This is a genomic window from Nostoc sp. DSM 114159 (assembly GCF_053470285.1).
Genome location: NZ_JBPFEH010000001.1, coordinates 3,462,784 through 3,578,126, shown reverse-complemented (window position 1 = coordinate 3,578,126; position 115,343 = coordinate 3,462,784). Strand labels below are relative to the sequence as shown.

Genomic DNA, 115,343 nt, shown 5'->3' with positions numbered 1-115,343 from the left:
AGTTAAATTAAACCACAGTAATTGTTACTCTTAGTTCATAGGGAAAATCAATACTTGGTGTCAAATAACTCAGGTTTACAGGAGTAAAGATAACTATGCAGCAGCTTGCAGACCAATTTAAAGAATTAGATTTCAAGAGCGAAACATACAAAGATGCTTATAGCCGGATTAATGCGATCGTGATTGAAGGGGAACAAGAAGCCCATGAAAATTACATCACATTAGCCCAACTGCTGCCAGAATCTCATGATGAATTGATTCGCCTCTCCAAGATGGAAAGCCGACACAAGAAAGGATTTGAAGCTTGTGGGCGGAATTTGGAAGTTACCCCAGATTTGCAATTTGCCAAGGAATTTTTCTCTGGACTACACCAAAATTTCCAAACAGCAGCAGCGTCCGGCAAAGTCGTCACTTGTCTGTTGATTCAATCTTTGATTATCGAATGTTTTGCGATCGCAGCATATAACATTTACATCCCCGTTGCCGACGCTTTTGCCCGCAAAATCACGGAGGGAGTAGTAAAAGATGAGTATAGCCACCTCAACTTTGGAGAAGTTTGGTTGAAAGAACACTTTACAGAATCCAAAGCTGAACTTGAACTAGCAAATCGCCAGAACCTACCCATCGTCTGGAAAATGCTCAACCAAGTAGAGGGTGATGCCCAGACAATGGCAATGGAAAAAGATGCTTTAGTTGAAGACTTTATGATTCAATACGGTGAAGCATTAAGTAACATAGGCTTCACGACTCGCGACATCATGCGCTTGTCAGCCTACGGACTCATCGCCGCTTAAAAAAGTCCTGAGTAGAGACGCGATTAATCGCGTCTGTACAAGAGTGCTGAGTGCTGAGTCGATGAAATTCAGAACTCAGAACTCAGAACTCCTAACTCTACAAAATTTCCCCGCCCTCAAGACGCATAAGCCTAATAATCACTACATGTTTGGTCTAATTGGACATCTGACTAGTTTAGAACACGCTCAAGCGGTGGCTCAAGAATTGGGATACCCAGAATATGCCGATCAAGGGCTAGACTTTTGGTGCAGCGCCCCACCGCAAATTGTCGATACCATTATTGTCACCAGTATAACTGGGCAAAAAATTGAAGGACGATATGTAGAATCTTGCTTTTTGCCGGAGATGCTGGCTAGTCGCCGCATCAAAGCCGCAACACGCAAAGTCCTCAACGCGATGGCTCATGCACAAAAGCATGGCATTAACATTACAGCTTTAGGCGGATTTTCCTCGATTATTTTTGAAAACTTTAAGTTAGACCAATTTAGCCAAGTCCGCAACATTAAACTAGAGTTTGAACGGTTCACTACAGGAAACACACATACTGCATACATTATTTGTAAGCAGGTGGAAGAAGCCTCAAAACAATTGGGAATCGATCTGTCAAAAGCGACTGTTGCTATATGTGGGGCAACTGGAGATATTGGTAGTGCAGTTACCCGCTGGCTAGATGCGAAAACAGATGTCAAAGAACTTCTGTTGATTGCCCGCGACCAAGAACGCCTCAAAGAACTGCAAGGCGAACTGGGGCGAGGAAAAATCATGGGTTTGACAGAAGCACTACCTGAAGCTGATATTGTAGTTTGGGTTGCGAGTATGCCCAAAGGCGTGGAAATCGACCCAGCCACTTTGAAACAACCCTGTTTATTGATTGATGGTGGCTATCCGAAAAACTTAGCAACAAAAGTTCAGCATCCTGGTGTATATGTGTTAAATGGTGGGATTGTCGAGCATTCCTTGGATATTGACTGGAAAATTATGAAAATCGTCAATATGGACGTGCCAGCCCGCCAGTTGTTTGCTTGTTTTGCCGAATCAATGCTGTTGGAATTTGAGAAGTTATACACGAACTTTTCCTGGGGACGGAATCAGATTACCGTAGACAAAATGGAGCAGATTGGTAAGGTATCAGTGAAACATGGATTTAGACCGCTGTTGGTTTAGTCATTGGTCATTGGTCATTGGTCATTGGTCATTAGTCATTGGTCATTTGTTATTTGCACAAAGGACAAAGGACAAAGGACAAATGACAAAGGACAAAAAAATAGATAACTCGTACTTATAAACCCTACGATGGCAACTACCGAGCGTAAACCGCTACTGTTAGATTTTGAAAAGCCCCTAGCAGAACTTGCAACCCGAATCGATCAAATTCGGCAACTTGCAGAAGAAAATGGCGTCGATGTTTCTGGTCAAATTCGTCAACTAGAAGCACGCGCCATGCAACTACGTGAGGAAATTTTCACTAGTCTATCTCCGTCCCAGCGATTACAAGTCGCTCGTCATCCGCGTCGCCCCAGTACTCTCGATTACATTCAGGCAATTAGTGATGAATGGATGGAATTGCATGGCGATCGCTGTGGTGGTGACGATCCGGCTTTAGTTGGTGGTGTTGGTCGTCTGAGTGGACAACCTGTGGTAATGTTGGGTCATCAAAAAGGCCGCGATACCAAAGACAATATTGCCCGTAACTTTGGAATGCCTTACCCTGGCGGCTATCGCAAAGCTATGCGGTTGATGGAACACGCCAACAAATTTAGTATGCCGATACTAACCTTTATCGACACACCAGGAGCTTGGTCTGGGGTAGAAGCAGAACACCAAGGTCAAGGAGAAGCGATCGCTTACAACTTGCGGGAAATGTTCTGTTTGGATGTGCCAATTATCTGCACAGTTATCGGTGAAGGTGGTTCTGGCGGCGCACTTGGTATTGGTGTCGGCGATCGCTTACTCATGTTTGAACACTCCGTTTATACCGTCGCCACTCCCGAAGCCTGCGCCGCAATTTTGTGGAAAGACGCTGGTAAGGCCCCCCAAGCCGCTGTGGCGCTAAAAATTATTTCCCATGACCTGAAAAAGTTGGGAATTATCGACCAAATACTGCCTGAACCCACTGGTGGCGCTCATTCCGACCCCTTAAAAGCCGCTACTACTCTTAAGCAAGTGCTGATGGAAAACTTAGACGAACTCAATCGTTTAACTGCTCCAGAACGCCGCCAACTGCGCTATGAAAAATTCCGCAAAATTGGTGTTTTTACAGAAGTTGCCCACTAAAGCAACTCTATAATGATAGATTAGCAAAACAGCAATGTTATAATTGCCTATGTGCTTAAAGATTTTTAACAATCTAGCCATAGGCATTTGCATTTTTTGCAAATCTACTCAATTTGATTGAGTGGGTTTTGTATTATGTAAATAATCTAATTTGAATGTACGATGTACCGCGTGGTTTTCCAGGCAACAATTTGTTGTATTTACTGTTAAAAACCACAAGATGGTTACTATTGTGCTGAATCATAACATCTGCTTAATGAAAATCATCAGATTTTTAGATTCCTTTAATCTATGCAAACCGAGAAGTGTGAATAATGGGGTGGTAATAGGTTTTGGGAACTGTCAAAAAATTGGGAGACACCATGAGTGTTGAGCAAAAACGACGCGCCCTGATTACTGGGGCAAGTAGTGGAATTGGGAAAGCAACGGCTTTAGCCTTTGCCAAAGCCGGAATAGATGTTGCCTTAGTCAGCCGTTCTTTGGATAAGTTGGAGGCGGTAAGAGAAGCCGTAGAGCATACTGGGGTGGAAGCGAAAGCTTACGCTGTAGATTTAGCGCGGATTTTGGAAGTCAAAGACAAGATCCAAGCGATCGCCCTTGACTTTGGTGATCTAAACATTCTGGTAAACAATGCTGGCATAGCTTATACAGGCGCTTTAAGCGAAATACCTTTAGAGGGCTGGCAGCAGGTAATTGACTTGAATCTCACCAGTGTGTTTCAGTGCATTGTGGGGATTTTACCTTCAATGCGCGATCGGGGCACAGGCACAATTATCAACGTCGCCTCAATTGCCGCCAAGCAACCCTTTCCCGGTTGGGGAGCATACAGCGTCAGCAAAGCTGGTTTGATAGCCCTCTCTCAAACCCTGGCACAAGAAGAACGCATTCACGGCATTCGTGTCACAGCTATTTGTCCTGGCGCAGTCAATACCGAACTTTGGGATACAGAAACAGTCCATGTCAACTTAGACCGTTCTAAAATGTTAACCCCGGAAATTGTGGCTCAATCAATTCTCAACACAGTTCTGTTACCACAACAGGCAGTGATTGATGAATTGACTCTGATGCCCAGCGCTGGCGCACTCTAATTAGTCCTTCGTCCTTTGTCCTTTGTCCTTTGTCTTTTGCAAATGACCAATGACTAATGACTAATGACTAATGACTAATGACTAAACCATAACCAAGACTGAATCATGACTATTGCTAGTTCCAACGGTTCCAATTGCTCTCAATCGCCTCTGATTCCCGATTTGGCAGAAGCCATAACTCCTAGACCCGATCGCAACACCCACAACGGGCGACAAGCGGATGTGTCCCCGCCAAAAGAGGAACATCTGGAGGAAATGAAGGATGCCGTGCGGACACTAATATTGGGAGTTGGTGAAGATCCCGAACGCGAAGGACTCCTGAAAACACCCAAACGAGTAGCCGAAGCAATGCGGTTTCTTACCAGTGGCTACAACCAATCTCTTGAAGAACTCGTTAACGATGCCATCTTTGATGAAGGGCATAGCGAGATGGTACTTGTTAGAGATATTAACTTCTTTAGTCTGTGCGAACATCATATGCTGCCATTTATGGGTAGAGCACATGTTGCTTATATCCCCAACCAAAAAGTTGTTGGACTGAGTAAGCTGGCCCGGATTGTTGAGATGTATTCCCGTCGCTTACAAGTACAAGAGAGACTAACCCGCCAAATTGCTGAAGCAATTCAGACGATTCTTCAACCTCAAGGCGTTGCTGTAGTTATGGAAGCTAGCCACATGTGCATGGTAATGCGGGGCGTTCAGAAACCAGGTTCTTGGACTGTTACTAGCGCAATGATTGGTGTGTTTCAAGAGGAGCAAAAAACCCGTGAAGAATTTTTTAACTTGATTCGCCACCAACCAGCATTTTTTTAAGTGCTGAGTTAGGAGTTAGGAGTTAGGAGTTAGGAGTTAGGAGTTAGGAGTTAGGAGTTAATTCACAACCGATAACTCCTAACTTCTAAGTAACTCAATGTTCTTCAGACTGTGAAATAGCAGTGCTACTTTGTCTAAATCCTTATCTCCTGGTGTCCGTTCTACACCACTAGATAAATCAACGCCGCTAGGATTAACCTGATTTAGGGCTTCCACAATATTATCGGCTGTTAATCCTCCTGCTAAAAGCCAAGGACAACTAGGGCTAAATTGCTCTAGCATCGTCCAATCTAAAGTTTTGCCTGTACCACCTAGTTGTTGCGGATGGTAGGCGTCAAGTAGCAAAGTATCTACAAATTTGGTGTAATCAACCGCTGTGTCAAGATGCTCAAGACTGCGAATTCTCAGTGCTTTAATAATTTCGACATTGGGTAAAGCTTGACGTAATTGGTAGCAAAAATTTGGTGATTCATCTCCGTGCAACTGCACACCAGTCAATCCAGAATCAGCAACTATCTGACTGATTTCAGCGATACTAAGATTGGCAAAAACCCCAATTGTGTCAATATTTGCCGGGAGTTCTGCCACTGCTGCCCGAATTTGGGATGTAGTCACGTAACGAGGTGAGTTTGGCACACAAATAAATCCTAGTGCCGTTGCGCCTAGAGAGGCGATCGCTATAGATTGCTGTGGTTGAGTAATGCCGCAAATCTTAACGCGCATAAAAATTTAACAAATTTAAAATAATATCAACAAATTCTAAATTATCTGAAAAACTTTTGTGCCTTGGTAATTTTATAATCTTGTAGGTCTACATTTTAGGAGACAAAAGCTTGATTTCATCTATTTTATTAGCAGCAGCTGAAACTGTTCCCGCAACACCTGCGTGGAATCCTACAGTGGGCATCATCATCAGCATTAGTAGCTTAGTAGTTCTTTTGCTAAGTACGAGGATTGAAAAACCTTTAGTAGGCCCCAAGTTCCCCATCCTGCCCGTTAGTATTCCAACATTCGTTGCAGCGATGGCTTTTGGTCATATTATTGGCGTTGGCATCGTTTTAGGATTGACTAACATCGGTCGTCTATAGTTTTGCGATCGCAGAGGTGTTACTTATAACCCCGCTATCAATGCAAAACTGCTAAAAATGATTTTGGGCAAGGGGAGTAGGGAGTGAAGAAGGGAATAGGTTACAGGATAAAGGGTATAGATTATTCCCTGTCACCTGTTAACTCTCAACTTTACCCTAACCTCATGCCCAATTCCCAATTCCAAAGTTTTGCCCACAGGCATTAATTGTCTATTCTAGAAATAAGAGCATTTCGTCACTTGTTACTACCGAATTGATGCTCAATATAAATGTGTATACGAATATGCATAGGATTTCGGTATAAAAAGTACTGGCGATATCTAGTTTTAGGGCAGTGTAATGCAAACAAATTGGAGAATTGGGTCATTATTCGGAATTCCCCTGTTTTTAGACCCGTTATGGTTTGTGATTTTAGGGTTGGCAACCCTGAATTTTGGGGTAGCTTACCAGGAATGGGGGCCTGTTATAGCTTGGAGTGCTGGAATAGTTATGGCACTACTGCTATTTGCTTCGGTGCTATTGCATGAGTTGGGTCATAGCTTGGTAGCCCGATCGCAAGGCATTAGAGTTAATTCAATTACCCTATTTATGTTTGGCGGAATTGCTGCCATTGAAGAAGAATCTAAAACTCCTTTTAAAGCCTTTCAAGTTGCGATCGCTGGCCCTTTGGTGAGTATCATCCTATTTGTCCTGCTCCGTCTGGCAGCTTTTGCGATCCCTGATACTAATCCCCTCAGTGTCATGGTTGGAGATTTAGCGAGAATTAACTTAGTAGTAGCTCTATTTAACTTGATTCCCGGCTTACCCCTAGATGGAGGGCAAGTGTTAAAAGCAGCACTATGGCAAATTACAGGTAATCGTTTTCAAGCCGTACACTGGGCTGCAAGGGCTGGGCAAATATTGGGTTATGCTGCGATCGCTTTCGGATTTGTTGTAGATTTCGTCACCAGAGAGTTAGTACTTGGTTTGTGGATTGCACTATTAGGTTGGTTTGCTGTCCGCAACGCTAACACCTATGACAACATGACCACATTGCAAGAAAGCCTACTCAAGGTGGTGGCTGCCGATGCGATGACTCGTGACTTTCGGGTAATTGATGCCGACCAAACATTGCGTTCCTTTGCCGATTTATACCTCTTAGAAACCAATCCCTCACAAGTTTATTTTGCCGCTTCTGATGGACGTTACCGGGGTCTAGTTTCCATTGACGATTTCCGTTTAACCCAAAGGAGTGAATGGGAAACTGAAACTTTACACAGCATAGTGCATCCACTGACAGAAATACCTACCGTAACAGAATCCACAGCGATCGCTGAGGTAATTAACAAGCTAGAAAATGAGCAGTTACCGAGAATTACTGTCCTTTCTCCGGCTGGTGCTGTAGCTGGTGTAATCGATCGGGGAGATATTGTGCGATCGCTCGTACAAAAGTTAAATTTGCAGATAACCGATGCTGAAATTAAGCGCATCAAGGAAGAAGGTAGCTATCCGCCTGGGTTGCAACTGGGAGTAATCGCGAAATCAGCTACAAATTAAACGTCATACACTCGTCATAGGTTTGCAATAGATACGTCAAAAGCGTGTGTGATATTTAATTTGGTATTTGGTTACAAAATGCTTTTTTTGGGTAAAAGGTAGGACATCCTCCTACCTTTTTTATTTTTCAAAGTATGGCATTACCAAACAGCCCATCGTAGACCAATACGGTTCAGATAAGAATTCTTCACCTCCCTTGTGGTTTGGGAAAAGGGAAGGTGTAAAGGAAAAAGGTTTGAATTTCCCCTTTCCCCTTTCCCCTTTACCCCAAAACCCGAACCCTATTGCATCGTAGACATCGCCTCAGATGATGGGAAATTATTAAAACTTCAAGTTTAAAGTGAGTAAAATGTAAGTACGTGATATACTACGTCTCTCACTTACCCTGGTTTTATGGCACTGCCAATTGTTGCAATTATCGGACGCCCAAATGTGGGCAAATCCACCCTGGTTAATCGACTCGCCGGGGAACAAACGGCGATTGTCCATGATGAACCGGGAGTGACACGCGATCGTACTTATCTTCCAGCTTTCTGGAATGGTCGCGAATTTTTAGTGGTAGACACTGGTGGTTTAGTTTTTAATGATGATACCGAATTTTTACCACTGATTCGCCAACAGGCAATGACAGCCCTTACAGAAGCGTGTGCCGCTATTTTTGTCGTCGATGGTAAAACAGGCCCCACATCGGCAGATTTAGAAATCGCCGAATGGATGCGCCAACAACCGGTACCTGTACTACTAGCTGTAAATAAATGTGAATCGCCAGAACAAGGCTTAATGCAAGCTGCCGAATTTTGGGAATTGGGATTGGGCGAGCCTTACCCCATCTCCGCGATTCATGGCAGTGGTACAGGAGAATTACTCGACGAGTTAGTTAATCACATCCCTGCTATTGAAGACATTCCAGAAACGAATGAAATCAAAGTAGCAATTGTAGGACGCCCAAATGTGGGCAAATCGAGCTTACTCAATGCTTTTGTCGGGCAAGAAAGGGCAATTGTCAGCCCCATTTCCGGCACAACTCGCGATGCTATTGATACTGTCATTGAACGAGCCGGACAAACCTACCGCTTGATTGATACCGCCGGCATTCGTAAAAAGAAACACATCGAATACGGCACAGAATTTTTTAGTATTAACCGTGCTTTCAAAGCGATTCGTCGCGCTGACGTGGTTTTATTAGTAATAGATGCTTTAGATGGAGTCACTGAGCAAGACCAAAAATTAGCTGGGCGGATTATCGAAGATGGCCGAGCTTGCATCATCGTCGTTAATAAGTGGGATGCAGTCGAAAAAGACTCTTACACAATTTACGATTACGAAAAAACTCTGCAATCACGGTTACATTTTACCGAATGGGCAGAAACAATTTTTGTGAGTGCCTTATCAGGACAACGAGTAGAAAAGATTTTAGAATTGGTGAAAACGGCAGCTGAATCACACAAACGCCGTGTCAGCACATCAGTTATTAACGAAGTCTTAACAGATGCTGTGAGTTGGCATTCACCGCCGGCATCCCGTGGTGGGCGTCAAGGGAAGATTTATTATGGTACACAAGTCAGCAGCCAACCACCAACGATCGCCCTATTTGTCAACGACTCGAAACGCTTCAACGACAACTACCGCCGCTACATTGAACGGCAATTTCGTCAACAGCTAGGATTTAAAGGCACGCCAATTATTTTACTGTGGCGGAGCAAGAAAGTCCGTGATGCCGAAAGTGGTGTTAATAGAGCAACTCGCGTGTAATGATTGTCACTTGTCATTAGTCATTTGTCCTTTGCATAATGACTAATGTTAATCGAGTAAATCACGTATAATAATTTTCACTTATGATTAGTCATTTGTTTTTTGCCTAATGACTAATGACTAATGACTAATGACTAATGACCAATGACAAAACATGGATTTATTGCGATCGCTGCCACTTGGACTTTATTTAGAACAACCCCAAACTTGGCTGCATAAAATCGATCCGCGAGTCAAGTTCGCTTGGTTGATGAGCTTTTTAACTAGTTATGTGTTAGCCAACAACAATTGGCGGGTGCTGCTGGTGGTAATTTTGATTATTGCCACCTTGATTGCCAGAATTCCTCGACGCGTATGGCAACAGCAAATGGGTTGGCTATTAATGCTTTCGTTTTTTGTGCTAGCGATCGCAGCCATTAGTCCTGATGGTCTGGGTATAGATTATCAGTCACGTTTGCCAGCTAACGAACAAATCTTAACCCAGCAAGCAAACTCTAATAATATTCAAGAGCCAGCAGCCGAGAAAAAAGCTTACAGCTACGTGCTATTTCACAAAGGCCCGGTTAAAGTAACTCGCTACTCCTTGAGTTTGGCAGTACGCTTGAGTACACTTATATTTACGGTTATTTACAGCACCAACCTCTATCTGCTGACAACCGCACCAGAAGAAATCACATCTGGTATAGAAAGCTTAATGCAACCCTTGCGACGCTTCAAGTTGCCTGTCACAGAAATTGCTTTAACTTTAACCTTGTCTTTGCGCTTCATTCCCTTGGTTTTGGAAGAAGTGCAAAATTTATTTCGCTCCGTGATGACAAGAGCAATTAATTGGAAAAAGCTGGGATTAAAAGGAGCATTCAAGGTTTGGATGACAGTTGCAGAGAGACTTTTGGAAAATCTGCTCTTACGAGCCGACCAAATGGCAAATGCCATGATGGTGCGGGGTTTTACCAGTCCCAATGAGCATCGAGTCCAGTGGCACGATTTACGATTAAAAGGGCGTGACTGGCTGGCGATCGCAACTTTAATCTTATTCTGGGGAATACGGCTAGCTATAGGAACTCAAGCGTAATTTTGCACCGAAAAAATGGTAAGAGGTAATACAGCAGAATTCAGAATTTAGGAGCAAAGCCGGAGACGCTCCGCCAAGGCGTCAGAAGTAAAACATTAAATCGCCCTCTCTACCAAAGACTAATTATTGTAGAGACAGCGATTCATCGCGTCCTTGCTTTAACCAAACAGTATTGAGCTATGGGTAACAATATGGTAGGGTAATTTGAATAGCTACCCAGCCATAAAATTGATCCCCTAGCATTTCCTGTAGATTTTTGATATTAACCAGCGTTACGCGAACACTACAAACTAATCTGAAGATTTTTGACCGAGTACCCTTATGAATCTCTGCACAATGTTCAGGCACAAATTCCCCCACTGAAAATACTGGATAGTTAATAAACCTTTTGCATAAATAGTAGTTTTCTTTCCAGTACCTAATTTTGTGCCATTGGGCGACAGTTGTGGCAGTATGGAAAGAAGTTGAAAAATTCGCCGTTGCCGTTGGGAACTTCAAAGGGTGTTTTTCCTTCTCACGTCGAACTTTCAACCAGAGGAGCGGCAATATTTTGTGCCTTGTCCCTACAGATTGCTAAATTGAAGTCACCAAAGCAGATGGTGATATTTGTCAAACAGCCTCTACTCTTTGAATCTATGCTTCGCGGCTTCTGTTGTACCATTGCGCTTCACTACCACTAGCTTCATCTGCCCATTAGGAACTAGATCGAGGTCTTCGTAACCGCAGCTTCGCATTTTAACCAAATATTCTGACGAATGTTGGTATTACGTCTGAATGTTTGGAATTCACTGCGAAAAGATATATATACTTCCACCTTGACTACACCTTGACTCTTAAATGAATCCAGAAAACGCAGAAACTTACATAAACCATCCAACTTGGGGTTTACTCTACAAAATCTGTATGGTTGATGAGAACCAGGATTTGTTCACCACACTTTATGCCCAGCGCTTATTTTTTTTGGTGGCGAATGACGTTAAAGGTGTTAAATTCCAGTCTCTAGGACGTACTGAGGCGAGGATGATGTTGGAAAATCGCTTACGTACTCTGCGGCGCAGTGGGCATTCTCAGGAGTACGATCAGCTTCAGAGTGTTTTCCAGCGCACCTTCCAATGAACAGTTCGATTTCCGAACGTATTCTTTCCATTCGTTCCTCACTGCCAACTTCAGTCAAATTGATTGCTGTTAGCAAGCAAGTTTCTGTCCAGGCCATTCGGTCTGCATACAACGCAGGAATTCGTGATTTCGGGGAAAGTCGTATCCAAGAAGCTGCCAGCAAACAAGCCGAGTTGCAAGACTTACCGGATATTACCTGGCACTTTATTGGACATTTGCAAAGCAATAAAGCCAAAAAAGCCATCGAGCATTTTCCTTGGATTCACTCCGTAGATAATTTGAAGCTGGCACAGCGCTTAGACCAATTGGCGCAACAGCTAGGAGTGAGTCCCCAGGTTTGCCTGCAAGTGAAAATTCTCCCCGATCCCAACAAGTCTGGTTGGAGTGTGCCAGCACTTTTGGCTGATTTACCCACACTCAATTCTTACAAAAATTTACAAATTCAAGGTTTGATGACAATTCCGCCTTCAGGATTAAATGATTCTGAAATTCTCAGTGTGTTTAATCGCAATCGTCAGCTAGCCAAAGAAATCCAGGAGCAAAACTGGTCGCATATTAAAATGCAGCACCTATCTATGGGTATGTCAGGCGACTACGAACTGGCGGTGCAAGCAGGCGCAACGATGGTACGATTAGGAACCATATTGTTTGGCGATCGCTATTAGCCGATTAATCATCAGTCTTACTCTTGGGTATTAATAGAAGCTAAAGATTTGATGACAAGAATTTTGTAACAGACTGGTGCAATCGGAAACAAAGGATATAGTATTGACAAGAGCAATCGCCAAAAGAAAATGGGGTATAAAGAAGTCTCCTTCGGATAAACCTTAGGATATAATCTTTACTCATTATTGTGTTTAGGCGATGCACAGACCTTTCCAATAAGTGTCAGTTCATCGCCAAAACCCGTAGTATAGGCTACAACTAGGAATACAGTTGCTGAAGTATCCACCGATGTAGCGATTGCTCCTAGCTCAATCAATCCTCAGCCAAGGCAATGCAGGCTATTCGCACCAGGAGAGTACACACACAATGAACAACATTTTTTCCAAACTCAGAGACTTTGTGGGTCTAAATGAGCAAGTAGAATACGAGTATTACGAAGAAGAACCAGAAACAGATAATAATAATTACCAAAATCTGTATCAGCAAGAAAATCCCCAGCCAGCACCACAAGAGAGTCCAGCCGCTCAAAATCGACGCTGGCGGGAACCAGTGCCTACAATGGGAGATGATATGACAGCAGGTTCAAAGCCAATGGGGAATGTGATTGGTATGCCAGGAGCAATTAACGGAATTTCGGAAGTTTTAGTACTCGAACCACGCACCTTTGAAGAAATGCCCCAGGCAATTCAAGCGTTGCGCGAACGCAAGTCAGTGGTATTAAATCTGACAATCATGGACCCAGATCAAGCTCAACGAGCAGTAGATTTTGTTGCAGGTGGTACTTACGCACTAGATGGACATCAAGAGCGCATCGGTGAGAGCATCTTTTTGTTTACACCAAGTTGTGTCCAAGTTAGCACCCAAGGTGGCGTTCTTCATGAAGTACCACAACCACCAGTACGTCCCTCTCGTCCGACAACAGGTACTCCAAATCAAACCTGGGGCAACGAAACTAACCGGATGGCACAATAAAGTTAAATTAGTATTTAGTCCTTTGTCCTTTGTCATTTGTCCTGAGTTTTGCTCATGGTGACAAATGACAAACGACTAATGACTAATGACCAATGACTAATGACTAATGACTATAAAATTTGGCTTAATTGGTGGTGGGGTAATGGGAGAAGCGCTCTTATCCCGCCTTATCGCGCGTGGAATTTATCAATCATCAGAAGTCATAGTTAGCGAACCATTATCTTCACGCCTAGATTTTTTAAAGCAGCAATACGGTGTTGCTGTGACGACAGATAATAGCCAGGTTTTCACCGAAGCAAAAGAAGTTCTATTTTTGGCAGTAAAACCGCAGGTGTTTAGCGCGATCGCTCAAGAATTAGCAGATATTGATATTCTTAATAGAGAACATTCACCTCTGATCGTTTCTATTTTGGCGGGTGTGCCCTTAAGTCAGCTAGAAGCTGCATTTGTGCAATTGCCAGTGATTAGAGCAATGCCCAACACCCCGGCCACTGTGGGAGCAGGAGTTACCGCGATTTGTTCAGGTGCATATACTAATGCCTTGCATCACCAAATAGCACAGCAAATTTTTTCTGCTGTGGGTGAAGTGGTGGAAGTTTCAGAAGGGCTGATGGATGCAGTTACAGGGCTATCTGGTAGCGGCCCCGCTTACGTGGCGCTCATGGTAGAAGCACTTGCAGATGGCGGAGTAGCCGCAGGTTTACCTAGAGTAATTGCTAATCAACTAGCCTTGCAAACCGTACTGGGAACAGCAAAACTGTTGCAGGAAACCAAAATACACCCAGCAGAACTCAAAGATCGCGTTACCAGTCCCGGCGGTACAACCATTGCGGGGATTGCCAAGCTAGAACAGGCAGGATTTCGTTCCGCTTTAATTGAAGCAGTCAAAGCTGCCACAGAGCGATCGCAAGAACTGGGAAAATAAATAAGAGTCATTTGTCATTAGTTTTAGACAAAGGACAAAGGACAAATGACAAATGACCACTAACGAAGTTGACAAAAGACTCGTTAGTATAGTAAACAATCTGGTTGCAAATGTGATTGAGTGAATTATCCTGCACCGTCTCCAGAACTTGACTTAGGGTTTATATTTCCCTTTGAACTGGATCAGTTTCAAAAAGAAGCGATCGCGTCCCTGAACGCTGGGCGCTCTGTAGTTGTATGTGCCCCCACAGGTTCGGGGAAAACATTAGTCGGGGAATACGCTATTTATCGCGCCCTAGCGCGAGGAAAACGCGTGTTTTATACTACTCCCCTGAAGGCGCTGTCGAATCAAAAATTACGTGACTTTCGAGAAAAATTCGGCTTCGATCGAGTCGGGCTGTTAACTGGAGATGCTTCCATTAACAGGGATGCACCGATTTTGGTGATGACCACAGAAATTTTCCGAAATATGCTCTATGGCACACCCATTGGGCAAATCGGCATCTCATTAGTAGACGTTGAAGCGGTGATCCTTGATGAGTGCCACTACATGAACGATCGCCAGCGCGGTACTGTTTGGGAAGAATCAATCATCTATTGTCCCCGTGAAGTGCAACTAGCAGCCCTCTCAGCAACGGTTGCCAATAGCGATCAACTCACCGATTGGCTAAACCGCGTTCACGGACCAACTGACCTGATTTACTCCGATTTTCGCCCAGTCCCCTTAGAATTTCACTTTTGCAATCCCAAAGGGCTATTTCCCCTGCTGAATGATAGCAAAACCAAAATTAACCCCCGCCTTCAGAAGAAAAAAGGGAAAGGGGGAGAAAGAGATAGGGGGAGAAATGGTAGACCGGAAGCTCCGGGTATAATTTTTATCCTTAGCCAATTAGAGCAACGGGATATGCTACCAGCAATTTACTTTATCTTCAGCCGCCGGGGATGTGATAAAGCGGTGGCGGAAGTGGGTGATTTATGGCTGGTAAATAATGAAGAGTCTCAGATTTTGCGGCAACAGATTGATGACTTTTTAGCTCGCAATCCCGAAGCTGGACGTTCTGGACAAATTGCGCCTCTGTATCGGGGAATTGCTGCCCACCATGCTGGGATTTTACCTGCTTGGAAAGCACTGGTAGAAGAACTATTTCAGCAAGGGCTGATTAAAGTAGTATTCGCCACCGAGACACTAGCAGCAGGAATTAATATGCCCGCCCGGACAACGGTAATTTCTACCCTTTCCAAGCGGACTGATACCGGACACCGCCTGTTGAACGCTTCCGAATTCCTACAAATGGCAGGACGAGCAGGCCGCCGGGGAATGGACAAACAAGGTCATGTGGTGACAGTCCAAACTCCCTTTGAAGGAGCCAAAGAAGCCGCGTATTTGGGAACATCCAAGCCAGACCCTCTAGTAAGCCAGTTTACGCCCAGTTATGGCATGGTACTCAACTTGCTGCAAACCCATACCCTAGAACAAACCAGGGAACTGATAGAGCGCAGTTTTGGGCAGTACATGGCGACCTTGCATTTACGGCCAGAATACGATGAGATTGCCGAATTGCAAACCCAATTAGCTCAACTTCATGAGCAAATCGCCGCAGTTAATGAAAATGAACTGGCTGTTTATGAAAAATTGCGGCAACGCCTGAAGGTGGAACGCCAGATATTGAAAACTTTGCAAGAGCAAGCACAGGAAGACCGCCAAGAGGAATTGGTGATGATGTTAGGCTTTGCAGTGTCAGGAACTCTATTGAGTCTCAAAGGCAAAAATATCACAGTGTCTTCACCCGTAACGGCAGTTTTAGTGGGGAAATCACCCGGTTCTGGTCAAGCTCCTTACTTGGTATGCTTGGGGCACGATAACCGCTGGTATGTGGCAACCACAGGGGATGTAGTCGATTTGTATGCCGAACTGCCGCGAATTGAAGTGCCGCCTGATGTATTACCACCGCCAGAGATGCCTTTGAAGCCAGGACAATCGCGCCGTGGTAACGAAGAAAGCTTTGCGATCGCCGTGCGTATTCCCAATCCGATAGAATCTTTGCATCTAGCACCAGAAGTAGCAGAACAACTCAGTCACGTTACTGCTGTTCAAGAGCAATTAGAAGCTCATCCCCTACATCAATCAGGCAATGCGGCAACGCTTTTCAAACGTCGGGCCCGTTATGTCGAACTAGAAGCCGAACTCGAACAGTTGCAAGGGCATGTAGAGCAACAGTCACAACGTCATTGGGAAGAATTTCTCAATTTAATCGCCATTCTGCAACACTTTGACGCTTTGGATAACTTAGTTCCCACACAATTAGGGCAAATCGCTGCCGCCATTCGAGGGGAAAATGAATTGTGGTTGGGTTTAGTATTCGCTAGTGGTGAATTGGACAATTTAGACCCGCATCATTTAGCAGCAGCAGCAGCGGCTTTGGTGATGGAAACGCCCCGTCCAGATAGCAAGGTTAACTTTGATCTAAGTAATGAAGTGACAGAAGCTTTGAAAAAATTGCGGGGAATTCGCCACCAAATGTTCCAACGACAACGACGCTATAACGTAGCACTGCCGATATGGTTGGAATTTGAGTTGATTGCCATAGTCGAACAATGGGCGCTGGGAATGGAGTGGACAGAACTCTGCGAGAACACTACCTTGGATGAAGGCGATGTAGTGAGAATTTTACGCCGGACTTTGGATTTATTGTCGCAGATACCCCACATTCCCCATTTGCGAGACTCTTTCTTGCGTAATGCCTATCGGGCGATGCAGTTGATTGATAGATTCCCTGTGAATGAGGTGGTTGAATAAATAGGAAGTGGCAATTTCTGTGCGTCTTTTTCTCTCAGTACTTATGCAAAAATAGTTGCTGTTGGGGCAATTCATAAATTGCCCCAGCAATGAACTTACATATTATCAAATAATAGTAGTGGTACTTAGTTAAAAATGCTTTTTTGGTTTCGTATATTTTTTATGCGTGATTAATCGTGGTATCTAACAAAAGTTATAGTCGCTATCAGCGCTATTCAATCTTAGTACACCAAGTTTCCAGTACCCTGCAACTGACGCAAAGAATTTATACATAATGGACAGTCGCAACCAAATACCCTAATTGCAGCATCGCTTTCCTCTTCAGTAAAGTTCAACATGGCAACATTCCGATCTGATACTGATGTGACAATTGTTGAGGAACTTTTAGAGGTATACGGACGTTTTCTCTCCGAATCTCGAATGCACACAAAATCTTGTCCGCCATGTGGGTTAGTGATACAGGTACGACCGTCTTGTGTGTGCAGTAATCTCTGTGTAATGCTACCACTAGCATGGGCAGGATGAAATGTTACCAGCGTAGACATCATTGACACAAAAATTGAGGAACTGGAAAGCAAATTCAGAAGAATTTTTTTGTTCATAGATTTCCTTGAGAAAATTGTCTATTAGATTAGGGTATTCGATTAACTTTCAAACTTCAAGTGAATTTTCCCTGAGAATAGCTAGATAGACACTTGTTACCCAAAAAAGTTCCATCTCTACACCAGTTCGACCGGAAATTATTTACTACATCATAATTCAGCAATCAAACAGGCTTGATATATCGCTTTTAGACGCAACCTTATACAATTGAGCAAATTTCAATCCGCTGTATATTGCCAAGACGGTTATTATTTGCTTGCTCTAAGTATAAAAGCTTAATTAAATTAGAGCTAGTAATTAGCCCTTCTAGCCCTTTAAATTCTTATACAGAGCAATAAATTGTTCGCTACGAACAAAAGTTATATTTTACAAATTATATACAATTGAAAGCCGCTATAGCTATCTTTACAAAATTAAAAATTTTAATTTTAATCAAAAGGTAGTTGATGTATTTAGCAATAAATTTGAGATAGATTCTAATACTGTTCGGTTAAGACAAGAGACGCGATGAATCGCCGTCTCTACAATAATCAGTCTTTCGTGTTGATGGCAATTTATGGCATCTTTAGCGATCTCAAATTTTCATCAAAAAACATTAACCGAATCGGATTGAGATAGATTATCGTTCTTGAAATATGAACTTGTAAAAACTTCTTTTTTTCATTACATTTAAAAAAAGGCTCATATCTCAATTAATTTACTAGCCTACATATAAAAAATGAAGCAGAAAGTACATTCGGAATCTTCAGATTGTTGCAGCTGTGAACATGACCATCACGAGAATCATAACCATGTTCATAATCATGATGATAATCATAACCATGACCACAATCATGAACATGGGGGAGAATTCAATCTGAAAAATGAGCTATTGCCTTTGGTAGCAATTTTAAGTTTATATGCGCCTGGTGTGATTTTTGAAAATCAATTACACAATACATTCTACTCAATAGGAGAATATCTACTTTTCATTCCTGCTTATTTATTAAGTGGATGGAGTGTTTTAAAAACTGCTGGACGCAATATAGTCCGAGGTAGAGTATTTGATGAAACCTTTTTAATGACGGTAGCAACATTAGGAGCGATCGCAATTCATAAATTACCCGAAGCTGTCGGAGTTATGTTATTTTATAAAATTGGAGAATTGTTTCAAGATATTGCCGTCAGTCGCTCTCGTAATTCGATCAAATCATTATTGGAAATCCGCCCAGACTATGCAAATATCCAAATAGAAGGAGAACTGAAGAAAGTATCGCCAGAAACAGTAAACATTGGAGATATTATTGTTGTAAAGCCGGGAGAAAAGATTCCTTTAGATGGCGAAATTATAGATGGTAATTCGCAAGTTGATACATCTGCATTAACTGGAGAATCTGTACCGCGAACGGTAAGAATTGGAGAAACAGTTTTTGCTGGGACGATTAACAAAATAGGTGCGCTCGTCATTAGAGTCACAAAACTATTTGATGAATCTTCTATTGCCAAGATTTTAGATTTGGTACAAAATGCCAAAAGTAAAAAAGCAGCAACAGAAAAGTTTATTAATAAATTTGCCCAATATTATACACCAATCGTAGTTTTTACATCGCTAGCAGTTGCAATATTGCCTCCTTTGTTCATTTCGGGTGCAACTTCTTCCGAATGGGTTTATCGGGCCCTGATTTTGCTAGTTATCTCCTGTCCGTGTGGACTCGTTATCAGTATTCCATTAGGTTACTTTGGAGGTGTGGGAGGTGCAGCTAGACGTGGGATTTTGGTTAAAGGCTCTACTTTTTTAGATACTTTAAATGCAGTTAATACAGTTGTTTTTGATAAAACTGGGACGTTAACTCAAGGTGTATTCAAAGTAGTAGAGATAGTACCATTAAATGGCTGGAATGAACAAGAACTGCTGCTATTAGCTGCTAAAGTAGAATCGCACTCAAATCATCCCATCGCTCAATCTATCTGCAAGGCTTATGGTGGAAAAATCGATGAATTTGAGATCGGAGATTATGAAGAAATAGCAGGCTATGGAATTCGAGCCAAGATTGAAAATAGGGTAGTAATAGCGGGAAGCGATCGCTTATTACATAGAGAGAAGATTTCTCACGATAATTGCCAGTTAGAGGGAACAGTTATTCACCTAGCAGTGGATAATATTTACGCTGGCTATATTGTGATTGCTGATGAACTCAAAGAAGATGCAAGACTTGCTATTCAAGCACTCAAGCGAATAGGTGTAGAGAGAACAGTAATGTTGACAGGAGATAATCAAGCGATCGCTTCCCGAATTGCCCAACAGCTTGGTATAGATACCTACGAAGCAGAGTTATTACCTGAAGAAAAAGTTAATGCCATTGAAAAGTTACTCAGCACCGCTGCCAAGCATGGTAAAGTTGCCTTTGTTGGAGATGGAATTAATGATGCCCCAGTGATTGCTAGAGCAGATGTTGGTATGGCAATGGGTGGATTAGGCTCAGATGCAGCGATCGAAACTGCCGATATTGTAATCGTGACAGATGCACCATCGAAAGTGGCAGAAGCAATCCAAATCGCCAGAAAAACAAGACAAATTGTTTGGCAAAATATTGGATTTGCGTTAGCAATTAAAGGTGTATTTATTGGATTGGGTATTTTCGGGATAGCGACAATGTGGGAAGCTGTATTTGCTGATGTCGGAGTAGCAATGCTGGCAATTTTAAACGCAACTAGAGCGATGAAATAAAATTTTGGGAAAATTGGGAATCTGTAATTGGGAAATTGTAGTAGTTAAACTATGAGTACTTCTCACTCATATTCTGCTACCCAATAGTAAAACCCATGAATTCATCAATCAAAGGCATTGCTACAGCTACTTTAGCTTTACTGCTAAACTATTCAGCAAACCCAGCCTTTGCACTACCCCAGAAAATCAATCACCCAATTACTGTTGCTAAATCGCAACCCTTAAAAGATACCTTAATTGTTCCTGGGGAAAGAGTTGGCCCGATAACACGCACAACCACCAAACAGGATTTAGTCAAACTGTTTGGTGCATCCCATCTCGTTGATAAAACAATTTCTGGTGCTGAAGGAATAGGTAGTTTTGCAGCTACTCAGGTAAATCTAAATCAGGGGCGATCGCTCTTGGTAGTTTGGAGTGATAATACTCGTACCAAACCTTTAGATGTGCGTAACCTGGGTTGGGCTTGGAAAACCCGCGAAGGTATTGGAGTGGGAACCCCATTGAGCGAGTTACGTAAAAAATTAGGTAATTTTAAACTCTATGGATTGGGTTGGGATTACGGCGGCACGATTTTGTTAGATAGTAGTAAATTATCCCGTTATCAAGGCAAAATCATTTTACGAGTAGACGCTGCTCCCAATGCTTCTGAAAAATTCCCCAATGACTATCAAGCGGTGTCTGGAGATAGTACTTTTTCCTCCAGCAATCCCCACTGGAAACCTTTGGGAATTAGGCTTGCAGAAATTATCGTTGTATTGAATTCAAGTCAGTAGTGGTATGCTAAACATCAGTTTGCTTGCTAGAATGTAGGAAGACTATGGAGATAAAGTTTTTATACTAGTTTTATAACTGGTAAATTACATAAGTAATAAATTATACAAATGACATCTCCTGTCGCAATAATATTTTAGCTATTGAAATCAAACACATTAAACCAGATTTGTAGATCGATAATCTGGCTAGTCGTAGTGAGTAAAGATTAGTTAACTCAAAAAGTATCTGCATGTCTTCCGAGCAGCATCTACAACAAGAAATTGATGCATTACAAGAGCAAGATTATCTAGTAGCCGAGAAGTTAAAAAGGTTGCGTCACGATTATGCGATCGCAACAGATACTCTTATTCGCTTCCAATTAGAAAAGCAAATTGAACAAACTGAAGGTGAGCTAAAAGAATTGGATCGGCAGCTTGATGATCTCGAACAAACTTTATCTAGTGAAAAAGTGTATCGTGCTTTGCTGAAATTGGGCTATCGAGAGCAGACGCGAGCATTTCGGAGATTTATTGAGACTAATTCAGTAGGAGCCTTTCTAATCCACGGTTCACTTTATTATGGTCAACGCTGGTTGTTAAATCGGTTAATGCGACAAAATCTTCCCAATATTATGACGGGAAAGGTTGTGCGAATTGAACTCAGTCGCATTGCTCGGAGAAGTGACAGTGCTGCATTGTGGCGGGAACTTAGTGGTAGAGTTGGTCTGGGTAGACAAAGCTCAATTCCTGAAATTGCCGAACGAGTTTATCAATGGTGGCTCACTCAAAATGTTCTGCTAATTTTATATGATGTCGATTGTCTTTCGGAAGGTCTTTTGCACGATCTGATCCGAGATTTCTGGTTACTATTAGCGGCTAAAGTTAAGACGGCTAGCCCGCAAGCGAGTCAATTCAAATTATTAATGTTCCTAGTAGATTATGACGGCTGCGTAGGTAGTTGGAATATTCCTTTTGTAGAACGACTCGACTCTACTTGGAAGCCAGATAACCCTGTGAAACTGCCTGAGATTAACCAGTTTTCTGACGAGGAACTGACTAACTGGCTAGAGTATGCAGCAGATGAATTGCCTACTAAACTCATAGATCAGTTAGATGAAACAGTACAAATAATACTGAAAAATAGTGATAATGGCATTCCCGAACCCGCATTAGGCGAAATTTGTCACCTGTCTGGCTGTAATTGGTATGACGAAGAGGAAAAATGGTTAAGGCTGTAGGCGTAAAACTCTTGGAATATACAGGTAAAGTGCAGCCCCAGCTAGGAGAAAGGGGGGCAAACGGACAGCTATTATATCCCTATTTACCTAATCCTGAACTGGTAGAAGCAGTTAACTTAGCGATTTACTTGGAACGTCCCTTACTCCTGAAAGGTGAACCGGGATGCGGTAAGACTCAACTTGCAAGTGCAGTTGCTTACGAGCTAGGTTTGAACTTGGAAGCTTGGTATGTCAAATCCACTAGTCGGGCAAGGGATGGCTTGTATAACTACGATGCCGTTGGACGGTTGCGGGATGCCCAGCTAGCTGCTTCCAATCGCCTTACAGTAGAACAAATCCAGCGAATTGATGACCCAACTACGTATGTACGCTGGGGGCCTCTAGGACGGTCATTTCAGCAAGAAAATCGCACTGTCGTACTGATTGACGAAATTGATAAAGCTGATATTGACTTTCCCAACGACCTGCTGCTGGAATTAGATGAGCGGCGGTTTATTGTCGAGGAAACAGGTCAGGAAATTGAGGCTAAGGCAGCGCCAATTGTTTTAATCACCAGCAATGATGAGAAAGATTTGCCAGATGCATTCTTGCGTCGGTGCTTGTTTCACTATGTTGAATTTCCTAGCCGTGAGCGGTTGATACAGATTATTAACGCTCTATTTCCTACTTCATCCCAAGCTTTGGTGGATAAAGCCATAGTTCGCTTCCTACTGCTGCGCGAAGAAATGCGAAAAGATAAAGGGGAGGCTGGCAAGAAAGTTAGTACCAGCGAATTAATTGACTGGTTTCGTGTCCTGCGTCGGTATCCTCAAGATGAGGCTCTGGCACAACTGGATGGCAAGATACCTTATGCTGGCGTGTTGCTGAAAAGTTGGGATGACCATATACGCTATTTGAGACAGAGCCGTGGACGTGAATGATTTGCCTCTACTAGAACTTTTTACTAAACTGCGCGAAGCTGGCTTACCGCTAGGAATTGATGAGTATCAGTTAGTTTTGCAAGCTATGCAAGCTGGCTTTGGAATTAATGACCAAGCTGCTTTAAAGCGTCTGTGCCAGACTTTGTGGATCAAATCTGCTGAGGAGTTGCGATTATTTGAATATCACTTTGAGCAAGTGATAGGCAGTAAGGCTGTCTTGACAATCTTGCCAACATTGACTACAACTCGGCAGCGTCAGCTTTCTCAAATAACTCGCTATGTAGCTTTAGCAGGAGCTTGCATTATAGGAGCCGGGATTATTTGGGGGATAACAAGCAGAAATCAAAATCAGACTACCAAAGATTCAGCAATTCAATTTCAGCCGTCCAAATCAAACAATTCAACTTCAACTCCAGGAACTAATCCTACTGCGACTACAGCACCGCAGACGAATCAAACCCAGAGTGAGAGTAATTGGAAAGCGATCGCCCCATTTATAACTCTCGGTTTTCAAGTAGTTGGAATAGGGTTAGCTTCTGTATCTGTCTTAACTGCTATATATACAATTATTAGATGGCTGACTCAGCAATTATCTAAACAAACAGCCAATGATGATAACTCCCTTCTCCAAGCAAGTATAGACACACCCACTTCAAATATCTCTTCAAGTTTGACTCAAGTAATTGAAGATGAAGTACAAGTCGCTCAAGCAGTTTTGCAAGCAACCAGCAGGAACAACCAAACTTCTGACAATCAGTTTATTCTTTCTTTTGATTACCTACCTGTCACTCAACGGCAGATGAAGCAGTTGTGGCGGCACTTGCGCCGGATGAGCCGGGAGGGAGTGCCAACTGAGTTGGATGTCGAAACAACAATCAAACAAATTGGATACCAAGGCACTTTTTTAGAACCTATAATTGTACCGCGTCGGGTGAACCGAACTGAATTGCTGTTACTTATTGACCAAGATGGTTCGATGGTACCGTTTCATTCTTTATCACAACGTTTGGTAGAAACTGCTCTCCGAGGAGGACGTTTAGGAAGATCCCATATCTATTACTTTCATAACTGTCCAGTAGAATATCTTTACCAAGACCCTAATCATCAACAAGCTGAACTGATTGAAAATGTTTTAGTCCAACTGCGTCAAGAACGAACTGTTGTACTCATTTTTAGTGATGCAGGTGCGGCTCGTGGTGGTTTCAATCCAGAACGTATTGATTTAACTGGGGCATTTGTGAAACAACTCAAGCAATATGTTCGCCATATCGTATGGCTAAATCCAATGCCGCGATCGCGTTGGCTTGGCACTACAGCTGGAGAAATTGTCCATCTAATCCCGATGTATGAAGTCAACCGCCGAGGTATGCAGGAAGCAATTGATGTCTTGCGTGGACGCTCTGGGAACTTTCAGGAGCGGATAAAATGAGTAAAATCAAACCTGAAGTGGCTAACCGACGCATTGAGTCTTTTAAAAAACGTTTTGGAAAAGCGCATTTATATTTAGCTTATCATGCGGCTTTTGCCTTAGCGCTCACACCCGATTTGTTATATCGTTTGTGGGCTAATTTCCAGCGAGATATTCATGGCCAAGTGCTAAATATCCCTTGGGTAGCTGTAGCGGATCTGTTGCTTTCTAGCCTATATGACGAAGTTGGGCATGAACTCTACGAGATGGATTTAGCAATACGAAAGGAACTGCTTAAATCTTTGAAGGAAGACCCAGATTTTGGTAAACAGCGACTTGATGAACTTGCTAACTTTCTACTCGATTACATTCACCCACAACTTTGTAACAATGATCCTGATATTCAAGACCTTGCCCAAGCTCAACGATGGACTGCTTTAGCTTATGTACTTCCTAGTGAAGCAGCTCGCGAACTAGCATTGACTTTCTCAAAATTGGATCAAAATCAAGAAAAAGCAGAAATATTACGATTAGCCTCATTAGTAGAAACAGTTGCCGAACCACTAGCAGAATTTGAGCCATTATTAATATACACCCGTGGAATGGTAAGCTTTTTCCGTGGGAATTTAGAAAGCGCGGCAACTCAGTTTATAAAACTTCCTATTTATCATAATCAAATACAAGTTGCTGGAATAAATTTACTCGTTCCTGAAGAAATTATCAAAGCAACAGAGATAGTAACAGAGCATTCTAGAAACGACATTAGCCGATCGGAAAAACAAAAAATTCTAAGTTCAACCCTTAAAGTATTTAGTAGACAAGTCGCAAGTGGACAAAAGTTAATTAACAATCGCGAAACTTCATATACTAGGCATCCCTTTAATACAGCTACTAATAGAGGGTGGTTGCAAACTCTTTTGGTCACAAGTGTAGGAGTCACCGCCTTTATCTGGGGAGTTCGGGAACTCAAATGGTTACAGCCTTGGGAGTTAAGAGTTTACGATCAGATGTTGCGATCGCGTCCAGCAGAAGCACCCGATCGGCGGATTTTGCTAGTAACAATCACTGATGAGGATCTCAAACGAGAGAAATGGCCTCTATCAGATGGGACAATCAATCAGCTATTAAAGAAAATAGAGTCTTATCAACCGCGAATTGTTGGTTTATATCTTTTCCGACCAGAAGACAAGAATTTAGCGGCTAATCTCCAAAATCAAGATAACATTGTCACTACCTGTTTGTTCAGCAGTTTGGGTAGAGATGAAATTCCCCCGCCGCCGAATGTCCCTATTGATAATGTTGGGTTTAGCGATGTGGTCGCTGACAATGAAAACGACCAAAGTCTCCGCCGCATTTTATTATTTGCCAACTCTACAGACAAGAAATGTACAACATCATTTGCATTTGGTGCATTAATTGCAATTAATTATCTAGAAAAACAAGGTATTGAATACGATTTCACTAAAAAAGGAGATTTTATCTTAGGTAAAACCTTGTTTGTGCGTTTACAACCTAATTCTGGTGGCTACCAACATTTGGATACACAGGGCTATCAAATATTATTAAATTACCGTCACCCCAATAGCCTCGCCGACCAAGTAAGCCTCACAGATGTTCTTAGCGATCGAGTCAACCCCAGTTTATTCAAAGACCGTCTGGTAATTATTGGCACTACAGCAGCTAATATCCCTCCAAGTGGCTTTTATACGCCCTACAGCGCTTTACCAGATCAACCAGCTAGAATGCCTGCTCTGTTTATTCATGCACAGATAGCAAGTCAACTCATCAGTACAGTGTTGGATGGGCGACCCTTGATTTGGTATTGGCCAAACTGGGCAGAACTTATTTGGGTGTGGGGCTGGTCACTAGTAGGTGGGATTATAGCATGGCGCATACATCATCCTCTTTTTTTATCACTGGCAAGTGGAATAGCGATGGTCGTCCTATCTGGCTTTTGTATTACGCTCTTTTTCCAAGCTGCTTGGATACCAATTATCCCACCAGCATTAGCTTTAGTATTGACTAGCACAAGCGTAATGATCTATGTAAGGTTTCAAGCTCGAATAGCTAGTAAAATAACTGAGGAATCTTACAAAAATAACCTACCCAATAATTTGACAAAGAAAAACTAATCTGATTTTTAATTTTAGTGCTTTTGCATAACTAAGGATAGGAAAGCATCCTAAGTCTCTTGAACAAGTACATAAGCAAAGTAAAATTTCATCGCACCTTCCCACAAGTTATACAGTATAAAAGGCGATCGCATTCCTCATGTACCGCATGACAAACCAAACTTTTACCAACGGTTATGCATTACTTATTGGCGTAGGTGCTGATTTACCAGTCACCGTCAAAGATGCAACGGCTTTACGAGATATACTGATTGATAGCGATCGCGCCGCCTATCCACTAGAACAAGTCACACTGCTAACCGAAACCTCTGCAACTCGGCAAAATATCCTCGCAGCTTTTGACCAAATCATCGCCCAGGTCAATCAAAATTCTGATGCGATAGTCATCATTTACTACTCTGGTCACGGTGGACGCATCCAGCGCACCAATGAATACTTCCTTGTACCATTCGGCTATGACCCCAGTCAACGCGCAGACACAGCTATCTCAGGTGTAGAATTTACCCAAAAAATTGAAGCAATTACAGCGCGTAAACTCGTAGTTTTATTAGATTGCTGTCATGCAAGCGGCGTTCCAGCTTTGAAGGAACCAGGAGAAACCTTTGTAAAATCACCCTTACCGCCGGAACTGTTAAATGTGCTAGGAACAGGAAGCGGTCGAGTTGTGGTTGCTTCTTCACGAGAAGACGAATATTCCTACACAGGTCAACCCTACAGTGCTTTTACAGATTGCTTGTTGGAAGCTTTGCAAGGTAAAGCAGCCGTGAATAAGGATGGCTATACACGTATTCTTGATATTTTAGTTTACTTGTTTGACCAAGTGCCAAAAAGAGCATCAGGGCCGCAGCACCCGTTTGTAAATAAAGTGCTGGATTTGGGCGATAATTTTCCCCTTTGCTATTACGCAGGTGGAAGTAAATTTTTATCTGGTGAAGCAGCAACTATTGAAACTAGTCCAATTTCTACTAGCTTAACTCCTGGACAACGACGGCGATCGCAACAAAAACTAGACGCACTTCAGGCAGAATTTGACATCCGCAGCGAGAAGTTTAAGCAGATGAACAAAGCTTTGGCTATTGAGGCTGGTACGGCAGTCAAGTTTCAATTAGAACATCAACTTCTTGATGAAGAGGCAAAACTAGCATATCTTAACGATGAGCTTGATAAACTTGAGTCTGCATTACAATCATGAGACTTATGTAAATATACAGTTATTTGGTACATAAAAATCAGGATTTACTCACTTATAAACAAGGAAAATAGAGATATTCAGTTAATTGGTGTTTGTTTATACTATTTCATTTTTTTGTAGTCGTTATACTCATAACTTAGGTTCTACCTGGGAATTAGGAAGTGGCTTTGCCACTTCTTTTATTTATCTAGTAATCCAGTAAAAAAGTAACTTTGTTAAACTTTTAATTTTTATTAAGTGTTATATCATTTCAGAAAATACTTGCTAGACATACATTGGTAGAGGCGTACATCTATACGCCCCTACAAACGATTCATTTCTTGCAAAGATTGTTGACAATAGTTATGATATCGTGTGCGTTTAATTGGCCAAGCAGTCTGACGGAATTTTGGTCATATAAACATGATGTTAGTCATTACTCATTGTATCTTCCCATCTCTCACGCCTGAGCTTGCTCTCCACATCGCGCGATCGCATTTCTTGCCAAGTCCCCCACATTAGAGATTGCTGTTTTTCAACATGGTTAATAAACTGCATAATTGAGTAATCTGCTTTGATGGGGGTTTTCAAATCAAACTGAATTGTTTGAAGAATCTTGATGTCACCCATGAGAAAGTATTTAGCCGCAATCTTAGTCAGCCATAGCACAACTCGATTGCATAACCAACCAAAAACTCCTTTACGTTTTTTAGTCATCAATAGAACTTGACCTTCAGTTTTTCCCCCTTCGTAGAGGCGAACTGCAACCATCATGTGGACATGAAAGAAATCAGGACCAAGTGTTACAATGCCAATGCTACCGTACCAATAGCAAATACTGTAAGTTATGACATTTTTGTAGAAAAGACGGATGAGCTTAATCAAAAAGAAATTGTCTTTGATGGGTGTAGTATTACTGAAGATAATTGCATTCTCGTTTAGTTCGTGTCTTTCAAAAATAATTTCTAGTGGCAATTTGTGAACTGTATTGAGGTGTTGAGCATCAATTGCATTAATCATCACCACATTGGGATGACAGTTCAGCAAGAAGTGGGAATGGATGGCGACATCACACTCTTTTTGCTCTAATTCTGGAACAAAAGGTAGGGGTTGCTGTGGTATTTCTCCAGTCCAAACCCAAATCATCCCATATTTTTCAGCAGTGGGCCAAGTTTGTAATTTTAGGGAAGGTGGTATATCTAAACACGGGATGTCAATACACATCCCCTCAGCATCAAACTTCCAGTGGTGGAAAAAACAACGTAGTCCATTACCCTCAACTTTGCCTTCAGCAAGGTGAGCGCCCATGTGTGGACAGTAAGCATCTAAGGTAACTACTCTTTTATCTTTCCCACGGTAAATTACTAATTCTCTACCCAAAATCGTGACAGGTTTTACTTCACCCACCCGCAGATTTTGAGAGGGTGTTACCCAATACCATCCCTCAATAAAACGCTCTGGATTATTGAAAATTTTAGGTTTACGGATTGAGCTAAAAGTCTGCGAGTTGAGATTCATTTTTATGGTTTCACTTGAAGTGAAGCAGTTGATCTAGAAATAACATGGCAACTTCAAAAAAACAGTTACTTTCAGTACCATGAGAAACAGCTACCCAATAAATAGATAAAAATCATCAAGTAAAATCTGGAAAAAATATTATAAAAAATGTTAAAGCTATGCAAATTTAATATTAGCTAAATTCCAAATATCCATTTAGAATAGATATTTGAAAATTTCAAACTTAGTAAAATCTCTAATTAAATAAAAATTGCCAATACGGATGCCAATATTTGGTTCAACTCGCAAACTACTTAATATTTCAGAAAATATGTAATAATAATTACAAGAATTGGGAAAATCTACCATGTTAACTCAAGAGAAAAAACTGCTTTTAATTGGTCAGGTAACAGATTTAACTGGAATACCCATCAGGACAATTCGTTATTACGAGAGTTTAGGCTTAATCAATTCATTCAGACGAACAGACGGAGGCTTTCGCCAGTTTTCATTGGATGTGCTAACTCGTCTGGCATTCATTAAAAGGGCACAAAATCTTGGTCTTAGCCTAGAGGAGATTGGAAATATTCTTCAGGTTTACGATCGAGGGCAAACTCCTTGTGGTGAAATCAAAGAAAAACTTGAAGAGAAGGTTTTGCAGATCGATCGCCAAATCGATCAGCTGTTAACTTTGCGCTCTGAAATTAATGGATTACTTTCAGGCTGGAAGAATACCAGCGACCATCATGAGAAGACAATTTGTCCGATTATTCAAAACACCTCTCAGGGCTGACACTAATCAGGAATCACGACTTTTATAGAGAAGAAACCAATACAACTCTAATCCAGTTAAGGCTAAACCTGCGATCGCAACATTAACTTTCAAGCCTAAAGGTTGCTCTTTGCTTTGGAATTGACTGGTTTGTTCGGAATATTGAGCAGTTGATGGCAGCTATTATCACTGCAAGTCATTAAGTTTCTTCGTTCTTAATCACATAACTAAAATTACAGCTGATTACGCAAGCAGTTAATTAACAGCAGCAATCGAATGATACAATAGACCTCTTGCAAAAGTGCTTTTTGCACTCTTGGGGAAAAGGGTAAAGGTTAAAGGAAAAAGGGACTTTTGCAGTACCTTTTTCCCCTTCCCCTCGCCCCTTATCCCCTTCTTGGGACCCCACTTTCCCCTTTTCCCGACTTATGCAAGAAGTCTAATGTCTCTGGCTTTTTGGCTCTCGCCTCAATATCATTGGCGATCGCACGCTTATCCGTTCGAGCATTACGAGAAAGCAACGCGATTTTGTGAGATGGCACAGAAGGAGCTGGGGAGGCTAGGGATTAAGCCTGCTTTTTGAACCAAATATTGAAACTGACCGCGCCAAGGAGCAATTATGTCGAAGAAAGTATTGATCGTCGTTTCAAATGCTTACGTCATTGGTCCACACAACAGAAGGACAGGCAATTTTTTGCCGGAAGTCGCGCATCCATATGCTGAATTCGACAGAGCACAATACCAAATCGACTTTGCAAGTCTTACCGGAGATACTCCGTTTCTGGACGCGCTCAATCTAGCTAACGACCCCGATAATCTGGCCTTTTTGGTAGGAAAAGGATGGGCCTCAATGCAGAAAGCCAAGAAACTGTCAGACGTGGATGTTAGTCAGTATGACGCCATCTTCATACCTGGCGGTTTGGCGCCGATGGTTGATATGCCTGAACATCCGCTACTTAAGAAGGTTATCAAAGAGACGTACGAGCGAAAGGCGGTCGTTGGGGCTGTTTGTCATGGCCCGGTATCGCTGCTCAACGTCAAGCTGAGTAGCGGAACCTTTTTACTGGCCGGGAAAAATATCAGCTCATTTACAAATGACGAAGAAGAAAACTACGCTAAAGCTGATGTGCCTTTCGAGTTGGAGACAGCCCTCACCCAACAAGGCGCTATCTTCCATAAGACCGCACCTTGGCAGCCATACAGTATTGCCGATGGAAATCTCGTCACCGGCCAAAATCCCGCTTCTGCCAAAGGCGTTGCCGAAAAAATGATCGAACTCTTGGAAGCTGTGTGAAGCAGTATCCTGAAGGCATAACCACACGCTGCAACAGATCGGCTGGGCGTCGTTATCTCTGTTTGAATGTGCGTCCGGTGTCCGGGGTGAAATGAGCAACCGATACTGTTGGCGAACTTAATAATTCACCCAAAAGGGCGTTGTTGCGTGAATAGGTAATAATTGACCATTTTGCCTATTTAGGCTGAGAATATTCTTTTTGGTTGAAAGTTACGCAATCTCAGGGCATTGCTAACAACAGAAAGTGAAGAAAGTGCCATCGCCGCCCCGGCGATAATTGGATTGAGTAACCAACCAAAGATAGGGAACAAAATTCCCGCCGCAATAGGAATACCAATGACGTTGTAAATAAAGGCAAAGAAGAGATTTTGCTTAATATTATTGATGGTAGCGCGACTAAGTTGAATAGCCGTGACAATTAAGAGCAAATCTCCAGAAATTAAGGTGATATCGCTAGCTGCGATCGCTACATCTGTTCCCGTACCAATGGCAATTCCCACATCAGCCTGTGCTAAGGCTGGCGCATCATTTATGCCATCACCTACCATTGCGACAATTTTAGATTTTAGATTTTGGATTTTGGATTTGGGAAATTTCTCTATCTCCCCTTGCAAAGATTGAATAATCGCTGCCTTTTGATCTGGGCGGACTTCCGCAAAGATTCGCTCTATGCCAACTTGTCTAGCGATCGCATCAGCAGTTTTACGATTATCTCCGGTGAGCATTACTACTTCTAAACCTAACTTCTGTAAGGCTTTCACCACTGCTGTTGATGAAGGTTTTAGGGCATCGGCAATACCCATTATTCCTTGTAGTTCGCCATCTACAGCAATCAAAATAACTGTTTTACCAGCAGCTTCCCAGGCATCTTTATATTGCTGGAGAGTGATGGTGTTAATTCCAAGTTCGGTTAACCAACGTTGTGTACCAATTTGCACAAGCTGATTTGCCACAACTGCTTGCACACCACTACCTGCATTAGCTACGAAGTTTTTTGCATCTATTAAACTCACCTCTTGAGACTGGGCGTATTTTACAACTGCTTCAGCTAAAGGATGCTCAGAATTGCGTTCTACCGTTGCTGCTAACTGTAAAAGCTGGATTTCATTACCATTAGCTGTGCCGTTGACTGTTACAAAGTCTGTAACTGTAGGTTTCCCCTGAGTCAAAGTACCGGTTTTATCTAAAACGATGGTTTGAATTTTGTGTGCTAGTTCTAAGCTGTCAGCACCCTTAATCAAGATGCCATTTTCTGCACCTTTGCCCGTCCCCACCATTACAGATGTGGGGGTAGCTAAACCCAAAGCACAAGGACAAGCGATAATTAGTACACTCACCATTGTCATTGTTGCTAAGGTAAGGTTGCCAGTGAAATTAAACCAAATGACGAAAGTAGCGATCGCGATCGCAATCACAGCTGGTACAAACCATCCTGTAACTCGATCTGCCAAGCGCTGAATGGGTGCTTTTGAACCTTGTGCTTGTTGCACTAGTTTGACGATTTGAGCCAAAAACGTATCATTTCCGATTCGTGTCACCCGAAACTGAAATGCACCCGCACCGTTAATCGTCGCCCCAATCACCTCATCTCCTGGCTGCTTTTTGACTGGCAAACTTTCACCCGTCACCATCGCTTCATTTACCGTTGAAGCGCCTGTAATCACTTCGCCATCCACTGGAATCTTTTCACCAGGACGCACTAAAATCACATCGTTGATTCTGACTTCGGCGATGGGAACATCAATTTCTCTACCATCACGGATAACTCTGGCATCTCTAGCTTGCAGTCCGATGAGTTTGCGGATAGCTTCGGAAGTTTGTCCCCTAGCGCGATTTTCTAACAACCGCCCCAGCAAAATTAAGGTAATCACAATGGCGGCAACTTCATAATAGATATGAGGTATCAAGCCTTGAGCAATAAAAAATTTGGGGAAAATAGTGACAAACAAAGAATATAGATACGCTGCACTTGTGCCCAAAGCAATCAGCGTGTCCATCGTTGCTGTATGGCGCTTGAGGGATTTCCAAGCATTGCGGTAAAAAGATCCTCCACACCAGAATACGACAGGTGTTGTCAGCACTAACTGTATCCAAGGATTTTGCAAGAAACTTGGAATCAAGGGTGAATTTAGCCCAGTCATCATGGGCAATGACCCCAAAAATAGGAAAATGCTGATTACACCTCCCACCGCTACCTTGAGGGAAAGTTGGCGTTGTAATGCTTGCCTACTCGCAATCTCTGCATCATCTTCTTCGGTGAGCAATTCTTCCTGAAGTGAGTAAGAAGAGTATCCCGCAGCTGCGATCGCACTTTGGATTTTCTCTAAATTCGCTAGAGAGCGATCGTATTCGATCGTAGCTTGCTCTGCTCCAAAATTAACGTTACAGTCAATTACCCCAGAAACAGAGCGAATTGCCTTTTCGATATTGTTGGCGCAAGCGGCACAACTCATGCCTCGAAGTTTGAGTGTGAGAGTATCCATAACTAGATGAACCCCTGTGATTGGTGTGAGAGGAGCGTCTTCGATCGCGGCAGGAGGCTCCAGAGAATTATTCCTTCTGCCTCCTGCCTTTCTTGCTAAAAATTAAGCAACTGGATAACCCGCAGCAGCTAATGCTTCCTTAATTGCTGTTTCTGATGCTTGAGTTTCAACACTGACAAGCTTGGTTGTTGGATCGGCTTGAACGCTAGCATTGGCATCGACTGCCTGAAGTGTTTTGGTGATGGTGCTTGCACAAGCAGAACAAGCCATGTTGGGAACTGTGAGTTGGAGAGTCATAGATTTACGGGATAATATGAACGGATGATTGAGACGTATCTCTCACACATTAGAAATAACTGGAAAGAGAGTCGCCTTGAATTTATCCTAGACTCTCTAGCCGGCTGGAGAGTCTAGAGATTTTTAAAAGTTTTTCGCTAAACTTCAAATTTCTTTACAACTTGGGTTTGACTGAGTAACCGTTGCCCATCAAAAATACAACGTACTACAAAACACTTGTCATTTGATGAAACTGTGTGTTATTAAGGCTATATAACCACATTAGTCAGAATTAACCTGTTGTTTTCCCCACAGTTCTGGGAAAATGACCTTCTGCACTAATTGAGACGCGGCTGCTGAACCAAGTCTCCTCCTCTCTTCACAACAAAGGGTCTTCTTTAAGACCTTATTTGGAGTTTTCATGCAGCCAAAAAATCTCAAACGTCTCCTGCGTGCTTTAGAGCGGCAAGATTTAGATGTAACTTATAACAATCGCACTTATTCAGTTCGTTTAGTTAATTCTCCTGATGCCCCTGTAGCAGAAGTGTTGCTGCCAGAAGACTTCCCCGTAGAAGCTAAGGCATTAAAGCAGTTAGCAAATTTAGCAAGCGTCCGTCACCCGTCAGGTGGATGCGTTTGTCGCGCCTGTGCTACACCTGATTTTCACCCAGGTGATGCGGGTGTTGCCATTGGTTCAGTCGTAGAAACTGTGGGTCAAGTCATTCCTGGTGCTGTCGGTTCTGACATCAATTGTGGGATGCGCCTGCATGTTGTTGATTTGACAATTGAGGAATTCCTGGCAAAGCGCGACCAATTCGTAGAACGGATGAAGGGGGATTACTTCTTCGGTACGCGTGATGTGACAATGACTGCTCAAGCAATGCGATCGCTATTTCAGTACGGAGTTCCCGGTTGGCTGGATGCCATGCTAGACGAGCCTACAGGGAGTGTAATCAAATCTGATTTACAACAACTTGCCCAAGAGAGCGAACGCATCTTCTTAGGTGGTTCAATGGATGGTGACTGGAAACTAGCACCTGAAGAATTGGTTCCCGATGCTGGACTAGTACGCGATGGCGGACTGGCAACCATTGGCGGCGGCAATCATTTTGTCGAAGTGCAACGGGTTGATAAAGTTGAAAATCGCCCACTTGCCCACGCCTGGGGAGTGCGCGAGGGACAGCTAGCTTTTATGATTCACTCTGGTTCTCGAAACGTGGGTAAGTATATTGGGGGAATGTGGCGAGATCGAGCGAAGGCGACTTGGCAAAAAGGTCTAAAGTACCCTGATTCTCAAATTTTTCCTCTCTCTACTTCTTCTCATCCTGAACTAGTTGCCAGTTACCTACAAGCTGAGGCCACTGCTGCTAACTACGCTTTTGTCAATCGCCTGTTGTTAGCAGAATTGCTACGTCTGCGTTTGCGAGAAGTATACAAAGATGTCGAAGCACCTTTAGTTTATGACTTACCCCATAACATCACCTTACCAGAAGGTCAGGGATGGGTAACACGCAAGGGCGCTTGTCCTGCCCATCTTGGACAACCAGTGATTATCCCTGGTTCGATGGGTGCTTATTCTTATCTGATGGTGGGTAAAGGGAATCCAGCATTTTGTAATTCGGCGTCACATGGGGCGGGAAGAATTCGTTCTCGCTTCGACCTCAGTCGCAAAGGTGCATCTCAAAGTCAGGCAGAACTGGGATTAACCGGAGTAGACTGCATCACCTTGCGTGAAGAACGCCGAATTGAGGAAGCACCTGCTGCCTACAAACCGATTCAGTCTGTAATTGATGTGCAAGTTGAGGCAGAAATGGTGGACGTTGTGGCGCGATTGAGTCCGGTGTTGACGTTTAAGGCGTAAGAGATTGTGAATTAGTCAAAGAAAATGAATTATTCCAGCTAAATTTCTCTAAATGTAGCTCAAGAGTTTATTGCCACCCGATTGAACGATAAAGTGTAATTAGGGGAGTAAAAGAAATTTTAGCTTTTACAACCCTATCTCTTGAAATAAGGAACAGCAATTGTTATGCAGATACTCGATATAAATACAGCTAGCCTTGCCCTATCTGTAGTTCGTATTGAAGTAGAACGACTCTTTGGTAAGTATACATATACTTTGGAAAAGAAAAATAATAATCCTTACATAGATTCTTCACTAATCATCCTTTATGGTGACAATGGTTCTGGTAAGACGACTATCCTCAAGCTCTTATTTCATCTGCTCTCAACGAGTCACAATCGCGGTCATCGCACTTTTTTAGCTAAAACCCCTTTTGCCAAATTTTCAGTCTTTCTAGCTGATAAAACAAGTATTATTGCTAGTCGAGAAAATGGTGTTTTAATTGGCTCATTTCGACTTCAGCTTTCACAAGGGAATAGCATTCTATTTACTCAAGATATCCAGGCTGAGTCTAATAATAGCGTCAAAGCAATACAAGATTCTCTACCAATATATGAATTTTATAAGAATATTTTGCAACTTCAATTAAGTGTATTTTTGTTAGGTGATAATAGAGTTTTAGATAGTGATATTTTTGAAAACGAAGATGTAGAAAATGAAAAAAGATTAAGGCGAATAGTATTATCAAATCTTGGCGATACACTTGAAGATAAATATAGCATCAATAGAGAACATGCTCTTAAAACATCTATTCATAGAACTGAAGAATGGATTCGTGAACAGGCGTTAAGAGGCGCTAACCAGGGGGCAGAAAATGTTCATAGTATATATGAGCAAATTATTCTAACAATTATTCAAAGTTCAGGCAAGATAGTTGAAGAACTACCACAATCATCTGCAATGCTAATTGAAGAACTCAAAACTCATGAGAATCGCAGCAAAGATTTTTCTCGCTTCGGGTTAATGCCACCATTAGAGGCTCAGAAAATTGTTCAGATACTACAATCTAACGCTCAAGCTGATTACTCGATTATATCAAGAGTTTTAAAACCATACTTAGATAGTGTAGCGGCACGTTTTGATGCTCTACAGGATACACAAAATTTATTGGCAATTTTTGAAACGACAATCAATAAGTTATTTTTTCGTGATAAATATATAAGGTTACATGTCAGAGACGGACTAAAAATATTTACTGAAGAAGGAAAAGAATTGTCTCCAGAAACCCTTTCTTCAGGAGAAAAGCAACTTTTACTGCTTTTTTGTAATACTCTGACAGCGAGAGATAAAGCAACAATCTTTATTATTGATGAACCAGAAATATCACTAAATGTAAAATGGCAGCGTCAACTTATTCATGCATTGCTTGAACTGACAAAAGGAAGCCAAGTTCAATTTATATTAGCTACTCATTCAATTGAATTACTTTCTCAGTACAACAACAATGTCGTTAAGCTTGTGAAGATGGAGAAATAATTGAAAAATGGAGAATGAAAGACGACGCACGCTTGACGAACTTGTAACTAGATATGAACTTGAGCCTGAACTGTGTGATATATATGTTGAAGGTAAGACAGATAAGCTATTAATAGAATGGTTTTTAGATCAAAAAGAACATCAAGGTTTTGCTGTTTATGAAATTGATACTGTTGAAATTCCTACTCCATTATTATTTGAACAAGGATTAAAAGACAATAATCGAAGTCGTGTGATTGCTCTTGCCCTTTATATAAATGATAAACTTTCAGAAACTCCTCTACATATTACATGTGTTGCAGATAAGGATTTTGATTGGCTATTTGGCAAAGAGTATCAGTGTGATTTACTATTATTTACTGATTATTCGTGTCTTGAGATGTACCTATTTAATGAGGCTGTTTTAGATAAATACCTGCGTTTAGCACTACGTTTATCTCAGCCCAAGGCTAGGGAAGTACTAAATCAATTATCTAGAGTATTGGAGGATTTATTTTTAATTAGGGCTACTAATGAAGCACTCTCATTAAATATGAGATGGCTCGAAAAAGTTAGTGAATGTTGTAAATTGAATAAAAATAATTATCAGGTTCAGTTCGACTTAAAAACTTTCATTACTAAATATTTAAATAGCAATAGTAATCGCTCACAAGAATCGAGATTCATAACTAAACTCGAAGAATTACGTGCAAAAGAACTGATAGAAATACGATATAAAATTCATGGGCATGATTTTACTGAGCTTTTGTGTTGGTACATCAGACCCTATCTTGGGAAAGAAATCAAGAATTCTTACAATTCAGAGATTCTTGCAAGGAGCTTATTAGCATGTATTGATACTGAAAAATTGGCTCAAGAAGGTCTATTTCAGTGCTTACTTGCTCGTATTGCCAGATAATTCAGACGAGTAAGATTGCTTGTAATCTTTCATTTATTATACTAACTTGACACATTAAACATCTTAGCTTTTATCAATCAATAGTTTTTTTCTTAACTCGGTCATAACGATTAAGTTATAGTAATCTCACTGTAACTCCACCTGTTGGTGCTAAGGGAATAAATTCAGCATCATTTAATTAGAAAGGCAATGTGGAAAATTGCTCAGTTCCCTAGAACTAACTAAAAAATTAGAATATAATATGTAATAAATATTACATCTTCTTAAAATAGCTTAGGCGTAGCCCATCGTAGACATAGCTCTTTACCTTTGACTGGACAATAAGTGGATAGACCTACAGCAGCGAGTCAAGAGACATCGCGCTTCCATCTCAGCAATGTGATGTGATCGTGCTACTTTACAGTTAAAGAAAAAGCCCCTGGTGTTTACCAGGGGTATCCATCTTTATTCCCTCATTTAGAATCGCATCTATGAAGCAATAGTAAATCCGTATTAATGCAATAATTGCATATCAATGATGATTATTTTGCAATTAGCGAGTTAAATAGGAATTTACTCAGTTTCATCGATGAGAGCGATGTCTACGCCTACGCTTTTTTGTCAAATTAGGCAATAGTTCTAATTGTTTGTATACCTTCTAAGTACAATCTCCATTCAAAACATGGGATTGTGTTCATTATCCCAACACTTGCGATCGCTCCAATTTCTGCCAGTATGTTCGCATTCAGATGCATTATCTATCCAAGGAATCGATGTAGAGTGGTACGAGTTTCCAATGGAAGCGAATAAGCTAGCACTGAATAAGGGTAATAATAAAGATAAAATTATTAATGTACAAATCGGTAGAGTGATTAAATATGCACTCAGGAGTACAATGTTGCTATGAGTCAAAATAAATGTACCTATTTTCTTGTTTTTTTGACGAGTTTTTAAGCTGGTTTTTGAATTCGAGAAATGCATAATGCAACCCTATTAATACCAGTTTATATAACAATCAAATTTGATTTTTAATAGCCAAGCTAACTGAGAGCAAGCCCGATCGGGTTTTGCTCTCAGTATATTTAGCAAAAATCAAATATGAGTCTTATATAAGTATGGATTTTTACGTAAGAATATTATTCAGGCTATACACTCTGATGTCAAAGGTACAAGTGACGACTTCTTATAATTTTTAATTTGTGGACGCAAAAAAATATTTTACATGAAAATATCTTGAAGTTTTAGCACTCGCTTTTGTGTAAGTACTGACAACTTTAAGTTATCTGGATTATTGCGATCGCTTTTTGATAAAGTGTAAATTTGAGTTCCCATCGCAGCCTTTGAGCATGGAAACCATAATTTCGAGATATTCTAATCGGCAACAGTAGTCGGGTTGGGACACAGATGACTCGCAGAAAGCTTTTCCAGAGATGAAGAGATTCCGGTTCGCAACCTCAAGTATGTGCGGACATTTGCCGAAGCTTATCCAGACGAGGAATTTGTGCAAGCAAAAAGAAGATACAGTGGGTGGGAAACGCAAAGAAACGGAGAGAGTATTTATTAATAACTTCTCCGCCTCTGTGCGTATTTAATAAACAACTACCACCAAACTCGATTTCCATTTTCGTCAACTCGTGCTTCCCGAATTACGTCGGAAATTTCTTCAGCATCTTTAACGTGATGGAGTGCTTTCTTTTCGCCGTCGGGTTCATCGACAACGAAGTAAGTAGGTACTGTGATTTTGTCGCCTGTAATATCTGGTACATCATCAATAGCTGCCTGTTTAGCCTTCTCTTCAACTGATTGAGGCTTATCAGAAATTCTATCTCCTGGATTCGCGGTTAGGTTTCTTTCGTTCACATCCGGCTTTTCACGAGAATCCCGATCTTCGCTTACTGGTTGATTAATTTGATTTTCTTGATTTTTATCACTCATGGCGCTTTCAGTTATTAAAATATGGAACTCGACTAACAACAGCTTAAAAAATCAAGGGTATAAAGAGTTCTTTCTCTGGAGAGAGTTTAAGAATATATTTTGAATAGATTTTGTGAGGAACATATCTTAGGTTATAGCCTAGCTCTGAGGTTTATAAATAACCTCCTACTCCAGAAATAAATAATAATTAAAAATTACAGTTCAGGCGCAACTCTTAAAAAATCAAATTTATTAAAATTAACCTACAGTAAACACAAATGTACATATTAATATTAATGCGATCGCACCGTAGTATATTAGTAAACCTTTGTGGGTAAATCCAATCATCATGGAAGATTATTCTACTAAAGTCAGCCAAAGTCGTGAGATAGACCTAGAAACCCAATGCTTCACTCGATCGCAAGTATTCACGCTGTCAAAATTATCTTCTAGGATCGGTTGCACTGGCTGAAGACGGCAAACAAATTCAGGCTAATGCACTATTAGCAACCGCAAAGTCAGAAATTCCGATTCTGGTAAAATTATCTGATTATTCAAAACGGGCCGCAAATTGCTGAGTACGCTATCAGTTTAATCTGTACCCATTTAGGATGTACAGTCGAGTGGGATCTTGAGAAGAATAACTTTATGTGTCCTTGTCATGGATCTCACAATATGATTCTCAGGGCCGAGTTGTTCGTGGCCCAGCTAAACGTTACTTACCACTAATCACCGTAGTAGTCAAGCAAAATCAAATTCGTTTAGTCGATGGCAAACCTGCTGTAGATCCTCGTTAACCTACCATTAACAAATCAAATTTTACAATGCCACCATACTTTTTCAGCAAATTTATGAATTATAAAAGACTAACGAAAATTACTGCATGATTTAAATTTGTCGGGTAAGCTGACAACAGCAGTTTTATTCTCAAACCAATGACCACAAGTAGTCCCCAAATTTTAGCCCTGGACTTTGATGGAGTGATTTGCGACGGATTAATTGAATATTTTGAGGTAGCATGGCGTACCTACTGTGAAATTTGGTCTTCTGCTAACGACACACCGCCAGATGATTTGGCTTTAAGATTCTATCGATTAAGACCTGTTATTGAAACAGGTTGGGAAATGCCTATTTTAATTAAAGCCTTGATAGATGGAATTTCTGACGAAAAAATTCTTCATGAATGGGTGAGCATTGCTCCACAAATTTTGTTAAACGATAAACTCCAAGCAAGAGAAATTGGTGCAAAACTAGATAACCAACGAGATGAATGGATTACCACGGATTTAAGTGGTTGGCTGAGTCTGCATAAATTTTATCCGGCTGTAGTAGAAAAAATCAAATTAACTATTGACAGTGGAGTTAAGCTATACATTGTGACAACGAAAGAAGGTCGTTTTGTACAGCAGTTGTTACAACAAGAAGGAGTAAATTTCCCACCAGAATCAATCTTTGGGAAAGAAGTTAAGCGTCCCAAATATGAAATTTTGCGGGAATTAATTCAGTCATCAGAAGACAAATCTGTTAGTCTGTGGTTTGTAGAAGATAGACTCAAGACATTACAATTAGTCCAACAGCAAGCAGACCTTGAAAATGTGAAACTTTTCCTTGCAGACTGGGGTTATAATACCCAAGCAGAAAGAGAAACTGCTCAAAACGATCCGCGAATTCAGTTGTTATCACTTTCACAGTTTGCCAAAGATTTCTCAGCTTGGCTTTAATATATTAAATATCTAGTCAAAAAGAGACGTAGTACTGCTACGTCTCTATAAGGATTTTGAATAATGCATATTTAATTTCTGACGTATTTATATAAAAAAAATATGTATGTCAATTTAGGTGAAATAATAACTCACAAGTATTCACTCCTCACTTCGCACTTACTTTTATGCTTGACCTAACAAAACTGGCGCGACAAATGCAGGGTTTAAGTCAGCATCTTACTTTAGAAGCTGCTGCTAGTCGTCAGCGTTTAGACCTGGCACAACAACATTTAAAAAATGCTTACGAGTGTCAACAAGATTTAATCGATCGCCAGGAAAAATGGCGCGATCGCATTCTCTTTGCTAATGCTACCCCAATCGAGCCGCTAGAAACCTGCATCGATATCCCAGTTCCCCCAAAAATTCATACTGTCATCGCTACCGATGGTTCCCAAATTGCCCCCAACCATCATGAAATTGCTTACTGTTATCTGCTAAATATTGGCAGAGTCGTCTTGCACTACGGACAAAATCGCCATCCATTACTCGATAGTTTGCCAGAAGTATTTTATCGCCCAGAAGATTTATATATGTCTCGGCAATGGGGAATTAGAACCGAGGAATGGATGAGTTTTCGCCGCACTGCTTCCGAAACAACGGTGTTAGCAGAACTTGCGTGTGATGCAGCACAAGCGGAAACGCCAGCGCTAGCGATGGTAGATGGTTCGCTAATTTACTGGTTTTTAGAACAATTGCCGATGGATGCACGCGATCGCATTTTACCCCCCATCCTAGAAGCTTGGCAGCAGATGCGTGATGCTGGAATTCCTTTAATGGGTTATCTTAGCGCCTCTCGCAGCATCGAAACAATGAACTTTTTACGGTTATTAGCTTGTCCCCATCCAGCGCCAGACTGTAAAAGTCATTGCCCAAATCAACTAGAAAAAGTACCTTGTAAAATTTTTGAACAGTTGCGAGATACTTCTGTTTGGGCAAACCGACTCAAACCAGGACAACGCAGTACCTTGTGGCGCAGCAATTCCCCCATTTTGGAACTTTATGGCGATCAAACAATTTACTTTTGCTACGTCCACGTTGGCACCGAAATCGCCCGCATCGAAGTTCCGGTATGGGTAGCCGAGAATGCAACCATGTTAGACCAAGCACTGGGACTGATGTTAGCACAAGTGCAAAAAGGATATGGTTATCCTGTAGCGATCGCCGAAGCGCATAATCAAGCAGTAGTAAAAGGTGGCGATAAAGCGCGTTTCTTTGCTCTACTTGAACAACAAATGATTAAAGCTGGTTTGAAAAACGTGGGAACTTCCTACAAAGAAGCCAGAAAGCGCGGGAGTATTGCTTAAAATAATTTGTAATCACGCTCCTGCGGACGCTCGAATACTCGCTAACGCTAACGCTGCGTTAACGTAATTCATAATTCGTAATTGAATTCTTAACTACAAATTACGCTTTGCGGTACTAATACCTTAGCTACTTAAGGACAATTACAGATAAAAGTTCTGATGAATTCAGTTTACGTAACACTTCTTATTTTAAATTTAAAATCTAAATGTTTACTTTACAGCTTTTTAGGGAAACCTTTATTTAGTAGAGAATTAACTCAATAACTAGCTAGTTTCCTCAGTAGAAACTACTAGATACTTATTGGCTCTACATCAAGTTAATTACGTTTTTATTGGTAAGCTCAACAGTCTTGGTTAGAACTGGCATTACGTGAGTTCCTGGGTTGATAGATGACATCAAAATGGTAATTAAACTTCAATAAATAAACGTATTAACTGATTTAACCTTTTTCAAAAAAGATTCATACCTAAAAAGCTGATGAAACTAGTTAAATATGAGTTCAACAAATCTGAAGAAAAATACTCCCGTTTTTTTTCAATTTCTTTAGATTTATTGTGTATTGCTAACTTTGATGGTTATTTTAAGTATTTAAATCCGGTATGGACAAAAATATTAGGTTGGTCAATTCCGGAACTTGTTGCTCAACCCTTTATCGAATTTGTTCATCCTGAAGACCGTGAATCCACTATTGTTGCAGCTGAAAAAATTGCACAATCTGTAGATGCAGTTAGCTTTGAAAACCGCTATCTTTGTCAGGATGGTTCTTACAAATGGCTGTCATGGAATGCAACTAGTTTCAGTGAAGAAAAGTTGATTTATGCAGTAGCTCGTGACATAACTCTTAATAAAGAGAATGAGATAGCGCTACAAAAATCTATCAAAGAATTAGAAGCTTTTAAATTTGCCTTAAATGCTCATTCCCTGGTAGCTATTACTGATAAATCTGGAAAAATAACCTATGTCAATGACCTATTTTGTGAAGTTTCTAAATATTCTTCAGAAGAACTTCTAGGGCAAGATCATCGGATTATCAATTCTGGACACCACACAAAAGAATTTTTTGCAAATTTATGGAAAACTATTGCTCAAGGAAAAATATGGAAGGGAGAAATTCAAAATAAAGCCAAGGATGGAACTTTTTATTGGGTTGATACTTTGATCGCCCCAATGTTGGGACAAGATAGAAAGCCCTATCAATATGTATCAATTCGTACAGATATTACACAGCGTAAGCTTTCAGAGTTAGCTTTATTGGAGCGATCGCGCTTGTCAGTTTTGAGTGCAGAAGTCAGTTTAGCCTTATCTCAAAGTGGCACACTTCCAGAAATTCTGCAAAATTGTACAAATACTATTTCCCAATACCTTGATATCGGCTTCGTTTGTATCTGGACATTTGAACGCCAGACAAACCAGCTACAATTGCAAGCTGGCGTTCATTGCACAGAGATTACTTGTAGTGCTTTGAGCGATACTCAAGATTTCCCAGATCATATCGCTTTAGTTAATAATACTATTGGCTTAATGATTCAAAACCATCAAGCTATTTTTAATCAAGAATTATCAATTAGTAATTCAGTAAAGCTTATAGAGTCTACATTTTCAATTTCTCGATTTTCCGCTTATCCTCTGATAGTAGAGCAGCAATTAATCGGCATCATTGCTTTATTCAGCAAGCAATTATTTACCGAACCAACTCATAACTTATTAAATTGGATTGCTAATAATATTGCTGTAGCTATTGACCGAATCTGGGCGCGAGAAGAACTCCTCAGCCGTCGGGAAGCCTTATTACTGCGTTTAGCTAGCCAAATCCGCAGTTCTCTTAACCTAGATATGATCTTAGAAACAGCTGTGAACGAAATTCGCAGCTTATTACAAATTGACCGTTGCTACTTTCTTTCTTATTTACCGCACCCATCTCAACCAAGCCTGACTATTACCTATGAAGCGCGAAACCCTAACTTGACAAGTATGTTAGGCAGTATTCCACTGCAAAAAAGTAATTTTCTGACTCAAACCCTTCTCTCTCAAGAACTAATTTGTATAGAAAATATTAATAGTAAATCACCACTTGATTATGATATGCAAGAACTTTTAACTGAGTTTGGGATTACATCTCAACTAATGCTACCAGTTAAAAGTAATTCTGGAGAGATTGGAGCGATTGTGTGCAGTCATTGCAGTGGCGATCGCATTTGGACTAACAGTGAAATTAACCTGTTACAAGCTGTTTGCGATCAACTAGCGATCGCGATCGATCATGCACAACTTTATACCCAAAGTCGCACTGCTACTTTAGAAGCTCAAACTCAAGCTGAAAAACTCACCGAAACCTTGCATAAATTGCAACAAACTCAATCTCAACTGATCCAAAATGAAAAAATGTCTAGCTTAGGACAATTAGTCGCTGGAGTTGCTCATGAAATCAACAATCCAGTTAATTTTATTCATGGTAACTTAACCTTTGCTAATGAATACTTTCAAGAGATGTTAACTCTCTTGCACCTTTATCAGCAACATTATCCCCATCCAGAAGTAGAAATTGAAAATTTCGCTAAAAAAATTGATTTGGAATTCCTTACCAATGACCTTTCCCAACTCCTATCATCGATGAATATGGGTACTAATCGTATTCGTGAAATTGTTTTAGGATTGCGAAATTTTTCTCGCCATGATGAAGCAGATAAAAAATTAGTTGACATTCATGAAGGAATTGAAAATACCTTATTAATTTTGCATCATCGGTGGAAAAACAATGGAATTGGCTTGGATATATCTATAATTAAAGAATATGGCAATTTGCCTCTAGTTGATTGTTATGCTGGCCAGTTAAATCAAGTGTTTATGAATATTTTAACTAATGCGATCGATGCCTTAGAAGAGTCAATGGTCAAGATAAAAACAAATTATAAACCGCAAATTGTAATTCGTACTGAAATTTTAGAGAGTAAATTTGTTGTCATCCGAATTGCTGACAACGGATTAGGAATGGTAGAAGATATTAAAAAGCGGTTATTCGATCCATTTTTTACCACAAAACAGGTAGGTAAGGGAACAGGTTTAGGATTGTCAATTAGCTACCAAATTATAGTAGAAAAACATGGTGGAATTTTGAATTGTCTCTCAGAACCAGGAAAAGGCACAGAATTCTGGATTCAAATTCCAATTTAAAACTTTTGAAGACTGAAAAATCTTATAATTATGATTTGCGATCGCTCCACAAATTAATTAAAAAATAGTTAATTTGAAATAATTCCGAATTATCTTTTTATCCCCACAACTTCACTTGTTTTTTGAGTTCATTCATATCCAAATAATCATTAGCAAAAGCTTTTCGTAAAAGTGAATGAGGAATAAAAGCATCATATTTTTGAATTTCCGGTGCTTCTGAGCTACTGACTAAATCTTCTGGAATAATTCTTTGTTCGCATAATGAACTAATTTCACGATAAAGATATTTAAATTTATCCTTGCCTAATTTAATTGTCAAATAATAGGGATTTACTCCGCCAATACTTGTAATTTCCAACGATTCCCGACAGTATGAGTTGAGTAATCTTTCTAAGGTGCGATAAGCAACCGTACCCATCCAAGGAAAAATACAGCATTTACCTTTTTCTAATTGCAAAATATTCTGCCGATCTAATCCAACTTGCTGCGCCATTTGGCGAACTTGACATAACCGTTTCCAAGCATTTTTTTGTAAGTAACTATACTGGATATTCTCAAATAATACTTGCTGCATTCGTTGTAAAACTTTGGTATGAATAGTCCCACCACCACCACGCCAATAAATACTAGATTTTCCCTCAGCTTGTTTAACAAAAATAGCCTTTTTTTTAAAGTCAACTTCTACAACTTCCCAACTTCTACCAGCTAAAGCAAATTGATTGCCAACAGGAAGCGGTGTGACAATACTGCCAATTTCTGTTGTACCTTGCTTAACAATATATTCTTGCTGTTCAGCAAAAACAGCATAAAACTGAAATTTTCTCACCACTTTTTCTCCTGCCAAACCCAGGATTAATTTACCTTGTTCAGTCTGCTGAATATGACCAATATCAATTAAATAACGTAGTAATAGTTGAAAATCTTCTTTTAAAAGAGCAGTAAAGGGGGACAGATTAAAAATTTGTTTAGCTAGAGCATTAGCTGAAATTTCCCCTGCTGCTGTTAAAATACTCATAGTTTGGTGATAAAGCAAACTCAAAGGATATTTAATTGGTCTAATTGGTTCAATCCATTGTTCCTCTAAATAAAGTTGAATTATCGCAATACACTGTAAAAGTTGCCAGGGGATTTGTTCTGGTAGAGAAGCTTCTGCTAATGGCTTATCTTCAGCGCAGACAAAACGCATATCAGCAGCTTCTCCTCTTCTACCACTTCGTCCCAAGCGTTGTAAAAAGCTAGCTACAGACAAGGGTGATTCTAACTGAATCACTCGCTCTAAATGACCGATATCTATGCCTAATTCTAGAGTCAGAGTGGCGGCGGTAACGGCTGGATTGTTGGGTTCACGCATCGCATTTTCAGCAGCTTGCCGTAAGCTAGCAGATATACTCCCATGATGCACATGATATATATCTGGTAGTCCTTGTTTTGTGGCAATTTGTCGCAAAGATGCAATTACAGATTCGGTTCGCGTGCGATTATTAGCAAATATCAAGCATTTGCGAGACTTGCTGAGGTTGAAAATATATTGCTCATCAGCTGTCGCCTCTGATTCATCTACTTCATCATTAATATAAAAATGTTCTACAGCTAGTTTTATTTGCCGTTTTATACCATCAATTTTTGGTGTAATTACTGGTTTATCTGTTCCCGATCGCAGCCAATTTTCCGCTATTGAGTAATTCCCAAGAGTTGCCGATAAACCAATACGACGCGGTTGTTTTTGCGTCAACTTTGCTAAACGTTGTAATTGGCAAATAATTTGACAACCGCGTTCTGAACCCATAAAGGCGTGAATTTCATCAATGATAACAAATTTTAAATCACCAAATAAGCGAAGTAAGTCGTTATTTTTATTAATTAGCAAACTTTCCAGAGATTCTGGAGTAATTTGCAGAATCCCTTGAGGATTCTTTAAAAGCTTGTTTTTTCTAGTTTGCGAAACATCGCCATGCCAGTGCCAAACTGGAATATCTGCTTCTTTTAGTAAATCATTAAGACGCTCAAATTGATCGTTAATTAAAGCTTTAATTGGACTAATATATAATGCGCCAATTGTGGCAGCAGGGTTTTCATGTAATAGAGTCAAAACTGGTAAAAAAGCTGCTTCTGTTTTCCCCGCAGCAGTTGCAGCAGTAACTAGCAAGTGAGCATCAGTGTCGAATATAACTTGACAAGCGGCAATTTGAACTGGTCGTAATTCAGTCCACTGGTGATGATAAATATATTCTTGAATGAAGGGTGCAAGTCGGCGAAAGGCATCGCTCATATTGTTTCTGGATAAAAGTGTTAGTAAAACTACTCCTTGGTATTTCAGAATCCTCGAATCATGGATCGACGAGTTCCATGCTTGGAATTACCGATTGCTAAAAGCGATCGCTACTCTTAAATTTCTGCCGTAGAGATTCAACGACAAGAGCATTGATGGCAGAAATTCCACCTACTATGTCATATATGAAGATTGTTTTAATTATTTTATGTCTATTCAAGTCTACGGAATTCCCAATTGCAGCACTTGCAAAAAAGCTTTGACGTGGCTCCAACACAACAACATTGACCATGAATTTATCAACACCAAAGATACTCCGCCGACTCGTGAGATGATTCAAAACTGGGTAAAGTCTTTGGGTTTTGCTCCCATGCGAAACACCTCTGGTCAATCCTACCGCGCTTTAGGAGATGAAAAGAAAACTTGGGCTGATGAACAGTGGGTTGATGCATTCACTCGCGATGCAATGCTGCTCAAACGTCCACTTTTCGTCAAAGATGGAACAGCTGTGCTGGTCGGCTTTAGAGATGAGGGAATAGTTCGAGAAAAATTAGATTTAGCTTTAACATCATAACCCCCTGCCACGAAACAGCCGGCAGGGGGTTAGGGGTGCGGTTCAGTACTTACTTAACTGAGAACGGGTATAGGGCGATCGCCTTTTTAGATTTGGTGCGATCGGAAGCCGATAGGCCCTTCACCAGCATAGGTCGTGGTTCCAGTTAGGGTCTTCCCACCATCACTAGATGTGAGGTTGAGCGCCACTACATTCTGTTCCACACGACTACCGATTATCCAAGTCCCACCAGGATTCCACGGCGCTGTATTACCACCCCACTGGTTTTCTACTGTGTAGTTGTTGCTGCCAACAATGTTACCTTTAAAGCCGATGGGGCCTTCACCAGAATATGTGATAGTTCCAGTTAAGGTTTTACCGCCATCGTTCGATGTAATATCGATCGCAACAACATTTTGATTGGCGCGAGAGCCAAGTACCCAAGTCCCGCCAGGATTCCACGGAGCAGATGAGCCTCCCCACTGGTTTTCCACATTATAGACACGGCCATCAACAGCAGCACTCTTAAAACCGATAGGGCCTTCACCAGCATAAGTGATAGTTCCAGTCAGGGTTTTACCGCCGTCGCTTGATGTAATATCAATCGCAACAACATTTTGGTTTCCCCGCGAGCCGAGTACCCAAGTCCCGCCGGGATTCCACGGAGCAGATGAGCCTCCCCACTGGTTTTCTACATTGTAGGTGTCGCTCCCAGTTAAGTTAGCCTTAAAACCGATCGGGCCTTCACCAGAATATGTTGTGGTTCCAGTAAGTGTCTTACCGTTGTCATTGGATGAAACTTTGAGTTCGACAATGCGCTGATCTGCTCTAGCTCCAATTACCCATACTCCACCAGGATTCCACGGAGCAGAGGCACCACCCCACTGATTTTGTACATTGTATAGATTATTAGCATTAGTAGTTGTTGTAGCTGTCATTGTTTTCCTCCAAAATTTTGATTGTTTAGTCAAAGTGAATCTGTAGCAATCCAATTTGATTCGGAAAAAATTACGCACAATTAACAATACCTTTGCCAAATTACGAGGCTTGACATCGAACAAACCTAAGATTTTAAATGCTTCTTTCTACCATGTAACAAAAAATTTCGTCAAGAAAATTCTGTTCTGTATGGTTTTACAGAAGTAGTTTTAACTGTCGTGTAAGTCTGAGTGCAGATTATAGTTTCTGCCTCATATTCAAGCAAGCGCTTGTCTTAGGCTATTTTGGCAAAAGTATTGTTAAGCAGCAAATGTTACTGTTTTGGGCTGTCGTAGTTATACTAGTACAAGAGTAGTTAAAATTGCAAGCGTAGTTAAGAAAATTTTTGATAAAAATGTTGTTTTGCTTTACTAATCGAGCCGTGGCATAGTTAATAAATCCTTTAGTACAGTCCGGTGCATCAGTTTTATTTATAGTTGCAATCACTTTTTTCAAGAGTGCCCAATTGTGAGTTCCGTTAGCAGATAGCTAGGTTTAGCCCCTGCTGAGTGCAATTATTGCTTTTTTACTCAGCAATGCCGTTTTGGTAAATACTTGGGAAAATTTTGTTGATTTTTACTCCTATTGACTCAATGCAGATTAACATCCATCAGTCAAACTGAAGTAATAGGGGCAAGTATATATAGAGGCAAAAACCATGAATAAGCATAAAGAAACATTACGTGTCATCCTTGCTATATCCATCATTGTGGTTGGGATAACACACTTTCTTGTTCCACAAGAATATGTCAAAATTGTGCCGCCACAACTACCTTATCCTTTAGGATTAGTTTATCTCAGTGGCTTTTATGAAATTTTGGGTGGTATCGGGTTATTAGTTCCGCCTGTAAGTCAAGCTGCTGCTTGGGGGCTTCTTGCTCTTTTTATTGCTGTTTACCCAGCGAATATTTACATGGCAGCTAATCTGATTAAGATTGAACATATACCAAACTCACCTTGGGTACACGTAGTTAGACTTCCCTTGCAAGCTGTTTTAATTGCTTGGGCTTGGTGGTATACAAAATCTTCCTTTGGGGAAAAACAAGCTTCGATCGTTCCTCAGTCATTGATTCCCAAGGAACTAGAATGAGAAGAAGTGCGTTTTTTTATATTTGAATCATGCGCCTCACAACTTTGTTTGGAATAACACTCTCGTTAGCAATAGGCATTGGAGAAGTTACGCTGCCGGTAACTCAAGCTGTGCAGCTTAGAGATGGCTTGGTCTATTTTGTCCAACCGCCGACACTTGTTAAGGCGACAACTACTTACAAAGAGGTGAATGTTTGGGGCGCAACTTACTATTTCACTATCAATCTGCCGGAAAATGCTGGAGAATCGCTTCAGAAGGTATCGATCGCCCAAAAAGAAGGCTCAGAAAACATCCGCTACAATCTTGATGATACTTATGCATTTGTCGGCACACGCGATCGCAAAGAAACGCAACTGCATCTAGGTTCAGTCATAAACGAGAGCAAGATACGCACTGTTTCTGTAATCTTTGATCCACCTGTGACTCCAGGACAGACAATTACTATCGCCCTCCGCCCTGTAAGTAATCCCAGCTTTTCTGGTGTTTACTTATTGGGTGTTACAGCATTTCCTGTGGGTGAAAAATCTCACGGTCAATTTCTTGGCTTTGGACGCTTTCAGTTCTATAGCAATAGGGGAAGTTGGTTATTTCCATAGAGGGAATAGGGAAGAAGGGAATAGGGGAATGGGGAATGGGAAACTTGTACTGAGCGCAGTCGAAGTATGGGGAATATTTTCTACAAGTACGGCGTTGGGAATGGGTGTGGAAATATTTGTTAGATGCGTGGAAAAGTTTTTAATTGAGTGGGTGTAAATTAGCTGTTTTTTTACCTTGGTTAATTTACACCCAACTTTCCCAAGAAATTTCTCTGACTTGTCGCATTCGCTCAAAGTCGCTATCAGATGAAACAAGAGTCAATGAATGACGTAAAACTGTAGCAGCTATCCAGAGGTCATTTTCACTAATGCCTATGGTATTCAATTTAGTTGTATTACGCTCACGCAGAGGCGCAGAGACGAAGATTGAGGTTTTCTGGCTATTGCTAAAATAACTTTTGGAGTCGCAAAAGCAACAAATGTGACTTTAAAACTAACTATTGGAGTCGCAAAAGCAACAAATGCGACTTTAAAACTAACTTTTGGAGTCACAAAAGCAACAAATATGACTTTAAAACTAACTTTTGGAGTCGCAAAAGCAACAAATGCGACTTTATAACTAACTTTTGGAGTCGCAAAAGCAACAAATGTGACTTCAAAACTAACTTTTGCGTAGACGTGGCCTACTACCTATTTTGTGGTTGAGTGGAAGACAATGGGGTTTGTTGTGTCGGGGGTGCTGGTTTATGAGTGCTTTTCCAATTTGTTGGATGTAATCTAAAGCCTCTTTTTCAGGGAAAAATCCTCGTGGTTGGACAATCTTAGCTAAATTATCTCCTTGAATATACTCCATGACCATGCATTTTAAATCACCTGACTCGAAGGTATCAATGACTTGGACAATATTCGGATGTATGCATATTGCTAGTTTGCGGGATTCATCAGCAAAACCTGATTTTAAGCGATCGCGGTCTTCGTTACTTAATTGATTCAGCAAATTGGAATTCAATGTTTTAATCACAACATTCTTGCCATCCCGATCCTCAGCAAGATAAGTAATAGCGAAGTTCCCCTGTCCTAACTCTTGTTTAATTTCATACCGATCGCGGTGTAACTTGTGTCCAGATGCCCAAGTCATTGGTTGATTATCTCAGAGAGTTATATTAATTTTTGCATATAGCCATTCTCCTGTGGATGCGATGCCTACGGCGGGTTACGATTACGCACCTGGAAAATGTGTGTTATAAAAGCGGGCAAGAGTTTAAAAAAAATACGAAAGTCTTTACTATGAAGCTTTTTCGTTAAATACCTCTAATGATTCAGGAAAAAGTATTTGTAATTTTTCACGATTGCTAACGCATACTCTAATTTTTCGGTAAATGCGTAATTCTTACAGTAATAGAATCAAATGCTACTGTCGGCAATCAAGCTTTAGCGTTTAATCATCAGTAATCTTTAAATAGAAAAATATTATGTTAAGTATTCCTATTAACCTAAATTTACCTCGTATACCCCATCTAGTAACTTCCTTACCTGGGCCTCGCGCTCAAGCAATTGTACAACGCGATCGCGCCGTAACTTCTCCTTCTTACACCCGCGATTATCCGTTAGTTGTATCTCGCGGTCAGGGCTGTATGGTAGAAGATGTGGATGGCAATGTATTTCTGGATATGACCGCAGGTATTGCCGTTACCGCTACCGGACACGCTCACCCGGAAGTTGTCAAGGCAATTCAAGAACAGTCGGCGCAGCTGCTGCACATGTCAGGCACAGATTTCTATTATCAGCCGATGGTAGAACTAGCGGAACAATTAGCAATTCGCGCTCCCTTTCCCCACCCACAGAGTGATAGTGGGTTTCCTGCAAAGATATTTTTCACCAATTCCGGGGCAGAATCGAACGAAGGAGCAATCAAACTAGCTCGATATTACACCAAGCGATCGCTAATCGTAGCCTTCTTAGGGGCATTTCACGGACGCACTTATGGAGCGATGTCTCTGACTGGTTCCAAAGCAGTGCAGCGAGCTAACTTTGGGCCTTTAGTTCCTGGGGTAACTCATATTCCTTATGGCACTCACGCTAGCTTAGATTACTTGGAACAACAGCTATTTACCACGATTTTACCACCGCAAGAAGTGGCGGCGATCGTCGTCGAGCCGATTCAAGGAGAAGGTGGATATATCGTACCCGAAGATGGTTTCTTGCAGCGGATTCGAGAGATATGCGATCGCCACGGTATTCTGATGGTAGTGGATGAAGTACAAGCAGGAATGGGGCGGACTGGTCGCTTATTTGCGATCGAGCATTGGAATGTAATGCCTGATATCATTACTACTGCTAAAGGTATCGCCAGTGGTCTGCCATTAGGAGCGATACTTGCTAGACCAGAGTTAATGACTTGGCCTCCTGGTTCTCACGCTACTACATTTGGCGGTAATCCCGTAGCTTGTGCTGCTGGTATTGCCACACTGCGATTGCTAGAAAGTGGTTTGATGACCAACGCTACCCAGATGGGAGAATTCTTACAAGCTAGTCTTACCCAGTTGCATCAAAGATTTCCCAGAGTATCGCCGCCACGAGGTAAAGGTTTAATGGTAGCGGTAGATTTATTGGATGAACAGGGTAATCTCGATCATAAATTGCGCGATCGCATTATCCAAGAATCTTTCTTACGCGGTTTATTATTGCTAGGTTGCGGTAAAGCAGCAATTCGTTTCTGTCCCCCTCTAGTTATCGACAGCGACCAAATTCAGATAGCCCTTCAGATTATCAGTGAGATTTTAAGTTCTTAAAATATCAGGGAGATGAGGAGTAGGGGAACACAGGATAAATGGGGAAATGACAAATAGATTATTTGTAGAGACGCGATTCATCGCGTCTTTACCCAAGGATATGTTGCAATCATTAATTGAATTGGTGTAACAAATAACAAATGACAAGTGACAAATGACAAATAAAATAGCCCTTGATTTATGGAAATTACTTTGGCAAGAATATAGCGCCAGGGTCAATCATGCTCGTACCTACCAGCAAATGATTACTACTGCGGGTGGGACTGTCGCCAACGACCACATCGCCTTTCGGTCTTTGCGTTTATTAGTAGATACTCCACAAGGTAAACTTAACTTAGGAATTGACTACCTCGGACAACTTGCAGAAGCTTTAGGTTATGTGGCGGCTGGAGAGTATACCTTTGCTCAAACTCATTTGTACGCCCGTCATTATCGTCATCCACAGCAAGAGGAATTTAATTTACCCAAGCTGTTTATCAGCGAGTTGATTGTCGATGAATTGCCTGCTAATATTGCCCAACTCATCTTTAAAACAGTATCTTCAATCCCCAACAAACTCATCTCCCCCCTTACTCTTCTACAAAAAGACGCAGACTTTGAAACCATCGCCAAACAACTCCAGCAAGTTTTTACCCGTCCTTGGCAACCTCCGCAGCGTTCTGTTGTCGAAAAGGTGAATCGGGTTACTCAGTATGGAGCTTGGGTTTTACTGCACGGATATGCTGTCAACCACTTTACAGGTTACGTTAATGGACAGAATACCCCAGAATATCCAGACATTGATACTACTGCTAATGCTTTGGCTAACCTGGGTGTACCAATGAAAGCAGAGATAGAGGGAAATGTTGCTTATGGTTTGCGGCAAACTGCAACTCAAGCAGTAACAGAAATGGTGACGGTGTTAGATGATAACAGTGGTGCAAAAATTCAGATTCCTTGGACTTACGCCTATTATGAAATTGCCCAGCGCTATCTAGTAGAAGTGGAATCTGGAAAGCAGCAGCTTTTTGATGCTTTTCTAGGAAGTAATGCCCAGCAATTGTTTGAAATGACTCGTCTATCTAAATAGCCTAGAGATTGTTCTGTAAAGGATTCAGTTCGGTGTTCCAAGCTTGAAGTTTCATGTTTCAAGTAGGTACACCGTGTTTTGGGCAAACTACGCTTGCAAGACAAAATCAGATGCTGTAAGAGTCGGCGCACCAGTTAGAGTTGCAAATAAACCGCCACTGCCAAAACCAGCCGCGCTGCCATTTTGGTTGTAAAACAACTGCCCACTCACAGCGTCATAGACAATTTTCGCTGTGCTAGTTCCGGCGGAAGATGTTATTTGAAAATCACTCTTGTTACTAAAACCTGTTCCGGGAGTAGAAGCGATCGCGCCAAAGGTCGTTTTATCCAGTAAAATCTTGTCACCTTGGGATCTGTTAAAGTCACTAATGGTATCTACACCAATGGCAGAGCCGTTAAAAGCAGCACTAGTATTGTAAAGGAATCTGTCAGCACCAGCACCGCCAACGAGAATATCATTACCCGCACCTCCAATGAGGGTATCATTGCCAGTACCGCCTCTGAGTATGTCATTGCCACTCAAGCCATTAATAATGTCATTACCTCCCTGACCATTAATCACATCGTTAGAGTCGTCAAAACCCACGATCTTATTGTTTAAGTCATTAAGGAATGTCACCGTGTTTTTGTTAAACAAATGAGTTTGAGTAGACTTGGCATCGAAGACATCGAAACTGTCAGCGATACTGGTCTGTCCATCAAACAAGATATTCCCAATAGCTGCTCTTTTAGCCAATGCGGGTAAATTATCCAGGTTTTCTAGTTGAAAGTTTTTGAGGATGACTTTGGTATTAGCGACACCTTCAAAAGTTACTTCTAAGTTCTTGCAATTTTGAGTTAATTGTAAATTTCGGGCAGTTAAGCCAGAACCAGTAAATTGCAGTGTATCAACATTGGCGATCGCTGTTGCTGATGGGTTTAAGCCTTTACTTACGCCATCAAAATCGGTGATGATGTCATTGCCATCACCAGGGGTAAATACAAATGTATCTTTACCACCGTTGCCTGTAAGGGTATCGTTACCAGCTTTGCCGTCGATGGTGTTGTTGCCAATTGAGCCGAAAAGAGTATCTGCACCAGAGGTTCCCGTTAAGATAGCGGTGCTGCTAGTGCCAATATTTTTTCCGCCAAATAACACGTAGCTCTGTCCTGAACTGGTACCGTTGGGAGACGCACTTATTGCCCCGATAATCAGGTCGTCAAAACCGTCACTGTTGATATCTCCCGCACTACTAACTGAGTAGCCTAAAGAGTCATCTGCATTGATGCTGTTGATGACAAAGCCATTAGTACCATTGAGGTTAGAGAGGTTGAGTTGGGCATTAAAACCGGACTTGCTGCCAAACACTACGTAGCTCTGCCCAGAATGGTAAGAGTAGTTGTTTGAGGGGTTGGCAAAGGGTGCGCCGATAATCAGGTCGTCAATGCCATCGCCGTTGACATCTCCCGCACTACTGACTGAGAAGCCTGAACGGTCATCTTTATTAACACCGTTGATTACAAAGCCGTTAGTGCCGTTGAGGGTGGAGAGGTTAAGTTGGGCATCAAAACTACCCTTGCTGCCAAACACCACGTAAGTATGGGTGGTAACAAGTGTCCCGATAATCAGGTCGTCAAGACCATCGCCGTTAATGTCTCCTGCACTGCTGACTGAATAGCCAAAGTAGTTATCTCCCTCAGTGCCGGTATTGATGGCAAAGCCATTAGTGCCATTGAGTGTGGATACGTCAAATTGGGCATCAAAACCCCCCTTGCTGCCAAAGACCACATAGCTTTCTCCTGATTCCCCGAAGTAAGGGGAGGCAAAGGGTGCCCCGATAATCACGTCGTCGATGCCGTCACCGTTGATGTCTCCTGCACTGCTGACAGACCGACCTAAGTTACCACCCAAACTGAAGCTGTTAATCACAAAGCCATTAGTGCCGTTAAGGGTGGAGAGGTCAAAACTGGCATTAAAATTCTCCTTGCTCCCAAAAACTACATAGCTCTGCCCTAACTGCTCTATGGCAGCCCTTGCGCCGATAATCAGATCGTCGATGCCGTCGCCATTGATGTCTCCTGCACTGCTGACAGAGTAACCTGACAAGTCACCTATACTGAAGAAATCTGATTTGTTAATTCCATTGATGCCGTTAATCGCAAAGCCATTAGTACCGTTGAGGGTGGAGAGGTTAAGTTGGGCATCAAAACCCCCCTTGCTGCCAAACACCACGTAGCTCTGCCCTGAGTCCTCACCGTTGGGATTGGCAAAGGGTGCGCCGATAATCAGATCGTCGATGCCGTCGCCGTTTATATCTCCCGCATTACTGACTGAGAAGCCTGAACGGTCATATTTATTGATGCCGTTGATGGCAAAGCCATTAGTACCGTTGAGGGTGGAGAGGTTAAGTTGGGCATCAAAACCGGACTTGCTGCCAAACACTACGTAGCTCTGCCCTGAACCGATGCCGTTGGGGTTGGCATTGAGTGCGCCAATAATCAGGTCGTCAATGCCGTCGCCGTTGATATCTCCCGCATTACTGACGGACTTGCCTGAGTTGTCACCTGGATTGATGCCGTTGATGGCAAAACCGTTAATACCGTTGATGTCAGAGAGGTTGAAAACTGAATTTGCCATGAGTTTGTCTTTTTGTTTCTACAAGTAAAAATTTAAACAATAAACACAGGTTGTTACAGTAGTACAAATTGGAACTCGAAGTTTGCTGTTCCAAACTTGGAATTCGGTATTTTGGGTAAACTACGCTTGCAACACAAAATCAGATGCCGTGAGAGTTGGCGCACCAGTTAGAGTTGCAAATAAACCACCACTGCCAAAACCTGCTGCGCTGCCATTTTGGTTGTAGAACAATTGCCCACTCACAGCGTCATATACAATTTTTGCGGTGCTAGTCCCGGCGGAAGTTGTAATTTTAAAATCATTGGCGTTACTAAAACCTGTTCCGAGAGTAGAAGCGATCGCACTAAAGGTAGTCTTATCCAGTACAATCTTGTCACCATGAGAGTGTTTGAAGTCACTAATGGTATCTACACCAATGGCAGAGCCGTTAAAAGCAGCACTAGTATTGTAAAGGAATCTGTCAGCACCCGCACCGCCAACGAGAATATCATTACCCGCACCACCAATGAGGGTATCATTACCTGCTCCTCCACGTAGATAGTCATTGCCGCTCTTACCATCAATCTTGTCATTACCCCCCTGACCATTAATCACATCATTGGAGTTATCAAAACCAGCGATGTTATTATTCAAGTCATTGAGGAATGTAACTGTATTTTTATTGAAGATGCTGCTAGGATTTGAGTTGGCATCCAAGACATCAAAACTGTCAGTAATGCTGGTTTGGTTATCAAACAGGATATTACCAAGTGCTAATCTGCAACCCAATGCAGGTAAATTATCCAGGTTTTCTAATTTGAAGTCTTGCAAAGTGACTTTGGTATTAGCCACATTTTCAAAAGTCACTTCTAGATTGTTGCCGTTTTGAGTTAATTGCAGATTTTGAGCAGTCAATCCACTCCCTGTAAATTGCAACGTGTCAACTTTACTAATCACAGCCTGAAGTGGATTTAAACCTTTACCTACGCCACCAAAATCTGTAATAATGTCATTGCCATCACCAGGATGGAATACAAATATATCTTGACCACCGTTACCAGTGAGGGTATCGTTACCAGCTTTGCCGTCGATGATATCGTTGCTGGGTGTGCCTTTGAAAGTATCTGCACTCTTGGTTCCCATGAGGTTAATGATGCTACCGATATTTTTCCTACCAAATAGCACGTAGCTTTGCCCTGAGTTCTCCCTGTCCCCGTTGGGGTCGCCACCAGATGCCCCAATAATCAAGTCGTCGATGCCGTCGCCGTTGATGTCTCCTGCATTACTGACAGAATAGCCTGAACGATCATTTGCATTGATGCCGTTGACGGCAAAGCCGTTAGTGCCGTTGAGGTCAGATAAGTTGAAAACTGAATTTGCCATAATTTCTCTCTCTAGTAAGAAGCTGGGTATCATTCTGATAAAGTTAGAGTAAATTTTAGGAAGTGCTATATAAAGTTTTTGCGTCACCGATAGCGTACCTCTACGGAAAAGCAAGCTACACGCTGCGTCTTGTAGAGAAGCGTTAGTGAGTCTTGTCTGTAACAGGCTTTTGCGTTCGAGCGTCACAGTCCGTCGTAGATATCGCACTGCTTTTTACAGATTGTGTTCAGAAATGAACCCAACATTTGCACCTTTGTTGACTAAAGTTTGGGTTTAATACAACTTACAATTACAGCGTTAGTAATGAAAATAACGATTTTACTAACCAAAAAGATAATTTTGTAACGAAAATTCTAATGTTTGTAGCGAAAATAACAATTTTACTAACCAAAATGATTTTTTTCTCACAAAAATTATAATGTTTGTAACAAAAATAATGAATTTAGTAACCAAAATGGTTTTTTGTAACGAAAATGATGTTTGTAACAAAAAAAATGGGTTTTTATAACGAAAATTGCGACTTGAGTTAGTAAAGTCGCAATTTTTATAACTAAAATCAGAGCTAATGTTCAGAAAATCTCGCGTTTTGCCAAATATTGATACATCTGCCAACGTGCATCTACTTCAGCTTGGGCTTGTTTTAACAAATGTTTGGCAACGTCAGGTTTACTCTTAGTGAGCATTTTGAAACGATTTTCTTGATACATCGAATGTTCTACTGATTGCGTAGGCGATCGCATATCCAATTGCAATGGATTTTTACCCTGGTTAAGCAACTCTGGATTATGCCGATACAGCAACCAACGACCTGATTCTACCAGAGTTTTCTGATGATTCATCCCTGTGGTCATGTTGATGCCGTGGGCAATGCAATGGCTGTAAGCAATAATTATTGATGGGCCATCATAAGCTTCTGCTTCTAAAAATGCTTTCAGGGTATGTTCATCTCTAGCACCAAGGGCTACACTCGCTACGTAAACATTTCCGTAGGTCATGGCAATCATCCCTAAGTCTTTCTTTGGTGCTGGCTTACCACTGGCGGCATATTTTGCAACTGCGGCTTTTGGCGTCGCTTTAGAAGATTGACCGCCTGTATTAGAATACACTTCTGTATCCATTACCAAGATATTGACATTCCGACCACTAGCAATTACATGATCGATACCGCCAAAATCGATATCATAAGCCCAACCGTCACCGCCAACAATCCAGACGCTTTTTCTCACCAAGTAATTTGCAAGGGATTTGAGATTTTGGATTTTGGATTTGAGACTTCGGCTACGCTCAGTCGAACGATTAGAATCGAGAGTTACAATTTCATCTAACCTTTGCTGCAACAGTTCTATCCGTTCGCGCTGTTCCCAAATGTCAGCTTCAGATTTTTGTTCAGCTTTCAGGATGGAGTAGACAAGGTTTTCATCTATTTCACTCCCCAATTCTTGCAACAATTCTGCCGCAAACTCAGCTTGTTTGTCGAGGGAGAGGCGAAAGCCGAAACCAAATTCGGCGTTATCTTCAAATAAATTATTAGACCATGCGGGGCCGCGTCCTTGGGCGTTGGTTGTCCAAGGAGTTGTAGGAAGATTCCCACCATATATTGAGGAACAACCTGTGGCATTGGCGATGACGGCGCGATCGCCAAACAATTGTGTTAATAATTTTAAGTAAGGTGTTTCACCACAACCTGCACAAGCACCAGAGAATTCAAATAAAGGTTCTTGCAGTTGTTGTTGACGAATCTGGTTTAATTTTAGCGATCGCCTGTCAGGATTAGGTAAACTCAAGAAGAAATCCCAGTTTTTCCGCTCTTGCTCTTGTAAAGGCAACTGCTTTGCCATGTTAATCGCTTTGAGCGATGGCTCAGATTTATCTTTAGCAGGGCAAATATGCACACAAATCGTGCATCCCGTGCAGTCTTCTGGGGCAACTTGAATGGTAAATTTTTGATTGGCAAAGTCTTTATCTTTTGCACTAATTGACTTGAAGCTTGCTGGTGCTTTAATTAACTCATCCGCTTGATAAGCTTTGGCACGGATGGCACTATGGGGACAAACCATGACGCACTTACCGCATTGAACGCAGACATCCGGTTCCCATACAGGTATCTCTTCGGCAACGTTACGTTTTTCCCACTTGGCAGTACCTACAGGAAAGGTGCCATCAAATGGTAGTCTGCTAACAGGTAAGTCATCACCTTCCCACACCATGATTTTACCCAGAACTTCTCGCACAAATTCGGGAGCAGAATCGAGCAATTTTGGATTTTGGATTTTAGATTTTAGATTATTGATTGTCTGTGATATGTCTACTTTATGCAAGTTGTCTAAGGTATTATCTACAGCTTGCAGGTTCATACGGACAACTTCTGCGCCTTTTTTACCGTAAGTCTTGTCAATCGCTTGTTTGATTTTAGCGATCGCTTCTTCTTGCGGCAAGACACCCGCTAAGGCAAAGAAGCATACTTGCATAATGGTGTTAATTCTGCCACCCATACCACTTTCACGGGCAACCTGACTAGCATTGATTACATATAACTTCAAATGCTTGTCGATAATTTGCTGCTGTACCTTCAACGGCAGATATTCCCAAACGGTATCTGCATCATAAGGACTGTTAAGCAGCAAAGTTGCTCCAGGAATAGCAGACTTTAAAATATCTATGCGTTCTAAGAATCCCCAGTGATGACAACCAATAAAGTTAGCTTGGTCAATTAGATAAGTAGAGCGAATTGGCTTTTTACCGAAGCGGAGGTGAGAGACGGTCATTGAGCCAGATTTCTTGGAGTCAAAGACAAAGTAGCCTTGGGCGTAATTGTCAGTTTCTTCACCAATAATCTTGATAGAGTTTTTGTTAGCGCCAACAGTACCATCAGCACCTAACCCATAGAACATTGCCCGAACAACATTATCCGATTCTGTAGAGAAATTAGGGTCATAGCTCAAAGAAGTATGACTAACGTCGTCATTAATCCCAATCGTAAAGTGATTTTTTGGTTTAGCTTGGGCAAGATTATCAAAGATGCCCTTCACCATCGCCGGAGTAAATTCCTTAGATGAAAGACCATAACGACCACCAATAATTTTAGGGTATGAGAAAGTATTTTCTCCCCCTGCCTCTTCTTTCCACGCTTCATGAATAGCAGCCACTACATCTAAATACAAAGGTTCGCCAGCGCTACCTGCTTCTTTGGTGCGGTCGAGAACTGCGATCGCTTTTACACTAGTTGGTAATGCTGCAACAAACCTTTGAACATCAAAAGGGCGGTAAAGTCGCACTTTCACTACACCAAGTTTTTCACCACGGGCGTTCAGGTAATCTACTGTTTCATGGACGGTTTCACAGCCTGAACCCATAAGAACGATAACGCGATCGGCATCCTTAGCACCGTAATATTCATAGATTTTATAATGCCTTCCCGTGCGTTCTCCAAATTCATCCATGATTCGCTGGACAATTTCTGGACAGGCGTTGTAATAAAGGTTCGCGCCTTCACGCCCTTGGAAGTAGACATCGGGGTTTTGGGCAGTACCCCGCAATACTGGACGATCTGGGGTGAGGGCGCGGCTGCGGTGGGCAAGTATGAGATGATCGTGGATGAGCGATCGCAAATCATCATCTGAAAGCAGTTTGACTTTCTGCACTTCATGTGATGTGCGGAAGCCATCAAAGAAATGCATAAAGGAGACTCGCGTCTCTAGGGTAGCAGCATGAGCAATAAGAGCAAAATCTTGACTTTCCTGCACCGAAGCCGAACACAGCAGAGCAAAGCCAGTCGCACGAGCTGCCATTACGTCGCTATGGTCGCCAAAAATTGATAAAGCGTGGGTAGCCAGGGAACGGGCAGCAACGTGAATCACGGCGCTAGTCAACTCACCAGCAATTTTGTAGAAATTGGGTATCATCAACAATAATCCCTGAGATGCCGTGAAAGTGGTACTCAGGGAGCCTGTTTGCAATGCTCCATGCACAGCACCAGCCGCTCCCCCTTCGCTCTGCATCTGCACGACGCTGGGAACAGTACCCCAGAGGTTGGGACGACTTTCTGCTGACCAAGCATCTGCCCATTCACCCATCGCTGAAGAGGGGGTGATAGGATAAATGGCAATCACTTCATTTAATTTGTAAGCAACACGGGCAACAGCCTCATTCCCGTCGATGGTTGCAAAGGTTTTGTTCATAATATGATTTTTGTCCCCGCCTCTAAGCTGCATTATCAGAACAGGTGAATATAAGAATCAGAAATAGCCAGTACTAGAAAGTAAGTGTATTATCTGCATTAAAGATTTCACGGTAGGATTTACTCCGTGTTTAAAGGATAGTTTGTTAATACCTTTAGGCTTTTAAATTAACTTTCAATCAATACTGCATCTATTAATATCTCATCTGCAATACTGCATCTATTAATATGTATTAATAATGTACTCAATGACAAAAGTCTTTGTTTGAAAAGACTTTTAGATAATTTATTCTTTTTTGTGGGGTACAGGGACGGGAATATTACATTGCTAATCGCCGATTTCCATACCATTGACTTAAATCATCTTCAATCGCCTCAAGAATCGCGATCGCCTCAGTTATTGATTTTGCATCGGCAGCTAAAAGTGCAAACGCTCGCTCAACCCGCTGTTGATAGTTCTGCGGGCAAATAGCAAACTTATTAGCAATTGCGCTCGCCCGCTTTTTCATTCAACAGGTAATCTTCATTGATGGCTAACTAAAGCACGAGCGATCGCAACTTGTTGTTTTTGCCCTCCAGATAGGTTTTTTGGGTAATAATTTATACGATATGCTAAACCGACAGTTTCCAAAATAGCGATCGCTTTGGCGTCGATATAGTTTAATCTAGTTTTGCCCTAGATGTAATATTTCTCAATTTTCATCTTTGCCACTTAAGTATGAAACTATGATTTGATTTGGAAAAACTCCGTAAATTCTGGAGGTAGAATGGTCAAATAAGAACCAGTGTATTTTTATACGGTAAAATAATAATCAATGGATTTTTTATTAAGTGTAATTTATGACTTATCGAAGAAATTTTTTAAGGAGAGCAGGATACACAACCCTTTCTGCCTTATTAACTATGGGGTTTTTACAAAAGTATAACCAAAAACAAGACCAAAACACGAATTCTATTGCAGCAGATTATACAAGTAAAAATTTAAATTCTCCCCTTCGGCAATTAGCTGCCGCCAAAGGAAAGCGTTATGGTGCAGCAATTTCTAATGAATTTTTGCAAACAGAGAAAGATTACGCTAACCTAATAGCTCGTGAATGTTCCATTGTGACACCGAATGGTGAATTAAAATGGGACGCTACTGAACCACAGCCAGGACAATTTACCTTTGAATCAGCAGATGCGATCGCTGATTTTTGCCAAAAGCATAATATAGATATGCACGGGCATACCCTTTTCTGGCACATGGGAAGACCAGACTGGGCAACATACCCGCCTACACTTAAGATGATCGAACGCCATGTCAAAGGAGTCATGGGGCATTATCGCAATAGTCCGGTTTTAAAGTCTTGGGACATTGCCAATGAAATTATCGCTGATAGTGAAAATGAAACTGATAATGCAACAATCGGTTTGCGTAAAGGGGTAAAACCAGAATTAATTCGAGACTTATTTTTAATTGCCGCAACAGTAGATAACAGCAAGAAATTTTACCTAAACGATTTCGGCATCGAAGGCGCTACATGGAAATCAGATCGTTTCTTAAAAATGGTCGAATATCTGAAGAATAGTGGCGTTAAAATTGACGGGGCAGGTCTCCAATCACATCTATGGTTTTCTACTTCATATCCTTTTGACGAGAAAGGACTTAATTCGGTCTTAAAACGGCTTAACGATCTTGAAGTGAAACCAATAATTACAGAATTAGATATTATCATTGATACCCCGCTACCCGATAGTATCAAAAGCCTAGACCAAATGGTAGCCGATAGTTACAAGCGATATCTTGACCTATGCTTTGAGAATCAAGTCGATACTGTGATTACATGGGGACTTACCGACCGTCATACCTGGATACGTCACCCTAAGTGGATGCCAAGAAAAACCTTTAGAAACAATCCAAGTCTCTGGAAATTTCTGCGTCCGCTTCCCTTCGATGAGAACCTGCAATCTAAACCAGCTCGCAATGCTATAGCCCAGGCTTTTCAGGAATCAACTTAATACTCCACTAAGGCATAAATGTAGTATTTCCTCAGCAACTGAGGTACACCCAAATCTTGTTTACCAAGCTTAGTAGCTTTGAAAATGTACCTCACTATGCCGGGAACTACTATAGTATTGTATTTTTAAGTATTAATCTAAGCAAAATAAATGCAAATATTTTTAGTTATTCACGAATATGAAAGTTGAATAAGACTTCCTGACTAATCAATCATTAAATCTTAGTACAATATTTCATAAATTCGTGACGAATTGAGCGACCTACTGGTAAGAGTCTGAGAAACTCGATCAAGCTACAAACTTTTGAAATTTCGTACTTATCAATACCAGAAGGTTATTTTTTTTTCGTTTACTTGAGATACTCCAAATTTCTCGTAAAAATAATGTGCCAACAAACCAAGGCTCTAATAAGTAACGTCTCCAAAGTCTTTTCGGTTCAGACAACAAGCGATACAACCATTCTAATCCCACCTTTCCCATCCAGCGAGGAGGAGTAGGTATTGCTCCTGCTATATAGTCCATACAAGCTCCACTATTCAAAATAGTATTGGTATGAAGATGTTCAAGATTTTCGTAAATCCAATACTCTTGGCGTGGCATACCCATTCCCACCATTAATATATGAGGTTTGTAAGCATTAATTGCAGCTACAGTGGCGAGATTTTCTTGACTATCTTTATTTATATCAATATAGCCATGAGCGCAAGCAATCTGTAAACCAGGAAATTTTTGGCATAAAATATTTGCTGCTTTTTCAGCAACTCCTGGCTTTGAACCTAAATAGAATACACGCCAGCCTTTAGTAGCAGCTTCTGCCATCAGAGGACATACCCAGTCAGCATAGGTTACTCTTTGTTCGCGTTTAATTGGAAAACCCAACAGCTTTCCAATAAACACCAAAGGCATACTATCAATATGGGTATATTCTGCTTTTGAATAAAAAGCTTGCATTTTTAGATCGTTATGGAAGAGATAAAGACTATGTAAGTTGTGATTAGCAATAATCCATTTTTCATCCCGATCAATAGATTCTTCAATCAATGAATTTAAGTCAAGGATAGACAGTGCATCTACTTGAGCACCAATAATTTTATAAGAAAATCGCTTTTTCATATCTTATTTTTATTTTGATAAATATGAGATGTTATCTCAAAGTCAAGGTGAGTATTGTAAAATCAATCAGCAATATTTCAATACAAAAGTACTTAAATATTGAAACACCTAAGTTTTTTAGTTAAAATTATTATCTAAATATAACTAAAAAGCACTTATTCTTATGAGGATGTCTGCGATATTTTGTGCTTTTGCATTCCACGAATACTTTTCGGTAATTAAACTATATGCTGTATCTACAAGTGATTGATATTTATCAATATTGGAAACAGCATCCAGTATTGTGTTAGCAACTTCTTCGCTAGAGTATCCTGTTACCAACAGATGTTCCAAGTGGCGAAATTCTTCTAAACCTCGCAAACCTTCTGGCGTTGATACAACTAATTTTCTACTAGCGAAATAATCTAGTGCTTTATTGCGAGCGCCACCTGCTACTGCTTGTTTTGAAAATGGCAATAAAGCAATATCTGCATATTTAAGATGGACGATAAAATCTTCCCTTTTAGGTAAAAACCCTAAAAAAGAAATGTTAGAGGGTATTGCTTCTGAAATATCACTACTATCCCTACCAATGACAACAAAATGTACTTGTTCTTGATAATTTTCAAGGGATTTAGCAACTTCAATAGCCATTGATACAGACATATCATTAGTTGGAAATTGAAATGTCTTGGGAGCAATGATAACGACTATTTTAGCTGGTCTGAATGCCTGATAGGGGTCTTTATCTGGAAAAACTTCAGTATTGAGTAAGTCTTCAGTAACTCCGTTCCCGATAGAATAAATTTGTTGTGGAGTTTTTCCATACCATTGGGAAATTAGTTTAGAAATTGATTCACCTGCTGCAATAATTGGACTACCAGAAAATATTAAAATTCCCTGAGCAATATATGTCTTAATACATTGTGCAAACTCTTTGAAAGGATTGGCAACTGAAAACAAGCGCATCCAGTATTCATAAGGCGAAAATGTATGAAAATCTAAGACAAGAGAGGAGCTACTGTGTTTTCTAAGCTTTAGTGAAATTAAAGCAGCCAATCCAGGTAGTGTTTCTTGAGCATACACAATGTCTGGACAAAACTCGTCGATGCACTTTTCTATGGATTGAATATATGACTTCAAGCTTCTTGAGCCAATAGAAAGAGAAGGTGCATAATTAACAGATGAGCAATCTAAACCTAGTTGAAAAACATCAAAATGTTTAGTAAGATATTGTCCTAGATAAAAAGGTCTAGTAAATGCACCAAATGGCTGACTAGAATCGAGTGTTGAGACAATCAGTAAACGTTTACCCATAAAATAATTGTTGATTATTTTATAATTTGAAATTACATTTGTCAAATTATTAAGATAGTTACAATTTATCTAAATACCATGCATCAATAACTATCGTGCAACTATTAAACTTCTGAGTTACTTTGATTAATATCCTCAGAAAATGTCGGAGAAGTTGCTAAATCTTTGTAACCAATAATTGCTCTAATATAGGGTAAGAACCAGTACAATATCCAGAATGGCCCAGAGTGTCTGCTACAAAATATAGTCCATGATTTCAATGGAAAGGCTTTGATTTGTAGTACTTTTTTCAAGCGTTCTAAGATATTTAAATTGGTATCTGCCCAACTATTGCGGATAGAGTTTTTAGTGCAAGTACCAATATACCCAGGAGCTACCCATATTTTACAACCCAATTTACGCGCTCTCAGGGCATAATCTAAATCTCCTAAACTATGAACAAAAGCTGTATCAATATTACCAACTTTCGCGGCAACACTTTTAGGAATTAGCACGCAGTTACCATACATAGCATCACATTGTTGGATAACGGAGCTTGGTTCTAAAAATTCAAATTTATTAGAATACCACTTTTTAGATTTTACCGCTCCTCCATAGGTTGCTTTTCCTGTAATTGAGTCTTTAGTTGAACCAACTACAATTGAGTCTCGATAACCAAGTTCTGTCAAATTTTGATGAACCTGTAATAGTTTACTCACAGCATTGGCTTCCAAAAATGTGTCATCATTCAACCACAGATAATAATCATATTGATATTTTATTGCCTCACTGAAAGCTAGACGCATTCCTCCCACCCAAAATAAATTGCCATTACCTTGAAGAATTTGTACTTCTGGATATTCTGCTTTAACAGCCTCTGTAGTCCCATCAGAACTTCCATCATCGGTTAAATAAACATCACAACAATTTTTTTGCTGATATAAAGCGTTTAGACAGGCAAGAGTTGTATTCCGTCTGTTATAACATGTCATAATTACAGCTATATTCGCTTTCTTCATCTCATTTCCCTCATAATAATATGTACAAAAGCAGTCAATCTAAATAATAAATTTAGAGACGTTTTGGATGGATTTTATTCAATCTTAATTATCAAAATTTTAACTTTCATATATTCATATATAGTGATGTCAGTTTAAAATTTAACTCTGTTTTCTATCCATCCACTGAAATTAATATCTAAGTTAAAGCTTTTTAGTTTTTGTTCCATTCTTCTGACTCCCAACAAATATCTATGCCAAACTGATACACGAGGCATATTAAGTCTGACAACCTCTTCAGATAACCATTGATATTTCTTAGAATTGACATTCAACTTTTTCAATCTTTTTATTTGTCCATGCCAATCGTTATAAAAAAATAAGTTGAAATAATGAATGGATACAATATCATCCCAATGTTTAATTTGTAGTTTGTTTGATAAACGGTTATGTAAAGGTAATGGATAACTATAATTAGGGGGAAGATGTTCAACGTTTTCTTCCAAGGCACATAAAGTTACAGACAAAACAGACTGCTCAACAAAATAAATACCCTGGGGAGGAGTAATATCCAAGCGCATTACTTTTTCAAAATTCTCTTTCCAAGTTCTAAATATACCGGCACTTTTTCTTACAGCAATCAAACCAGAATTCCAGTAGGCTCTGATTCTTTTATTACCAATGGGCGTGTCAACAAATACCTCACGCTTTACTCCTAGTACTTCATATAGTTTTTGCCAATACCATTCTTGAGGATCTTGCAAACCTGTAGAACCAATTCCTTGGCCATACTCAGGACGCATTCGCACATTACAATCTACGGGCAATAAAAATTCTTTCGGTTCAGAAAAAAAGCATTTGTCACTGTCTAAAAAAACCAATATTTCTGCATCGATATTTTCTTCTGCATAGGCACAAACTAGGGGCTTATTAGCTAAATAATATTCATGGAATTCTCGATTTATCGGGATTTGTTGATGAGTCACCTGCAATGCTTCAAAGGCTTGTTGGGTTTGCTTTAAAATCGGTTCACCTACTCTAGGATGGAAACTATATATAGGTGTATTTTTCAATTCGCCGCAGAACTTACGAATACTTTCTGCAAGCATCAAAGATTGACCTTCTAAACGACCAGGTTCTGTACAAATTATAAAAGCTATAGGTATTGACATAGTATGAAGTATTGATTTAATAAGTTAATTACTCAATGAAGATTTCTTTGCTATCATCAATATTTCCTGAAACAAGGCTGAATAACGACGTGCTTGAAGTTCCAGGGTAAATTTTTGCTCGGCTTTCTCACGTGCATAAAATGACAGTTTTTGCAATCTCTGTTCATTTTCAAGAACCCAGATAATTCCTTTGGCAAAATCCTCAACTTCATAAGGTTTAGCCAAATAGCCGTTCTGCTGATGATCGACAATATCTTTTAAGCCAGTAGAATTAAACGCCACAACTGGAGTACCACAAGCGAATGATTCTGAAGCTGTCTGTCCAAAAGATTCTTGAAGAGATGGTACAAGCATTACATCAGCAGCTGAGTAAACAGTTGCTAAAGATATAGCATCATGTAAATGTCCCAAATAGTGGGTTTTGAAGCCTAAATTAGGTGGATTTTCGGGTTGAGATGCTCCAAAAATCACAACTTCCAAGTCATCTTTCCAGCCAGATTTACTCAATTCTTGTAAAGCTGGTTGCAATAAATGAAATCCTTTATTTCTATCGCTTGTTGCTTCTATAGCTCCAAATAGTATCAGCTTTTTATTTTGAGGTAGATTGAGTGTTTCGCGGGCAAAATGTTGATTAATCGGTCGATATTTTTGAGTATCTAATCCGTGGGGAATTATCTCAATTCGCAAATTTTGGAATAAAGAGCTAGAACGAGCGCACTCTGCTAGCCAAGAACTTGGTGAAACTAGAGTTAAATTTAAATTTTTCCAAGCTTTTGCTTTGCGCTGCCATACCCAGCGGGATAAATCCCATTCATTACCACTATTAAGTTGAGGACAAGCCCCGCAGGATATTTTGTAGCGATCGCATTCTCCAGTAACGTGACATCCTCCAGTAAACCCCCACATATCATGGAGAGTCCAAACTAAAGGGCGCTTCAGTTTAGCAAAGGTTTCTATTTGCATAAAACCTCCGCTAATCCAATGCAGATTGATTATATCTGGATTAATCTGAGCAACTTTAGGAATAACTCTATCTGGCAACCATTGAGTAAAAAATGGGGTATTTTTCTTTTGACGATAAAGCTTTAATGGCAAACTTTCAACTGTCAGCTTTGCTTTAGCGATGCCTTGAAACAGTCTAATTTTAGGTGCAATTATTGTTTTATCATGACTATATTTTTCCTGTACTAACATTTGTGACTGTAATCCTATATTCTGTAAACCTGTGTGTAAACGATATGCAGCCCTAGCTGCACCGCCACTAATATCATGGGTACTAATATGTAAAATTTTCATTTTGATTAACTTAATATTCACTACAACTATTTCTGACTGCCATAAAAACTAATTGAATAAAATCTTTTTATAATTCCGTTGAGATTCAACAGTCAAAGATAATGACGTGGTGATATACATTAACCAATTCCAGCTAGGAGTTAATAATCTGGCTTCTGAAAAATTCACTATGACAATGATAATTAACATTTGCATTGGCCAATAATCCTCTGGCTTTTTAGCGACAGAAATAATTCGAGTCAATGCCATTACGAAAAACCGGACAAACCCTGCTGCAAAAGTCAAAAACCCTAAGAATCCCAATTCTAACAATAATTCTAAAAAACCATTATGGGCGTTACTTGCCCAATCGTAAGTAGCTCTTAATTTGGATGCAGCATTACTAGTCCAAAATCCCGAAAATCCATAACCTAACCAAGGTCTCTCCAAAATCTTAGAAATTACTAGCTCCCAGAGGTCAGAGCGTCCATTGAAGGTAAGGTCTTTACCAGAAGTACCAACTACAGTTTCGGCATTATTGAGAAGTAATATTGAAGAAATCATCAGCAACATCAAAGTTGAAGTTATCGTAATAACTTGTAACTTATAATTAGTTTTCTTCAGGGATCTATAGACAGGTAAAAGCAATATCATTGTCAATAAAATCGTTAAAGATGTTGTTGAACGTGAAAGGATAATTAGACATATAGATATCCCACATAGTGCCCACATCAACCAACGATATCGATGACCACTAAGAGCCAGGTGCAAAAAAACTCCTGCACTCCAAGCCATCATGTAACCTAATTCATTTTTATGACCATAAATTCCACTCCACATACCTAGTAACTCAGGTGATTCGTGAATATAACCTGGTACAAATGCAGAAAATAGCATAGATAATGATGCAGCTACCCCAAGTGCCCAAGCTATCAGCTTAATTTGTTCCTTAAGGGGATAACGCATTGCTAAATAGATGGCAAGAAAATATATTCTGATTAGACCTCTTAAATAAGTAAGACTAGAACTTAGGTCTTCTGACCATAAAAGAGAAAATATAACTATTGCTAGTAATAAAAACTGTAGTGGACTTCTAATAATTACATAAAGAAAACCTTTCCAGTATGAAATTAGAAAATAAAATAGGATTAAATATGAAACTATATTGAACAAAGTATCTAGCTTATCACCTCCAAGTGTAGACATTGAAACTTCTTGTGCGGGGTGTATTGTTAATGCCCCTACAGAAATTAGTAGTAGCAAGATAGTTAATATTTTTTCTGTTAGTTTTATTTTCATTTCTGAGATTTAAGTGACCTATTTTTTATCGTTAAGTAATTCAATCTTTTCTTCACTTCTTCTTTAAAAATATCTAATGTAGTTGCTTTATAAACTGTTTTTTGGATAAAATTATCTGCTTCTACATTCCTGACAATAAATGGTGGATGCTTTAAGGGAAATTCCATTGCCTGTATGGGCATATTGATGAAGGAAAATTCTTGATTTGAAGTGAAATGAGTTGCGTCTGCACCAACACCAACATTAGAGATTAAATTGACATTGGGAATAATACTTAAGCTTCCCTGCATCCAACAAGCAAATGTCCATTGATAATCCCAGGTTATACCTGTAGGATTGTCATAAACAGATTGAAATATTCGTTGCCAAGAATTTACCGCTTTTTGGTCTATAAGAATGTCATGTAAAAGATTTTCTGCTTGCACCTCTTTCCAGAGTTTGATAGTCAAATCATAATGTTGCCAAGCACGTCTCCAACTTGCCCAACCCCAGCAGTGGTTGTAGCGAGAAAAATAGTAACTGTAATTTGTACATTTTTTTCCTAGTTGAAGATTTTGAGCAGAGATTGTGGCGATTCTGGTATCGTTTCTATATTTTTCCAGCAGCTCTTGACTAAACCTGAAAAAAGTTTGGTGAGGAATACAATCATCTTCTAAAATAATTGTCTCTTCAACATTATTAAAGACCCAATTTAAGCCGCTTGATACTCGTTTTGCGCAACCTAAGTTGATATCAGAATAATTTTTAATTACTTCACAATTCCAATCAACTCTCTCAATAATTGCCCTAGTTGCTTCGCATTTTTCTGCCTCACCTTCGCGGTCAGTGCGGGGTCCATCTGCAATTACAAAAAGTCTTGTTGGCTTGGCTTGGCGAATAGCTTCAAAAACTTTCTCTGTTGTTTGTGGACGTTTAAAAATAATAAAAGTTACGGGTGTTTGCATAATAATAAAATTTCAGTAACAACGATTAGTATCTATAAAAATGAATAAGCGATCGCACCTGAATCTTAAAGAGCTTTTGTGTTCTTGAATCAAATGCATTGCATATAAAAGCAGCAGCAGCTTGAGAGATTATTGTTGCGATCGCAGCTCCAAGTCCTGCATATTTAGGAATAAGTAATAAATTAAGAATAATGTTTAGTATTGCTCCAAATAAAGTTTTACCTAAAGAAACGTGGTTTAAACCTTCAGCAATAAACCAAGGTGATGTTGCAAGACCCATAAATACAAACAAAGAAGTCCAAATATGAACTGCTAATATTGCTCCTGCATCTGCATATCCACTTCCAAACATCACCATAATTATCTTGTCAGATAAAAAGGACATTGGAAGAGCAATTACTAAAGATATACATGTCATGAGACTGAGTAATTGTCCTATTCTCTGATAGTAAAGACTTTCTGATTTTTCTTTTGCTGCATAAATTGTCGGAGCAACAGAAGAAACAATAGCCCCCGGAATAAAATACCAAATTTCAGAAACACGCACAGCCGCAGAATAAACACCAACCTCACTATCTCCGATCATTTGGCCTAACATCACCTGATCTATTCTCATAAAAATCATGATGGCAAACCCCGAAAAAACTAGAGGCAAGCTCTCTTTCAGAAGAGTTTTAGCAGCCGCCATACTCCAACGCCATAACCACAATGAAGACCCTTTGACTTGGTAAACAATTAGTAAGCCAATCGCACTCATTGCAAATTCTGCTAATGTTACCAAAGCAAAAGCTAGCAACGGTGCTTTTGTTAAAATCAGTGCGATTTTGATGAGAGTATTTAGCAGAAACGCCGTGTTTTTAGCGATTACAGTATATTTTGACTGCACCTGTGATTGGAACCAAAGTTCAATAGTATCAGATGCCCTAAAAACTCCTGCTATTCCTAAAATTGCAACTAGCCATATCTTTAGTGTTTCATGCTCACCTAAGAAAAACATCGTGCTAACTGCCAATAAAACAGAAGCAATTCCACCCAAAAATTTTAGCCAAAAAGTAGTTCCTAAAATTTCCTCTTTGTTTGATGATTGACGCACAAGATGGCGAACTACTACGTCGTCTAGTCCGAGAGTAAAAATTGGACTAAATAAGGCAACAAAAGCTAAAGCATAGTTAAATAGACCATACTGTTGTACTCCTAAATAACGTGCTACCCATACTCCTACAACTAAGCTTGCACCCATACGTAGAATGCGGTCAGCAAATAACCAACCTGTATTAGCAATAATTGCACGCAGACCAGAACGAGATTTAAATTGCGATAAATTTTTGATTTTTAATTTACTTAACATTATTTTTATGAACTAATCATCTGAAATTATTTGTACTTATCCATCTTGTTAGTGCAAGTTTTCAATTTTTGAAAATACGAAATAAAGTGTATTTACTTAGAACTTATATTGTTGAGCGTTGACGATATTTTGAATTTACCAATAATCAAAATTTTCAAAAAATAGTTAAATAGGAAAATAATGCCCTTAGTTTTCCAATACAAACTATGCTCAAATAAAAATATTATTTTCAAATAAGTAACAAAATCTTGAGATTTTGGGCATGGTATTGTTTGTAATTCATTGATAGATGTAAAAGCTAAAAATAATGGAGAGCTAAAATTGTTTTTTTGCAGGATGTAATTAAAGAGAGAATTACGTTTCCAGAATCTTTTGTATTCATAGTTTTTGTCTACATCTAAAAAGTTCTTATTATGATATTTATTATGATCGTGTATTCTATACCTTACTAAAGGTTTAGACATATAAAACTTTTTAGCCCCCACCAAAGAAGCTCCCCATACCAAACAGTCATCAGCCCTTACACGCCAATCTTCTAAATTTGGAATAGGTAAAAATTTTCTGACTATTTCTCTACGTATTGATAATGTTGAAGTTATAGAACCAATCCATTCACCATTATATAAAGTTCTAATTACTGAATAACCTAAATCTAAATCAACTACATCGTCTTGAAATATGCCTTCTACTGCTCCAAATTTTTTATACGCACAAAATAAAAAATCACATTCACTGCGTCTATTGTAAAAATTTAGAGCGTTTTCTAAATACTGAGGTTCATAAATATCATCAGCATCTAAAAAAAATAAAATGTCACCAGTAGCAGCTAAAAATCCTTCATTAAAAGATGATAGTTGTCCTTGATTTTGTTCTTTAAAAATTGACTTAACATTAGCTAATTGAGTAAATTTATTGATGATTTTCACAGAATTATCTGTAGATGCATCATCAACAATAATAATTTCATCAAATTTGACTGTCTGATTTAAAGCGCTATCAATTGCCTCAGATAGAAATTCAGCATAATTGTAATTGTTAATTAAACAAGAAGTTTTAATTTTAGTTTTATCCATTATTTCTACAGTCACAAAATTAGGTTTAGATAGTTTTAGTGATGATAGCTTTCACAATTTCTAAAAAAACTTAACGCTCTTTGCGAAATTTAGTTAAGCTGCTAGAAGATACCAAATCTTGTTCAATTTGTCGTTTTTTGGTGTCATAAAAATAATTATTAGGTTCATTTTTAGTATTCACACCATTGATGACTATCCCTAATACCTTCTGACCTGACTGAGTTAAAAACTCTTTAGCTGCATTTGCACTGTTCAAGTCAACCACTCCAGGACGAACGACTAATAAGATACCGTCAGTCAAAGTGCTTAAAACAGCAGCATCTGCTATTCCTGATAGTGGAGGAGTATCAAAAATTACAAGGTCGTAATCTCTCCCAAAGTTACTAATTAATGTTGCCATACGTTGAGAATCTAGCATTGCCACTGGATTGGGAGGCAAAACTCCAGAAGTAAGAACTTCCAGATTAGGCATGACTTCATGAACAGCTGTATCTAAAGAAGCTTGATTACTTATCACATTACTTAGTCCCATTGTATTTGTTAGCCCCCAGATATGATGCTGTATGGGATGACGCATATCTGCATCCACCAACAACACCCTACGCCCTGCCTGAGCCATAGTCACAGCTAAATTTGCAGATACGTCAGACTTTCCTTCTTTGGCAACGGAACTTGTAATTACAATGCTTTTGAGCGGTTTATCAGAACAGAGGAACTTCAAGTTTACTTGTAGTATTTGATATGCATTACCAACAGGGAAGTAAGGAATATCTCTGCCAATAATTTTGGGAATAGCTCTATCCAGCCCTGGTATAGAAGAATGATCTTTACCATTTCTACCTTGTGTAGGAATTACTCCCAAAACACTGTATCTTAAGACTTCTTTGGCTTCTTTGACGGTCTTCACCGAGCGGTCTATCAAGTCTAAAGTAAAGGCGACAATGATACCTAAGAAAAAACCAACTCCTGCTCCACCAATAATAAACAGCATTTTCCGAGGCCCTTCTGCTTTATCAGGGGTTAAAGCATAGGAAATAACACGAGCATTAGGAATCTTTTGATTCTGTGCAATATCAATCTCTTGGCGTTTCTTTAAGAGTGTTTCGTAAGTCGTTTGAGCTGCTTGCAATTTCCGTTCTAGCTCTCGTTGGCTTTGTTCTAGCCTTGGCAAATTATTTGCTCGTTTGATATAGGCATTTTGCTGTTGTTTGAGTGTGGCAATTTGTCTCTCCAGACCAACACGTTCTGCCTGAGCACGAGTAATATCTGCAATTAGGCTTTGCCGTAGTTGTCCAACCTGTAAACTTCCCTGTGTTATCTGTGCTCCACCAGCTACTTGTCCTGTCCGCTCTTTTAACAAGTTCTTAAGAGCTAAGACTTTTTCTTCTAAGTTAGTAATTGTAGGGTGTTCAGGTGAAAAACGGGTACGCTCTAGTGCAAGTTGGCTTTCTGTTTCTTGAAGTTGAGCTAGCACTTTCTGAACTCCAGGTGCTTGACTCAATTCAGATTCGATTACACCTTGCCGTGAATCTATCTGAGCTTCACTGCTTAACTGTTCTAGACGACCCTTCACATCATCTAGTTGAGCTAAAGCTTGAGAAATTTGATTTCCTAACTTAGAAATGGTATCGACTGCTGCGGCTGCTTCTTGTTCCAGAACAACAACTTTATTCGTTTCTTTAAATAGCCGCAGTTTTGATTCGGCTCTTCTGACAACTTCCTCAGCTTTAGGTACTTCCGTTACAAGAACCTGTTTGGCTGTCCGCGCTTCATTCTGATTAGCCTTGATATTTAGATCGATATAACTGTCAATAACTTCATTAACGATTTTGGCAGCTAGTTCTGGATCGCCACCTTTATAAGAAAGTTGTACAACATCAGTACCTTTAATTCCTTCTATTTTCAGTTGTTTTGCCAAATCGGGAATCGAGAGCAGTTTGCCTTGACTATCTTTAAGGTTGAGGGAATTAATCGTTTTCTCAATTACTGGATTCGATCCAATAACTCTCACCTGAGTTTCCAGGGGATTATCGTTCACATTCAAAGCTTCTAGGCGTCCTATGTCATCCGGTAAGCCTGTGAGTGAGGAAGAGCGATTTGTTTTAATCATTAAACTTCCTTCTGCCTTGTATGAAGGTTTTAGTGAAAATGCATACAAGCATCCAAGGCTAACAGATATGGCGAAAATTCCAACTAGAGGTAGCCAACGCCGTTGAAGAACTTCTAAGTATTTCTGAATATTTACTTCTTCAAAATTTGGTAAAGATTCCATTGTCATAATATATGTAAACTTTTATAAAAAGACTATTTACTTACAGCAAATTGTTCTTAAAATTGTGACTACATTCCTAATAAAGTCTATTTTGCGATATTAATATTTGCATGAATTCGTAGCTAATAACTTGCTGCTGAGTTTCTTCAATATCTGAAGTTAACTAATAGTTTTGCAAGCTGTAATTTTAACTTATACTGATACTATAATGAGAGCAAAAACAGGATAAATCACAAATTTATCCCTGATTTAGTCGCTTTCCATTTTTGGGGCTTACTTAATTTTAGTTAACTTCGTTTTATGCTACTACTAATGCAAGTATTGATTAGTAAGCTAACAATCACTATCATATTATGTAAAAACATTGATTTTTATAACTTTACAAAAAATTTATACAATAGACTAATATATTCATTCTCAGTCTGCTAATTCTTAAAAGACAAGAGGAGTTAATTCGTTCCGGGTAAGGAATAGAAGAATTGTGTCAGTATATAAGCAATGGAAGCACTTCAGAGATAGGCTTTAGACAGTGAAAAAGATACCTAGAAAGACTGGATGAATCTTTACAGAAGCTACTTCAAAACTTTAATTAACAATTTATTTTTGCTCTAAATAATAGTCAAGTTTGGTAATAATACGGTACTAGCAATCATAAAATTGCATGATTTAGGTATTGAACCTATAAAGACTCGCAATCAGTTTAATTTGCCTTTATGTAGAAATACATTCATTTTTGTAACACAAATGAACTATATACGATTACTAAGTAAATTGGCTCCAGCTTAAATTTAACGCAGTCCAACAAACGAGCATCAAATAACAGCGTGACTAAATCGAGAAATTAGTCTATATCAGACTAGTACAAAATAGCAAAAATCCAGCTACTATCTCAATTAAGCAGACAAATAGCTCAAGCAACTTGTTCAAGGTAGGCAAACTCCCGTCAGATTCTACTAGATTTCACATATTTTTAATGAAGTTTCCCTATATTTATTATTACGTGTGTTAATCTAAGGTACTCAAGCTAGCCTGCTATTTCTTGGTTTTTATATTTAGGCAATTGTAATTATTAAACTGACATTAAATGTTGAGAGATTGAATTATGAAATCCTCTTTTATGATCTTAGGCATTGTGATTAGCACATTCACTCTCAGTCAAAGTGCCTATGCTAATCAAGAGAATGTTCCCATAAAAATAGGCGATCGCGATCGGGCTGGAGTTTTATTGACAGAACCAGCTACGATTAATACTACATGGAGTAATTTGATCGGACAGACTAATAATTCCAAACAAACTGCTGAATCAATTTCGCTAATGCAGGAGCGAGGATGCCAAAAAATTAACCCGCTTGAGTTCATCAATAACCCCAGCGCTTTTTTTAAGCAATGTCAGGAGCCAATCAAGACTCAAAGTACTGAACCAATTGAGTATCTCAAAGTTCCGAAACTGGATTCTGGTATTAGTGTGACAGTTACTAAGTTTTGATATTAGGAACTTTTTTAACAAAAAATAGCTAATTCTTGGTAGTGTGATTTATCTAGATAATTTACGCTCAAATATGGATGAAATATTTATGCTGGCTGCTTTAGCTCAAAGCAGAAAAGCTTTGCCGGAATGTTTGCCGAACCCACCAGTAGGCTGTGCGATCGTATATGGCCAAGAGATAGTAGCTCAAGGATACACGCAAGCACCAGGAAAACACCATGCTGAAGCTGACGCACTTAAACAGATTCAAGGTAAAGCTTTCAACTTGTTGAAAATGTATGTAATATCATGTCAGGTTGAAGACTTATTATTTAGAGGGCAGTTCTTGCTGGGGGCTATTAGCTGGGGGAAAGAGACTTTTGGGATTTTTGCACAGATACGTTAATCATAAGTGATTAGCCGACATGATATAACTCTTGAACCTTGTTCTTTTCATGGACGCACACCTGTATGTGCTTTAGCGATCGCTAAAGATTGTCGGATACATGAAATATATGTATCTATACTCGATCCAGACCACTGCAATAATGGTAAAGGATTAGACATTCTCAAGAATTGCAGGAAAAATAGTTAATGTTGGGTTATGCGCCAATGAGGTGAATGCTTTTCTTAACCAATATCTACTAAAGTCATAGTTGAAGAGTTAGATTAAAACTTCAATATAGTACCATTTTCCCAAAAATCTTTGCAATAAGCCAATCATTTATGTAGATAGATAATTGTGCTTTTGTGCAACTAAAAGTTAAAACTAGTAAGCGATAAAGCTGTGAGATATTCCTTCATTAGGAGTTTTAGACTATTTCCGACTTCTCCAAAAAGTGGGAATGTTGTTGTTTAAGCAATGCTGCACAGCAATCAACTAGATACTTTTACACAAAAATCTTTTCGCTTCAAGAGAATATTAGTTAGGGCGATCGCGGGTGTTGCTGTCTTGCCAAGTATCATCCTTGATGTTAATACTACCACTGTTAGTACTTTTAGTCCATAAAATTTCTCTAGTAGTAATCGAGTTGATTGTACCGCATCCAATACAGATGTCTGCGTTAAATTATGACACAAGTGCAATTGTCACAGATATCTGCGTCTTCTGGATCGTCCTAAATTTCAGGAAAGAGATATGAGTAAGAATGAATGTACAGATGTAGCAGTGCTACGTCTGTGCAGGTGTTCTGGATATCGTATAATTAATTTCAGTAGATGCCTCATTACTAAAGTATTTGACCAGATTCTTAAAGAAAGCGGTTATTAAAGAGGGGAAGCAGGAGAAATTCTTTCTTTCATATTTAACGATCGCCCACTATGTACTTGGCTTGATATGCTTAGATTGTATTACAAAAAAATGAGGTAAAAAATGCATATTTTATATTTAATGAGTTTTTATTTCATGAATTACATTTATTGATAATTAGACTATGAACAATTACACAAATGAACTTTTTGTGATTGTTCAGAGTTGCTATTAATAATTTATCTTTTAGATAATGGAATCGTAGCTCAGTATTTTTTACTTTTCCAGTAAGCGCATTGGATAACTAGACTAAATTTAATTGTTAATTGAATTTTAGAAAATGCAAAAATCAATAATAAAGGAATGTAATTACTTCCAAGGATATGCTAATGATACTTTAGGTAATTGATTTGTGACTGATGATGATGTTATTATTAAGGAGTAGGTTGATTTTGGGTTTATTATCTCCAAGAATTAACTTGTAATGTATCATAGATCAGAATTCATCAGTGTTGCAAATTGATTAGACCTTTTGCATAAATTACAAATTAATAAACCCACCTCGCAAAGCGTTGCTTTGTCTACCTCCCCCAAAAGCGGGAAGGAAATTAAAGGATGGGGTGTTAAGTACTTTTGCAAGATATCTATGATTAGCAGTGTGAAATGGCTGTGGGTCTGAATATCTAGACTTGATACCAATAAATTGATGAGGTTACAGAGGAGCAAATAACCATGAGCAACTTAACATCTCCACATACCGAAGTTCAAAAAACGAAGAAAAAAAGTTTAACCGCAGATAAAAAGCCTCGATCTACAGATGATATTGTGCGTAGTTATCTGCAAGATATCGGACGTGTAGATTTGTTGACTCGCGAACAAGAGGTTATTTTTGCCCAACAAGTGCAGCAGATGATGAATTTATTAGCTGCTAAGGATGAATTGGCTGTCAAATTAAACCACGAACCCACGCTACAAGAATGGGCAGATCGGGTGGAGTTAACTGTGGAGGTGCTAGAGCAACAGCTAAATTTAGGACACCACGCCAAACAGAAAATGATTCAGGCTAATCTCCGGTTAGTGGTAGCTGTGGCAAAGAAATACCAGCACCGCAACCTGGAATTTATGGATTTAATTCAAGAAGGTACTTTAGGTTTAGAGCGAGGGGTAGATAAATTTGATCCCGCCCTTGGTTATAAGTTTTCTACCTACGCTTACTGGTGGATTCGTCAAGGAATTACACGGGCGATCGCTCAACAAGGACGTACAATTCGTTTACCGATCCACATCTTTGAGAAACTGAACAAAATTAAACGGGTGCAGCGAGAATTATCTCAACAGTTGGGTCGCGTTCCTACTACTGCTGAAATTGCCACTGCCTTATCTTTGACAGCTAGCCAGGTTCGAGAGTGTTTGTACTTGGCCCGTCAGCCCTTCTCTCTAGAGGCGAGAGTTGGCGAACAACAAGATACAGAATTGCAAGACATACTGGAGGATGATGGTCCTTCTCCTGAAGATTATGCCGTTGAAGAATCTCTCCACCAAGACTTACAAGACTTATTGGCAAAGCTGTCTCCCCAGCAGCGAGAAATATTAACCCTACGTTTTGGTCTAACGGATGGGTATGAACTTTCTTTAGCACAGATTGGCGATCGCATGGGTATTAGTCGAGAACGGGTGCGTCAGATAGAACAAAAAGCTCTTAGTCTCCTCCGGCGCCAAAAAGAACAAGTACGTAGTTATCTAGCTAGCTGAGGTTATTTTTTCATAATTTAGGGCATTTAAACTCAGGAAGTCACTATCATAACTGTGTAAAATTCAGTCATTATGGGCGAAAATAAACTTAGATAATCACTTTTAATGATTTGATATGAGCACATCAAAGACAGTGCAACAGTTGCAAGTGCAATGGGTGACTCCTGAAAACTTTCGGCCTTATGGACAGGTTATTTTTGCAAGTCTTGATGGCAAAACTTACGATGGGGAAGATGCCCAGTTAAACCTGCAAAACGGGATTCCACGATTTTATCTTATGCGATTGGAGAAAATAGGACGAAAGTTTCACAAAATTACTCGCCATGTGCAATGCACTCAATGTCTGGGTTCTTTGGAAGGGAAGGATTGGTTAATTGCAGTTTGTCCTCCTCATAATGATGTGAATGAACCAGCATTAGAAGATATTGCTGCTTTCCGCATTCCGGGAAATTGTTTTATCAAGCTACATGAGGGTACTTGGCACGCTGGCCCCCATTTTGACCATGAAGCTGTGGATTTTTATAATTTGGAACTAGCTGATACCAATATGGTGGATCATTTCACCCATGATTTTCTTAAGAGTCATCAATTAGAGTTTGAGATGGTTTAGGTAAAATTAGTTTAATTATAGATATAGACAAGCCATTTTCCTGAATCAGTTCAAGTATTACGTCAGTTTGGTTATGATGTATGGATGTGTAATGTTAGCCTAGAAATTGTATCCCAGCAGAATGGTTGCGTAGAAGTTTCCACTGCTTTTGAAATTTTTCTTAAACATTCATTTTATGTCTTCTTCCAAGTCTCAATCTTCTGACAAAAGCTTTGTCTACCGCGAATTTGGCAATGACAACTCCGCCGCCACAGAAAGACCGATTCCAGAACTACCCCCACAACAACAAAATTTGAAAGTACAAGCTTCCCGCAAAGGACGCAAAGGCAAAACCGTCACAGTAATTAGCGGTTTTCAAGCCAAACCGGAAACCTTAGCAGATTTGGTGAAGCAGTTGAAAACCCAGTGTGGGACAGGTGGGACACTTAAAGACAACGAAATTGAAATTCAGGGCGAACACAAACAGAAAATTGTTGAGATTTTGACCAAGCTAGGTTACAAAGCCAAAATTAGCGGTGGCTAATCTTGAGTGCGGTTTACCGTATCTTAAGCGCTATCTAGATTAAGAGAGGGAATGTTATCTTTGAGAAGTACAAATATGCTTGAACAGTGGTAAATTAGTTTGCCAACAAGCTGTCTTTTCTGAGATTAACAGGAGGTTTAAATGGATTTAGTTCGGATTCTGTGTGCCATTTTTCTGCCGCCTTTGGGAGTTTTTTTACAAGTAGGTTTTGGTATAGACTTTTGGATTAATATACTTTTGACGCTGTTTGGTTACATTCCTGGGATTATTCATGCAGTATGGATAATTGCTAAGAAATAATTCTTTGTAGAAGTAGGTTAAGCGTACCAATATCTGTGTTAGTGATTGTTATAGAGGCGATTCATAAATTGCCTCTATAAAAAATTTTATGAACTTAACTACTTTGTATTCGTAACTTTAATTAAACAAAAAGCTCTAAAAATACTATTTTATTTTTGAAATATATATAAACACTACTTAAGAAAACGCGATATCTAAATAAAAGTTGTAAAAACAATATTTATCAAGTCTTTAATGTCGGCTTATGTGTGGCGGTAAATACCGAATTAACTCTAACTTTTTAACATGGCATAGAGTCTAAATTCTAGAAGCAAGGGGCAGATGTGCAATTGCCATTGCACAGTTGAAACGTTTAAATCTTTGATTAACCCAGTGCTTATATCTAATACCCAGCCGTGAACCATAGGTGCTTTTCGCTCATGGAGTACTTGACGCATGACGGAAGTTTGGTAAAGATTTTTCACTTGCGCCACAACATTGATTTCTGCCAAGCGATTCAGACGTTCTTCTCTTGTTGGCAAAGTATCAATTTCTTCTTGTTTCTCTAAATACAGTTCCCGAATCGGATTTACCCAGTTATCAAGAATTCCGATAGTTCGCCCTTCTAAAGCTGCCTTAATTCCTCCGCAATCGTAGTGACCACAAACGATAATGTGTTCCACTTTCAGGTGTAAAATTGCGTATTCTAAAACGGCTAAAAAGTTTATATCCGTTAGAGAAACTTGATTGGCAATATTACGATGTACAAATAACTCTCCTGGTTCTGTACGGGTAAATTTTGTTAATGCCAGACGACTATCAGAACAGCCAATGTATAGAAAAGGTGGTGTTTGTCCATTAGATAATTCTTGAAAGTAAGTTGGATCTAGAGCTAGCTTTTCGGCAACCCAAGCCTGATTATTTCTGAGGAGTTCATCAATGCTGTTGTATTTCATCTTTCGTCAATTTCGAGAGAGAATCTCATCAATATTTTATTTTAACCGATCTCCAGTTTTGTCTAAATCAAGATGAACTTTCTCAAAACTAAAATCTGATAAAGATGACAATTTTTTTCAATCGGGGGCAACAACTTTGCTATCGTTATGATGGTTAATTGACCAACGGTGATCGATAGTTACAGAGGAAAACTCGCAAATTTCTTCTAGTCGCTTTTGCTGTACAGCAGCTTTACGGAGAGTAATAATTAGCTGATTCACCTGATGCCGTAAATCTGGATTATCATTGACTGCTAACATAGTTTGTCTTTCTAAGAGTTGAAGTATAAGTTCGTAGTGAATAGGCGAAGGTAGAGGAATTTGCTCCATGAAGTTAACTTTTGATTTCATATTTGGGATTGTGTATTAGTCACAGTTTATTTCTTGTTAATAAATTGTTACATAATAAATAACTAGTTGCTTATGGCTTTGGTTTGATTAGCAATGAAGATTTAGCAAAGATATTGATGATATTTGATAGCAAAGTGCTGCGTGTATACGCATAGTATGCCCAATTGCTCAACTATTATGTGCAGTTGCCCTGCGCCTTTTAGGGCAGATGGGGTGTTTATTTCAAAAATTCTTCGGTAATATACGGGCGATCGCAGCGCCGGGATCTGGTTGTTTTACCAAAGATTCTCCAATGAGTACAGCAGATGCACCTGCTGTCAGCACTAAACTCAAATCTTCTGGGTTGTGTAGTCCTGACTCGCTGACAACAAGGATATTTTTCTCTTGCAATTGTCTACCCCTTGCAGCCAAAAGTTGGCAAGTAGTTTGCAGATCGACAGAGAAATCTTCCAAATTGCGATTATTGATTCCTATCAGGGAGACTCCATCTAAGGCTAACACACGGTCAAGTTCTGCCAAACTATGGACTTCAATCAAGGCTGCCATTTTCAGGTTGTTAGCAATTTTCAAGAAGTATTGCAAATCTCGATCGCTCAAAATAGCTGCAATCAACAAAATCGCATCTGCACCCTGAACCCGTGCTAAGTACATCTGGTAAGGATAGATGACAAACTCTTTACACAGTAGGGGCAAATCTACGGCAGCCCGGACTTTGGCTAAATTGTCAAAACTACCTTGAAAGAACTTGACATCTGTGAGTACAGAAAGACAACTAGCACCTCCTTGCTGATAAGATAGGGCGATCGCTACTGGGTCAAAATCTGCTCGTAAAACGCCTTTACTCGGTGAAGCTTTTTTAACTTCGGCAATCAATGCTGGCTTTGTCTTACCTTGACGCAAAGCAGCAACAAAATCACGGGTTGGTGGCGCAGAGAGTGCTTGATGTTGCAATTCCCGTAAAGGCAGCCTTTCACGCATTTGGTCAACTTCAACTTCTTTATGCCAGACAATTTCTTCCAAAATGTTGTTTGGCGCTGCATCAGGTACGGCAGCCTGATAACGTAACATGGACACGGAAATAGCTGGGTTAGGTGAACGGCGACGGATTTGCATAATTAGTCAATAGTCATTAGTCATTGGTCATTAGTCATTTGTCATTGGTCATTAGTCATTTGTCCTTGTTTATTGACAAAGGACAAATGACAGAGGACAAATGACTAAATGGCTCGTTTATAAGCTTCGTCTAGGACTTCTGAGAGTGTCGGATGGGCGTGAACTAGATGTGCGAGACTTTGGACAGATTGACGGTTGGCGATCGCAGCTGAGGCTTCATGAATTAAGTCTGAGGCGTGCAGTCCGAAAATGTGGACGCCCAGGACTTCCCCGGTGTCTTTGCGATATATCACCTTGGCAATACCGTCAGCTTCATTTTCTGCCAACGCTTTGGAATTTCCTTTGAAGTAACTCCGACTGGTGGCAATTTCAAACCCTTCAGCTTGTCCCAACTCCTTAGCTGCTGTTTCAGTTAAGCCTACATAGCTGACTTCTGGGTGGGTAAATGCCGCTGCGGGGATGCTGCGATAGTCTACTATTCTTTCCCTCCCAACTATATTTTCTACCGCGATGATGCCTTGAGCAGAAGCAGCATGGGCTAACATCATCTTCCCATTAGCATCGCCAATTGCCCACAAATGTGGCACGACTTCACCTGCTGATAGCACTGCCATGCGATCGTCTACTGGAATAAAATTCCGTCGATCTAGTTCTACGCCTACAGACTCTAAACCAAGATTTTTGGTCGCCGGGATGCGTCCCGTAGCCACCAAGCAAGCATCTACTTCGATGACATCTATATCTTCCTTGGTTTTGAAATCTGCTAACTCAATTACCACAGGTGAACCGGGAATGACTTTTTTAGCGTATATCCCGACTTTCGTTTCAATATCGCGGGGAGTAATTAGCACCCGTTCGGCAAGTTTGGCAATATCGCGGTCAAATCCTGGCATTAACTGATCTAGGGCTTCAATCAAGGTGATTTCACAACCCAAAGCTGAGTAAATATCAGAAAATTCTAAGCCGATATAACCACTGCCAATAATTGCTACCCACTCTGGTAGTGATTCCAACTTCACACCTTGGTCGCTGGTAAAGACAGTTTTGCCGTCTACTTCAATCCCTGGAGGCACAAAAGGAATTGAACCAGGCGAAAGGATAATGTCTTTGGCTGTGATGGTTTTTTCGCCACCGTCTCCGACGATCGAGACTTTTTGTGCCCCAGCGATTTTTCCCCAACCTCTGATAATATCGACTTTTAGACGTTTGAGGCTGTTGGTTAAGTCGCCTTGAATTTTCGAGACGAGATCGTTAGCATGATTAGCGATCGCTTGGCGATCGAATTCTACGCTACCAATTTGAATTCCCAGTGACTTGAGGTGGTGGGCATTGCGTAACTCCCGCACACGTCCAGATGCTGCCAGCAGCGCTTTAGAAGGAATACAGCCCCGATTAACACAGGTTCCTCCCATATCAGCAGCTTCAATAATTGCTGTTTTCAAACCACAACTTACGGCGTGTAAGGCTGCGCCATGTCCGCCTACACCAGCGCCGATAATTACTAAATCGTAATCATATCCTTGACTCACGTTAGTTTCCCCGTCTGCTTCGCCTATTTATTCTCAACTTGACCGACAATCAGCGCAACCCTTTTAACAGTTATCAGTTATCAGTTTTATCGCTGAACTCTAAATCCCTTACCTTACATTACCCTGACTGTTTACTGTTGACTGTTCACTGATTTCAGGTTTGGGTATTGCTAACTCAAATTATGATTCACTCACTTCTGGCGAAAATATGGATATTTTCATTATATGGGTTGGTTTTCCCAGAAAAGCGACAAGAAATGAAGTGAGTATTTGCAGGGTAATGAAACTGATTCCCTGTTATGAGCTAGTTAATGAATAGAAATTGCAGTCTCATTCAGAATCGCCACACCTTTTTCTTTACAGCGCGTTAGCGTAACACTAAGCTGGATTTAGGATTGATCCAGAAGATTTACGCAGGCGATCGCTCGATGTCTATTCCTCAAATTAGTGAATTTACTATCCGCCGTCATGCCAACGCCAAATCTTTCCAGCGGGGCGAGGCATATTATAATGCTGGTGCTGTTCATGCCGTTATCCAACGTGGTCATCGGCTTCAGGCAGATGTTGTAGGCACCGAAGCTAGACCTTATCATGTCAGCCTGAATTTCGATAGCAGTGGGTTAACCTCAGTAAAATGTACCTGTGCCTACGACTATGAAGGGTGGTGCAAACACATTGTCGCCACGATGCTCGTTTGTGCGCGTAACTCAGAAAATATTGAGCAGCGCCCCACCCTTGAGGAACTACTAAATCGCCTGGATTATATCCAAACTCAAAGGCTGCTGCAAGAGTTGGTAGCAGAATACCCCCCCCTAATTGAGGCGATTGACCGTCATGTAAGTTGGATGACGAATCCTGCTGATAACCAAACAACCCTAAAATTTGTACGCCGCAATACTCTCGATCCGGCTCCGTTTCGGCGGCAAGTACGGCAGATTCTCAAGGATACCGTGCGCTACTTTGAGGAGGGATACGAAGAAGACCCAATTGGCGAAGATTTGCTGAGTGTAGTGCAAACTGCGGTAAATTTTAGCGAACGGGGAGAAGGTGAAAATGCGATCGCTATTTTGGAGGCGATTACTTCTACCTGTGCGGAAAATTGGGATGATGTTGCCGAATATGGCGCTGAAAATGATGAAGTTGTCGCAAAATTAAATAATGCTTGGTGTGAAGCAATTCTCAGCACCGAACTTACTCCAGAAGAAAAAGTTGATATTCAAATAAATTTGGAAGCTTGGCAAGATGAGTGGAATGCTGATTTTGGTCTAGTTATGGAGGCTTTACGCCAAGGTTGGGATTATCCGCCACTGGTACAAGTTCTCCAAGGTAACATTACTGAAAGGGGAGCTTGGGAAGAAGACGTACCAGATTATGCTGATGATTTGGCATTAATTCGCCTGAAAATTCTCGAACGTCAAGAACGTTATCAAGAATACCTGTATTTAGCAGAAGCGGAAGGGCAAACTCAGCAATATCTGACAATGTTGGGGCGTTTAGGCAGGGTAGAAGAAGCAATTGATGCTGCTCATACCCAGATGAACTCAATGGAAGAAGCCTTTGCCCTAGCGAAAACACTCAGCGTTCAGGGGGCGTTACAGCAATCACTAGATATAGCCCAGAGTGGATTAAATTTACCGGGTAATTGTCAGTATGAATTGGGAATTTGGACAAGTGATTTAGCTGTTGAGTTGGGTAATAATGAAGTTGCTTTATTAGCAATTAAGGCGGCTTTTGAAATAAAGCCCTCCTTGGTGGACTACCAAAAAATGGCAGAATTCGCTGGGGAAAACTGGGAAAGTGTCAAAACAGACCTGCTGAGAATTGTCCGTACTTGTAATGGTTGGGGAACAGAATCAGCCAAGGTAGATATATTCTTGCATGAGGGGCTAATTGATGATGCAATTGCGATCGCTAGCGAACTAAGTTCTGATCGTTCAGAGTTAATTCACCGAGTCATGGATGCTGCTATCCCTCATAATCCTGGTTGGGTGATTGCTAATGCTCGTCGCCGTGCTGAAAAGATTATGGATGCAGGTAAAGCCGAATACTATTATTACGCGGTTGAATGGTTGAAAAAGGCGCGTAATGCCTATTTGAAATCTGGGAAGAAAGCTGACTGGTTAAGCTATCGGGAAAACTTGATGCAAACTCACGCTCGTAAACGTAAATTGATAGGAATGTTTAAGGAAAGTGGTATGGAGTGAAGAAGGCAACAAGTAGGAGGTTTCAATGAGCGGTGTAGGTTTATCTTTCAGAGACGCACAAGGGAAACTACACTAGACTTTTTGCAGAAATGGGGTAAAGGGGAAAGGATGGAATTTTTCCAAACCCAGTAACCTTTCACATCCACTCCAACGTCAAGGCAAAAGTTACAAATGCCAAGATGTCTACTGATTGCAGCACACTCTCATCAGAAATTTGGTATCAGATTTAAACTGTAAAAAAAGCACGGAGATACTACGCGTAGCTTGCTTCCACGTAGTGGTACGGGAAGCCTTTGACTACATAAATTTTGCCTACCAAGGATTTCGAGCAACGCATAATTAATTTAATTTCACCAGATATCTTATTAATACTTTTAAGTCTGCAATCATCAGATGATTTAGCTTTTAAATTGAGATTTGCTCAAGATATCAACTTTAGCGACAAAAGATGAAGTAAGATTCACATCTGAAGCAGTCCCGGTATAATCCCATAGTTACTGACAAAAATAGTCCAGCGCGATGATTGATAAATACCCTCAGAATCTTATAGTGTCCTGCTTACCGCTGAGTATGCTTCTATTACTTGGCAGTACATCTTTAAGTCCACTGAAAGCTGAGACTGTTGATACTACACAATTACCAACTAGTAATTTCATCCTATCACAACAAATTCCACCACCACAGGATATCCAACCACCCACACCTTCACCACTTCCCTCACCGGAAGTGCCACAGCCACTCCCCCCACCAGCACAACTACTTCCACCCTCTGCCCCAACTCCCACACCTGAAACACCACTCCCTGGCAACTTTCCTCAAACTATTGTTGTTGAACGCTTTGAAGTTGTTGGTAGCACAGTTTTTAGCGCCCAAGAGTTAGCCCAAGCCACTGCTGAATTTACCAAACGACCGATCTCACTGACCCAAGTGTATCAAGCACGTTCTAAAATCACCGATCTATATGTCAAAAATGGTTACATTACTTCTGGCGCCTATATTCCACCTCAAACAATCCAATCTGGTGTTGTCAAAATTCAGGTGGTTGAAGGTAAATTAGAAGATATTCAGGTAACTGGGACTCGGCGGCTGAATCCGAATTATGTCCGCAGCCGACTAGCAATTGCGACATCACCACCTCTGAATCGCCAGCGTCTATTAGAAGCCTTGCAACTTTTGCAACTTAATCCTTTGATTAAAAACGTGACTGCTGAACTCTCAGCAGGATCGCAAACGGGTACGAGTCTTTTGGAAGTTAAAATCCGTGAGGCAAAAACCTTTAGTGGTCAAATAATTCTTGATAATGGGCGATCGCCTAGTGTTGGCAGTTTTCGACGCGGATTACGATTGAATGAAGCCAACTTACTTGGATTGGGGGATGGTCTGAGTGTAGGCTACACCAATACTGATGGTAGCAACTCCTTTGATGCTAGTTACACATTGCCTCTTAATCCCCGCAACGGAACTCTTAGCTTTAACTATGGCACTACGTCGAGTAATGTCATTGAGCCTCCTTTCGACACTTTAGATATCGAATCGGCTTCTCGCTACTACGAAGTGACATTCCGCCAGCCCATAGTTCAAACTCCTACACAAGAGTTTGCTCTGGGGTTAACAGCTTCCCGACGCGAAAGTGATATTTCGTGGAAACTACAAAAAGAGAGCGAAGGAGGGTTTCCCCCCTCTCTACTTTCACCTGGTGCTGATGAAGAGGGACGCACTAGGGTATCTGCGTTGCGATTTTTTCAAGAATGGACGAGTCGTAACAGTCGGGAAGTCATCGCCCTACGCTCTCAATTCAGTTTGGGCATAGATGTGTTGAATGCCACAGTTAATCAAGATGCTCCTGATAGCCGTTTTTTTGCTTGGCAAGGGCAAGCACAGTGGGCCCGCCTTTTAGCTCCTGAAACCTTACTGTTACTTCGTTTAAATACGCAACTTGCATCTACAACACTTCTGCCTATTGAGCAATTTGGCATAGGTGGGCAGGATAGCGTTCGCGGCTACCGTCAAGATTATCTGCTCACAGATAATGGTACTTTTGTTTCTGCGGAAGTTCAAGTCCCAATTCTGCGCTTACCCCAGATAAATAGCACCTTAAAGGTTATCCCCTTTGTGGATTTTGGTGTTGGCTGGAACAGTTCTAATAGAGAGAATCCCGATCGCAATACTTTAGCTGCTGTTGGTCTGGGGTTGCGTTGGGCACAGGGCGATCGCTTCAGTGTTCGTCTTGACTGGGGTATTCCTTTGGTATCTGTTAACTCAAATGAGAGAACATTACAAGAAAACGGTCTGTATTTTAGTTTACTTTATAATCCTTTTTAACTGCTGTCCATGTCCACCCTATTAAGAGTTGAGGGTGGACATGGACAGTAGTCAATGATGAAAAAATGATGATTATTTAGGTTTTTATAAAAAAGACCCTGGGTTATGATTCCAGGGTGCATACACGTTTTTCAGGCATTAATAGGTTGAATAATAACTTTGTAAAATAGTTATTTCTACTATCTATAGAATGATACAAAAGTAGATTTAGTTATTTTAATCGAGCGATACATCTACCGTTGGGAGTATACAAATATTGGAAGAGGCAAGTTATCCGGAATATTCTGATTGGATTAACCTTCAAATGCTGCTGTAATTAATCCATATTAATTTAAGCTAATTTTATTTTTGCTGGGCGCATTAAAATACATTCAAAATTAAATGTAATTTCTTGGGAGATATCCGCAAAATAATCGGTGGTGAAGGAGAACAACTTAAGCATTTTTAGGTAGTTGCACAGTAAATAAACTACCTTTCCCTACTTCCGAAGCGACCTTGATAGTTCCTGCGTGCCCTTCTATAATGCGATGGGATAGATGTAGTCCTAAGCCACTACCCGATCGTTTATTTCTGCCTTGGCGAAATCGCTCAAAAATTGTTGCCCGATCTTCTGGCGCAATTCCATATCCTGTATCTTCTACCTCAATTACTACCGAATCTGGATCTCCTGGATTAGATGATGTTTCATAAATGCGGATTGTTATGCCTCCTGTATCTGTAAATTTGATGGCATTTGCAATCAAGTTGTTTAACACTCGCCGTAATTCCAAACGATCGCCCATGATAATAGCAGCATTTGGACTCAGTGGATCTAATTGACGGGTATCAATTTCCAGAGTCAAGCCTTTTTCATTAGTTAGAGGACTTAGTTCGTTGACTACTTCTTGAGATATTTCACATAAATCGCATTCCTCCCAATTCAACGTTTTTTTACCCGCCTCGAAGCGATAGACTTCTAATAGGGTGTTGACCATTTCCATCAAATTTTGGTTACTGCGAATCATGACTGCGATCGCTTGTTTCATTTCCGGCGAAATTTTGCAGAATGTTTCCATTTCAAACAAATTCAACATCCGATCGGCGGCTACTAGGGGAGTTCGTAAATCATGAGTCAGACGGGAAACAAAATCTTCCCGTTGGCGGGCCATTTTTTGTTGTTCGTCCAGACTGTGCTTGAGACGTAATAGCGATCGCACCCTTGCCAGTAGTTCATCAGTATCAAATGGTTTACGAATAAAATCGTCAGCACCAGCATCCAAACCTTCGACAACGCTGGATTGATGAAAGGCAGTAATTAATAGAATTGGAATATAAGAGATAGCAGGGTTATTCCGAATCCGACGTGTGACTTCATAACCATCTATCCCCGGCATCATTACATCTAACAGAATCAGATCGGGTGGAGATTGCTCAATTTTCCGTAAAGCTTTTATTCCATCTGAAGCCAAATCAATTTCATACCCCTCACTTTCTAAAATTGCTTGAACCAAAATCAGATTATCTTGAGTGTCGTCAACTGCTAATATCCGATAAACTTTATTATTTTCAACTACAGACATGATTTATAAATTTTTATCAGTTTTTCTGGAAGTAATTTTTCAATTTAGGATATTCTATTGGTATTTTTCTGGCTTGAGGAGATGAATGATGAGGATTTTGTGCAGGAGAAAAAAAATCATCCCGATCTAACTGTGAAGCTGGAGCATTTGCTGCTACAGTCGGTAATGTAATTTGACGTGGCAATTCAATTTTAAAAATTGAACCCACCCCCAATTTACTCTCAAGAAATATTTTACCGCCCATCATTCGCACTAGCGAATCTATAATTGCCAAACCCAGACCTGTACCTGGATATTTGCGAGTGATAGTTTGATCGACTTGCCGAAATGCTTCAAAAATATGTTTAAAATCTTTGGGGGCTATGCCAATACCTGTATCTTTAACGATAACTACTACTCGATTTCCAGGTAATTCCTTAACCTCAACCGAGATTTCACCAGACTCTGTAAATTTAATGGCGTTGGAAAGCAAGTTAATCAAAATCTGTTTGACACGAACCGGATCGTTAAATATCAAAGGATTTTGCAAATCAGTTTGTACTAACAATGAAAGATTTTTAGCATCAGCGAGGGAACGCATTTCACTGACAACAAGATTGATTACCTTTGATATATCAAATCTTTCTGCCTTTAAATCTAATCCTCCTCCCTCCAGTTTGGAAAAATCGAGAACTTCATTGAGTAGCATCAGTAAATGCTTTCCATTATTCAAAATGCGCTCAACCATATCTGCTTGCTGATTCGTTAGTTGACCGAACTTAGGACGCAAGAGTATTTGGGAAAAACCAATAATCGCATTCATCGGCGTTCTAAGTTCGTGGGAAATAGTTGCCAAAAAAAGTGATTTTAGACGTGATGCCTCCAATAACTTGAAGTTTTGCATTTGAATCTGTTGCTGTTGCCTCTCCAATTCTTGATTCTTAAAAATGAGTTGTTCGTGAGTTTCTCTAAGCTGCTGATTTGCCAAATCTGCCTGTATTTCCGCCCGATAAATCCGAATTGCATTCCGCAAAACCTGCGACAAAATTTCTGGGGATATTTTAGACTTAGAGAGATAGTCTGTAGCACCAGCTTTCAATAATTGAAGAGTAATTTCTTCATCTCCTTGACCAGTTATAACTACTAAAGGAACTTTAATTTCTGAAGAACGTAGCTGTTGAATCAAGGTTAGTGCGTCCCGATCTGGTAAACGATAGTCGAGGAAAACACAATCGTAAGTAGTAATGCTTAAGACAGAGAATGCTTCATTACCATTGCCTACTTCAGACAGTTCTATCCGAACACCTGCTTTAGTCAGGGCAGAACAGATTGCTATCCGGTCTACTTCGTCATCGTCTACAACCAAAATTTTCAGCGTCTCTTCCATCGGTTTTAATTTTCGCCGCCAAACATAGGTTGATGTATAAAATTTATCTTTTTAGATTATCCAACTAAAGAATATAAGATTTTCGGACATTTAAAACCTGTAATTTGATTGATTAAGATATTTTGCATAAAGATCCACTTTAATACCTGCTTGACATTCATCACATTCTACAACTTCGTTCTCCTCCGTTAGTAGTATGTCGTTCGCTCTTTCGGGTCTTTCCTTGGGTTGAATTGAGTCTGTTGTATCTTCAATCTGGTTAATTTACCAGATGGTAACTAAACTCCTAACAAATGACTAATGTCTGGCAAAAAATTAGTCATTAACAAGCAGACACCGTTGATAGAAAGTAAAATAAAATACTTTACCAAGCTTAAAACAATTGTAGATGAGTGAGGAAGCCACCGTCGTCAGTCATTGGTGAGAGTTGCATCCCATTATCGTGTACCATAAGCTTGAACTGTTTTACCTATCAGGTTAGTTAGACCAGATAAATAAAAAAGTAATATCTATAGCTATTTGTGAATCTGAAGTAATCCTACCTCCTGAAATTTCAACAATTTTCTTAGCGATCGCCACATCTGTGTTAGTATTTATTTAAGTATATCGAACTTATGGATGTTCGCAAAGTTACCAAAGCTTAATTCCAAAGAAAAGTTCCCGACAAAAGTTAGGCAAAATTCAAAACCTAAAAGGGGAGAGGTTAGTACAGAGCGGCTTGTATTATATCCTGTGAGTCAGACGGACAAGTTTGTTACAAAGGACTAGGAATTACTTTGCTGTTTCTGATTTCAGTGAGTTTTAACGCTGGTTGATTCCCTTCCATGAGGATCTCTATTGGCTCTATCAATCGGATGAATCCAAAGGTTTGATTAAAAATCGTTCGCAACCATCTTTTACTTTCTCGGAAAGCAACTTTTACACAGTGTAATTTTTTCATTTTCGTAAGCTTTTTTTAAAGTTTGCTCCCAAATAATACTAATTAACGGATGGAACATGACAACTCAAAGCTGAATTATCAGCAAGGAAGAGCAATTTGGCATTCGTTTCAATATTTCATACTTTTTGTGTAAGTATCTATATATCTCCAGCTAGATTTGTCGTCTATCTAAATATAAAAATTTTGGCTACTTGTTATTTCTATCGGTGGATGCAGACAGGTTGAAATATCATCTATCTTGAGTTTGGGAAAATAATAGATAATAGTTACAAAAGGCAATACTTTGAAAGATGCAAACAGCGCAAGAGTGAGTGTAGCGATGAATGAAATTAGTATTATTTTAATTGAAGATCATGACTTAACGCGAATGGGGCTACGAGCAGCATTACAGTCTCATAGTGCATTGAAAGTAATTGGAGAAGCGGCAAATGCTACCCAAGGGTTAAAACTTTTAGAAACGGCAAAGCCAGATGTCGCGGTAGTAGATATCGGCTTGCCTGACATGGATGGCATCGAACTCACTCGTAAATTCAAACGCTCCCAGGCTGAAAATGGGCAATCTACTACGAAGATTCTCATTTTGACAATGGATCATACAGAGGATGCTGTACTTGCAGCCTTCGCAGCTGGCGCTGATTCTTATTATATGAAAGAAACCAGTATCAGTAAATTAACCGAGGCAATTCAAGCAACTCATGGCGGTAACTCTTGGATCGATCCGGCAATTGCCAACGTGGTATTGCGGAAGATGCGCCAAGGTATTCCTGGAGAAAGTCAAGGTTCTGACAAGCCGAAGACTGTAAAAATTGAAGCGCTGGCGACAGAATACGAGCAAGTTTTGGAAACATACCCTCTGACTCAACGGGAACTGGAAATCCTAGAGTTGATTGTAGCTGGGTGTAGCAATGGTCAAATCGCCGAGAAACTTTACATTACAGTTGGTACTGTAAAAACCCATGTTCGTAATATTCTAAATAAACTATGTGCTGATGACCGTACCCAAGCTGCTGTCAGGGCCTTACGTTCTGGATTAGTAGCGTGAAGAATTGAGACAAGAAAGAGATGGGGAGATCGGGAGAATAACTCCTAACTCCTAACTCTTAACTTAGCACTGTTTTGCCCACTGCCTCATTATCCCAATTTTTCCCGCAAGCAATTAGCAATACGTAGTGCTGCTCCCGGTTTTCCCATACGTCGCCCACCATTTTCAGCAATAATTTGCAAATTATCAGGGTTTTTAAACAAGGATTGTACAACCTTCGCTACATCTGCTGGTCGATCGATTAAAATCAAAGACGATCCCAGAAGACGACTTTGAGATTCAGCAAAGCCAAGGTTATATTGTGGACCATTACCGGGAATTGCGATCGCAGGTTTGCCTAAACCGATAAACTGTTCTGTGGCTGTACCTGCCATTGCGATCGCTAAATCTCCCAAATGCAAGCAATCATTATAGGCTCGTTGTGTTAATAGTAGATAAGCATTTCTCTGTTTAAATGTCAATATATTTGGATCGCCAAGTTGGATAGGAGATGCTGATTCAGCGCGCCAGCCTTGAGATTGCACGCTTTGGGATAAAATATTAGAGTCTAAACCAGGAGCGATCGCACCTAAAAACACTACTTTGTTAGAACTATAAAAGATTGAATCTCGCTGTTGAAAACTTGTCATCAATGCAGATACGGCAATCATAATTGTTTCCCAGTTGGTGTATGCTTCTGGGGGACGAGAACCAGGAAGAAGAGTCACTACAAAAGGTCGAACTGTCTCTTGCTGTTGGACATTCTGACTATAAAATTGTTGGCGTGAAAACCTCGATTCTAGACCATCCATCATCGGATTACCCAAATAGAAAGCTGGAATTGGCCATTGTTTTAATGTTTCTGTTGTCAGCGCATCTCTCAGGAACACAGCCTTACAACGGCGACGACTCATTAACCAACGTTCCCAAGGATGGTAAACTGAACCAGAAAAGTTTTCCCAACCTGCGTCTTTAGATTTTCGTGGTAATAATCCAGCTTCATCTCGCACATAATATTCAGATTTTGCCGTACCGACAAAAGCATAATTAGCGCCACTGAATGTTGCAAACAACAGTGGCAAAATATCTCCCACTGCTAAAATCGCTCTCCTATTACCTAATTTTTTTTGAGAACTTACCCAACGGCGGATAGCTTTAATTTGGCTGAGGGTAAGTTGCAATAAACCACCGCGTACATCCCGCGCTAATTGGCGGCCATCCATATAAATAAAGCCGCCAGAAGGCATATTCAGGACTGAACCGATAAAGGGGATATCCAACTGTTCATAAGCACGTCCCTCACCCACCAGAGGTAAAGCAAATATCTCTGGTGGGTTTGGTTGTCGTACGAGTTCTTGCAAAATCCGAAGTGCAATCACATCTTCCCCATGACCATTACTTAATACAAGTAACCGCAAAGGAGAAATTGCAGATTGAGAATCAGAAGCTAGAGATGACCGAGATAAATTACTCATAAGAAACAAAATATCAAAATTAACTGTCTGTTTGGGTAAGAGGTATAAATAGGGAAATCGACAAGGAAGCTGGAAGTTAGTATTTCCCTATTCCTTTACTTCCTTACAACTAATACCAATTTTGGATAGGAATGTAATTGTTTGAAATTTCTAGAACAGCCTTTTGGTCAATACTTTTAATCAAAAATCTAAAATCTAAAATCCAAAATTAGTATAACTCCCAGTTAATTAGGTTAAATATTTATGCGAGTTTCTGCTACTGCAATTTTTACATTAGCTACATTAGCTGCTGGCAATGTTACTGGGCAAGCAACGGCTGCACCTGCTAAAACCGTTACTCCAACTGCAAAAGCTGGTAACTTGGTGGTACCGATAATTGAAGACACTCCCGCACGGGTAGAGACAATTGCTTCACCAGAAACTATAGTTGCACAACAATTTTCTCAAAATCCTGTCGCCGTGCAAACAAGTGCAAACAAAAATTCCCCAGTAGTCTTAAAATCAACAGACAAGGGAAATTCATCAGTAACGCTTCTTCCCACTCCCTCTTTTTCCCCTTTATCCCCCAAAACTCCTGCTACTGAAAGCGATTTGGTAGTCAGAGCTACAGATGTACAGGTGGTGGGAGCCAATCAAGAATTACAGCAAATCATTGGCCAGGTAATTAAAACCCAGGTGGGTGGAGAAACCAGTCAAAGCCAGCTACAAAAAGATGTAACAGCAATTTTAAATACAGGTTTATTTAGTAGTGTCAGTGTGAATAGCTTTAGCACTCAGGCTGGATTGAATGTAGTATACCAAGTCCAACCAGTGATTGTGCGATCGCTGCAATTATCTGGTGCTAAAGTACTTACCTATCAAGTTGCTCAACAACGTTTGCAATCTCAAATTGGAACCACCATTAGTCCCAGTGGACTGCAACAAGCAGTGGCACAAATTAACAAGTGGTACGCCGACAATGGTTATAACTTAGCACGGGTGTTATCAATTAAACCTAGTTCTCAAGGCATTCTCACTGTGAATGTCGCTGAAGGTTTGGTAAGTGATATCAAATTTCGCTTTGTCAACGATGAGGGTAAAACCGTTGATAGCAAGGGTAATCCCATTGGAGGACGCACCAAACCAGATTTCTTACAACAACAACTCAAGTTGAAACCCGGTCAAATTTTCCAAGAAAATGTCGTTAAACAAGACATCCAACAGCTATATCGTACTGGTTTATTTGAAACTGTGAATGTTGCCTTAGAAGGAGATGCGACAAAACTTGATTTAGTCTATCAACTTAAAGAAACTGGGGCGCGTGGTGTTAACTTGGGTGGTAGTTACAATGCCGATCAAGGATTGGTAGGTACAATCAGCTATCAAGATCAGAATGTCGGTGGTGTTAATGATACTTTAGGTGTGAATGTTGGGGTAAGTAGCCGAGACTTGCAGTTTAATAGCAAATTTGTCAGTCCCTATCGGATAACTAACCCCGATCGCTTGGGCTACACTGTAAATGGTTTTCGTAGTCAGGAACTTTCGGAAACCTTTGATGACAAGATTAAGCTAGCTAACGGCGACAAAGTGCGAGAAGGTCAACTTGGCGGTGGTGTCAGCTTGCAGCGACCAATTGACGATTGGAATACCTCATTAGGATTAAACTATACCCGAACTAGTATTCGCGATCGCCAAGGTAATATTACCCCAACCGACGCTCAGGGCAATCCCCTCTCTGCGAGTGGAACCGGTATTGACGACCTAACTACTGTATCCTTCACCGCTACCAAAGATAAACGAGATAATCCCCTCAATCCCACTCAAGGTTCCGTTCTAAGTCTGAGTACAGAACAATCTATACCCATCGGCGAAGGTAATATTTCCCTCAATCGCCTCAAAGCCAACTACAGCCAATATTTACCAGTGCAGTTATTTAACAGCAAACAGCCACAAGTATTTGCGGTGAATGTGCAAGCCGGTACCGTCCTTGGAAATTTACCGCCCTACGAAAGTTTTAACTTGGGTGGTTCAAACTCAGTGCGCGGTTACGATTCTGGAGAAGTTGGCAGTGGTCGCAGTTATGTATTGGCTTCGGCAGAATACCGTTTTCCCGTTTTACCAATCGTCGGCGGTGTATTATTTGCCGACTTTGCCTCAGATTTAGGCTCTGGTGATACTGTATTAGGAGATCCGGCAGGTGTACGGGATAAACCAGGTTATGGTTTTGGTTATGGGGCGGGAGTGCGATTAAATTCACCACTAGGCTTAATTCGGGCTGACTATGGCATTAACGACCAGGGAGAAAGCAAAGTGCATCTGGGAATTGGGCAGCGATTTTAATTTGAGTTTAGGCGTTGCCAATACGGTTCGGTTAAAGGGAAAAGGGAAAAGGGGAAAGGGGAATAAAAAACCTTTAACCGCAAACCCATTCCCCTTTTCCCCAAAGCCTATTCTGAGTTCAAAATACTTATCCGAACCGTATTGAGTCATATCTAGAAATTAAATATGCGTTATCCAAAACCCTTGTAGAGACGTAGCAGTGCTACGTCTCTACATTCTTTTTGGCTCATACAGCAGATTTCAAGTTGGTGAGGTACACAAGCAATAAGTCTGTTACCCAGGTATAAAGCGTGTTTTACTTCTGAATTCAGAATTCTGAATTATGAATTCTGCTGTATCTCTATTAGCGATCGCCTTTGAAAATGACTTTTATAAATTGGCCAATTTATTACACAATATTTAATAGTATATAAATTTCAATAATCAAAGAAAAAAAGCTATTGTCACGTTTTTATGAGACATTAATTTTTTAATAGCGCTAGTCATGCAGAATATAAAAAAATATTATAAGTAATAACATGGAAAAAAGTGTTATTAATGCCAGCCTTTCTACTCAAAACCTAACTTTTCGTCCAGGTGATACTCCTGTATCATTTGAGGTAACTGTCAATAATGACAGCGATCGCTTCGTCAATTTTCAAATAGAAATTACCGCCGCCGGAGAAATCCGCAACACAGGATATCGCTGGTATAGACTCGAACCAGAGGTAGCGGCAGCCAAACCACCGGGCAGTAGTACCATCTTCCAAGTGTTCGTATTCAATACACCCATGCCGGGATTTGTTGGTACTGTCAACCTGATGGTAAACATTTTTTCACCGCAATTAGCACAACAGTCCAGACTTGTGCTGCGCCTGAAAATCGAGCGAGACAACAGACCAACACATTTAAGTGTAGAATTACCTGTACGAGAGTTCCAAGTTTATCCCCGTAATTCTGTTGATATACCAGTACGGGTGCGGAACTTGGGGCAACAACCAACTGAGGTAATGCTACGTTTTACAGGCGTCGATCCGTCTTGGCTGGCTGGCAGTGCAGAACGGCGATTACCCTTAGATGCAGGTGGTTTAGCAGAAGCTACATTCCAATGCCAACCTCCTTCTGTAGTGCAAGCACCCAGTCAAAATTATCCTTTTACTATTGAAGCTGTTAGCAATAATGGTTATCCAACTAATGCTGAAGGCAATATTGAAGTTTTGCCAGTGGGTTTTATAGACTTTACTACCACCGAAAAACACCTGAAAATTCCCAGTAAATCGGCATGGTTGCCTGACTGGAAATCTGATACAGCTTCCTTTGAATTACTATTTAAAAACGCTAGCAACCTCAATCAACAAATTAATGTGCAGGTGCAGGGTAGAGACTGGCGAAAATGCACTTTTAAAAAGCTTCCCGAAACTGCCAATCTTCATCTAGGAGAGACAAGTAAAGTCATCCTCGATGTTAAAACAAAACGTCCTTGGATTGGAATCGGCAAAACTTTGTTGCTGGAGGCTAAATCGGAATTATCCGACCAACGTTTAGGAAGTACAGACCCAGCCACGCAGACATTAGAAGTCAAGACTCTGCCAATTATACCTTTATGGCTACAATTGGCTGCGATCGCACTATTAGCCGCACTTCTCGCATTAATCCTGCAACCAAGAGGTGTAATGCATACGCGTTCTGTAAACTCAGTGCGTTTTAGTGGCATTGGTTTATCTGTAGTCAGTGGGTCAGATGATTGCACCTTAAGACTTTGGAGAATTGGTGCTGATAGTTTAGACCCTGATGATACAGTAAGATACGCTGGGCAGCCCCTTGCTTGTGAGCAACTGCAACAGCCCAAAGGCTTGATGACCATTACCGATGATGCTGTAGAAGTCTTGCGCTTCATGCCGTTACAAAATAATCGTGTTGCTGTTGGTTTAGATAATGGTGTAATTGAACTTAGAGATGTTCCTTCAGGTGCCAAGATTAGCCAACTTCAAGACCTTAAAGATCCTAAAGCAAAAGGCGATCGCGTTTTTGACCTAGCTTTCACCTCAAACTCACTTAACTTATTCAGTGGGTATGGCAGTGGTAAAGTGAGACTATGGTCAAGACCAGTGCCTAACAGCGATTTTCTGCCAGAACCGCAAGTTATTGACGTACAAAGTAGATTGAAACTCTCAGGTTTCCAAGTCCGGGCATTAAATCTTAGCCCAGATGCAAAAACTCTAGTAATTGCTGGAAACTTTAAGCGTTTTATATTGTGGCAGTGGAATCAAACTCAATCTGATAAACAATTCCCAAGTTTATCGGTGCAAAATCTAGAAAAACTAGACCCATTAGTTGGTCCTGAAGATTATATTTGGGGATTAGCTTTTGTTCCTGACTCAACAGGAAAAATCCTCGCAACTTCTGATTCTGCGGGATTTATTACCATTTGGGATTTAAATCAGTGTCAAACTATCAAAAATCCGAATCCGCTAGAAAAAGTAAATGAGCTTAATTGTTTACAACTAGACCGTTGGTCAGCATCAAAAACATCTGTGCGAACTCTAGCATTTAGTGACGATGGTAGTCTCTTAGTAAGTGGTGGCGATGATGGACGAGTCGTAGTGTGGTACTTAACTCCCGAACATAAGCTTGACAAAACAAGAGCAGCAGAAGGTAAAACAATTTACCAAAGCTCTAAAAAAATCAATAGTATCGACTTGAAAACCAATCAAGGAACCATGATTGTGAGTGGTGGTGAAGATTTTCAGGTCAAATTACACCGCATCAAATAAGGGAATCAATGACATGCAAGCTAAATTCAATCCACTGCAAGTTATTATCAACCCACCTGGAATTCAATTTGGGATGCCAGGAGATACCATTGAACTTTATATTGTTGTAATCAATCAGGGAAATCAAAGCGCGGTTATTGACTTATATTTTGTTTTTGATGAAGTATTTCAAAATTTAACTGGTTGGTCTAGTTCTCCTAGAGAAAGTTTAGCATTAGCTCCAGGGCAAAATAGTGACGAAGTAAGATTTGAGTTTCAAATTGCCGCAAATGCTCTTCCAGGAACCTATGACTATACACTAGTCGTAGATTCTCCTCTACATTATCCACAAGATACTCCCATAACCTTCCCAAACCAAATTAAGGTTCTGCTAAAAGAACAGACCGCAATTCGGGTGAACGACCCGACATTTTCCATTAGACCTAACACCAACCCCAACAAACCGTTAATTTTCAATTCTAGTGAGTATCTGCAAGTAGAGATAATAGTTGACAATCGCTCTTATCTCGTAGATAGATTCCGCTTGAGTTGTCCAGATTTAGACGATGACTGGTTCACAATTAATTATCCTGCAACTGGATTTGAGGGGCCAGGATTAGTGTCTGACGTGACTGCATTAGAACTCAATCCTGGTACTCAAGGTCAAATATTATTGAAATTTCACCCACCTGGGGATACCCTTGCGGGAAGCTATTCTCCGACAATCCGCTTGTATTCAGAAAACTCTCCAGATTTAGTACTACTGGATTTGGTATATATCCAAATTCCGACAAATTATCGCTTAGATATACAACTTAATACCATCTTGGGACAAGTTAGCCGTAGTCTTGGCAAGTACGAATTATCACTAGCTAACCAGGGCAATATTGTCCGCGAACTGATATTAAACTTAAAAAGTCGAGACGAAGAAGAACTATATACTTACAAATTCGATCCTACGGAAGTCAGATTATTACCTAATAGAAGTGCTGTGGCTAATTTGACGGTCAAACCCAAACCTTGGTGGCGACGACCGTGGTTTGGTACAGGGCTAGCGATCAACTTTCAACTCGATGTCAAAGACCAACAAAATTTACCCCTACCGAACACACTGCCTCAAGGAACTTTGGTATGGAAACCCCGTCCTTGGTGGCAATTTCTTCTATTAATTTTAGCAATTTTGGGGTTATTGGGAGGCATAGGATTTATTATTTGGCGAATTTTAAACCCCGATCCTTTAAGATTAGAAAATTTTAGTGCAAATGACTCTCAAATTACTGAAGGTGATGAGGTAGCTTTAAACTGGGAAATTCATCAATATAAACAGTTAAAAAAGTTAGTTTTGACGGCTAAAGGTTCCCAACCTATTGCGCCTATTACTTATGACTTTAACAATGGCATTCCTGAAACACTGGGTAAAGGAAGTGCTAATGAAATCCCTCCTTGTCAGGTACAAGACAAACAAGAGTTAATTTGTAGCAACGTAAAAACTGGAGTGAAAACAAAAGGTAATTACACTTTTGAATTACAAGCCTTTTATCGCAATGGTATACAAATATTTTCCCGAACTAACCAAGTAGTAGCGCAAACTACCCAAGTAGAAATTGCAGAAAAACCAATTGCATCAGTAGTTAATTTTCAGCTAGATAAGCCCCAGTACACAAAAGGTGAAAATATTCTTTTTAGTTGGACAATTGCACGCCCATTATTGCTGTCACAACTACAAGTTGTTGGCAATGCAGATGATGGAACATCTTATGGCGAACCAGTTACTTACAAATTTAATCAAGGCAATATTACAGACCCTAAAATTAAAAAACTATGTATACAGCAAAATCAACAACTGCAATGTAAAAATATTCCTTTGTTAGCAAATAAAGTGGGAAGTTTTGCATTTGAAATCAAAGCTGTTTCTAACAATGGAAGCGATAAAATCAGTTCTAAAAAAGCTGAATCAAAAATTCCAATATTACCCAAACCATTTAAGATTGTCTATTTCAAAATTAACGGTAGCGAACAACCAAATTTGGTTCTCAATGAAGGAACATCTGCTATTCTGAGTTGGAGAGTAGAGGGAGAAAATATTCAGGTTAAACTTCTACCATACGGCAATGACGTTCCAGCAGTTGGTTCAACGAAGTTTCCAGTAAATCAAGCCTTCCCCGCTCAAATCGGACTGCTAGTCAATGATATATCTGGTAAGCAACAACCCCAGCAAAGAGGATTTGCAATCACAGTCCTCAAAAAAGTAGAGCCTACTCCTATACCTAGCTTTAACCCAATTCCACCTAATAATAGCCCATTTAAGACTCCCTTACCTCTGAGGTAAGGTTTATCGAAGGAAGGCTGTCTTGAAAATAAGAAGTAGGGAAAGCTCATATTTTGCACCTTGTCACCCATCTGCTCGAGAACCACTATATCACTTTCCCTTCGTCCAAGATTTTTTGTTAGGCTTATAAAGGTTGTTTTAAAAGTAGTAAAGTATACTCAAAACGCTACTTCCATTCCTTTCCCCGAAAGGTCGAGAGGCTTTAAAACACCCATTTCCTTGTAGGGAAGAGGATCTGGGGGGTTAGGTTACGAGGGTTTTGATGTTACCAAAAATACTTTTAAAACATCCTCTTAGGGAGATTCTCCATAGACTATAAAAGACTTAGTTAAACCGAAAACCTTTTCTTCATAAAGTTGCGCTTTGGGGAACAGATTCAGGAATCTTCTCTTACTCAGCAGCTTAATTGAATTAGCTATCCTTCTAGCCAGCTGTTTATCAGATACCTTGTCAAACCATCCAAGAGCAAAATTGGTTAGTAGCCATACCTGAAGATTTATAGGAAGAAATTGAAATAAAGGAAAAACAAAATGGGGTTCAATCGGAAAAAAAAGATTAGGTGTTTGAACAAAATATCTTTTTCCTACTCGCATTACTTCAGTGGCCATTTGGTACTGTTTATCATAATCTCCTACATGTTCAATCACTGAATTTGAAAAGACTATATCAAACTCATCGGATTGAAAATTTACCATGTTTGTAGCATCTCCAACAACTTGGTTGATCTGTGGGTGTGTTGAGCTTGTTTCAGTAAATTTTATATTTAGTAGAGTAATTTTTACCTGTTTATTTTCTTCATTCAAAAAACCTAAATTCTCCCAAAAGCTTACTGTTCCTCCAACATCGAGTATTTTTATATCAGAGGGTAGTGAGTCTAATATAGATGTGAACAAAGAGAAACGTTTCTTTCTAAGTCTACTTGCCCAGGAGTCAGTAAGACTAGTGTCATATACATTACGCATTAATTTAGTCATTTTTTATTCACACAAAAATGATTTTACTCACAGCTGATTCTTTGACTTAAGTAACTGAGAGCCATCATCTTACCACAGTTAAGCATCAAGGTTGCCGTCCTGCTTCCTGCTCGCTCAATTCCTATTTTTCTGAAAAGCTCGGCGCCTGCGCCCATTTTCAACTTGAGGTTTTCGCAACGGTACTACCTCAGCTTCACTACTCTCACGTGCTACCCGAATTAGCAACCCAGCAGCTATTAAGCTGGCAATCATAGAATTACCACCATAACTAAACATCGGTAAAGGTAAGCCAGTAGTCGGAAGAGAACCTGTAGCAACACCGATGTGGAGCAATGATTGTCCCACCATCAAAGTCGTCACACCGATCGCTACTAATCGATGTATTATATTTTTAGCCTTCAGCGCCACAACTAATCCGAGAGTAGCGAATGTAGCTAAAAGTACCAACAACACCATACTGCCAACAAAGCCAAACTCTTCAGCGAACACCGCAAAAATAAAATCGGTATCTTGAATTGGTAAATAAAACAACTTTTGTTGAGAAAGCCCATATCCAGCTCCCCAAGTTTTCCCAGAACCCACAGCTAGTAGACTTTGCACCAACTGGTAGCCATCTCCTGTAGCATCTGCCCAAGGATTGAGGAATGACATCACCCGCTTACGCTGATACTCTTTAATACTAATACTGAGTATTGCCAACATCACTCCACCAATTGCTGTTCCTCCCAAGTATTTGTAGGGTAAGCCAGCTGCAAGAGCAATTAGCCAGATAGTCATGCCGCAAAGTGCCGTTGTACTCAAGTTAGGCTGGGCAAGAATTCCTAAAAGTACCAAACCAAAAACGCCCAACCAAGCGAAGCGAACCCGCCAACTAATTCGTTCCCATTGACCAAAAAGCCGCGCACTTTGCAGCACCAAAAAGGGTTTAATTAGTTCTGAGGGTTGAATCGGAATTGGCCCGATCGCAATCCAACGCGCTGCATCAAAAGCTTTTCTTCCCAATCCTGGGATCAGTGTGACAAAAATTAACCCCAAAAACAGCAACAAAAACCAATGGGATAGTCCCAAAATTTTCTGCAACGGCGAATTAACAATAATATTGAATCCGATTAAGGAAACTAAGACCCAAAGCAGTTGACGTTTAAAGTAGTACAAACCATCATTATGACGAGCATCAGCAACAGGATATGATGCTGAAAATAGCATGATCAAGCCGACGAACAGCCAAATCAACGTTAACCAGCGCAACAACCGCGCTTCTAATGCCCAGTTGGAGACTGAACTATCAAAAATTGGAATCAGGCAGCGTAGATTCACGATCGGTACAGGTAAAAAGTTAGAAATTAGGAGTTAGAAATAAAACTCATAAATCATAACTTATAACTCATAAGTAGGCTTTACAACCATAAGAGACCATTTATAAAGTAAATCTTTAGACGACTATAGGAATCCGCTTTTATCCGGAGAAATTATTTGCGTGGTGCGCGTTCGCAAAGCGTCTCGCACAGAAGCGCAGCGCAAGCGCGATAGGGAGAGAACAGGGAACAGGGAAGAAGGAATAAATGTGTACTGAGTTTTTTTCACGCAATCAAATACGAGTCTTATAGACGACGTAAACATAATACGTTTCCCGTTATCTCCTTGATTGAGCGATGTCTACGATGGTCACTGAGCCTTGTCGTACCACTTCGTGGAAGCAAGCTACGCGTAGCGTCTCCAAGAGTTGTGCGGGCTGCGCCAATGCTTACTACACCCCTAGCCCAAAGCCCTATTCTCTCGTGAATTATTATCACTAATACTAAGTTATTCAGAATAAAGTCTAGTCTAAAACTCCTGCTACTTCGTTGTTTCATGACTTAACGGGAAAAGTCAGATACCGTTGGGCATCTAAACGCCGTATGACTTTTTCTAAATTACGTATCATCAACCAAAAAGAATTGAGTCGATGGCTAGAATTGGCAAGTACAGCAAAGGTACAGTAGTTAGCTTCTCGATCAACACTCTACTAATTGATATCCTGACTTTTAATCTCTGGCATTTTGTTTTAGATACTGGCACACTCCCGCACTCATTGCTAGTAGATTAGGTTGTATATTTTTTCCTAAAAAATCTTCAACTACATTAGCAATTGTACTTGTGAGAAAGAATGGTACTCCATTGATTTGTTTTGGGTCGATCGCTAGTTCACCACGGCTTTCAATTATTGTCGTATTCCCATCTGACAGAAAGCGATTTTTGCCAGAACACTTGACTGCTTTTGTGAAAGCATGAGTTTCAATACGCCATTCAACTGTAAACAGAGCCTGATTCCACGTATTATATTCTGTCCACGAGAGCATCTCTTCACTAAGGATAACTCTTGCTGCTGCTGGAATTTCGCTACCACCATGCCACTCATTAACAGTATAAATATTACTGCCTACTTCACTACGTGATTTAACTTCGATGTCGCGCACGTTTGGCATATAGGGAACTAGCTCAACTAGTTTGTCCCGATAGGTAGCATAAACCAGGGAACGGGGAAAAGGAATTTGGCTATTAGCAGAGATGAGCATTAATTAATACCATATTCAAATATAGACATAACGAAGAATTGCCAAGAATTTGGCGATGGCGTAACCACCCACCGAAGGCGATCGCAATATAACTATTTTTCACAGTAGCATTTCAAATTCGGTAAAAAGCTACTTTTTTTTGATATGTTTAGCTTTAGTGTCGAAAGTCTCAAGTTTGTTCGTTAAGTTAGTAAATGTGCTTTAAATCATAATTTCTCATGAAATTGGCAATTCTTCCTCCTGTTGCTGATAATAGTTTTAGAGCTAATTATCTAAGAGGTTGATTGTGGTCTTTGCTCAAACCAGTCTCTGTGATGTAATAACAACTCGCCTCACGTTAGACGAGTATCGGGCTATGGAAGAAACCAACCCCGAACGCCGTGAATACCGTAACGGAGAGATTATTACTATGTCGGGAGGGTCGGAATCTCACAGTGCGTAGACGCGAAGCGGCTTGTCGTGAGACATCGCCAGCAACTTCTTAATTTACTTGGGATTTTTACTAAGAGACACCGATTTTCGCTTGTATAATAGCGACTTGCGAGTTTGGATTCCTGAATATCAGTGTGGGACTTATACCGATTTGATGGTTGTTAATGGTGAACCAGAGTTCAATGGCAATGTCTACGACAAGCCGCAAGAGCGTCTACGCAATGATGAAATTCTTAATCCAATGCTTATTGTCGAAGTTTTATCGCCCTCTACCGAGGCATACGATCGCGGCGAAAAGTTCAGAAAATATCGCTCGATTGCCAGCTTTTGTGAATATCTGCTTGTAAGCCAAACTGAACCCTACATTGAGCAGTATCACAACTTGGATCGTAATAGTAACGATCGCTGGCTATGGCAAGTTCACTCTCACCTCGAGCGGACGATTGTTCTGCACAGTTTAAACATAGAAATTCCCCTGACTGAAATCTATCGTCGGATTAATTTTTAACAAAGTTTGGGGTTTAATTCCCCTGCCTAAGAAGGGTAACAGGTTTTGTGTTGGGGTTAAATCCACGTTACAAAACGTAATTGCGAATTGCGAATTGGTTTAAGGGTGGCTAACTCTTTTACGAAAATATCAACTAAGCCAGAAAACTATTTCCTCCTCCAGATGGGTAGAGTGTCCATACTCCTCCGACTCCCAAGAGCTAACAATGACCTTTCCCATAGTTTTCCTCCTTCTTTAATTCGGGAATTTTCTCACAATACTTTAACGCCAAGCTGATTTACAAATGTCACTAAAAACGTTGCGAACAGCATCAACAAAAACCAGATATGAATACATAGCTTTAATGCTTGAATTAGTGAACAGGTGAATATCTGAAAAGTGGATATTCACCTGTAATTAGTTATTGAATTGTTAACAATCGGGTACTTGGCGTAGCAATTATTTCTTTTGAGCAATGCGATTTATCCTGTTATGTTCAAGAGTGCTTCGCCAGCATTATCAGTTCAGATTACGGAATTGTGGAGTTCGCACCACAGGCTGTTGAGCGATCGCACCCGAAGCTGGTCTTGCCACCTTCGCCCAAGAGAAAATACCAACCTTCAAGCGATCGCTCTGATAGTTCAGTTAAATATACTGGCGATCGTCTTGCTATGTCTTTCCCACTTTTGTGTTCAGTGACAATTACCAGATAAAATATTACCAATAAATTGATAGATTGCTCCCCTTACCAATGCAGTCCAACATGAAGTAACCTCTGCTGTAACCGTGTGTAGCGTTGTTCTTGCCGGACAGAACACACACCCAAAGCAGAAAATTGGACCCAAAGGAGAAATCACCATGACCCTGACAATGACACCCACTATTACCGCCTTTGAACGGTCGCCTGATGGCGGCAAGGGACTGGCGCGTGACATGCGCGTTCGCTGGGCGCTCGAAGAAGTGGGGCAACCTTACAACGTTCGTCTTGTTTCGTTCAGTGAGATGAAGCAACCCGCGCACCGTGCGCTTCATCCTTTCGGGCAAATTCCAACCTATGAGTCAGGCGATCTCGCCCTGTTCGAGTCGGGGGCGATCGTGTTCCATATCGCAAAGCGCCATACAGGGCTGTTGCCAGACGATGCCAATAGTCAAGCGCGAGCGATCGCCTGGATGTTTGCCGCACTTAACACAATGGAGCCGCCAATCGTCGATCGGGAAATCGCCACGTACTTAGAGCGCGATCAAGTTTGGTATGAGCAGCGCTTGCGTGTCGTCGAAGGTCGCATCCGCGACCGGCTCTTAGAACTTTCCAGTCACCTTGGAGATGCCGACTGGCTTGATGGCGCATTCAGCGCAGGCGACCTGATGATGGTGGAAGTGCTGCTCAGGTTGAAAGACTCTGGTATGCTCGACGACTATCCGAATCTCTCTACCTATGTCGCCCGTGGCGAAGCGCGGCCCGCCTTCAAGCGGGCTTTCGCCGCTCAATTAGCGGTTTTCACTCTTCAGCAACCGACTGGCTGACTAGCGCAAAAGATAGATATAACACTATTGCCCATAGTGTTACATCCTGGAGTTTAGACTAAAGCAAGCAAAAATAGCTCAACATTTGAATCAAGTTAGATTTTTCGTGAAATGGTATAACAGCACTCTAGAACACTGTTTGGCGCAATTCTGGAAATACTTTGGAGACTTTATTCAGAAGATAATCGCCATAAGTCCCGCGAAATTCGTGGACACTGGCTTTATCCCAGCGATCGCTTCGATCGTCATTCACTACTATGCCGTTCAATTCAATGGGTTTGACTTCAATGTTGAAATTGGGATCGAAGAAAAATGGAAATGATAAGCGACTACTTGTCGATCGGTTCTGAACGCGGTGGGGTGTTGAGCGATACAGTCCTCGTGTCATCCGATCGAGCATATCCCCAATGTTACATACGAATGAACCAGGAATAGGAGGTGCATCTATCCAACCAGACTTTAATTTGACTTGTAATCCACCGACATTATCTTGTTTTAGTATAGTTAATACTCCATAATCTGTATGTTCGCCAACGCCCCATTTAGATTCAGATAATGATGAATGAGGAGGGTAATTGAAAATCCGAAATAATATCAATGGGTTTTTTGTATAACGGTCTGCAAAGTAGGACTTTTCTAACCCCAAACTTAGAGCAATACCAGCCATTAGGGTGTGTCCAAGTCTGGTCATTGAATCTATATAATTCAGCACTGTTTCCCGAAATTGGGGAATATTCGATGGAAAAAGATTTCGACCGTGCATTGGTACACCAGTTTTCACAAGTGGGTGGTCTGATTCTAGTTCTGTACCGAAGTAAATACCTTCTTTTAAGTCCGGTCTACCTGATGTCAACTCATTACCCACGGGGAAATATCCTCGCCATGCTTTACCACCAAGAGCCATACGAATCTTCAGTTTTGTTTCTATATCCTGCGCGAAAAACTGTTGGCTGAGATGTTCTAACTGCTTTTGTAATTGCTCATCAACTCCATGTCCGACGATATAGAAGAAACCGTAATCATGGAGAGCTTGTCTAATTTGGTCTGCAATTACATCACTGGAGTTGCTAGTTTGAGAAACCAATGGACTAATATCAATGACGGGAACTTCTGAAAACTCTTTATCTACAACTTGTAAGATTGTCATACTCTGTTTTTTTAGTAGTGTGTAGATTAATAACTAGACTACATAATAAATAGTAGACCTCTTGCAAAAATATATTTTTGCACTCTTAGGAAAAAGGTTTTGGTTAAAGGGAAAGAATTTTGAGTTTCTTTACCCTTTTCTCCCGCCCCTTATCCCCTTCTTGGGACCCCACCCTCCCCTTTCTTTCTGGGGCAGGTTTTTTTGATTAGACAAATTTTTGGAATTTTAAAACCAAAACCATTGTCTGAGAACTTAAAACTACGTTCAATAATTGAGAACATTCTCAACTATTTATCGAAAGCCTAAAAGCCTGCCCTTGAAAGCCCTCCCCTTTACCCCGACAAATGCCAAGAAGTCCAGTATGTAATTGAACTGGTATGCGATATTTCGCCACGACTAACGCCCAAATCTACCTTGTGTCACCTGAGATTCTTCTTGCTTACTAGAGTTAACCATTTGCATCAAGTGTTGGTTTAGATAGTTTTGTGGCGAGAGAAGAATTTTTCGGATTGTGTCGTCAGTGAGTCGAAGATTTGTCTGTAGGTGGCGCTTTTACGGTTTGGTTCCCTGATGTTGGGTTCTAGCGGTACGTCTGTCGAGAACGAGTCTACATGGGCGGTGGCGATAATGCACTATAGCATCATGGAGTAGAGCAGCGATCGCTCTTTTTTTATCTCTGATTCTGGACACTCATCTAGCTCTTAAATAAGTAAAGCTAATGATTTTTATTGACTCTACAAAATTCTTAGCACTTGATTAATTTTTGTAAAGCGGTGTAAAGTAATTTCACAGGCGAAAACTTTACCGCCTGATTCATAAACAACCGCAATCATAAAACCATGACAGCAACCTTACAACAGCGCTCAAGCGCCAATGTATGGGATCGATTCTGCGAATGGATCACCAGCACCAACAATCGGATCTACATCGGTTGGTTCGGCGTATTGATGATACCCACCTTACTAGCCGCCACCGCTTGCTTCGTAATCGCCTTCATCGCCGCACCACCAGTAGACATCGATGGAATCCGCGAACCAGTAGCAGGTTCCTTGATTTACGGAAACAACATCATCTCTGGTGCAGTAGTACCTTCCTCCAACGCCATCGGTTTGCACTTCTACCCCATTTGGGAAGCAGCATCTCTTGATGAGTGGTTGTACAACGGTGGTCCTTACCAATTGGTAATTTTCCACTTCCTGATTGGCGTATTCTGCTACATGGGTCGTGAATGGGAACTATCCTACCGCTTAGGAATGCGCCCTTGGATTGCGATCGCCTACTCAGCACCTGTTGCAGCAGCAAGTGCAGTATTCTTGGTATACCCGATCGG

Annotated in this window: 92 protein-coding genes and 4 pseudogenes (1 of these 96 running past the window's edge); 57 read left to right on the top strand and 39 right to left on the bottom strand. The window is 40.4% G+C overall.

What is annotated here, in order from left to right; all coding sequences use genetic code 11:
• Nucleotides 1-95: 95 nt before the first annotated feature.
• From ACR5KR_RS14705 to folE, 5 genes are all read left to right on the top strand, one after another.
• Entirely contained in the window at nucleotides 96-794 is a 699-nt protein-coding gene (locus tag ACR5KR_RS14705; protein ID WP_448267036.1) for an aldehyde oxygenase (deformylating), read from the top strand.
• Nucleotides 795-939: 145 nt separating this feature from the next.
• The gene (locus tag ACR5KR_RS14700; RefSeq protein WP_445632111.1) at nucleotides 940-1,959 is read left to right on the top strand and encodes a long-chain acyl-[acyl-carrier-protein] reductase; all 1,020 of its coding nucleotides are present in this window, start codon (nucleotides 940-942) and stop codon (nucleotides 1,957-1,959) included.
• Nucleotides 1,960-2,088: 129 nt separating this feature from the next.
• Nucleotides 2,089-3,069 (top strand): acetyl-CoA carboxylase carboxyltransferase subunit alpha, encoded by a 981-nt coding sequence (locus tag ACR5KR_RS14695; protein WP_094349744.1) that lies wholly within the window; start codon nucleotides 2,089-2,091, stop codon nucleotides 3,067-3,069.
• Nucleotides 3,070-3,431: 362 nt separating this feature from the next.
• Nucleotides 3,432-4,157, top strand: a complete 726-nt coding sequence (locus tag ACR5KR_RS14690) for an SDR family oxidoreductase (protein ID WP_445631733.1) — start codon at nucleotides 3,432-3,434, stop codon at nucleotides 4,155-4,157.
• 105 nt (nucleotides 4,158-4,262) lie between these two features.
• Nucleotides 4,263-4,970, top strand: a complete 708-nt coding sequence (folE, locus tag ACR5KR_RS14685; protein WP_448267035.1) for a GTP cyclohydrolase I FolE — start codon at nucleotides 4,263-4,265, stop codon at nucleotides 4,968-4,970.
• Between the two features lie 78 nt (nucleotides 4,971-5,048).
• Here folE and ACR5KR_RS14680 read toward each other — a convergent pair whose 3' ends face one another.
• On the bottom strand, nucleotides 5,049-5,693 hold the full coding sequence (locus ACR5KR_RS14680) for a phosphoribosylanthranilate isomerase (protein ID WP_445631735.1): 645 nt from the start codon (nucleotides 5,691-5,693) through the stop codon (nucleotides 5,049-5,051).
• Between the two features lie 110 nt (nucleotides 5,694-5,803).
• Between ACR5KR_RS14680 and psaK the strand changes: the two genes are divergently transcribed.
• From psaK to ACR5KR_RS14635, 9 genes are all read left to right on the top strand, one after another.
• Nucleotides 5,804-6,058, top strand: coding sequence for a photosystem I reaction center subunit PsaK (psaK, locus tag ACR5KR_RS14675; RefSeq protein ID WP_322693754.1), 255 nt, complete (start codon nucleotides 5,804-5,806; stop codon nucleotides 6,056-6,058).
• 339 nt (nucleotides 6,059-6,397) lie between these two features.
• A complete protein-coding gene (locus ACR5KR_RS14670) occupies nucleotides 6,398-7,594 on the top strand; it encodes a site-2 protease family protein (RefSeq protein WP_448267034.1) in 1,197 nt (398 codons plus the stop codon).
• A gap of 393 nt (nucleotides 7,595-7,987) precedes the next feature.
• On the top strand, nucleotides 7,988-9,346 hold the full coding sequence (gene der, locus ACR5KR_RS14665; protein WP_448267033.1) for a ribosome biogenesis GTPase Der: 1,359 nt from the start codon (nucleotides 7,988-7,990) through the stop codon (nucleotides 9,344-9,346).
• A 154-nt stretch (nucleotides 9,347-9,500) separates the two neighbouring features.
• On the top strand, nucleotides 9,501-10,418 hold the full coding sequence (locus ACR5KR_RS14660) for an energy-coupling factor transporter transmembrane component T family protein (RefSeq protein ID WP_445631738.1): 918 nt from the start codon (nucleotides 9,501-9,503) through the stop codon (nucleotides 10,416-10,418).
• 837 nt (nucleotides 10,419-11,255) lie between these two features.
• Nucleotides 11,256-11,534 carry a transcriptional coactivator PipX gene (gene pipX, locus ACR5KR_RS14655; RefSeq protein ID WP_069068710.1) on the top strand — a complete coding sequence of 93 codons (279 nt, stop codon included), beginning with the start codon at nucleotides 11,256-11,258 and terminating at the stop codon, nucleotides 11,532-11,534.
• Entirely contained in the window at nucleotides 11,531-12,199 is a 669-nt protein-coding gene (locus ACR5KR_RS14650) for a YggS family pyridoxal phosphate-dependent enzyme (RefSeq protein ID WP_445631739.1), read from the top strand. The genes pipX and ACR5KR_RS14650 overlap by 4 nt, the downstream gene beginning before the upstream one ends.
• A 367-nt stretch (nucleotides 12,200-12,566) precedes the next feature.
• Nucleotides 12,567-13,172: a cell division protein SepF gene (locus tag ACR5KR_RS14645; RefSeq protein WP_322659462.1), complete on the top strand. Its 606-nt coding sequence runs from the start codon at nucleotides 12,567-12,569 to the stop codon at nucleotides 13,170-13,172.
• A 106-nt stretch (nucleotides 13,173-13,278) separates the two neighbouring features.
• Nucleotides 13,279-14,097, top strand: a complete 819-nt coding sequence (gene proC / locus ACR5KR_RS14640; RefSeq protein ID WP_445631740.1) for a pyrroline-5-carboxylate reductase — start codon at nucleotides 13,279-13,281, stop codon at nucleotides 14,095-14,097.
• Nucleotides 14,098-14,217: 120 nt separating this feature from the next.
• Entirely contained in the window at nucleotides 14,218-16,893 is a 2,676-nt protein-coding gene (locus ACR5KR_RS14635) for a DEAD/DEAH box helicase (RefSeq protein ID WP_445631741.1), read from the top strand.
• A gap of 221 nt (nucleotides 16,894-17,114) precedes the next feature.
• On the opposite strand, the gene ACR5KR_RS14630 is transcribed toward ACR5KR_RS14635, so the two are convergent.
• Entirely contained in the window at nucleotides 17,115-17,495 is a 381-nt protein-coding gene (locus ACR5KR_RS14630) for a hypothetical protein (RefSeq protein WP_445631742.1), read from the bottom strand.
• Nucleotides 17,496-18,214: 719 nt separating this feature from the next.
• Between ACR5KR_RS14630 and ACR5KR_RS14625 the strand changes: the two genes are divergently transcribed.
• The 7 genes from ACR5KR_RS14625 to ACR5KR_RS14595 all read left to right on the top strand — a co-directional run bounded on the left by ACR5KR_RS14625 (nucleotide 18,215) and on the right by ACR5KR_RS14595 (nucleotide 27,845).
• Nucleotides 18,215-20,203: a heavy metal translocating P-type ATPase gene (locus tag ACR5KR_RS14625; protein WP_448267032.1), complete on the top strand. Its 1,989-nt coding sequence runs from the start codon at nucleotides 18,215-18,217 to the stop codon at nucleotides 20,201-20,203.
• Nucleotides 20,204-20,298: 95 nt separating this feature from the next.
• Nucleotides 20,299-20,976, top strand: coding sequence for a hypothetical protein (locus ACR5KR_RS14620; protein WP_448267031.1), 678 nt, complete (start codon nucleotides 20,299-20,301; stop codon nucleotides 20,974-20,976).
• Between the two features lie 230 nt (nucleotides 20,977-21,206).
• On the top strand, nucleotides 21,207-22,193 hold the full coding sequence (locus ACR5KR_RS14615) for a hypothetical protein (protein ID WP_448267030.1): 987 nt from the start codon (nucleotides 21,207-21,209) through the stop codon (nucleotides 22,191-22,193).
• Nucleotides 22,178-23,113 carry an AAA family ATPase gene (locus ACR5KR_RS14610; RefSeq protein ID WP_448267028.1) on the top strand — a complete coding sequence of 312 codons (936 nt, stop codon included), beginning with the start codon at nucleotides 22,178-22,180 and terminating at the stop codon, nucleotides 23,111-23,113. Before ACR5KR_RS14615 ends, ACR5KR_RS14610 begins: the two co-directional genes overlap by 16 nt.
• Nucleotides 23,100-24,542: a VWA domain-containing protein gene (locus ACR5KR_RS14605; RefSeq protein ID WP_448267027.1), complete on the top strand. Its 1,443-nt coding sequence runs from the start codon at nucleotides 23,100-23,102 to the stop codon at nucleotides 24,540-24,542. The genes ACR5KR_RS14610 and ACR5KR_RS14605 overlap by 14 nt, the downstream gene beginning before the upstream one ends.
• Nucleotides 24,539-26,653 (top strand): CHASE2 domain-containing protein, encoded by a 2,115-nt coding sequence (locus ACR5KR_RS14600; RefSeq protein WP_448267026.1) that lies wholly within the window; start codon nucleotides 24,539-24,541, stop codon nucleotides 26,651-26,653. The genes ACR5KR_RS14605 and ACR5KR_RS14600 overlap by 4 nt, the downstream gene beginning before the upstream one ends.
• A gap of 148 nt (nucleotides 26,654-26,801) precedes the next feature.
• Complete coding sequence (locus ACR5KR_RS14595; protein WP_448267024.1) at nucleotides 26,802-27,845, top strand: caspase family protein; 1,044 nt, start codon at nucleotides 26,802-26,804, stop codon at nucleotides 27,843-27,845.
• 408 nt (nucleotides 27,846-28,253) lie between these two features.
• On the opposite strand, the gene ACR5KR_RS14590 is transcribed toward ACR5KR_RS14595, so the two are convergent.
• On the bottom strand, nucleotides 28,254-29,342 hold the full coding sequence (locus ACR5KR_RS14590; RefSeq protein WP_448267023.1) for an aromatic ring-hydroxylating dioxygenase subunit alpha: 1,089 nt from the start codon (nucleotides 29,340-29,342) through the stop codon (nucleotides 28,254-28,256).
• A 346-nt stretch (nucleotides 29,343-29,688) separates the two neighbouring features.
• Between ACR5KR_RS14590 and ACR5KR_RS14585 the strand changes: the two genes are divergently transcribed.
• The 3 genes from ACR5KR_RS14585 (at nucleotide 29,689) to ACR5KR_RS14575 (ending at nucleotide 31,387) form a co-directional block, all read left to right on the top strand.
• Nucleotides 29,689-30,114, top strand: coding sequence for a heavy metal-responsive transcriptional regulator (locus tag ACR5KR_RS14585; RefSeq protein WP_445631750.1), 426 nt, complete (start codon nucleotides 29,689-29,691; stop codon nucleotides 30,112-30,114).
• A gap of 421 nt (nucleotides 30,115-30,535) precedes the next feature.
• Entirely contained in the window at nucleotides 30,536-30,676 is a 141-nt protein-coding gene (locus ACR5KR_RS14580) for a hypothetical protein (RefSeq protein ID WP_448267022.1), read from the top strand.
• A 36-nt stretch (nucleotides 30,677-30,712) separates the two neighbouring features.
• Nucleotides 30,713-31,387, top strand: a complete 675-nt coding sequence (locus tag ACR5KR_RS14575) for a type 1 glutamine amidotransferase domain-containing protein (RefSeq protein WP_445631752.1) — start codon at nucleotides 30,713-30,715, stop codon at nucleotides 31,385-31,387.
• Nucleotides 31,388-31,566: 179 nt separating this feature from the next.
• On the opposite strand, the gene ACR5KR_RS14570 is transcribed toward ACR5KR_RS14575, so the two are convergent.
• Together ACR5KR_RS14570 and ACR5KR_RS14565 are read right to left on the bottom strand one after the other, a co-directional pair.
• The gene (locus ACR5KR_RS14570) at nucleotides 31,567-33,870 is read right to left on the bottom strand and encodes a heavy metal translocating P-type ATPase (protein ID WP_448267021.1); all 2,304 of its coding nucleotides are present in this window, start codon (nucleotides 33,868-33,870) and stop codon (nucleotides 31,567-31,569) included.
• 102 nt (nucleotides 33,871-33,972) lie between these two features.
• Nucleotides 33,973-34,167: a heavy-metal-associated domain-containing protein gene (locus ACR5KR_RS14565; RefSeq protein ID WP_094350009.1), complete on the bottom strand. Its 195-nt coding sequence runs from the start codon at nucleotides 34,165-34,167 to the stop codon at nucleotides 33,973-33,975.
• Between the two features lie 400 nt (nucleotides 34,168-34,567).
• Between ACR5KR_RS14565 and ACR5KR_RS14560 the strand changes: the two genes are divergently transcribed.
• From ACR5KR_RS14560 to ACR5KR_RS14545, 4 genes are all read left to right on the top strand, one after another.
• Entirely contained in the window at nucleotides 34,568-36,007 is a 1,440-nt protein-coding gene (locus tag ACR5KR_RS14560) for an RtcB family protein (protein ID WP_448267020.1), read from the top strand.
• A 165-nt stretch (nucleotides 36,008-36,172) separates the two neighbouring features.
• Complete coding sequence (locus ACR5KR_RS14555) at nucleotides 36,173-37,522, top strand: AAA family ATPase (RefSeq protein ID WP_445631755.1); 1,350 nt, start codon at nucleotides 36,173-36,175, stop codon at nucleotides 37,520-37,522.
• A 7-nt stretch (nucleotides 37,523-37,529) separates the two neighbouring features.
• Entirely contained in the window at nucleotides 37,530-38,420 is an 891-nt protein-coding gene (locus tag ACR5KR_RS14550; protein WP_448267019.1) for a hypothetical protein, read from the top strand.
• A gap of 661 nt (nucleotides 38,421-39,081) precedes the next feature.
• Nucleotides 39,082-39,306, top strand: coding sequence for a hypothetical protein (locus tag ACR5KR_RS14545; protein WP_448267018.1), 225 nt, complete (start codon nucleotides 39,082-39,084; stop codon nucleotides 39,304-39,306).
• A gap of 692 nt (nucleotides 39,307-39,998) precedes the next feature.
• On the opposite strand, the gene ACR5KR_RS14540 is transcribed toward ACR5KR_RS14545, so the two are convergent.
• Nucleotides 39,999-40,334: a hypothetical protein gene (locus tag ACR5KR_RS14540; protein WP_322693734.1), complete on the bottom strand. Its 336-nt coding sequence runs from the start codon at nucleotides 40,332-40,334 to the stop codon at nucleotides 39,999-40,001.
• 525 nt (nucleotides 40,335-40,859) lie between these two features.
• Between ACR5KR_RS14540 and ACR5KR_RS14535 the strand changes: the two are divergent.
• From ACR5KR_RS14535 to ACR5KR_RS14515, 5 genes and pseudogenes are all read left to right on the top strand, one after another.
• Nucleotides 40,860-40,940: pseudogene (locus ACR5KR_RS14535) on the top strand (Rieske 2Fe-2S domain-containing protein); the annotation flags it as partial.
• A 23-nt stretch (nucleotides 40,941-40,963) separates the two neighbouring features.
• Complete coding sequence (locus ACR5KR_RS14530; RefSeq protein ID WP_445631758.1) at nucleotides 40,964-41,110, top strand: hypothetical protein; 147 nt, start codon at nucleotides 40,964-40,966, stop codon at nucleotides 41,108-41,110.
• Between the two features lie 138 nt (nucleotides 41,111-41,248).
• Nucleotides 41,249-42,034 (top strand): HAD family hydrolase, encoded by a 786-nt coding sequence (locus ACR5KR_RS14525; protein ID WP_445631759.1) that lies wholly within the window; start codon nucleotides 41,249-41,251, stop codon nucleotides 42,032-42,034.
• Between the two features lie 167 nt (nucleotides 42,035-42,201).
• Nucleotides 42,202-43,380: a DNA double-strand break repair nuclease NurA gene (locus ACR5KR_RS14520; RefSeq protein WP_445631760.1), complete on the top strand. Its 1,179-nt coding sequence runs from the start codon at nucleotides 42,202-42,204 to the stop codon at nucleotides 43,378-43,380.
• 478 nt (nucleotides 43,381-43,858) lie between these two features.
• On the top strand, nucleotides 43,859-46,552 hold the full coding sequence (locus ACR5KR_RS14515) for a PAS domain S-box protein (RefSeq protein WP_448267017.1): 2,694 nt from the start codon (nucleotides 43,859-43,861) through the stop codon (nucleotides 46,550-46,552).
• Between the two features lie 97 nt (nucleotides 46,553-46,649).
• On the opposite strand, the gene ACR5KR_RS14510 is transcribed toward ACR5KR_RS14515, so the two are convergent.
• On the bottom strand, nucleotides 46,650-48,821 hold the full coding sequence (locus ACR5KR_RS14510) for a DEAD/DEAH box helicase (protein ID WP_448267015.1): 2,172 nt from the start codon (nucleotides 48,819-48,821) through the stop codon (nucleotides 46,650-46,652).
• Nucleotides 48,822-49,029: 208 nt separating this feature from the next.
• Here ACR5KR_RS14510 and ACR5KR_RS14505 point away from each other — a divergent pair, with 208 nt between their 5' ends.
• Nucleotides 49,030-49,395 carry a Spx/MgsR family RNA polymerase-binding regulatory protein gene (locus tag ACR5KR_RS14505; protein ID WP_448267014.1) on the top strand — a complete coding sequence of 122 codons (366 nt, stop codon included), beginning with the start codon at nucleotides 49,030-49,032 and terminating at the stop codon, nucleotides 49,393-49,395.
• An 86-nt stretch (nucleotides 49,396-49,481) separates the two neighbouring features.
• Here the strand turns inward: ACR5KR_RS14505 and ACR5KR_RS14500 are convergent, their stop codons facing one another.
• Nucleotides 49,482-50,312, bottom strand: a complete 831-nt coding sequence (locus tag ACR5KR_RS14500; protein WP_445631765.1) for a lectin OAA family protein — start codon at nucleotides 50,310-50,312, stop codon at nucleotides 49,482-49,484.
• Between the two features lie 698 nt (nucleotides 50,313-51,010).
• Here ACR5KR_RS14500 and ACR5KR_RS14495 point away from each other — a divergent pair.
• Entirely contained in the window at nucleotides 51,011-51,442 is a 432-nt protein-coding gene (locus ACR5KR_RS14495) for a DoxX family protein (RefSeq protein ID WP_448267013.1), read from the top strand.
• Nucleotides 51,443-51,471: 29 nt separating this feature from the next.
• Nucleotides 51,472-52,038: a DUF2808 domain-containing protein gene (locus ACR5KR_RS14490; protein ID WP_448267012.1), complete on the top strand. Its 567-nt coding sequence runs from the start codon at nucleotides 51,472-51,474 to the stop codon at nucleotides 52,036-52,038.
• 184 nt (nucleotides 52,039-52,222) lie between these two features.
• Here the strand turns inward: ACR5KR_RS14490 and ACR5KR_RS14485 are convergent, their stop codons facing one another.
• Nucleotides 52,223-52,363: a PIN domain-containing protein gene (locus ACR5KR_RS14485; protein ID WP_448267011.1), complete on the bottom strand. Its 141-nt coding sequence runs from the start codon at nucleotides 52,361-52,363 to the stop codon at nucleotides 52,223-52,225.
• A gap of 96 nt (nucleotides 52,364-52,459) precedes the next feature.
• Here ACR5KR_RS14485 and ACR5KR_RS14480 point away from each other — a divergent pair, with 96 nt between their 5' ends.
• Complete coding sequence (locus ACR5KR_RS14480) at nucleotides 52,460-52,597, top strand: hypothetical protein (protein WP_448267010.1); 138 nt, start codon at nucleotides 52,460-52,462, stop codon at nucleotides 52,595-52,597.
• Nucleotides 52,598-52,639: 42 nt separating this feature from the next.
• Here the strand turns inward: ACR5KR_RS14480 and ACR5KR_RS14475 are convergent, their stop codons facing one another.
• Nucleotides 52,640-53,116, bottom strand: coding sequence for a serine/threonine protein kinase (locus tag ACR5KR_RS14475; RefSeq protein ID WP_448267009.1), 477 nt, complete (start codon nucleotides 53,114-53,116; stop codon nucleotides 52,640-52,642).
• 334 nt (nucleotides 53,117-53,450) lie between these two features.
• On the opposite strand from ACR5KR_RS14475, the gene ACR5KR_RS14470 reads away from it, so the two are divergent.
• Nucleotides 53,451-54,770, top strand: a complete 1,320-nt coding sequence (locus ACR5KR_RS14470; RefSeq protein WP_448267008.1) for an acetyl ornithine aminotransferase family protein — start codon at nucleotides 53,451-53,453, stop codon at nucleotides 54,768-54,770.
• Between the two features lie 154 nt (nucleotides 54,771-54,924).
• A complete protein-coding gene (locus ACR5KR_RS14465) occupies nucleotides 54,925-55,839 on the top strand; it encodes a 2-oxoadipate dioxygenase/decarboxylase family protein (protein ID WP_448267007.1) in 915 nt (304 codons plus the stop codon).
• Nucleotides 55,840-55,926: 87 nt separating this feature from the next.
• On the opposite strand, the gene ACR5KR_RS14460 is transcribed toward ACR5KR_RS14465, so the two are convergent.
• From ACR5KR_RS14460 to ACR5KR_RS14440, 5 genes and pseudogenes are all read right to left on the bottom strand, one after another.
• The gene (locus tag ACR5KR_RS14460; RefSeq protein ID WP_448267006.1) at nucleotides 55,927-58,455 is read right to left on the bottom strand and encodes a beta strand repeat-containing protein; all 2,529 of its coding nucleotides are present in this window, start codon (nucleotides 58,453-58,455) and stop codon (nucleotides 55,927-55,929) included.
• 120 nt (nucleotides 58,456-58,575) lie between these two features.
• Nucleotides 58,576-59,811 (bottom strand): annotated as a pseudogene (locus tag ACR5KR_RS14455) (hypothetical protein); the annotation flags it as partial.
• A gap of 575 nt (nucleotides 59,812-60,386) precedes the next feature.
• Nucleotides 60,387-63,995, bottom strand: a complete 3,609-nt coding sequence (gene nifJ, locus ACR5KR_RS14450) for a pyruvate:ferredoxin (flavodoxin) oxidoreductase (RefSeq protein WP_448267005.1) — start codon at nucleotides 63,993-63,995, stop codon at nucleotides 60,387-60,389.
• 319 nt (nucleotides 63,996-64,314) lie between these two features.
• Complete coding sequence (locus tag ACR5KR_RS14445) at nucleotides 64,315-64,503, bottom strand: hypothetical protein (protein WP_448267004.1); 189 nt, start codon at nucleotides 64,501-64,503, stop codon at nucleotides 64,315-64,317.
• Nucleotides 64,504-64,523: 20 nt separating this feature from the next.
• Nucleotides 64,524-64,649, bottom strand: a pseudogene (locus ACR5KR_RS14440) (ATP-binding cassette domain-containing protein); the annotation flags it as partial.
• Nucleotides 64,650-64,834: 185 nt separating this feature from the next.
• Between ACR5KR_RS14440 and ACR5KR_RS14435 the strand changes: the two are divergent.
• Nucleotides 64,835-65,992 carry an endo-1,4-beta-xylanase gene (locus ACR5KR_RS14435; protein ID WP_448267003.1) on the top strand — a complete coding sequence of 386 codons (1,158 nt, stop codon included), beginning with the start codon at nucleotides 64,835-64,837 and terminating at the stop codon, nucleotides 65,990-65,992.
• Nucleotides 65,993-66,280: 288 nt separating this feature from the next.
• On the opposite strand, the gene ACR5KR_RS14430 is transcribed toward ACR5KR_RS14435, so the two are convergent.
• The 10 genes from ACR5KR_RS14430 to ACR5KR_RS14385 all read right to left on the bottom strand — a co-directional run bounded on the left by ACR5KR_RS14430 (nucleotide 66,281) and on the right by ACR5KR_RS14385 (nucleotide 78,767).
• Complete coding sequence (locus ACR5KR_RS14430; protein WP_445631779.1) at nucleotides 66,281-67,105, bottom strand: WecB/TagA/CpsF family glycosyltransferase; 825 nt, start codon at nucleotides 67,103-67,105, stop codon at nucleotides 66,281-66,283.
• A gap of 144 nt (nucleotides 67,106-67,249) precedes the next feature.
• Complete coding sequence (locus ACR5KR_RS14425) at nucleotides 67,250-68,401, bottom strand: glycosyltransferase family 4 protein (protein WP_448267002.1); 1,152 nt, start codon at nucleotides 68,399-68,401, stop codon at nucleotides 67,250-67,252.
• A 104-nt stretch (nucleotides 68,402-68,505) separates the two neighbouring features.
• Nucleotides 68,506-69,399: a glycosyltransferase family 2 protein gene (locus tag ACR5KR_RS14420; RefSeq protein ID WP_448267000.1), complete on the bottom strand. Its 894-nt coding sequence runs from the start codon at nucleotides 69,397-69,399 to the stop codon at nucleotides 68,506-68,508.
• A 134-nt stretch (nucleotides 69,400-69,533) separates the two neighbouring features.
• Nucleotides 69,534-70,550, bottom strand: coding sequence for a hypothetical protein (locus tag ACR5KR_RS14415; protein WP_445631782.1), 1,017 nt, complete (start codon nucleotides 70,548-70,550; stop codon nucleotides 69,534-69,536).
• Nucleotides 70,551-70,574: 24 nt separating this feature from the next.
• On the bottom strand, nucleotides 70,575-71,846 hold the full coding sequence (locus ACR5KR_RS14410) for a glycosyltransferase family 4 protein (RefSeq protein ID WP_448266999.1): 1,272 nt from the start codon (nucleotides 71,844-71,846) through the stop codon (nucleotides 70,575-70,577).
• A gap of 48 nt (nucleotides 71,847-71,894) precedes the next feature.
• A complete protein-coding gene (locus ACR5KR_RS14405; protein WP_448266998.1) occupies nucleotides 71,895-72,791 on the bottom strand; it encodes an O-antigen ligase family protein in 897 nt (298 codons plus the stop codon).
• A gap of 329 nt (nucleotides 72,792-73,120) precedes the next feature.
• Nucleotides 73,121-74,068, bottom strand: coding sequence for a glycosyltransferase family 2 protein (locus ACR5KR_RS14400; RefSeq protein WP_448266997.1), 948 nt, complete (start codon nucleotides 74,066-74,068; stop codon nucleotides 73,121-73,123).
• Between the two features lie 25 nt (nucleotides 74,069-74,093).
• Nucleotides 74,094-75,416 (bottom strand): flippase, encoded by a 1,323-nt coding sequence (locus ACR5KR_RS14395; protein WP_448266996.1) that lies wholly within the window; start codon nucleotides 75,414-75,416, stop codon nucleotides 74,094-74,096.
• Nucleotides 75,417-75,508: 92 nt separating this feature from the next.
• Complete coding sequence (locus ACR5KR_RS14390; protein ID WP_448266995.1) at nucleotides 75,509-76,504, bottom strand: glycosyltransferase family 2 protein; 996 nt, start codon at nucleotides 76,502-76,504, stop codon at nucleotides 75,509-75,511.
• A 55-nt stretch (nucleotides 76,505-76,559) separates the two neighbouring features.
• The gene (locus tag ACR5KR_RS14385; RefSeq protein WP_448266994.1) at nucleotides 76,560-78,767 is read right to left on the bottom strand and encodes a GumC family protein; all 2,208 of its coding nucleotides are present in this window, start codon (nucleotides 78,765-78,767) and stop codon (nucleotides 76,560-76,562) included.
• A 1,096-nt stretch (nucleotides 78,768-79,863) separates the two neighbouring features.
• Between ACR5KR_RS14385 and ACR5KR_RS14380 the strand changes: the two genes are divergently transcribed.
• The 7 genes from ACR5KR_RS14380 (at nucleotide 79,864) to ACR5KR_RS14350 (ending at nucleotide 84,660) form a co-directional block, all read left to right on the top strand.
• The gene (locus ACR5KR_RS14380; protein ID WP_445631789.1) at nucleotides 79,864-80,247 is read left to right on the top strand and encodes a hypothetical protein; all 384 of its coding nucleotides are present in this window, start codon (nucleotides 79,864-79,866) and stop codon (nucleotides 80,245-80,247) included.
• Nucleotides 80,248-80,320: 73 nt separating this feature from the next.
• Nucleotides 80,321-80,632, top strand: coding sequence for a hypothetical protein (locus ACR5KR_RS14375; RefSeq protein ID WP_445631790.1), 312 nt, complete (start codon nucleotides 80,321-80,323; stop codon nucleotides 80,630-80,632).
• Between the two features lie 456 nt (nucleotides 80,633-81,088).
• The gene (locus tag ACR5KR_RS14370) at nucleotides 81,089-81,235 is read left to right on the top strand and encodes a hypothetical protein (protein WP_445631791.1); all 147 of its coding nucleotides are present in this window, start codon (nucleotides 81,089-81,091) and stop codon (nucleotides 81,233-81,235) included.
• Nucleotides 81,236-82,207: 972 nt separating this feature from the next.
• On the top strand, nucleotides 82,208-83,227 hold the full coding sequence (locus tag ACR5KR_RS14365) for an RpoD/SigA family RNA polymerase sigma factor (protein WP_445631792.1): 1,020 nt from the start codon (nucleotides 82,208-82,210) through the stop codon (nucleotides 83,225-83,227).
• A 115-nt stretch (nucleotides 83,228-83,342) separates the two neighbouring features.
• The gene (locus tag ACR5KR_RS14360; protein ID WP_445631793.1) at nucleotides 83,343-83,837 is read left to right on the top strand and encodes an ureidoglycolate lyase; all 495 of its coding nucleotides are present in this window, start codon (nucleotides 83,343-83,345) and stop codon (nucleotides 83,835-83,837) included.
• Between the two features lie 175 nt (nucleotides 83,838-84,012).
• On the top strand, nucleotides 84,013-84,360 hold the full coding sequence (locus tag ACR5KR_RS14355) for a translation initiation factor (RefSeq protein WP_445631794.1): 348 nt from the start codon (nucleotides 84,013-84,015) through the stop codon (nucleotides 84,358-84,360).
• A gap of 141 nt (nucleotides 84,361-84,501) precedes the next feature.
• Complete coding sequence (locus ACR5KR_RS14350; protein ID WP_179065728.1) at nucleotides 84,502-84,660, top strand: YqaE/Pmp3 family membrane protein; 159 nt, start codon at nucleotides 84,502-84,504, stop codon at nucleotides 84,658-84,660.
• 272 nt (nucleotides 84,661-84,932) lie between these two features.
• Here the strand turns inward: ACR5KR_RS14350 and ACR5KR_RS14345 are convergent, their stop codons facing one another.
• The 4 genes from ACR5KR_RS14345 to lpdA all read right to left on the bottom strand — a co-directional run bounded on the left by ACR5KR_RS14345 (nucleotide 84,933) and on the right by lpdA (nucleotide 88,627).
• Nucleotides 84,933-85,595, bottom strand: coding sequence for a carbonic anhydrase (locus ACR5KR_RS14345; RefSeq protein WP_445631795.1), 663 nt, complete (start codon nucleotides 85,593-85,595; stop codon nucleotides 84,933-84,935).
• A 117-nt stretch (nucleotides 85,596-85,712) separates the two neighbouring features.
• Nucleotides 85,713-85,964 (bottom strand): DUF5340 domain-containing protein, encoded by a 252-nt coding sequence (locus tag ACR5KR_RS14340; protein WP_069072137.1) that lies wholly within the window; start codon nucleotides 85,962-85,964, stop codon nucleotides 85,713-85,715.
• A gap of 243 nt (nucleotides 85,965-86,207) precedes the next feature.
• Nucleotides 86,208-87,098: an indole-3-glycerol phosphate synthase TrpC gene (gene trpC, locus ACR5KR_RS14335; RefSeq protein ID WP_445631796.1), complete on the bottom strand. Its 891-nt coding sequence runs from the start codon at nucleotides 87,096-87,098 to the stop codon at nucleotides 86,208-86,210.
• A 104-nt stretch (nucleotides 87,099-87,202) separates the two neighbouring features.
• A complete protein-coding gene (lpdA, locus tag ACR5KR_RS14330; RefSeq protein ID WP_448266993.1) occupies nucleotides 87,203-88,627 on the bottom strand; it encodes a dihydrolipoyl dehydrogenase in 1,425 nt (474 codons plus the stop codon).
• A 428-nt stretch (nucleotides 88,628-89,055) separates the two neighbouring features.
• Between lpdA and ACR5KR_RS14325 the strand changes: the two genes are divergently transcribed.
• Both ACR5KR_RS14325 and ACR5KR_RS14320 read left to right on the top strand, forming a co-directional pair.
• Complete coding sequence (locus ACR5KR_RS14325; protein ID WP_448270197.1) at nucleotides 89,056-90,831, top strand: SWIM zinc finger family protein; 1,776 nt, start codon at nucleotides 89,056-89,058, stop codon at nucleotides 90,829-90,831.
• Between the two features lie 570 nt (nucleotides 90,832-91,401).
• Entirely contained in the window at nucleotides 91,402-93,153 is a 1,752-nt protein-coding gene (locus tag ACR5KR_RS14320) for a ShlB/FhaC/HecB family hemolysin secretion/activation protein (RefSeq protein ID WP_448266992.1), read from the top strand.
• Between the two features lie 434 nt (nucleotides 93,154-93,587).
• Here ACR5KR_RS14320 and ACR5KR_RS14315 read toward each other — a convergent pair whose 3' ends face one another.
• The 3 genes from ACR5KR_RS14315 to ACR5KR_RS14305 form a co-directional block, all read right to left on the bottom strand.
• Nucleotides 93,588-94,712 carry a hybrid sensor histidine kinase/response regulator gene (locus ACR5KR_RS14315; protein ID WP_448266991.1) on the bottom strand — a complete coding sequence of 375 codons (1,125 nt, stop codon included), beginning with the start codon at nucleotides 94,710-94,712 and terminating at the stop codon, nucleotides 93,588-93,590.
• Between the two features lie 16 nt (nucleotides 94,713-94,728).
• On the bottom strand, nucleotides 94,729-96,078 hold the full coding sequence (locus ACR5KR_RS14310; protein WP_448266990.1) for an ATP-binding protein: 1,350 nt from the start codon (nucleotides 96,076-96,078) through the stop codon (nucleotides 94,729-94,731).
• Between the two features lie 754 nt (nucleotides 96,079-96,832).
• Nucleotides 96,833-97,018, bottom strand: coding sequence for a hypothetical protein (locus tag ACR5KR_RS14305; RefSeq protein WP_448266989.1), 186 nt, complete (start codon nucleotides 97,016-97,018; stop codon nucleotides 96,833-96,835).
• A 319-nt stretch (nucleotides 97,019-97,337) separates the two neighbouring features.
• Here ACR5KR_RS14305 and ACR5KR_RS14300 point away from each other — a divergent pair, with 319 nt between their 5' ends.
• Entirely contained in the window at nucleotides 97,338-98,060 is a 723-nt protein-coding gene (locus tag ACR5KR_RS14300) for a response regulator transcription factor (RefSeq protein WP_104908003.1), read from the top strand.
• Nucleotides 98,061-98,149: 89 nt separating this feature from the next.
• Here ACR5KR_RS14300 and ACR5KR_RS14295 read toward each other — a convergent pair whose 3' ends face one another.
• Complete coding sequence (locus ACR5KR_RS14295) at nucleotides 98,150-99,514, bottom strand: lipid-A-disaccharide synthase-related protein (RefSeq protein ID WP_448266988.1); 1,365 nt, start codon at nucleotides 99,512-99,514, stop codon at nucleotides 98,150-98,152.
• A 243-nt stretch (nucleotides 99,515-99,757) separates the two neighbouring features.
• Between ACR5KR_RS14295 and ACR5KR_RS14290 the strand changes: the two genes are divergently transcribed.
• The 3 genes from ACR5KR_RS14290 to ACR5KR_RS14280 all read left to right on the top strand — a co-directional run bounded on the left by ACR5KR_RS14290 (nucleotide 99,758) and on the right by ACR5KR_RS14280 (nucleotide 106,894).
• Nucleotides 99,758-101,833, top strand: a complete 2,076-nt coding sequence (locus tag ACR5KR_RS14290; protein ID WP_448266987.1) for a BamA/TamA family outer membrane protein — start codon at nucleotides 99,758-99,760, stop codon at nucleotides 101,831-101,833.
• A gap of 518 nt (nucleotides 101,834-102,351) precedes the next feature.
• Nucleotides 102,352-104,586 (top strand): hypothetical protein, encoded by a 2,235-nt coding sequence (locus tag ACR5KR_RS14285; RefSeq protein WP_448266986.1) that lies wholly within the window; start codon nucleotides 102,352-102,354, stop codon nucleotides 104,584-104,586.
• Between the two features lie 13 nt (nucleotides 104,587-104,599).
• Nucleotides 104,600-106,894, top strand: coding sequence for a COG1470 family protein (locus ACR5KR_RS14280; protein ID WP_448266985.1), 2,295 nt, complete (start codon nucleotides 104,600-104,602; stop codon nucleotides 106,892-106,894).
• A gap of 293 nt (nucleotides 106,895-107,187) precedes the next feature.
• Here the strand turns inward: ACR5KR_RS14280 and ACR5KR_RS14275 are convergent, their stop codons facing one another.
• From ACR5KR_RS14275 to ACR5KR_RS14265, 3 genes are all read right to left on the bottom strand, one after another.
• Nucleotides 107,188-107,868 carry a class I SAM-dependent methyltransferase gene (locus ACR5KR_RS14275; RefSeq protein ID WP_445631806.1) on the bottom strand — a complete coding sequence of 227 codons (681 nt, stop codon included), beginning with the start codon at nucleotides 107,866-107,868 and terminating at the stop codon, nucleotides 107,188-107,190.
• A 114-nt stretch (nucleotides 107,869-107,982) separates the two neighbouring features.
• Nucleotides 107,983-109,185: an FtsW/RodA/SpoVE family cell cycle protein gene (locus ACR5KR_RS14270; protein WP_448266984.1), complete on the bottom strand. Its 1,203-nt coding sequence runs from the start codon at nucleotides 109,183-109,185 to the stop codon at nucleotides 107,983-107,985.
• A gap of 707 nt (nucleotides 109,186-109,892) precedes the next feature.
• Nucleotides 109,893-110,423, bottom strand: coding sequence for a hypothetical protein (locus tag ACR5KR_RS14265; RefSeq protein WP_445631808.1), 531 nt, complete (start codon nucleotides 110,421-110,423; stop codon nucleotides 109,893-109,895).
• A gap of 286 nt (nucleotides 110,424-110,709) precedes the next feature.
• Here ACR5KR_RS14265 and ACR5KR_RS14260 point away from each other — a divergent pair, with 286 nt between their 5' ends.
• Nucleotides 110,710-110,865, top strand: a complete 156-nt coding sequence (locus ACR5KR_RS14260; RefSeq protein ID WP_448266983.1) for a hypothetical protein — start codon at nucleotides 110,710-110,712, stop codon at nucleotides 110,863-110,865.
• Nucleotides 110,866-110,889: 24 nt separating this feature from the next.
• A complete protein-coding gene (locus ACR5KR_RS14255) occupies nucleotides 110,890-111,363 on the top strand; it encodes a Uma2 family endonuclease (RefSeq protein ID WP_448270195.1) in 474 nt (157 codons plus the stop codon).
• A gap of 508 nt (nucleotides 111,364-111,871) precedes the next feature.
• On the opposite strand, the gene ACR5KR_RS14250 is transcribed toward ACR5KR_RS14255, so the two are convergent.
• On the bottom strand, nucleotides 111,872-112,066 hold the full coding sequence (locus tag ACR5KR_RS14250) for a hypothetical protein (RefSeq protein ID WP_448266982.1): 195 nt from the start codon (nucleotides 112,064-112,066) through the stop codon (nucleotides 111,872-111,874).
• Nucleotides 112,067-112,200: 134 nt separating this feature from the next.
• Between ACR5KR_RS14250 and ACR5KR_RS14245 the strand changes: the two genes are divergently transcribed.
• On the top strand, nucleotides 112,201-112,866 hold the full coding sequence (locus tag ACR5KR_RS14245; RefSeq protein WP_445631812.1) for a glutathione S-transferase family protein: 666 nt from the start codon (nucleotides 112,201-112,203) through the stop codon (nucleotides 112,864-112,866).
• Between the two features lie 127 nt (nucleotides 112,867-112,993).
• Here the strand turns inward: ACR5KR_RS14245 and ACR5KR_RS14240 are convergent, their stop codons facing one another.
• Both ACR5KR_RS14240 and ACR5KR_RS14235 read right to left on the bottom strand, forming a co-directional pair.
• Nucleotides 112,994-114,013 (bottom strand): isopenicillin N synthase family dioxygenase, encoded by a 1,020-nt coding sequence (locus ACR5KR_RS14240; protein WP_448266981.1) that lies wholly within the window; start codon nucleotides 114,011-114,013, stop codon nucleotides 112,994-112,996.
• A gap of 476 nt (nucleotides 114,014-114,489) precedes the next feature.
• Nucleotides 114,490-114,642, bottom strand: a pseudogene (locus tag ACR5KR_RS14235) (AIPR family protein); the annotation flags it as partial.
• Nucleotides 114,643-114,852: 210 nt separating this feature from the next.
• Between ACR5KR_RS14235 and psbA the strand changes: the two are divergent.
• Nucleotides 114,853-115,343 carry the 5' portion of a photosystem II q(b) protein gene (gene psbA, locus ACR5KR_RS14230; RefSeq protein WP_448266980.1) on the top strand. The gene runs 592 nt beyond the window's last position, so only the first 491 of its 1,083 coding nucleotides appear in the window; its start codon is at nucleotides 114,853-114,855; the stop codon falls past the right edge of the window.

Excerpts from the sequence above, each read along its gene's own strand:
- ACR5KR_RS14265 (WP_445631808.1), bottom strand. The coding sequence starts at position 110,423 with ATGCTCATCTCTGCTAATAGCCAAATTCCTTTTCCCCGTTCCCTGGTT.
- ACR5KR_RS14430 (WP_445631779.1), bottom strand. The coding sequence starts at position 67,105 with ATGAAAAAGCGATTTTCTTATAAAATTATTGGTGCTCAAGTAGATGCA.
- ACR5KR_RS14705 (WP_448267036.1), top strand. The coding sequence starts at position 96 with ATGCAGCAGCTTGCAGACCAATTTAAAGAATTAGATTTCAAGAGCGAA.
- ACR5KR_RS14375 (WP_445631790.1), top strand. The coding sequence starts at position 80,321 with ATGGATGAAATATTTATGCTGGCTGCTTTAGCTCAAAGCAGAAAAGCT.
- ACR5KR_RS14660 (WP_445631738.1), top strand. The coding sequence starts at position 9,501 with ATGGATTTATTGCGATCGCTGCCACTTGGACTTTATTTAGAACAACCC.
- ACR5KR_RS14510 (WP_448267015.1), bottom strand. The coding sequence starts at position 48,821 with ATGAGCGATGCCTTTCGCCGACTTGCACCCTTCATTCAAGAATATATT.
- ACR5KR_RS14525 (WP_445631759.1), top strand. The coding sequence starts at position 41,249 with ATGACCACAAGTAGTCCCCAAATTTTAGCCCTGGACTTTGATGGAGTG.
- trpC (WP_445631796.1), bottom strand. The coding sequence starts at position 87,098 with ATGCAAATCCGTCGCCGTTCACCTAACCCAGCTATTTCCGTGTCCATG.
- ACR5KR_RS14370 (WP_445631791.1), top strand. The coding sequence starts at position 81,089 with ATGCTGCACAGCAATCAACTAGATACTTTTACACAAAAATCTTTTCGC.
- ACR5KR_RS14545 (WP_448267018.1), top strand. The coding sequence starts at position 39,082 with ATGGGATTGTGTTCATTATCCCAACACTTGCGATCGCTCCAATTTCTG.
- ACR5KR_RS14420 (WP_448267000.1), bottom strand. The coding sequence starts at position 69,399 with ATGAAGAAAGCGAATATAGCTGTAATTATGACATGTTATAACAGACGG.
- ACR5KR_RS14570 (WP_448267021.1), bottom strand. The coding sequence starts at position 33,870 with ATGGATACTCTCACACTCAAACTTCGAGGCATGAGTTGTGCCGCTTGC.
- pipX (WP_069068710.1), top strand. The coding sequence starts at position 11,256 with ATGAATCCAGAAAACGCAGAAACTTACATAAACCATCCAACTTGGGGT.
- ACR5KR_RS14690 (WP_445631733.1), top strand. The coding sequence starts at position 3,432 with ATGAGTGTTGAGCAAAAACGACGCGCCCTGATTACTGGGGCAAGTAGT.
- ACR5KR_RS14500 (WP_445631765.1), bottom strand. The coding sequence starts at position 50,312 with ATGACAGCTACAACAACTACTAATGCTAATAATCTATACAATGTACAA.
- ACR5KR_RS14620 (WP_448267031.1), top strand. The coding sequence starts at position 20,299 with ATGAATTCATCAATCAAAGGCATTGCTACAGCTACTTTAGCTTTACTG.
- ACR5KR_RS14695 (WP_094349744.1), top strand. The coding sequence starts at position 2,089 with ATGGCAACTACCGAGCGTAAACCGCTACTGTTAGATTTTGAAAAGCCC.
- ACR5KR_RS14405 (WP_448266998.1), bottom strand. The coding sequence starts at position 72,791 with ATGCGTTATCCCCTTAAGGAACAAATTAAGCTGATAGCTTGGGCACTT.
- ACR5KR_RS14285 (WP_448266986.1), top strand. The coding sequence starts at position 102,352 with ATGGAAAAAAGTGTTATTAATGCCAGCCTTTCTACTCAAAACCTAACT.
- ACR5KR_RS14505 (WP_448267014.1), top strand. The coding sequence starts at position 49,030 with ATGTCTATTCAAGTCTACGGAATTCCCAATTGCAGCACTTGCAAAAAA.
- ACR5KR_RS14560 (WP_448267020.1), top strand. The coding sequence starts at position 34,568 with ATGCAGCCAAAAAATCTCAAACGTCTCCTGCGTGCTTTAGAGCGGCAA.
- ACR5KR_RS14595 (WP_448267024.1), top strand. The coding sequence starts at position 26,802 with ATGACAAACCAAACTTTTACCAACGGTTATGCATTACTTATTGGCGTA.
- ACR5KR_RS14415 (WP_445631782.1), bottom strand. The coding sequence starts at position 70,550 with ATGTCAATACCTATAGCTTTTATAATTTGTACAGAACCTGGTCGTTTA.
- ACR5KR_RS14645 (WP_322659462.1), top strand. The coding sequence starts at position 12,567 with ATGAACAACATTTTTTCCAAACTCAGAGACTTTGTGGGTCTAAATGAG.
- ACR5KR_RS14590 (WP_448267023.1), bottom strand. The coding sequence starts at position 29,342 with ATGAATCTCAACTCGCAGACTTTTAGCTCAATCCGTAAACCTAAAATT.
- ACR5KR_RS14275 (WP_445631806.1), bottom strand. The coding sequence starts at position 107,868 with ATGACTAAATTAATGCGTAATGTATATGACACTAGTCTTACTGACTCC.
- ACR5KR_RS14300 (WP_104908003.1), top strand. The coding sequence starts at position 97,338 with ATGAATGAAATTAGTATTATTTTAATTGAAGATCATGACTTAACGCGA.
- ACR5KR_RS14425 (WP_448267002.1), bottom strand. The coding sequence starts at position 68,401 with ATGGGTAAACGTTTACTGATTGTCTCAACACTCGATTCTAGTCAGCCA.
- ACR5KR_RS14385 (WP_448266994.1), bottom strand. The coding sequence starts at position 78,767 with ATGACAATGGAATCTTTACCAAATTTTGAAGAAGTAAATATTCAGAAA.
- ACR5KR_RS14460 (WP_448267006.1), bottom strand. The coding sequence starts at position 58,455 with ATGGCAAATTCAGTTTTCAACCTCTCTGACATCAACGGTATTAACGGT.
- der (WP_448267033.1), top strand. The coding sequence starts at position 7,988 with ATGGCACTGCCAATTGTTGCAATTATCGGACGCCCAAATGTGGGCAAA.
- ACR5KR_RS14315 (WP_448266991.1), bottom strand. The coding sequence starts at position 94,712 with ATGTCTGTAGTTGAAAATAATAAAGTTTATCGGATATTAGCAGTTGAC.
- ACR5KR_RS14670 (WP_448267034.1), top strand. The coding sequence starts at position 6,398 with ATGCAAACAAATTGGAGAATTGGGTCATTATTCGGAATTCCCCTGTTT.
- ACR5KR_RS14345 (WP_445631795.1), bottom strand. The coding sequence starts at position 85,595 with ATGAAATACAACAGCATTGATGAACTCCTCAGAAATAATCAGGCTTGG.
- ACR5KR_RS14575 (WP_445631752.1), top strand. The coding sequence starts at position 30,713 with ATGTCGAAGAAAGTATTGATCGTCGTTTCAAATGCTTACGTCATTGGT.
- ACR5KR_RS14290 (WP_448266987.1), top strand. The coding sequence starts at position 99,758 with ATGCGAGTTTCTGCTACTGCAATTTTTACATTAGCTACATTAGCTGCT.
- ACR5KR_RS14515 (WP_448267017.1), top strand. The coding sequence starts at position 43,859 with ATGAAACTAGTTAAATATGAGTTCAACAAATCTGAAGAAAAATACTCC.
- ACR5KR_RS14410 (WP_448266999.1), bottom strand. The coding sequence starts at position 71,846 with ATGAAAATTTTACATATTAGTACCCATGATATTAGTGGCGGTGCAGCT.
- ACR5KR_RS14295 (WP_448266988.1), bottom strand. The coding sequence starts at position 99,514 with ATGAGTAATTTATCTCGGTCATCTCTAGCTTCTGATTCTCAATCTGCA.
- ACR5KR_RS14310 (WP_448266990.1), bottom strand. The coding sequence starts at position 96,078 with ATGGAAGAGACGCTGAAAATTTTGGTTGTAGACGATGACGAAGTAGAC.
- ACR5KR_RS14465 (WP_448267007.1), top strand. The coding sequence starts at position 54,925 with ATGACAAATAAAATAGCCCTTGATTTATGGAAATTACTTTGGCAAGAA.
- ACR5KR_RS14495 (WP_448267013.1), top strand. The coding sequence starts at position 51,011 with ATGAATAAGCATAAAGAAACATTACGTGTCATCCTTGCTATATCCATC.
- ACR5KR_RS14240 (WP_448266981.1), bottom strand. The coding sequence starts at position 114,013 with ATGACAATCTTACAAGTTGTAGATAAAGAGTTTTCAGAAGTTCCCGTC.
- ACR5KR_RS14400 (WP_448266997.1), bottom strand. The coding sequence starts at position 74,068 with ATGCAAACACCCGTAACTTTTATTATTTTTAAACGTCCACAAACAACA.
- ACR5KR_RS14565 (WP_094350009.1), bottom strand. The coding sequence starts at position 34,167 with ATGACTCTCCAACTCACAGTTCCCAACATGGCTTGTTCTGCTTGTGCA.
- ACR5KR_RS14325 (WP_448270197.1), top strand. The coding sequence starts at position 89,056 with ATGTCTATTCCTCAAATTAGTGAATTTACTATCCGCCGTCATGCCAAC.
- ACR5KR_RS14490 (WP_448267012.1), top strand. The coding sequence starts at position 51,472 with ATGCGCCTCACAACTTTGTTTGGAATAACACTCTCGTTAGCAATAGGC.
- ACR5KR_RS14395 (WP_448266996.1), bottom strand. The coding sequence starts at position 75,416 with ATGTTAAGTAAATTAAAAATCAAAAATTTATCGCAATTTAAATCTCGT.
- ACR5KR_RS14340 (WP_069072137.1), bottom strand. The coding sequence starts at position 85,964 with ATGGAGCAAATTCCTCTACCTTCGCCTATTCACTACGAACTTATACTT.
- ACR5KR_RS14555 (WP_445631755.1), top strand. The coding sequence starts at position 36,173 with ATGCAGATACTCGATATAAATACAGCTAGCCTTGCCCTATCTGTAGTT.
- ACR5KR_RS14360 (WP_445631793.1), top strand. The coding sequence starts at position 83,343 with ATGAGCACATCAAAGACAGTGCAACAGTTGCAAGTGCAATGGGTGACT.
- ACR5KR_RS14680 (WP_445631735.1), bottom strand. The coding sequence starts at position 5,693 with ATGCGCGTTAAGATTTGCGGCATTACTCAACCACAGCAATCTATAGCG.
- ACR5KR_RS14600 (WP_448267026.1), top strand. The coding sequence starts at position 24,539 with ATGAGTAAAATCAAACCTGAAGTGGCTAACCGACGCATTGAGTCTTTT.
- ACR5KR_RS14615 (WP_448267030.1), top strand. The coding sequence starts at position 21,207 with ATGTCTTCCGAGCAGCATCTACAACAAGAAATTGATGCATTACAAGAG.
- ACR5KR_RS14475 (WP_448267009.1), bottom strand. The coding sequence starts at position 53,116 with ATGACTTGGGCATCTGGACACAAGTTACACCGCGATCGGTATGAAATT.
- ACR5KR_RS14700 (WP_445632111.1), top strand. The coding sequence starts at position 940 with ATGTTTGGTCTAATTGGACATCTGACTAGTTTAGAACACGCTCAAGCG.
- ACR5KR_RS14350 (WP_179065728.1), top strand. The coding sequence starts at position 84,502 with ATGGATTTAGTTCGGATTCTGTGTGCCATTTTTCTGCCGCCTTTGGGA.
- ACR5KR_RS14585 (WP_445631750.1), top strand. The coding sequence starts at position 29,689 with ATGTTAACTCAAGAGAAAAAACTGCTTTTAATTGGTCAGGTAACAGAT.
- nifJ (WP_448267005.1), bottom strand. The coding sequence starts at position 63,995 with ATGAACAAAACCTTTGCAACCATCGACGGGAATGAGGCTGTTGCCCGT.
- ACR5KR_RS14355 (WP_445631794.1), top strand. The coding sequence starts at position 84,013 with ATGTCTTCTTCCAAGTCTCAATCTTCTGACAAAAGCTTTGTCTACCGC.
- ACR5KR_RS14470 (WP_448267008.1), top strand. The coding sequence starts at position 53,451 with ATGTTAAGTATTCCTATTAACCTAAATTTACCTCGTATACCCCATCTA.
- folE (WP_448267035.1), top strand. The coding sequence starts at position 4,263 with ATGACTATTGCTAGTTCCAACGGTTCCAATTGCTCTCAATCGCCTCTG.
- ACR5KR_RS14445 (WP_448267004.1), bottom strand. The coding sequence starts at position 64,503 with ATGAAAAAGCGGGCGAGCGCAATTGCTAATAAGTTTGCTATTTGCCCG.
- ACR5KR_RS14550 (WP_448267019.1), top strand. The coding sequence starts at position 37,530 with ATGGAGAATGAAAGACGACGCACGCTTGACGAACTTGTAACTAGATAT.
- ACR5KR_RS14280 (WP_448266985.1), top strand. The coding sequence starts at position 104,600 with ATGCAAGCTAAATTCAATCCACTGCAAGTTATTATCAACCCACCTGGA.
- ACR5KR_RS14630 (WP_445631742.1), bottom strand. The coding sequence starts at position 17,495 with ATGAACAAAAAAATTCTTCTGAATTTGCTTTCCAGTTCCTCAATTTTT.
- ACR5KR_RS14610 (WP_448267028.1), top strand. The coding sequence starts at position 22,178 with ATGGTTAAGGCTGTAGGCGTAAAACTCTTGGAATATACAGGTAAAGTG.
- ACR5KR_RS14520 (WP_445631760.1), top strand. The coding sequence starts at position 42,202 with ATGCTTGACCTAACAAAACTGGCGCGACAAATGCAGGGTTTAAGTCAG.
- ACR5KR_RS14380 (WP_445631789.1), top strand. The coding sequence starts at position 79,864 with ATGAAATCCTCTTTTATGATCTTAGGCATTGTGATTAGCACATTCACT.
- ACR5KR_RS14435 (WP_448267003.1), top strand. The coding sequence starts at position 64,835 with ATGACTTATCGAAGAAATTTTTTAAGGAGAGCAGGATACACAACCCTT.
- proC (WP_445631740.1), top strand. The coding sequence starts at position 13,279 with ATGACTATAAAATTTGGCTTAATTGGTGGTGGGGTAATGGGAGAAGCG.
- ACR5KR_RS14320 (WP_448266992.1), top strand. The coding sequence starts at position 91,402 with ATGCTTCTATTACTTGGCAGTACATCTTTAAGTCCACTGAAAGCTGAG.
- ACR5KR_RS14245 (WP_445631812.1), top strand. The coding sequence starts at position 112,201 with ATGACCCTGACAATGACACCCACTATTACCGCCTTTGAACGGTCGCCT.
- ACR5KR_RS14540 (WP_322693734.1), bottom strand. The coding sequence starts at position 40,334 with ATGAGTGATAAAAATCAAGAAAATCAAATTAATCAACCAGTAAGCGAA.
- ACR5KR_RS14365 (WP_445631792.1), top strand. The coding sequence starts at position 82,208 with ATGAGCAACTTAACATCTCCACATACCGAAGTTCAAAAAACGAAGAAA.
- ACR5KR_RS14580 (WP_448267022.1), top strand. The coding sequence starts at position 30,536 with ATGTCTCTGGCTTTTTGGCTCTCGCCTCAATATCATTGGCGATCGCAC.
- ACR5KR_RS14305 (WP_448266989.1), bottom strand. The coding sequence starts at position 97,018 with ATGAAAAAATTACACTGTGTAAAAGTTGCTTTCCGAGAAAGTAAAAGA.
- ACR5KR_RS14650 (WP_445631739.1), top strand. The coding sequence starts at position 11,531 with ATGAACAGTTCGATTTCCGAACGTATTCTTTCCATTCGTTCCTCACTG.
- ACR5KR_RS14625 (WP_448267032.1), top strand. The coding sequence starts at position 18,215 with ATGAAGCAGAAAGTACATTCGGAATCTTCAGATTGTTGCAGCTGTGAA.